This is a genomic window from Rhodococcus sp. 06-1460-1B (assembly GCF_002258475.1).
Taxonomy (GTDB): domain Bacteria; phylum Actinomycetota; class Actinomycetes; order Mycobacteriales; family Mycobacteriaceae; genus Rhodococcoides; species Rhodococcoides fascians.
This window is the reverse complement of sequence record NZ_NOYS01000004.1, coordinates 170,500-256,591: the sequence shown is the minus strand read 5'-3', so window position 1 is coordinate 256,591 and position 86,092 is coordinate 170,500. Positions and strand designations below refer to the sequence as shown.

Genomic DNA, 86,092 nt, shown 5'->3' with positions numbered 1-86,092 from the left:
ATGAGCACCCCAGGGCCGAAAAAGAGGTGACCCGGGCATCGAACCCGAGCCACCCCTTTACAACGTCGAACTACCGCTCACACAAAATGCAACAGCCCCCAGAGGGCACCTAACCGCACCACTGCCGCTAGGCACTGAACGCCGGGTAATCCGTGTAGCCCTTGGCACCGTCGGTGTAGAACGTGCTCTGGTCCGGCTCGTTCAGCGGAAGGTCCTCACGCCAGCGGTACGCGAGATCGGGGTTCGCGATTGCCGGGCGTCCGACCACGACGGCGTCGCCGACGTTGTCGTCGAGCAGCGACAGCGCTTCGTCGCGAGTGGTGATCTCACCGAAGCCGCTGTTGACGAGCACGGCGCCGCCGAACGCCTGCCGCAGATCCTGAACCAGCTCGCCCGACGGATCCTTGTGCAGCACACTGAGGTACGCCAGACCGAGCGGTGCGAGCCGCTCGACCAAGGCGCGGTAGGTGGCACGCACGTCGTCGGAGTCCGTCTCGAGCGCATCCTGAATGTTGTGCTCGGGCGAAATGCGGATGCCGACCTTGCCGGCTCCGAGCGCCGCGGCCACGGCCTCGACCACCTCGGCCACGAACCGTGCCCGGTTCTCCGGTGAACCGCCGTACTTGTCGTCACGCTGGTTCGAGGCGGGCGAGAGGAACTCGTGCAACAGGTAACCGTTGGCACCGTGAACCTCGACGCCGTCCATACCGGCAGCGACCGCATTCTTCGAGGCCTGTACGAAATCGGCGATCACCGAGGGCAGTTCGTCCTCCCGCAGTGCACGCGGGGTGGGGTATGCCTTCTTTCCCTCGTACGTGTGAGTCTCGCCGTCGATGGCGATGGCACTGGGCCCGACGACCTCACGGCCACCCGTCGTCGCCTCGTGGGTCACGCGCCCGGCATGCATCACCTGAGCGAAGATCAGCCCGCCGTCGGCGTGCACTGCGTCGGCGACATTGCGCCACCCCTCGATCTGCTCGTCGGTCACCAGACCGGGCTGACCGGGGAAGCCCTGGCCCGCATGGCTCGGGTAGGTGCCTTCACTGACGATGAGACCGAGGGATGCCCGCTGCTTGTAGTGCTCGACCACCAGCGGACCCGGCACTCCGTCACGTCCTGAGCGCACCCGCGTCAGCGGAGCCATCACCAACCGGTTGTCGAGCTTCAGGTCACCGAGCGTCAACGGGGAAAACAACTTCATGGATCTCTATCTCCTTACGAGTGCGTGCACAGTCCTTGCCACTGATCACTCGAACCACCGAGATCCATGAAGCTATTCCGATCCGAGACATTGCTCACTCACAGGATGTACAGCATCTCCTGGTACGTCGGCAGCGGCCAGAGATCGTCGGCCACCATTGCCTCGAGGGTGTCGGCCGCAGAACGGACAGCCGCCATCGCAGGCAAGAGTTCGTCCTTGGCGTGGGTGGCCTCGGCCAGAGCGTCGCCGCCCGGATCCGCTTCGAGGGCCGCCTTCAATGTCGCCAACGCTGCGCGCAGCTCCGACAGTGGAGCCGAGACTGCGTGCAGCGCAGTCATGTCGACGTCGTCGACGCCCGCGCCCTTGAGCGCACTGACGTTCTGCGCCAATTCCGTCTGATAGCGCACGGCAGCGGGCAGGATGGATGTCTGACCCATTTCCAGCGTCAACCGCGCTTCGACGAACACCGTCAACGCGTACTGCTCGAGCCCGATTTCGTAGCGCGAGTGCATCTCTCGGTGGTTGAACACCTTGTACTTCTCGAACAATTCCATCGCCGACTCGGAAATCAACTCCGGCAACGCGTCGAGCGTCGTACGCAGGTTCGGTAGGCCGCGTGCCTCGGCCTCGATCTGCCAGTTGTCGGAGTAGCCGTCGCCGTTGAACACCACCGCGCCGTGTTCGGTGATGATCTCGGTCAGCAGATTCTGCACGGCGGTGTCGAAATCGGTGCCGTCGGCGACGGCCGCTTCGAGGTTGGTCGCCATGTAGTCGAGCGCCTCGGCCATGATCGTGTTGATCGTGACCATCGGGCCGTTGACGGTCTGCATCGAACCGGGGGCGCGGAACTCGAACCTGTTGCCGGTGAAGGCGAACGGGCTGGTTCGGTTGCGGTCGCCGGGATCGGTCGGCAGTACGGGCAGGGTGTCGGCACCGATCATCATGGTGCCCTTGCCTTTCGAGGATGTGGCTGCACCCTTGGCGATCTGGTCGAACACGTCGGCGAGCTGGTCGCCGAGGAAGATCGAGATGATTGCCGGCGGTGCCTCGTTGGCACCGAGGCGGTGATCGTTGGTCGCCGACGCCACCGAGGCGCGCAGCAGACCGCCGTACTTGTGCACTGCGCGGATGACGGCGGCACAGAACACGAGGAACTGCGCGTTGTCGTGCGGATTGTCGCCGGGCACCAACAGCGATCCCAGGTCGGAGTTGCCGAGTGAGAAGTTGACGTGCTTGCCCGAGCCGTTGACACCCTCGAAGGGCTTCTCGTGGAACAGGCACTCCATGCCGTGCTTCTTGGCAATGGTCTTGAACGTCGTCATCAACAGTTGCTGGTGATCGGCCGCGATGTTGCCGCGCTCGAACATCGGCGCGATCTCGAACTGTCCGGGTGCTACCTCGTTGTGCCTGGTCTTGGCAGGAATGCCGAGCTTGAACAGCTCACGCTCCGTGTCCATCATGAAGCCGAGCACGCGCTCGGGGATGGCACCGAAGTAGTGGTCGTCGAATTCCTGGCCCTTGGGCGGCTTCGAGCCGAACAGGGTGCGACCTGCATTGAGCAGGTCGGGACGGGCCAGGAAGAAGTGCCGGTCGACGAGGAAGTACTCCTGCTCCGGGCCACAGAACGAGACGATGTTCTCGATGTTCTCGTGCCCGAACAGCTTCAGGATGCGCTCGGCATGTCCGCCCATCGCCTGCTGCGAACGCAACAGCGGAGTCTTGTGGTCGAGGGCTTCACCGGTCATCGAGACGAACACCGTCGGGATGCACAGGGTGTTGCCGTTCGGGTTCTCGAGGACGTACGCCGGGCTGGTGACGTCCCAGCCGGTGTATCCGCGTGCCTCGAACGTGTTGCGCAGGCCGCCGTTGGGGAAGCTCGACGCGTCGGGCTCGCCCTGAATCAGCGTCTTGCCTGCGAATTCGGCGAGCGCACTGCCGTCACCGACGGGATCGAAGAAGCTGTCGTGCTTCTCGGCCGTCAACCCCGTGAGCGGGTAGAAGACGTGCGCGTAGTGCGTTGCGCCCTTCTCCAGAGCCCAGTCCTTCATCGCCGACGCCACCGCGTCGGCCACCATGGGGTCGAGCTTCTTGCCCTTGTCGATCGTGGCCATCACCGACTTGAACACCGACTTGGGCAGTCGCTTCTGCATGACGACCTTGCTGAAGACGTTCTCACCGAATATCTCGCCCGGCTTCTCGTCTCCGACGAAGCTGACCGCAGGCGGCACGTACGCCTCGACGTCTTTGATCGCCTGCAGGCGGACGGTATTTCCACTCATGGCTACCCCTTGGCAAGGTGCGCTCCGCACCTGGTGTGTGCGGAGTCCGACTCGGCGACTGTACGAATGCCTCGTGGCGGTGGTGTTTCGTCGCTGTGTCCACTGCAATGCAAAACCGTCGGAAGGCAGGAGTTTCCTTCCCCGCAGACGGGGGTAACTGCGTAGCCAGCGTAATCAACCGGAAAGCGTGGCCCCATGACCGACGAACTGACCGTCCGCCGCGTGATCGACGCACCCCCCGCATCGGTGTTCACCGCGCTGGCCAATCCCGAGGTCCAGGCCGCGGTCGATGGCTCGGACATGCTGCGCGGCGCGATCGATCCGACGCCGCTGAACGCGGTGGGCGACACCTTCGCGATGGATATGTATCAACCGGAACTGGGCGAGTACGTCATGGAGAACACCGTGTTCGTGTTCGAGCAGGACCGACGCATCGGTTGGATTCCCAATCGCCAGGGCATGGAACCCCGTGGCACGCGGTGGTCCTGGGAACTCGAGGAGGTCGCCCACGACAGGACAGCACTGACGCAGGTCTACGACTGGTCCCGCGTCACCGATCCGGAGTTCCGAAAGATGGCCGGCTTTCCGAGGGTGACCGAAGAACAGATCGTCGGCACGATGCGCCGTCTCGCAGAACACCTCGGCGTCACCGTCGAGAACTGATCCATCGAAAGAGAGAACCTCATGGTCGACGTCACCCGAACCTTCACCGCCGCTGTCGCGCTCGACAAGGCCGCGGCATTCCTGCGCGACTTCTCCAATGCGTCGGCGTGGGATCCGGGAACCGAGAGCTGCACCCAGGTCTCCGGCGGCCCGGTGGCCGTCGGAACGCAATGGCACAACGTCTCGAAGTTGTTCGGAGTCACTACCGAACTGACGTATACGTTGGTCACCGACGAGCCCGATCACGTCGTGCTCGAGGGGAAGAACAAGACGGCAACCAGCGTCGACGACATCACGCTGACAGCCGAGGGCCCCGGATCGACCCGGATCGACTACCACGCCCACGTCGAATTCAACGGTGCGGCAAAGGTTGCGGGCCCGTTCCTGAAGGCGGGCTTCGAGGCAAAGGTCGCTCCGGAGACCGTGGAGAAGATGACCGCCGCGCTGGAAAGACTGTGACCTCGGCGCTTCCGAGCTCAGTACCTCGAAGTCACTTTCGTTCCAGCGCAGGCTTTTTCGCGAGGACGGTGAAGTTGTCGGCCGCGGACTCGTGTCGGTCCGGCGCGATGCGTTCGCCGTCGTCGCCGTAGACGGCGATCAGTTCGAGGCCCGCGCCGGCCACCAGAGTGCGGACGTCGTCGAGGGTCGAGAAGTGCATGACGAGTGCGAATTCGTGGGCTTGCAACGGGGCCAGAGCCCACGATCGGTGATCCTCGGCTTTCGACCGATTGACGACCCAGTTCCGCACGCCGCGCACCTGCGCAGACGGATCGAGCAGACGACGTCCGACGGCGACGAGAAGTGCTCGCAGCGAGAACTGTGGCCGAGTCGTCGGTCGCCGTAACTGAAACGGGCTCTCCAGATACGACCGGCCACCGCGATTGAGCGTCGAGAAGACCACGACGCCTGTCTCGTCGGTCACCCGCGCGAATTCGGCCAGTACGCGGCGTCGTTGCTCGTGGGTCACGGTATCGAGTCCGTTGTTGCTGAAGACGACCAAGCCGAACTCACCGTCCTCGAACGCCGCCAGGTCACGAGCGTCGGCGACGTGCGCCGGAAGATCGGGAAAATTCTTACGGAAAGCGTCGATCATGTTGGGGGCGTAGTCGATTGCCACGTAGCGGTCGGACAGCAATCGCAGCAGCGGCGTGGTGCGGCCGCTGCCCACACCCACGTCCAGCACGGGAACCCCGCGGGCCGGGTCTGCTGCGGCGACCAAGGCTGCGGCCTCACCGCGATCGAGAAATCCGTCGGTGGGTCCCATGAATTCCACGTACGTGGCGGCGACCCGAGCATCGTCGAAAACACCCCGGTTGGAGTCGGTGGACAACTCGGACACCTCCACGTTGACGAGCTGCGGACGTACCGCAACTGCCGACGACCGTACCGACGAATCCTGAGGCGCGCCTGAGGTGCTGCCCCGGCGTCTCGGCACAGGTATGGTCTGGTTCCCCTCGTCCGTGCATCATCGACATATGACGAATTCGTACGACGCGTGGCCCGAACTTCGAGTCGACAGCTGGGCGGACACGCGCGACACGGTGCAACTGTGGACCCAGATAGTCGGCAAGACCCGAATGGCGTTGTCGCCCCCGCTCAACCACTGGTGGGGAGTTGCGCTGTACGTCGACGCCTCGGGCCTGACGACGTCGCTGATGCCACTCGGCGATCGAGGCCTCGAGATTCGCTTCGACTTTCTCGCACACCAGTTGATCCTGGCCACTACCGATGGCGAGCGCCGAACCATGAAGCTCGAGCCTCGAACCGTTGCGGACTTCTACGCCGAGTACACCGATCTGCTCTCCGGGCTCGGCGTGGAGGCTCCGATCGTGGCAGTGCCGGTCGAACTGCCACACGCGACACCGTTCGCCGAGGACGTCGAGCACGCGTCGTACGACGCCGATGCCGTCCAGAAGTTCTGGCGAGCGCTCGTCAGCGCTGATCGGGTGTTCTCGCAGTTTCGAGCCGGCTTCCGCGGCAAATCCAGCCCGGTCCACTTCTTCTGGGGCGCTTTCGATCTCGCGGTCACACGATTCTCCGGAAGGCCTGCACCACAGCATCCCGGCGGTGTTCCCAACTGTCCCGACTGGGTGATGCACGAGGCATACAGCGACGAGGTGTCGAGCGCCGGGTTCTGGCCGGGCGGGGCCGCGGAGGGCGCGTTCTACGCGTACGCCTACCCGAACCCGGACGGCTACGACAGCCATCCGGCCGTCACCGCCCCCGCGTACTTCGATCGTGATCTCGGCGAGTACGTACTTCCGTACGAGTCCGTCCGCACCGCTGAGGACCCCGACGCACTTCTGCTCGCCTTTCTCGAGAACACCTATCGCGCTGCTGTCGAGACCGCCCACTGGGACTAGCTCGGGTGGGGACGGTCATCGTTCCCCCCATTCGGGGGTATCCCACGGGTGACCCGGATCACTACCGTTCGTCGCATTCGGTATCGCACATATACCCGATACCCGACAAAAACGGAGGAACCATGACCGCTGTCTCGCCCGAGGATCCGGGCGTCGCCACTCCGACCCCACCGGCGGTGCAGACGAAGACGAGCGTCCGCCGAGTAGCGGTTGCCAGTGGCATCGGCACCACGATCGAGTTCTACGACTTCTTCATCTACGGCACTGCCGCCGCACTCGTCTTCCCCACGATTTTCTTCCCGGCGCTCGGTTCGACCGCGGGCACCGTGGCGTCGTTCGCGACGTTCGCCGTCGCGTTCATCGCCAGGCCCGTCGGTGCGGTGCTGTTCGGCCACTTCGGCGACCGCATCGGTCGTAAGAAGACCCTGATCTCGACCCTGCTGTTGATGGGCGTGTCCACCTTCGCGATCGGTCTCCTGCCCGGCGCAGCCACCATCGGAGTCGCAGCCCCGATCATTCTGGTACTGCTCAGATTCGGGCAGGGATTTGCCGTCGGCGGAGAGTGGGCGGGTGCCACGCTGCTCACTGCCGAGTACGCACCGGCCGGCAAGCGTGGGTTCTATGCGATGTTCCCGCAGCTGGGACCCTCGGCCGCGTTCATCTTCTCCAGTGCGACCTTCCTCGCCACCGGCCTGCTGTTCGGCGATACCAACGAGACCTTCCTCAACTACGGGTGGCGAATTCCGTTCCTGCTCAGCGCTGTTCTGGTCCTCATCGGCCTCTACATGCGGTTGGCCATCGAAGAGACCCCGGTCTTTCGAGCCAACAAGCTCGCCGAGGAGCACGCTCCGGCGAACTCGGCACCGACCAAACTGCCGATCTTCGACGCATGGCGCATCCAGAAGCGCGAAATCATCACTGCGGCAGGCGCATTGGCATCCCTCTTCGCCTTCTTCTACATGGGGACCGCATACCTGACGAGCTACGGCACCAAGACCCTCGGGTTCGACCGCCCGTTCGTGTTGGTCACCGGGATAGGCGCTGCGGTGATCTTCGGTATTGCCATCGCCACCTCGGCAACCTACTCCGATCGCGTCGGCCGACGCCGAGTCATCATGGCGGCGTGCATCGTCGCGGTGCCGTGGTCGATAGCACTGTTCCCCTTGCTGGACTCGGGCTCACCGGTCGCGTTCGTGATCGGCATGTGCGTGACGCTCGCAATCTTCGGTGTTGCGTACGGGCCGACCGGAGCTCTGCTTCCGGAGCTCTTCCAAACCCGATTCCGTTACACCGGAGCCGGTTTGGGCTACAACCTCGCCGGCGTTCTCGGTGGCGCGATTCCGCCGATGCTTGCCGCACCGCTCACGGCCGCGTTCGGCAGTATCTCGATCGGCGTGATGCTGGCTCTGCTGTCGGTGCTGAGTCTGGTCTGCACCAAGAGACTGATCGAGACCAAGGATGTCGACATGGCGTAAAGGCCCACAACCGACACACACAAAGAACCGCGGCCACCCGGAAATCGGGTGGCCGCGGTTCTTGTCAGCTGTCCTGGAACGAGACTCAGTCGTCGCCACGGGGCGGCGGCTGAACGTCGACGCCACCGGAGTTGTGCTCCGGTCCCGCCGCGGGATGCTCGGCCGGTACGCGACCGCGAGTCTTGGCGGCCTCACTGTCCTTGGTGGCACCCTCGGCGAACTTGCGACGCCAGCTCTCCTCGGGACGGTAGGGGCCCGGCTTCGGCCGAACCTTGCCACCCGGGAAGGCCAATCGCGCGATGGTCCGCTGGACCATGCCCCACTGCTGAAAGAACGGCCCGGTGTTGTAGGGCAATTCGTAGCGCTCGCAGATGTCCTTGATCTTCGGCGCGACGTCCGAGTACCGAGTGCTGGGCATGTCCGGGTACAGGTGGTGTTCCACCTGGTAGCTCAGGTTGCCGCTCATCAGGTGGAACAGCGGTCCGCCGTCGATGTTGGCGGCACCGACGAGCTGGCGAACGTACCATCCGCCGCGGGTCTCGTTCTCCACCTCTTCCTGGCTGAAGGTGTATGCCTGATCCGGGAAGTGACCGCAGAAGATGATCGCGTTCGACCAGACATTGCGAATGATGTTGGCGGTGAAGTTGGCGGCCACCGTCGAGAGGAACGTGCTCTCGACACCACTGACCCGACTGTCCAACAGGGCGGCCGTCCGGCGGTTCTTGCCGAAACGCGCGGATCCCCGCAGCTTGGACGCGAGGCGAGACCTCTTGCTCTCGGGTAGACGACCACCCGAGGCGAGCTGCGCCAGCGCGAATGCCCCGGCACTGATCAGCGGCCAGCCCACGTAGTCCTTGACGAACTGCTTCCGTGCCTTGACGCCGATGCCCTTGAGGTCCTCGACGAGCTCCTTGACGGGCTTCTCTCCGCGACGGATAGCCTCGATGTCGAGATCGTGCAGGGCGACGCCCCACTCGAAGAACGCCATCAGCAGCACGTTGTAGAACGGCTGGGCCAGGTAGACGGGGCTCCACTTCTGACGTGGATCGATACGCATGATCTCGTAGCCGAGATCCTTGTCCTTGCCGCGAATGTTCGTGTACGTGTGGTGCACGTAGTTGTGGGAGTGCTTCCACGAGTTGGCGGTGGACGCGGTGTCCCAGTCCCACACGGAGGAGTGGATTTCCGGATCGTTCATCCAGTCCCACTGGCCGTGCATGACGTTGTGGCCGATCTCCATGTTCTCGAGGATCTTCGCGATGCCGAGGCATGCGGTGCCGGCCAGCCACGCCGGCTTGCTGGTGGAGCCGAGCAACAGCACCCGGCCGGCAACCAGCAGCTGACGCTGGGCTGCGATCACCGAGGTGATGTACTTGCGGTCCTTGTCACCGAGGCTGGAGTACACCTCGTCGTGAATGGCGTCGAACTCCTTGGCGAGTTCGGCGATCGTCTCGTCACTCAAGTGCGCCAGCGGGTTCACCGGCTCATCGGTGTCGGTGACGCGCCTGGTGGTTTCGTCGATAGACATACATTCCCCTGTTCGAATGGAAGATCAGAGTTCGATTTCGATGTCGCCCTCAGCAGTGTTGACACAGATCCGAACCGCTTGCCCCGTAGGTTCGGAGATATCCCCGTTACGTAGGTCACGTAAACGCCCCTTCCTCAGGGTACCTACGCACGTATGGCAGATGCCGATTCGGCAGCCGTACGTCAGATCCAGGCCGGCTTCCTCGCCCGCGGCGAGAATCGTTGTGCCGCCGTCGCACTCGACGTCCTTCTCGCTGTTGACGAAGCGCACGGTTCCGCCCTCACCAGCATCGTCTCCACCGCCGATGACGGGCTGGAAACTCTCGTAATGGAAGCGTTCCGACTCGCCCTGGTCTTTCCAGTACGAGCGCAGATCGTCGAGATGCTCGCCCGGACCGGAGCAGAATGCTTCTCGCTCACGCCAATCCGGGACCAGTTCGTCCAGTTCCGACGCCTTCATTCGACCTTCGTCACTGGTGATGCGTAGCTTCACCGTCAGCCCGTCGTGCTTGGCTTCCAGTTGCTCGAGCGTGTCCGCGAACATCAACTGTTCACGGTTGTGTACCGAGTGCACCACGACCACGTCGCGGACCTGGTCGTGATGATCCAGGGATCGCAACATGCTGATGATCGGAGTGATGCCACTACCGGCGCTGATGAACACCATCTTGTCCGGAACCGGACTCGGAATCGTGAACTCACCCTCGACCTCGCTGAGCCGGACGATATCGCCGGTTCTGATGGTACCCACCAGATACGGCGACACTGTGCCGGACGGCACGAGCTTGGGACTGACGCTGACCAACCCGTCCTCCGGGTCCGGATCGGACGTCAACGAGTACGCCCGCCAGTGATAGCGGCCGTCGATCAACACCCCGAGCCGTACGTACTGGCCCGGCGTGTGACCCTGCCACTCGAAACCGGGACGGATGTACACCGACACGGCCTCGGATCCCTCGGGGACCACACGTTCGACCTTGCCGCGGAGCTCACGAGTGGTCCACAGCGGGTTGATCATCGACAGATAGTCGTCGGGCCGGAGCGGATTGAACAACGACCGGACTGCGCGCAGCATCGTCCGTCTCACAAAAGAAACCTGGGGCTTGGCCCCCCGTTCAGCCATACTCAACGGTAACCCCGGGCGGCCTGCCGCGCGCCGGAATTGCTCAGACTCGAATGAGACTGCTACACAACATGAACAGAACGGGGAAATACCGACCGGTCAGCGTGCTCGCGACACTCGGTCTCCCAAGGCGGCACTGACCTTGCCGTACCAGCCCAGCGGCCGGGTACCTCGAGTGGGTACATCCGCCAACAACGCCTCGGCTGTTTCCTCGGCATCGATCTTGTTGTCGCCGATGCCACCGGTCGCCCCGCGCTTGGCCCACCCCACCACGTAACACCCGGGCACCGGAGTGCCGTCGGCCGCGGTGACGCGGCCGCCCTCGTTACGGATGGTGCCGGTGATGTCGTCGAACGGGACGCCCGGCGACGGTGTTCCGCGATAACCGATCGCGAGCAGCACCAGCTCCGTCGAGAGAGTGACCGCGTGTTCACCCACTCCCACCTCGATGGACTCCACCGAGCCCTGCCCGTGCACAGCAGCAGGTGCCCGCCCGAATGCGAACACGATGCGACGCCCGTGCGCGCCGGATCCGAGATCGACTCGGGCCGCGCCGGCCAGCGCCGACGCAGGAGCGGACAACGGCAGCCGGTCGATCGCGTCGAAGATTCCGTCCGGTCCCGCCACGACGACGTCGACTCCGGCGCGATCGACGAGCGCCTTGCACTCCGATCGTGTGAATGCCGCGAACTCCGGTCCTCGTCGCGCCAGGACGACCACCTCTCGCACGCGATTGCGACGGAGCTCTGCCAACGCGTGTGGGGCGATCTCGGTTCCGTTCAGAGAATCGGGATCGGCCGTGAGAATGCGCGCGGCGTCGAGGGCGACGTTGCCGTTGCCGATGATGGTGACGCGGTCGACGCCCGTGAGATCGATGGCGTCGGCGGGGACGTCGGGATGCCCGGTGTACCAGCCGACCAGGGTGCGCGCGCTGACCGAATTGTCGAGATCGACACCGGGAATCTCGAGCGCTCGATCCTTGTCGGCACCGACGGCATAGACGACGGAGTCGAACTTTCGAGCCAGCTCGACGTGATCGACGTCCTTGCCCACCTCGATGCCGAGCTTCATCGTCACGCGTGGGTGCGCGAAGATTCCGCGAAAGTGCTCGCTGATGCGTCGAGTGCCGAGGTGGTCCGGTGCCACGCCGTAGCGCGCCAGACCGCCTGCGGTCGGCAGCCGGTCGTAGAACGTGATCGTGGTTCCCGGCACGCGCAGCAGGGCTTGCGCGGTGTAGCAGGCCGCCGGACCGGTGCCCACGATGGCGATGCTGACCGGAGGCAGCTCGTTGACCGTCGCCACCGGAAAGCGCGGCTCACCCCACTCCGCAACCGCCGGCTTGTCGCGGTAGTAATCCGCGTTGATCTCGGCGTAGATCTGCTGGTCCGGAGTCAACCGGGACACCCGGGTGATCGCGTCGACCGGGCACGCATCCGCACACGCACCGCAGTCGATGCACGATCGTGGATCGATGTAGAGCAGCTCGGTCTTACCGAAATCCGGCTCGTCGGGGGTCGGATGAATGCAGTTGACCGGGCACACCGACAGGCAGGATGCGTCGTTGCAACAGTTCTGCGTGATCGCGAACGGCATGGGTTATCGGATGTCCTTCACGGCCTCGAACAGTGTTTTCTCGAACAGTGTGGTCAGAGCATGTGCAGACGACGGTAGATCATCTCCGCCGGCTTGGTGATCAAACCGCAGTCGAGGAGAAATGCCATCAGATGCTCGCTCGAGGTGCGCATCATCGTGTGGTGGTGGGCGTTGTTCTTCGCTTCCTTCACCGCACGGTCGACGTCGAGGCCAGCTGCTGCGTAGACCTCCTTGTTGACCATGTTGGACACGATCAGTCGAGCGGCGATCGCGACGACGAGCGCACTGGCCTTGCGGCGAGCCGGACTCTTGCCTTCGATGTCTTCACGCATCTGCGCGCGCGCGAAGGTCATGTGTCGCGATTCCTCGACGACGTGGATCTTGCTGGTGGTGCGCACGAGGGGCAGTACGTTCTCGCCGCGCATCCAGTCGCGCTGCATGACGTCGAGAACTTCTTCGGCGACGAGGATGCCGCCGTAGGCGACCTCGGCGGAGGCCAGGGCCTTGAATCCGCGGCCGAGTTCGATGCTCGACCGGCGCGGCAGGTACGCCTTGATGCCCATCTTCTGGCAGGCCCGAGCGAACATGATCGAGTGACGGCACTCGTCGGCGATCTCGGTGAGCGCGAACTGGAAATCCGAGTTGGACGAGTCCTTGCAGTACTGATCGCGCAACACCATCTGCTGCAGGATCATCTCGAACCAGATGCCGGTGCTCATGATCGAGCAGACCTCGTGGCGAGTGAGCGTGATGCGCTGTTCTTCGCTCATCTCGTCCCACAACTTCGTGCCGTAGAGCGTGCTCCACTCCGGATTGAGACCGTAGAGGGACGGATCGAGATCGGCCTCCCAGTCGACCTCTTCGGCCGGGTCGTACGACAGCTGGGCGGCGGAATCGAGCAAACGTGCGGAAACATCCTCGGGCTCGAGGACATCGTTCCTGGAGAGTGTGCTGGTCATCGCCGTCGTTCCTTTCATCGTCGAACAGGAGTGGTTAGCTGTTACGAAGATTACCAGGTACTTCTCGACACAGATAGTCACTCGGGCAGAATCGCCCGAATTCTTTTCGTCGGGGCACCTAGAGTTCGAGCGTGCAGAGAACGAAGAAGCGCCAGTGATCGCAGCACTGAGGTCCGCCCTCGCCCGCACCCCGATGCGCCTCTACGCGGCGGGAATGGTGTCGGCCAACGCCATCGGGGCGGTCATCGTCTTCGTGTTGGCACGGTTCATCCTGCCGCTGCCGGTCGGATCCGAAGAGATCTTGTTCTGCTCTGGAGGTCACTCCGCAGGCTGCGCTCCTGACCGCAATTACCTGGCGTTCTTCGTCTACCTGCCGGTGGCTATTTGCATCGGCATCGCGCTCGGACTTCGCGTCGCGAGACCGCTCGTCGAGTGGCTGCACACCGGCGGCACGCCGTCGGACGAGACCACGATCGCCGTGATCCGGCTACCCCTCCGGCAACTCGGCGTGCACGTTCTGTTGTGGGCGCTCGGTGTGGCGGTGTTCGTCGGCGTCAACGCCTCGGCCGGGGCTGCACTGTCGATCATCGTGGCCATCGCCGTCAGTTTCGGCGGACTGGCGACGTGCTCGCTGGGCTACCTGGTAGCCGAACGCACCCTGCGGCCGATCACCGCGGCTGTGATGGAGGTCAGCGAGGTCACCGACGCCGCGGCACTCGGCGTGAAACTGCGGGTCGTCCTGATCTGGGTACTGAGCACGGCCATTCCTATCCTGGGGCTCGGGCTGATCGGACTCGGCCGACTGATCGACACCGTCATACCCCCGGACGTCGACCTGTCCCCCGCGATGGTCTCGCTCTCTGCCATCGCCCTCGTCGTCGGCTTCGGCGGCATGTTCCTCGTCGGTCGCTCGGTGTCCGATCCGCTGCAGCAGGTGAGCTCTGCCATGCAGCGAGTGGAGGCCGGTGCCACCGATACCCGCGTCGACGTCTACGACGCCTCCGAGATCGGCAGACTGCAGAACGGGTTCAACAAGATGGTCGTCGGTCTCGACGAGCGGGAGCGACTCCGCTCGCTGTTCGGCCGGCACGTGGGCCACGACGTCGCCCAGCGCGCGTTGGCCAGCGCGCCCCGTCTCGGCGGCGAAAACCGAACCGTCGCCGTCCTGTTCATCGACCTGGTCGGCTCCACCGCACTGGCCGAGCGCGAATCCGCCGCGACGGTCGTGGACCTGCTCAATCGATTCTTCGCAGTGGTCGTCGAACACGGCGAGCGCAACGGCGGCTTCGTCAACAAGTTCGAGGGCGATGCCGCCCTGCTGATCTTCGGCGCTCCGGTCGATCATCCCGACCCGGCCACCGCGGCACTACGCACTGCACGCACGCTCGCCGCCGCGCTTCGAGCCGACGGCGGATTCGAGATCGGTATCGGCGTCACGTACGGGCCGGTGATCGCCGGCAACATCGGGGCCGAGTCCCGTTTCGAGTACACCGTCATCGGCGACACGGTGAATCAGGCTGCGCGGCTCACCGATCTCGCAAAAGACGACCCCGACACCGACGTGCTCACATCGTCGACGGTGCTCGAACACGCAACCTCGGACGAGCGGCAATTGTGGGAATCGGGTCGGTCCGTGACCCTTCGCGGGCGATCCGCACCGACGGTTCTGGCGGCTCCGATACTGCGCGGCGAACAGGCGAGCACGCGGTAGAAAATTCGAAGGTTTCCCTTTCGGTGCCGATGGGGCATACCCCCCGAACCAACCCACCCATCGCGCTGGCGCGAGACATTTGCTGGTACAACGTCTCTCGCTCCGAAAGGCACCCATGCCCGCAATTCTGTTCGGCTCCATCAGCACTCTCGTCGACACCTCCGAGCTACAGCGACGCTCGTTCAACGAGGCCTTCGCCGCCCACGATCTGAACTGGAACTGGTCGCAGGACGACTACCGGTCCATGCTCGGATCGAACGGCGGTGCCGACCGCATCAGCGAATACGCGTCGAGCACCGGAACCGAGGTGGACGCGGCCGCAGTGCACGCCACCAAGTCCGAGATCTTCCAGCGATTGATCGGCGAATCCGACGTCAAGACGCGACCGGGCGTGGCCGACACGATCGACTCCGCGAAAGCGAACGGGTTGAAGGTCGGCTTCGTGACCACGACCTCGCGAGAGAACATCGACGCACTGCTCGCTGCCCTGTCTCCCGAGCTCACCGCCGATTCGTTCGACATCATCGTCGACGCCTCCTCGGTCGACGCAGGCAAGCCCGACCCCGCGTCGTACGAATTCGCCTTGAAGACGTTGGGCGAGAACGCGTCCGACAGTGTGGCCATCGAGGACAACGCCGGCGGAGTCAAGGCGGCAGCGGCAGCGGGCGTCACCTGTGTCGCGTTCCCGAACGAGAACACTGCCGGTACCGATTTCGGCTCGGCCACCGACACCGTCGATGCACTCGATCCCGAGCGCGTCCGCGCCCTGATTTCAGCCTGAGCGGAGCCTGCGGAGTGAGCACTTTGCCCGATCCTTCATCCATCTCAGGAGCAACAAGTGAGTAATCTTCAGGCCCAGGTCGTCGCCGGCGACAGATCGTTTCGTGTCGAGGGATACGAGCGGATCGAATACGACTTGATCTACGTCGACGGAGTGTTCGCGATCGAGAACACCGAATTGGCCGACAGCTACCGTCCGTACGGGCGCGCCCTGATGGTTGTCGACGAATCGGTGCACGCCATCTACGGCGACCGGATCAGTGCATACTTCGATCACCACGGCATCGCCTTGACAGTGGTGCCGGTGCACATTGCGGAGACCGCGAAATCACTCGAGACGTTCGAGCGCATCGTCGGCGAATTCGACGCGTTCGGTCTCGTGCGAACCGAGCCGGTCCTCGTGGTGGGTGGTGGACTGACCACGGACGTAGCCGGTTTCGCGTGCGCGAGTTACCGCCGAAACACTCCCTACATCCGCATTCCCACCACGTTGATCGGCCTGATCGATGCGAGCGTCTCGATCAAGGTGGCCGTCAACTACGGCAAGCACAAGAATCGTTTGGGTGCCTACCACGCCTCGCAGAAGGTGCTGTTGGACTTCTCCTTCCTCGGCACACTGCCCGAGGATCAGGTCCGCAACGGGATGGCGGAGCTCATCAAGATCTCCGTGGTCGGCAACCTCGAGATCTTCGAGTTGCTCGAGCAGTACGGCCCGGAACTGCTACGCACCCGGTTCGGCCACCTCGACGGAACTCCTGAGTTGCGTTCGGTCGCAGACCGTTTGACGTACTCGGCAATCGCGACGATGCTCGAGCTCGAGGCCCCCAACCTGCACGAGATCGACCTCGACCGAGTCATTGCATTCGGGCACACGTGGAGCCCCACTCTCGAGCTCACGCCGCCCGCGCCGTTCTTCCACGGCCACGCGATCAACATCGACATGGCCCTGTCGACGACGGTCGCCGAACAACGCGGCCACCTGTCGACGGCCGATAGAGACCGCGTGCTCGGAGTCATGAGCAGCATCGGACTGGCATTGGACAGCCCGTACCTGACACCCGAGTTGCTCACCGAGGCAACAGCATCCATCCTCAAGACTCGGGACGGGATTCTGCGTGCCGCGGTGCCCGACCCGATCGGCACCTGCCGCTTCCTCAACGACCTGGAACCTCGCGAACTGGCCGATGTCCTGTCGTTGCACAAGAAGATCTGTCTGGACTTCCCACGGGCGGGCGAGGGTCTCGACATGTTCACCGCACCCACGCCGTGACCGATGCTGCCATGACGCCGCGTCCGGTCACCCCGACGACGATCCTGGCGCGCGAGCTCAGCGAGATAGCCGCGCTACTCGACGCCGACGCCGGGGTGACCGACGAGCTGACCACCCGTGTTCATCGGGCCCGCGATCTCGCCGCGGGACTCGACCCGTATCTCGACACCTGCACCACCTCCGAATCTGCGGCACTGGCCACGTTGGCGTCGCGGACCCGCTCTGCGGATTGGGGATCACGCGACGTGGTCTCCGGTTCCGGGCCCCTGGAGATGGAAATGCTCTCCGGCCATGTGGAAGGACGCTTCCTGGCGTTTCTCGTGCACATGACGCGGGCGACTCGGGTGCTCGAGATCGGTATGTTCACCGGTTACTCGGCGTTGGCGATGGCCGAGGCGCTGCCCGCGGGCGGCGAGGTCGTCGCCTGCGAGGTGGATCCGTACGTGGCCGAGTTCGCGCAGTCCTGCTTCGCGGAATCGACTGCAGGATCTGCCATCTCGGTGCAGGTAGGGCCTGCGCTCGACACTCTTCACGGGCTCGACGGGACGTTCGACCTGGTGTTCGTCGACGCCGACAAGAGCGGATACCGCGGGTACGTGGAGTACCTGCTCGATAGCGATCTGCTCTCCGACGGTGCCGTGATCGCCGTCGACAACACCCTGTTGCAGGGTCAGCCCTACGCTCCGCAGCCGAACGAGAACGGCCGGGCCATCGCCGAGTTCAACGACTATGTCGCGAACGACCCTCGCGTGGAGCAAGTTCTGATTCCGTTGCGCGACGGTGTGACACTGATCCGGCGCACATGATCCGCACCGTTGCGGCGCTGATCGGCCTCACGGTCACCCTCCCCGTCGACCTCGCGGCGGTGGGGGTGGCCGCGCTGCGCGGTACCCGGCCCGTCGCCCATCGAACCGATTCGCCCAGAACGATTCTGATCAGTGGCGGCAAGATGACCAAAGCCTTGCAACTCGCACGGTCCTTCCATCTCGCCGGCCATCGGGTGATCCTCGTGGAATCGGCGAAGTACCGCTGGACCGGACATCGTTTCTCCCGCGCTGTCGACCGTTTCCATTGCATTCCCGACCCGGGTGATTCGGGATATGCGCAGGCTCTGCTGGACATCGTGCGCCGCGAGGGCGTCGACGTCTTCGTGCCCGTGGCAAGCCCGGCCGCGAGTATTCACGACGCCGACGCGCGTGCACTCCTCGATGCGCACTGCGAGGTGATCCACGGCGACGCGGATACCGTACGGATGGTCGACGACAAGTCCCGATTCTCCGAGCACGCAGCGTCATTGGGACTCCGTGTTCCCGACTTCAAGCGCATCACCGACCCCGCCCAGATCGACGAATTCGACTTCGCGCCGGGCCGTGAGTACATCCTCAAACGGATCTCGTACAACCCGGTCGGCCGAATGGATCTGACGCGGTTGACGGCGCACACGCCGGAACGCAACTCCTCGTTCGCCCGGAGCCTGCACATCACCGAGGACGACCCGTGGATCCTGCAGGAATTCATCGCCGGACAGGAGTACTGCACGCACGGCACGGTGCGCGAGGGTCGCCTGCAGGTGTACGGCTGCTGCGTGTCGTCCGCCTTCCAGGTCAACTACGAGATGGTGGACAAGCCCGAAATCCTGCGCTGGGTAGAGACATTCGTCTCCTCGCTCGACACCACCGGGCAGCTGTCGTTCGACTTCATCGAGTCCACCGCCGACGGCCGGATCTACGCCATCGAATGCAACCCGCGCACCCACTCGGCCATCACGATGTTCTACGACCACCCCGACCTGGCTGCCGCGTACCTCGACGACGGGCATGCCGAGATCGTGCCGCGTGCGACGGCCCGGCCGACGTACTGGATCTACCACGAGCTGTGGCGTCTGATCACCGAGGGTGATCGACTATCTCGGCTCCGCACCATCTTTCGAGGCAAGGACGCCATCCTCACCGGTTGGGATCCCCTGCCGTATCTGTTGGTACATCATCTTCAGATTCCGTCGTTGCTGATCCGGAACCTCCGCGAGCGGCGTGGCTGGTCCCGAATCGATTTCAACATCGGCAAACTCGTGGAAAACGGAGGCGACTGATGACGTTGTCGGTCGTGGTGCTCGTCGGGTCCTCGGTGGACCGCTTTCACAGTGATCTCTCTCGGGTCTACGCCGGCGGCTTCCTGGACGCCCTCGGCACGAACCCCGCGTACGGTTTCCAGATCGCGTTCGTCTCTCCCGGCGGCCTCTGGAGTTTCCCCACCGATCTCGACGATTCGAGTATCGCTGCGGCGCAGCAGATGCCGTTGGCACAGGCGGTGGAGCACATTGCGGTGCGAGACTTCGACGTCATGGTTCCGCAGATGTTCTGCATGCCGGGTATGACGACGTACCGCAGCCTGTTCGATCTACTGGGCGTGCCCTACCCCGGCAACGGTCCGGACCTCATGGCGTTGACGGCGAACAAGGCCCGCGCCCGCGCCGTCGTCGCGGCGGCCGGCGTGCGTGTTCCCGACGGCGTGGTCGTCCGATCCGCCGACGACGTGATGGACCTCGCCCTGCCGGTCGTGGTCAAGCCCGTGGATTCGGACAACTCGATGGGTGTCTCGCTGGTCAACGAGTCCGACGGGCTGGCACCCGCGATTCGAGAGGCTCTGACGTATTCGTCTGCTGCACTGGTGGAGACGTACGTTCCACTGGGTCGTGAAGTTCGGTGCGGGATCATCGTCCGAGATGGCGAACTCGTGTGCTTGCCCCTCGAGGAGTACGCCGTCGACTCCGTCCGCAGTAGTGCGGACAAGTTGAATCGCACATCCGACGGCGATCTCTACCTGGTCGCGAAAGAGCAGACCAGAGCGTGGACGGTCGACGTCTCGGATCCGATCACCGAAAAAGTCTGGGCAGCAGCACGATCGAGTCACATCGCACTGGGATGTCGGCACTACGGCCTGTTCGACTTCCGCATCGACCCGGACGGCGAGCCGTGGTTTCTCGAAGCCAGCCTCTACTGCTCCTATTCGCCGTCCAGCGTGTTGGCGGTGATGGCCGCGGCCGCGGGCATCACCGTCGAAGAATTGTTCGCATTCGCGCTCGAAGAACTGCCGGTGAAGGAGTCGTCGTCATGACGTTGGGAATCGAGATGGCCGATCTGAACTTGGAATCGGTTTCGGTAGAGCAACTTCGAGAGCTCCTCGCCGAACACGGGGTGTTGATCCTGCCGAACCAGCCCGTCGACGATCAGCGCTTCCTGGCGTTCCTGCGCCGGTTCGGAGAGTTGATGTTCACCGAAGGCGAGACGCCTGTTCCCGACTGTCCGGATCTGAACGTCATCAGCAACGTCGGCCGCTCCACGCCGCCGAAGTCCACGTTCCACGTCGACACCACCTACATTCCGAATCCACCCGCCTACACTGCGTTACGCGCGGTCGAAGTTCCCGCGGCCGGAGGCAGTACGTTGTTCAGCGACCAGTACGCCGCATACGAGACGCTTCCAGCGGAAGTGAAGGAGCATTTGACCGGGCGCACGGTGACGCACAGAGTGACCGGCGTGGCGTCGGATTCCGATTCTTCCGCCGACCATCCCCTCTTCGCCGTTCACCCGATATCCGGACGCACCGCACTGTCGCTGTCCGCGCCCGCTCGCTGTGTCGCGATCAGCGGACTGACCGAAGACGAAGCACGAGACACCGTTCGCTACCTCGTGGAGCATTCCACGAGGGAGGACAACCTGCTGCGGCACAACTGGTCCCCCGACGACATAGTGATGTGGGACAACAGGTGTGTGATGCACCGCGCCGATCACAGCGGGGTGGTCGGTAACCGGGTGATGCACCGCGGGATGGTGGCGAGCACCCACCCGACTGCCTCCGTGTGACCGATGACTCAAAGATTTGCCGCCGCGGCGAACGCCCGGAGAATCGAGTCATGACTTCCCCCTTGGCGATCAGCCGCGAAACAGCCGTCGGCGCCGAAGCTCGTCTGTCCTGGATCCTGTCCGGACTGGCAGGCATGGTGGGTGCGGTCGCGTTCCTGCATTCCGCCGGCTACTTCGTGACATTCATGACCGGCAACACCGAACGAGCCGTCGTCGGACACTTCGGCCATCCGGAGGGCAAGGAGGTGGCACCTGGGGCGTCACCCTGGGCCGCGTTGGCCCTCATGGCCGCGTTTCTCGGCGGCGTGATCGTCTCGTCGATCTGTCGGCGCCGCTACTGGTCCAACCACCCCCATGGAGCGACGGTGTTGACCACCGTTGCGCTGGGAGCGGCGGGTCTGATCGACATCGCTGTCTCCGGGTGGTCGTCGGCAAACGTGAACTTCTACCCGATCCTCCTCGTCGCCTTCGCGCTGGGCGCGTTGAACACCGCATTCACGAAGAAGGAGGAGACGTACATCCCGCTCACTTACGTCACCGGAACGGTGGTCAAGCTCGGCCAGGGAATCGAGCGTCACCTCTTCGGCGGCGGAACACACTACGACTGGCTCTGCTACGCAACGCTTCTGGGCTCCTTCGCGGCGGGAGGTGCTGTCGGTGCGTTCATCGGCGTCGTGATCACCGGGCCGCAGGTGCTACTGCTCACTGCGCTCATCAGCTTCGGTGCAACGATCTTCACGTTCACCCACACCGAACGGAACTCGTTGCTCGGCTGATCGGTGGCTGATCGGCTAATCGGTGACCATCGGGGATGCGCCGACGATCGTGCGCAGCATTCGGTCGACGACGGGACGTGGCAGCCGCGATCCGATCAGCACCTGCCTCCCCACGAGACCCTCGATCATGACGACGAGCATCTCCGCATCCCCCTGGGAGTCTTCGGATTCCAACGACGCGACTATCCACTGGGTGTACGCGACGAACGCGGCCCGCTGAGAGTCGAACAGATCGCGGATTTCCCGATCATGTTGCGCTTCACCGAGCAAGATGCTGCGCGCGATCACTCTTTTCGTTGCTTCTCCGGTGGTCATCGCCTCGATGAAGTCGATGATGCGGTTCACGACGATGTCCACGGTGAGTGGTTTGACGTCGACCAGACCACCGAAGGTCGCGCCGGCAGTGTCGTAGTCGCGGGCGAACAACAGCTCGAGCGCCAGGTGCAACAGTCGTCCGCGAGTGGGCGCGTGGTAGTTGACCGACCCGGGGCTCAATCCTGCTGCAGCGTCGACCGCCCGGTGCGTCAAGCCGCGAAAACCTTGCGTTGCCAACACTTCGATTGCTGCCGCGGCGATTTCGTCGCGCCGACGCACTCTCGACTCGTCGTCCTTGGGACGGGCAGGACTCATACCACGGAGTCTAGTGCCCCACCATTGACAGTTGCCGAAGTCACGTCATAGTCTCAACCGATGTTGAGGAACCCCGCCCGATGAGCCGCGGCCCGTCGCGACGACAAATGATGGTGGGTGCCGCCGCGGCTGCAGCCACGGCTGTGTTCGGCCCCGCGGCACGAGCGGCCGCAACTCCCGGCACCGGTTCGAGTGAAGACTGCGGCGAGCGGTACCAGGGCTACCGCGACATCGACCGAGGACGGCCCTATGCCCATTTCTTCGCCGCACGGACGACACCGGCACCGGCCGTCGTGACCGACGCAGTCGGGGGGCCGCCGATAGCGCCCGAGTGGGTCCCGCACTTCGATTCCATCACAACCGATCTCGCGCCGACGGGATATTCGGCGATCGAAACCGGCTACGGACGACGCGCCGACGGCATGACGTTCGTGGCGGTGCGCACCGCGATGCCCCGGGTCACGGCAGCGATGTGGGATTGGTGGTTCGGTTGGCATTCCGCCGAGGCGGCCCGCTACAAACTGTGGCACCCCGATGCCCACCTCCACGCCGCGCTCGCCGAGGACCGCACGGTCCACGCGATTCAGGACAGGGCGAAGTACATCGGCAACACATCGTTCGTGGACGAGTACGTCGGCCCGAAGCTTCAGCAGCTGGGTATCGGCTTCCGTGACCCTGTTGCACACGGTTTCGACGTTCCCGCAGACCAGACGGTCGTCTTCGGCCGAGTGGGAAGTTCCATCGCACCGGTGGATCTGGGCTGGCTCGCCCATCAGGTTCGGCCGGTACAGGGCGGTGCCGAGATGCGCAGCCGCTTCTATCTGAACCTACGAGGATTGCACGTTCCCGATCCGAAGCAGGCCGTGTGCGCAGTTCGCCGGGGTACGTCCGTGGATCCGAGCGACCTCGTTCTCGGACTCGACCTCGCCCGAGATCTGCTGCTGCACTGCGGACAGGAGATGAACCACCTCGCAGGGTTTCTGCCGGAGCTGCACGCAGAGTTCGGCGGTTGATCCGTCCACGAGGGGCAGCTAGTGACCCAAGAAGACTTTCGCCAGCACGATGAGCGCCGCGACGACGGCAGTGGCAAGCCCGATCACCAGGGCCCGAAACGTCGGACGGTTCCCGCGAACTCGTTCCGTGACAATCGGTATGGTGGCGATTCGTACGACGATCACCGCACCGGCCAGCAGTTCGGCCCATTGTGCCGGAAGCACCGACAGCCACCCGAGCGCCAGCATCGCCGCCGGAAACGTCCCGGAGCTCAGAATGGGGACGGCATCCCGGAATTCCTCGATGGCCTCGAACGTGCGCTGTTCGTCCGTCGCATCACCGTGCGCCTCCGGTATCTGGCTCCCGGCGACGAAATCGGCGAATACATGCGCGAGAAAAGTCGTTGCCGCAGTGGCCGCTACGAGAACAGCCGCCGTCCCGTGCCCGATGGAACTCGGCGTGGAGGCGGCAACCGCGGCGAGGACCAGGATGTTGCCGTAGATGTACGCCGAGAGCCTCCTGGCCGCCCGAACGGGCGTCAAGGGGCCGTCGGACCGGGTGACCAACCGACGGTAGAGATGGGTGCCACCGGGGCGGTGTCCGGGATCGGTCATGGTGCAGATCGTCGCACGTCGCCGGCGATCGGTCGACGAATCATCCCTGCTGGTCGGCCAACCACTGCCGAATATCGTCCGTGACGGGCTCGACCATGTCGTCGTACTCGTGATGTTCGCCGACGAACGCGGCCACCAACGGACAGATCGGGACGGCGTGCTTGTTCTCGGAACGCGTCGCGTCGAGCGCGTGTCGAACGACGATCGTGGCCAGACCACGTCCGCCGTAGGCCGCATCCACTTCGGTGTGGAAGAAGACGCGCCTGCCCTGCTCGTCGTCGGCGAACTCGGTGAAGCCGACCTGCGTGCCCTCGACCGAAATCGTGAACCTGTCCGCCTGCTGGGCGATCTCGACCTCGGCACCGGTTTTGTCGACCGTCATCGACGCTCCCCTTCTCTCGATGGCACGCCCCAGTCGGTTGGGTACGCGGTCGGGTCAGCCTACCCAGCTGTATACCGAAACCCAGTCCAGCAACAGATGCCCGTTGCTGTTTCCGGTGCCGTTGGTCTCGGTCTGCAGTTCCCAGCGCATCGGACCCGAGGGAACCCACTTGGTGCTGTCCAGAACCACGGTGTCGTCGAGGATGTAGCGAACGCGACCCGGGGACCATTCGATGGTGTACGTGTGCCAATCGGTGAAGTTCGCGCCGATGTTCCGAGCGACGTCCTGGCAGCCGCCGACGCACGAACCGGCACCCGAGTAGTGATGGAATCCGCCGACCTGCCCCGCGAGACTTCCTTCGGGAAAGTCCATTTCGCCGTCCGCAGGCCATCTTTCGGACTGCGGCCACAGCAGCCATGCAACGTAGTACTCGGCCAGAGTTGCCGAGTCGACCTTGAATCGCGCTGTGTATCGTCCGTATGTCTGGTTCTGCCCTGCCGCGTTGATCACCGGCGAGACGCTGGCACCGGCCGGGACACCGTCGACATTGTGCAATCCGTAATCGAGCAGGCCGTCGTGCGTGGACAGCACGGCGTCCGCTCGGTACGGGCGCTTCTGATAGGTGTCCTTGTAGCACTTGGGGTACGTACGCCACTGCTGATTCTGAGCACCGACGTAGACGATCTTGGTGGGATCGCAGTCGTTGGCCCAACTGCCGACGGCGGAAGGCTTCGCGAAGTCGTCGACGAAGATCTGCTTCCAACCGGGTAGGTCGCCCACCGGCGCTGCCACCCCGCTGGGAGTGGTGGACGGAGTGGTCGGTGGCGTCGTGGGGGGTGGCGTCGTGGGCGGTGTCGTCGGAAACGGCGTGGTCGCGGTGATCCACTTCTGAGCAGCAGAGCCGTTGCATTTCGCCAACACCGGTCGGTTTCCGTTGACCTCACGCGAATTCTGAATGCACAGGCCGGTCTTCTGCAGCAACGAGATCGAGCCGTCCCCCCGGATCGACCATTGCTGCGCGGGCTTGCCGTTGCACGCCCACGTCGTCAACGCGACGCCGGCCGCCGCATAGCCCGATGCCGGCGACAAGCATCGGCCCTGCACTCGAATCGTGGCGTCCTCGGTACCGGTCCACGTCTGCGCGCCGGTACCGTTGCAATCCCAGATCTGGACGGGATTGTTCTGTCCGGTGAGACCGCCCTTGTTGTCCAAGCAGAACCCTGCGGGCGTCTTGATCTGTCCCGAGGTGGCGGCGGCGGCCTGCGGCGCGTGAACTACGAAAGCCGAAAGTAATACGGTGGTTCCGAGCGTCACCAGGGAACGCTTCAGAACAGCACGGCCCGAAACAGTCATGGTTTCATCCTTCGAGAGACCGAACATCGCATTGGATACACGGCGGATAAATACAATTGATTACCGGCATCTCGAATCATAGGGATGATTCAGACATTGCGCAGTGAATTCGCATTCACCCTGAAACGCCTGCTCAGAGGCGTAATTCAAAGAAATACGACCGGTACGAATTAGCGATTAAATATTAAACTAGTTGCTCCGGATCGAAAATCTCTGCACGCGAATCGAAATGTCGAGCAAATCATGCATTTGGACTTTTTGGGACGTCATATCGATCATTTCGCTGGCAAACGAGCACATCGCCAGCCCCGTGCAGGATCCGGCGCGGCAATTCGAGGGACGGTGCGCACAGCATCGCGGCTTCCCGAGCACCGGGTCCGGAAAGCGGCACCGAACACCCTCTGTACGGTGGAGCGAAGGACCTCGACCGCGCATCACAAGGGAAAGGAACTTCATGGATCGGCCACAGAGGCTGGAGAAAGACCCGAACAAAGGCTTCGTAGCGCTGCTGGGCTGGAGTTTGGCCGCAGTGGAAGCCCTGGACGCGTTCGATCGACGCTACGTCGTCGTCGCGCCCGAGTGGGCCGAGGCGTACTGCACCGAGCATGACATTCCGTACCTACCGTGGAACTTCGAGCGACTCAACGACAGGTCGCTCGAGATCGCGGAGACTCTCCGAGACAAAGGCGTCGATGTCGCGATACCGCTGTACGAGGAGACAGTCGAGTGGGCCGGTGCCATCAATTCCGTGCTGCTGGGCAATCCGAGGTTGTTCGGCCAGGCGATGCTGCTCCGAGACAAGGCACTGATGAAGCGCCGCGCACAGCTCGGTGGCATTCGTGTCGGCATCTTCGAGGAAGCACACGATCGTGAGGACGTCATCCGCTTTCTGCGTCGGGTGAACCAGACGCTGCTCAAACTCGACGGTGACCCGAACGACCCCATCCACCTCAAGGCCTTCGACAAGGCAGGATGCCTGGGCCACCGCGTAATTCGGACTCCCGACGAAGTCGACTCCATCCCGGACGAGGAGTTCCCGGTACTGATGGAGTCGCATCTCGACGGCTGGGAGTTCGCCGTCGAGGCGTGGATCCACAACGGAAAGATCAAGTTCCTCAACATCTCCGAGTACGTCACTCTCGGGTATTCGGTGTTCGTCCCCGCCACGCCGGAGCTCGAGAAGTACCGCGAGCAGATTACGGTCCAGATCGAGAAGCTCATCAAGGCGTTCGACATCGAGTTCGGGTTCATCCATCCGGAGTACTTCGTCACCAGCGACGGAGAGATGTACTTCGGCGAGGTTGCCTACCGCCCACCAGGTTTCAAGGTGTTCGAGCTCCTCGAGCGGGCGTACGGCTTCAACGCTTACCAGGGCCTGGCTCTCGCCTTCGACCCGAAGACCACCGAAGAAGAGATCGACGCCTTCTTCCCGCGCGAGGTGGTCGATGCCACCGGTCACGCGGGATGCTTCGGTGTGTACCCACGGCGACGCGTCGTCAGCGATCTCGTCATCCCCGACGTGACCGCCGACGACGACTACTACGAGACCAACGACCTGTCGGCACCGGTCGAGGAAACCGTCACCAAGAGAACGGCTTTCGGTACCCACTGGGGCTTGCTGTACTTCTTCGGCGATGATCCGTACCGGATGCGCGACCTGCTCAAGCAACAGGAAGAACTGGACTTCTACGTGTGAAGCAGCAACTCGGCAACGACCACGAACCCACGACGCAGACGATGAACGACGCTGCACCGATCGACAAGGCTCTGGTGTCGCGGCTGGCGCAACTCGATCACGCCGTCGACGCGCTGGCCGCCGCACCGGAGTTCAGCAAGAGCACCAAGGTGCGACGGGTTCTGGATTCTGTGCACCGAGTGTTGTTGCAGCCCGGCGGTTGTGGCGCGGTACGCGAACGCGCCGCGGTGCTGGAGAACGCCGGGCTGTTCGCCGGTACGGACTGGGCGCAGCCGGACATTCTCGTTCCCGCGTTCGTGGGTCCGAGCCTGCGCAGTGGCAACGACGACACCGTGGTTCTCGAAGCAGCCAGCGAGTTGCGGATGGTCGCGATCGTCGCCGGTGAGTACGAGCATCCCGCAGTGACAGCTGACGATGCGCGACGCTTCCTCTCCCAGGTACTCGCCCTGAACCTCGAGGTGTTGTTCACCCCGCCCTCGGAATCGGAACGAGTCCGTTCGGGTCGGACAGCACATCTGATCCGCGATCTCTTCGGCTACGTTGCCGGGGAAATCTGCTACGACAGTGTGCTGGACGAATTGCTCGAAGAGATCTGGCGGATTCTGCGTCAGCGTCCGATCCAGGTCGACACCATCAAGTCCATGGTCACGCGCATTGCGATCTATCGCGACGACCCGACCGTCGATCTCGGCACGTCCGGTCAGGGACTCGATCGGTTGACCACGGCGTTGTTCGGCACCACGGACGCGTGCCGCGAGGACCCGGGCGTGGAGGTCTACCGGAACCGGCTCGAGGCCATGGACGTCGAGGCACTGCAGTTCGAGGCCCGCGGTTTCGCCCGGGCGATGCACGACACCGGTCTCGTTTCGCCGTACCACGCCACACTCACGCAATATCTCGTCGACCACTACTCGTATGTCCTGCCCGAGGCCTTGGGGCTGTCCGACACCGGGCGTACGTGCCTCACTCGCTACCCGGAATTGGTCCACCGTCTGATCGAAGAAACCGTGTATCCCGAGACGGCGCAAAGTCTCTACGGATTGGCACTGCTCCTCGACCGCGGAATCCTGCATCAGCCGCCGATCGTGCCGTCCCTGTGGCGTCAACTATCGCTCACTCTCGCGCCCGCAGTGCGAGAACGCTTGATCACCACTTTCGGTCCGGTTCCGGCACCGGAGTCGCGATTGCTCGGTGGGTTGCTCTCCATGCTCGGTCAACCGCTCGGTGTCGGCCAGGGCGACAATCCCACGTGCCAGTCGGCGCGCGCGCTGTCGATGTGGGCGTACAACGATCCCGACTACCTGCTGCAGATGGTGGTGTGGGCGGCACGAGACGAAGAGATCGTCATGCACTTCGAGGGCCAGTCGATCTCGTCCGTCGACAGCGAAAGTGGTGTCGCGACCTCGGATCCGGTCGATCTGGACCCGGCATCGCTCATTCTGGTTCCGCACCTGGACCGGATCTACGCCGAGATGGTCCGACGCTGCGCCGACAGACCGGGCGATCCGCATCGCTGGGTCAATCCCGAATTCCACGGGTGGTGGTCGGCCCGCGAGTTCCATATCGACGTGGACGTCGCGACCGGAAATCTGGTCGATCTCGATGGTTTCCTGCGGCAGTTCCATGCCGCTTATCACCCCGAGTACAACGGCCATCAGCCGCTGATCCACCCGCAACCCGCCGGGGTGGCCGTAACCGACAGCGCTGCACGGTATGTGGGGTGGCACGCCATCGCCATTCTGCGGGTTGCCCCCGATCCCGACGGCGTCATGCGGGTCTACTTCTTCAATCCCAACAACGACAGTGGGCAGGATTGGGGTGACGGAGTCGTCGTCGGAACGGCAGGGAACGGCGAACGCGCGGGCGAAGGCTCGCTACCGTTCGAGCAATTCGCGTCTCGCCTGTACATCTTCCACACGGACCCGTTGGAAAAGGGTGAGCCGGAGAAGATTCCGAACGCGGACATCGACACGATCGTCGGTTACATCGAACGCAGTTGGGGTGCCGAGCGCTCGGCGCGGGCCGCGTATCAGCCGTTCCAGGAGTAGACCGAGACCCAGTCCAGGATCAGATTGCCCTCGCTGTTTCCGTCTCCCTTGGTTTCGGTCTGCAGCTCCCATCGCATCGGCGTGGACGGCACGAAGTCGGTCGAGTCCAACACGACCGTGTCGTCGAGGAGGTACCGGATCCTTCCCGGTGACCATTCCATGGTGTAGGTGTGCCAGTCGGTGAACTGCGCGCCGATGTCGAGGGCAGGCGTTTTGCACCCGTCGGCGCACGAGCCTTCGCCCGAGAAATGATGGAACCCACCGACGTTGCCCGACAGCGCACCTTCCGGGAAATCGAACTCGCCGTCGTACGGCCAATTCTCGGATTGCGGCCAGAGCAACCATGCCGCGTAGTACTCGGACAGATCCGGTGAATCGACTTTCAGACGCGCCGAATATCGTCCGTACGTCTGATACTGGTCGGCACCGATCAGTGGGGAGATACTCGCTCCGGCCGGAACGCCGTCGACCTGACCGAGGTGGTACTGCAGAGCGCCGTCGGCAGTGGACAGCACTGCATCGGGCCGATACGGCCGCTTGTCGTAGGTGTCGGGATAGCACGACGGATACGTGCGCCACTGCTGGCCCTCGGCTCCGGTGTAGACGACCTTCGAGGGGTCGCATTGATTGGACCAACTGCCGGTGGCGGACGGGGCGGTGAACTCGTCGACGAATATCTGCTTCCAGCCGGGAATATCCCCGGTGGGTGCAGCAATTCCGCCGGGGTTGTCGGCGGTGGGTTCCGCGGCCGCTACCGGTGTCCATGTCTGCACCGACGAGCCGTCGCATTCGGCCAGCACGGCCACACGCCCAGAGGTCTGCCGTGCGTCGTCCGCGAGACAGAGGCCGGTGCCCGTCAGAGCGATCGCACCGGATTCGCCCGCCGTCCAACCGGCGACCCCACTGTCGTCGCAACTACCGAGGACAACAGGTACACCGGCTGCGGTCTCGCTGTTCTTCGGCACCAGGCACTGCGATTGCGACCGAACCGTGCCGTCGGCCTCGGCGACTACTTGCTGCGCCGGCGTTCCGTTGCACGTCGCGAGACGGATGGTGTCGGTGTCACTTCCATCGAGGCAGAGCTTGTCGGGAGACTCGATCTGCCCGGTGAAGGTCACTGCAGACGGTGTCGCCGTGTCCGTGGTCCCGGAGAACGCGCCGCAGCCCACGACGAGTACGGACACGATCGCCAGCGTCCCCGAGGCGGCAAGAGTCCTCCCCGTGCGGCAACCGCTACCCCACCGACCGAGACGCGAACGTGCACGAACAATCCGCATCGGGGTCGTCCCCATCGTTGCCTCCAAAGTGACGATCCGTCCCAGCCGAGGGTACAGATCGTCAGCAGGAGCAACTTTCGAGAAGCTTACGGAGCGAGATCAGTCCTTCTTGTCGAGCGATTCGGGCTTGTGCACTGCGTCCTTTCCGGACTTGTCACTTTCGACGCGGTACTGCGGGTCGTCTTTCGAGGCTTTGACCTTGCGGCCGGCGGCTTCGGTCTCGGAGGTGATCTTCTCCTGCACCGTTCCCTCGGTGGTAGTTCCGTGGGTCTGCCATTCGACCTTGTCGCCCTTGTGCAAATCGTCCTTCGACATGTTCCGGTGATCCCTTCGTCGGTGGTCTGTCCATCGACACTTACCCACGAGCGCGTCGGCGCAATCAGCTGGATCCCAGAGCCGGAGCCAGTGTGGTGAACCAGGCCTCTCGCAACTGGTCCTCGAACAGCGGCCAGGTATGCGCACCTTCGTCGCGCATGGATACCGTCGCCGGAACGTCGGCCCGACGCAGGGCGTCGACGAAGATGGATGTGCAGTAGTTGACCATCGCTTCGACCGCCATGCCGCCGAACGGCGGAACGGCACCGTCGGGAATGCGATCCACGGCGCCGGGCGCACCGCGTGACGAGCTCACGTACACCGCCGTTCCACGAAGTCGTTCGACATTGAGCGACGGGTCGTGGTCTCGCCATCCCTGACTTCCCGGCAACCCCCACATGTTGAACGGGTTGTTGAGTCCGCCGGCGATCATGGCCGAGATGCCTGCGGTGGCAAGCGGATTGGACGGTGCCGGGCATCCGCTGAACGACGCGGCCGCGTCGAACACGTCGGGAGCCTGGATCGCCAGATCCAACGCCGGGCCACCGCTCATCGACAGCCCCGCGACGCCGCGCTTGCCCGTCGAGCCGTAGGCGGCGTCCACGGCCGCGGGTAGTTCACGGCTCAGATAGGTCTGCCAGAGGTTTGTCCCCAGCACCGGATCGGTTGTCTGCCAATCGGTGTAGAAGCTGAACCGACCGCCGATCGGTGCGACGACGGTGACGTTCTTGTCGAGAAAGAACTGTTCGACGCCGGAGTTGTTGAGCCAGCCGACCCCGTCCTCGTTGCCGAGGGCACCGTTGAGCAGAACCAGCGTGGGAGCGGGCCCACCTCCGGGCGAGTGCAGCACCTCGTTGGAGATGACCCGATTCATGGACGGAGAGAACACGTTCAGCACCGCGCGCGTTGCCGACACCTGGTGGATTCCGACGGCCCCGACTGCCGCATCGGCCGATCCGGTCGTGCCCGGCAGCGCCTGCGCCGGGTTTCCGGCCAACACTATCGACGCCAGTACGGCCGCCGTCACCACCGCGGTGGATCGAGTCAGCTTCTTTCTCATCTGTCCCACAGGCAACATCAGCACCATACGAGGGTTGCACGAATTCCGCTTTCGACCGCTAACGATCCGATTACAAAACCGCCCGGTCCGTTCGCTGTTTCCCGATAACTCTACGAACCTGCGGTACGAATTCGAGTGGCGCGCAGCGTCAGATGATGCCGCTCGGCCACCGAGGACGCCGACTCGGCCGCCCGCACGAACAGCTCGGCCGCCAACCGGAGATCGCCGGCCTTCTCGTGCAGATGCGCAGCCACCGCGTGGTACCGCGGTACTGCGGAATCGACGGCGGCGAGCGCCGCGAGTCCGGCGGCCGGGCCGTCCGCTTCCCCCACCGCGACAGCTCTGTTGAGCCGTACTACCGGACTGTCGGTGATCGCGAGCAACTCGTCGTACCACTCGACGATCTGTACCCAGTCCGTGTCCTCGACCCGTTGTGCATCGGCATGCAGGGCGGCAATGGCGGCTTGTATCTGGAACTCGCCCAGCCGATCCCGAGCGAGCGCCGCCTGCAGAATCCGAACTCCCTCGGCTATCGAGACGGTGTCCCAGCTCGACCGATCCTGCTCGGCCAAGGGAATCAGCCGGCCGTCGGATCCGGTTCTCGCAGCGCGCCGGGCGTGGTGCAACACCATCAACGCCAACAGTCCAGCGGTCTCCGCGTCGTCGGACAGGGTCGCGAGCTGCCTCGTCAACCTGATCGCCTCGGCCGCGAGATCGACGTCGCCGGTATACCCCTCGTTGAACACCAGGTACAGCACCCGCCGAACCGTCGAGAGGTCACCCGGAGCGTCGAAACGGACGTCACGCACCGCCCGTTTGGCTCGGCTGATGCGCTGGGCCATGGTTTTCTCCGGCAGCAGATACGCCTGCGCAATCTGCCGCGTCGTCAGACCCCCGACTGCACGCAACGTCAGCGCTACCGCTGCTGCGGGTGTCAGCACCGGGTGCGCGCAGAGGAAGAACAACTGCAGTGTGTCGTCGACGCCATGGACACTGCCCGGTTCCGGCTCGGCCGCAACCCGGTTCTCTCGATCCCGTCGAGCCTTCTCCGACCGCTGGGAGTCGAGAAATTTGCGCCACGCCACGGTGACGAGCCACCCCTTCGGGTCGGACGGCGCGTCACCCGCCCCTGCCGACGCTCCCCACACCGAGGCCGCCTGCACCAACGCCTCCTGGACGGCGTCCTCGGCCGCCGCGAAATCTGCTCCACGGTGGACGAGGACGCCGATCACGGACGGAGTCAGCATCCGCAGCGCGTGAGGATCCACGAGTGCCGTCACTCGTCGATCGTGGCGGGGGCCTCCATGAACGGACGTAGCTCGAGCCATTCGCCGATCGGCTCACCACCGGCACCGGGTGCTGCCGAGAGCTGCCCCGCGAGTTCGAGTGCGCGGTCGTAGGACTCGACGTCGATGACCATCCAACCTGCGATCAAGTCCTTGGTCTCCGCGAACGGACCGTCGGTGACCGGGGGCTTTCCGGCCCCGTCCGACCGCACCCACGTTCCCTCGGGGGCCAGGGCCTGCGCGTCGACGAACTCGCCCGTCTTCTCGAGCTCGGCGGCGAAGTCTTGCATGAACTGGATATGGTCGTGCACTTCGGCCGGGGTCCACCGGTCCATCGGAATCCAGCCGGCAGGCTCGGGGGCCCCGCGGTAATGCTTGAGCATGAGGTACTTGGCCATGATGTCTCCTAGCGTCGGATGCAGTCATTCTTTCTGCATTCGCCCCTGGGACGGAGCCGGTCGGCCGATATCTACATACTCGACCGAGAAACTTCACCGCATCGTGCGTCCGACCGAACCGAGCATCTGGGTTGCCTCGACCACGCGTGCTGCCATGGCCGACTCGGCCGGCTTGCCCCACGATCGGGGGTCGTAGGCCTTCTTGTTGCCGTACTCGCCGTCGATCTTGAGAACCTGGTCGTACTTGCCGATCATGTGGCCCGCGATGGACCTGGTGAACGCATACTGGGTGTCGGTGTCGATGTTCATCTTGATCACCCCGCTCGCCACTGCCGACGCGATATCGGCGGCACTCGAGCCCGATCCACCGTGGAAGACCAGATCGAACGGCTTGTCCTTTCCGGTTTCGGCACCGACGACCGACTGGATCTCGTCGAGAATCTCGGGACGTAGATGTACCGAGTCCGGGTTGTAGACACCGTGGACATTGCCGAAAGTCAGCGCCGTCATGTAGCGACCACGCTCGCCTGCACCGAGCGCGGCGATCGTGGCGCGGGCGTCGTCGACGGTGGAGTACAGCTGCTCGTTGATCTCGTGAGACACCCCGTCTTCTTCCCCGCCGATCACTCCCACCTCGATCTCGAGAATGGTGTCGGCCTGGACCGACAGATCGAGCAGTTCCCGTGCGATACGCAGGTTCTCGTCGAGCGGCACAGCGGAGCCGTCCCACATGTGTGATTGGTACAGCGGTGCCAGGCCGCGCGAGCGCCGTTCGATCGCGTCGGACAGCAGTGGGCGCACCCAATCGTCGAGGTTCTCGGCGGGGCAGTGATCGGTGTGCAGGGCCACCGAGATCGAATAGTGCTGCGCCACTTCGTGGGCGTACTGCGCGAGCGCCTTGGAGCCGGCGAAGCGGTTCTGCACGGCATTGCCGGACAGGTACAGCGCGGTGCCGACCGACACCTGGATGATGCCGTCGCTCTCGGCTTCGGCGAATCCCTGCAGCGCCGCGTTGAGGGTCTGTGAGCTGGTGACGTTGATCGACGGGTACGCGAACCCGCCCTCCTTCGCGCGGTCCAACATGGCGACGTACTGTTCCGGACTGGCAATCGGCATGGGCTGTTCTCTCTTTCGGGTGCGGCTGGTCTTCAGCGTGCTGCTGCAGCGCAGCCGCACGAATTGCGGTGGGTGAACGTAGTCGGTACCGAAATGGACCTCGGCGCGTCGTCACGGCCTTCGATTCGACCGATCAACAGGTCGGCGGCGGTTCTGCCGATGGTCTGCACGTCCTGCGCGGCGGCCGTCAGGCGCGGCTCGAACAGATCGGACCACTCGAAATCGTCGTAGCACACGAACGCCAGGTCGTCGGGGATCGACAAACCAAGCGCGCGAACCGCTTTGAGGGAACCGATGGTCATCGAGTTGTTCATCGACACCAATGCCGAAGGCCGGTCCGCGCCCGTCAGCAGTCGACGTACCTCCGTCTCGGCCACCTCGACGTTGGACCTTCCCTCGAGGATCAACCGAGGGTCGAGTTCGATTCCCCGGTCGGCGAGCGCCCTGGCATAACCTGCGAAACGCTCTGTGGTGGACGAGATTCCCTCGATGCCGCGGACGATCGCAATTCGCTCGTGACCGGCGTCGAGCAGATGGGCCGTCAGCTCGTACGCGGATTGCTCGTTCTCCGGGCCCACCTGATCGCACGGAATATCCAGCATACGGTCGATCAGCACGAGAGGTGTTCCGCTGCGCATGATCTCGGGAATCGTCGACTCCTCCGAGCCGGCCGCAGGCGCAAGGATCATGCCGTCGACCTGACGGTCCAGCAGAGAATCGGTGACGCGCCGCTCCGACGTCGGCTCGTCGTGCGAGTCACCGAGAATCAACACGTAGCCGGCCTCCGACAACCGCTGCTCGACGGCATAGACGAGGCTGCCGAAGTACGGATTGGTCAGCGCCGCGATCGACAGTCCCACCGTGTGGGTTCGACCGGCCGCGAGAGAACGCGCCACGACGTTACGCCGGTATCCGATCTCGACGATGGCAGCGTCGACGCGTTGCCGGGTCGCCGGGTTGACCTTACGAGTTCCGTTGAGCACGTGCGAGACCGTCGACACCGACACTCCGGCGATCCGAGCGACGTCGTCCATGGTGGGCATGTCAGTCGTCTCCGTGGGTATCGGACGCCGGCGGTCTCATGTCAATCGCAGGATTCGATCGGCGCGCTGGGCGGTCGACCCGATGAGCTCGGCGTTGCGTTCATCCGAACCCAATGCCCAGAACTGCGCTTCCTCGGGTGATTTCCCGTACGCCTCGTGCCGCGCGACGAGACGCTCGTGCCGAACGGCCGTGTGCGGAGCCAGGAACCACACCTCGTCGATCATCTCCCGTGCAGCAGGCCATGCGTCGGATTGCATCAGCAGGTAGTTGCCCTCGGTGATCACCAGCGGAACGTCCGACGGGACCGGTACGGCGGACCCGATCGATTCCTCGATCTCTCGCCTGAACTTCGGTGCGTACACCAGCGGATCGCCGGGGCGTTGATCGTGAATCGCGGCGACGAGACGCGCATAGCCGCCGTCGTCGAAGGTATCGTGTGCGCCCTTGCGATCGAGCCGGCCCAGTTCGATCAACACCTCGTTGGCCAGGTGGAATCCGTCCATCGGAACCAGCACCGAAAGCTCGGGGCCCAGTGCATCCACCAACTGCTGTGCCACGGTCGACTTTCCGGCACCCGGTGCACCGGTCAGGCCGAGTATGTGCCGCTCTCCCGGCACGGCGAGCCGCCCGGCCAGCTCCACGAGTTCGTCGAGGGATGCTTCCTGCACCTGTCGGTCATTGCTCACTGTTGTCGCTTTCGAGTACGTGGGTGGGAAGTTCGCGTAGCCACGCTCTGGGGCCGATGACCGAACAGCGCAGCGCCGCAACGCGAGCCGACCGTCGGATACGCTCCTGCACGGAGCCGGACTGCGTCGAGTAGTACGCGTACGCACCGTGGAAGACGTCGCCGGCTCCCAGTGTATCGACCACGGTGACCGCCTCGACGGCCACGGAGCCGGAGTTGCCCTCGGACCAGAATTCGACGGGCTCTCCGCCGTGGGTGGTGACAACCGTGCGTACGCCCGAGCGCACCAACGTCGCCGCGGTGGCAGCTGTGTCCGACGCTCCGGGCGTGCGAAAGTCCGCTGAGCACACCATGTCCGTGACGAACGGAATCAGCTCGCTCATCACGGGTTTCCAGCGTCCGGCGTCGACGACCGACGTGGTATCCCGCGCCGCCGCATGTTCCACGGCGGCGCGGGCGATCAGGGGGTGGTGGCCGTCGACGAGTACGACGTCGGCACCGGCGAGCACGGCATCGAGATCGTTCGGCGGCGCGGCGTCGGAGTGCACGGCGTCGGCCGAGACGACCGACCGGTCTCCCGTCGACTCGATCACTGTCACGGCCGACACTGGTACAGCTCTCACGGTGCCCGCGATCGAGTCGATCACGCGCACATCGCATTCCGCAAGTTCTGCCTTGATCAAGACAGCCACCGGATCGTCCCCGAGCGCAGTGACGAGAACGGCCGTACCACCCAGTGCGGCGAACGTGACGGCGGCGTTGGCGGCAGGACCGCCGGCCGCAACGAACTGCGCGTTCGACGTGATCTTCTGGTTCGACGCCGGCGGCGACGACACTCGATGAATCACATCGAGTGTCGCCAGCCCGACGAAAACGCCGACCGGGCGAGACGCATCAGAGGCCGGCGCGTTCCTCATCGGTCGGCTCCTCCGCGCCGGTCATGAGCGCGACGACCTCGGACATGGTGCGCTTCTTCGGATCCACGACGCCTGCGCGTTTGCCTAGGCGGTGGATGTGGATGCGGTCGGCGACCTCGAACACGTGCGGCATGTCGTGGCTGATGAGCACCACGGGTATCCCACGGTCGCGAATCGTTCGGATCAGGTCGATCACCATGCCCGATTCCCGCACGCCCAGAGCTGCGGTCGGCTCGTCCATGATGATCACACCGCGGCCGAATGCCGCTGCTCGAGCCACTGCGACGCCCTGACGCTGCCCACCGGACAACGTCTCGACGGCCTGGTTGACCGACTTGATCCCGATCTTGAGGTCCTGCAGATGCTTCGACGACTCGTCGCGCATTCTCGGCATGTCCAATCGCCGAAAGATGCTGCCGCTGATGCCTTTGCGCTTGATCTCGCGTCCGAGGTAGACATTCGATGCGATGTCGAGCGCAGGAATGACGGCCAGGTCCTGATAGACCGTCTCGATCCCGGCCGCCCGGGCGTCGCGGGTGTTCTTGAACGACACCGGCGAGCCGTTCATCAGGATCTCACCCGAGTCCGGTATGACTGCACCGGCCAAAGCCTTGATGAGACTGGACTTTCCGGCACCGTTGTCGCCGATCACTGCCAGTACCTCACCGGCCCGCAGCTCGAAATCCGCACCGTTGATGGCCGTCACGCTGCCGTAGGTCTTGACCAGACCACGTGCTTCCAGAGCGAGGGGGGCAGTCACTGTGACCTCCTGCGTGCGAATTGATCGACGGCCACCGCGACGATGACGAGAATGCCGGTCGCGACGTTCTGGTACAGGCTGTCGACGCCGGCCTGGGTGAGCCCGTTGCGCAGCACCCCGACGATCAGGGTTCCGATGAGAGTTCCGATGACGGTGCCGCGGCCACCGAACAGGCTGGTTCCACCGATGACGACCGCGGTGATCGTTTCGAGGTTGGCGTTCTGATAGGCGTTCGGGTCGGCATTGGGGATTCGTCCGAGCGCTGCCCATGCCGCGATCGCGGCGATGACACCGGTGACGATGTAGACCGAGAACAGCACGCGACCGGACTTGATGCCGGAGCGGTCCGAGGCCTGCGGGCTACCGCCCACCGCGTATATGTGCCTGCCCCAGGATGTTTGGGACAATGCGTACCACATCACGGCGTACACGAGCAGCATCACCACCACGCCGTAGGTGGTGGAAAAACTGCCGATTTTGAACGAGGTACCCAGCAGCGTCAGCGGTCCGCTCGGAACCTGGTAGGTCTCGGAGCCGGCCAGCAACCTGGTGGCTGCCTGGATCGCGGTGAACGTGCCGAGTGTGACGATGAACGGTGGCAGTCGCAGCATCGTCACCAAACCGCCGTTGATCGCGCCGAACGCCACGCACACGGCCAGTGTCGAGCCGAGCGCCACCACCGGGCCGTTGGCACCAGCGGTCTGCGCCATGACGATGGTGCCCATCACGGCCACCGCGCCGATCGACAGATCGATACCGGAGGTGAGGATGATGAGCGTCTGGCCGACGGCCAGAATGCCGACCACCACGGACTGCTGCAGAATCAGAGAAACGTTCTGCGGGTTGAGAAACGAGCTCGAAATCGAGCTGAACACGATGATGGCGATGACGAGCGCGGCCATGGGCCCGAGCAGCGGTTCACGCAGGATGGTTCCCACGTTGAACCGGCTCGGAGCCTTGGGAGGCGCGGCGGTATCGGTGCTCACGAATCAGTTCCTGGTCCTCGACGGATTTCTGCGATCAGCCCCAGCAATTCGCTTCGCCCCATGCGGTGTCCTGGGATTCGATTCCGGCAACAGGCTTGTCGGTGACCAGCTGAGAACCGGTGTCGTTGAAGCCACTGGGCTTGGTGCCGTCCTGGGCGAACTTGACCACCGCGTCGACGCCCTGCTCGGCCATCTTCGCCGGGAACTGCAGCACCGTCGCACCGATGATGCCGGACTTGACGTTCGCGATACCGGTGCAGCTACCGTCGATCGAGCCGATGGTGATCTGATCGGCGCGGCCTGCGGACTGAATCGCCTGGTAGGCACCCGCCGCGGCGGGCTCGTTGATCGTGTAGAGCGCATTGACGCCCGGTGCACGCTGCAGCAGGTTCTCCATGGCCGTCTGCGCCTTGGTCTGGTCGCCGTTGGTGTTTTCCTGGCCGACGATCTCGGGAGAGCTGTCGGTCAAGCCCATTCCTTCGAGGAAGCCGTCGTGACGGAACGTGTCGACGGTGCCGCCCGCGGTGCCGTCGAGCATGATGACCTGGGGCGCAGTGGTTCCCAACGTGCCCTTGACCCATTCGCCCTGGCTGACGCCTGCCGCCTTGTTGTCGGTGGCGAACGTCGCGTCCACCGCGTCCTCGGGATCGGTGGCCGTGTCGAGGGCGATGACGACGACGCCTGCGTCGCGTGCCTTCTTGATCGCGTCGAGGACTCCGGTGGAGGAGTTCGGGGTGATCAGAATGCCTTTGACACCCTGGCCGACCAGGTTCTCGATCGCCGCGACCTGACCCTCGTTGTCACCGTCGAATGCACCTGCGAGAGCGACCAATTCGGCTCCACTGGAGTCCGCCTTGGCCTGAGCTGCCTCACGAAGCTTCACGAAGTACGGATTGGAATCCGTCTTGGTGATGAGTCCGACCTTGACGCTGTCCGAATCCGAACCACTGCATGCAGTCAGTCCGAGTACGAGGGAACCGGCCATCAACGCGGTTCCGATCGTCAGCGTGGTCTTCCGACGGTGATTGAACATCTGGACTCCCTTGTCCTCGCTACGCAGGTCGCGTCGCTCGATTGCAGGAGCGTACGACCAATACAAGCGCTTGCGCATGCGCTTTCGCGAAATAAATCCGAAAAATGTTCCGACCGGCCGGCGACGTCTCGATTCAGCCCGATCAGCCCCAGTTCCCGCAAACGCGCGCGCGTTTGCCATCCGCGCGCGGAATAGTGCCCGATCGCCCCGCTATTCCGCGCGCATCCAACGAATGCGCGCGCATTTGCGGAGCCGATCAGTCCCCGCCCCGGTCTCCGCCGCCCCGGTCCTCGCAAACGCGCGCGCGTTTGCCATCCGCGCGCGGAATAGTGCCCAATCGCCCCGCTATTCCGCGCGCATCCAACGAATGCGCGCGCATTTGCGGAGCCGATCAGTCGCCTCGCGTGCTCGACGAGTCCTCGTCCACCACGGAATTCGGCTCGTCGTACGTGACGGTGATGTCTTGGAATCCCTTGTTACGCTGCGCTTCTGCTTGACCGGTGTAGGAGTTCTTGTCACCCTCGGTGAGTTCGACGTTGTCGGTGAACGGCGTCAGCAGAGCCCGGGGATGCAGGTGGTCGACGCGCACGGCGTTGATCTCGATGCACAGCACGATCAGCACCGACGCGACGTACAGGAAACCGAGCAGACCGAGGACGATGGCGAAGATGCCGTTGCTTGCACTCGCGTTGCCCACGACGTAGCGGATGTAGATGCCGCCGAACGATTGCAGCGCCTGCCAGACGACCGCCGCGATCGCTGCGCCGGGGAGTACGTCGCGCACGCTCAGGTCCCGCGCGGTGCCGATTCGGAAGGCCGCGGTGAAGACGGCGGCGTTGACCACCACCGCTCCGACGAGTGCGAGCGCACCACCGGCGAACCCGAACACGCCCGAGGACGCGACGCCGTTCAGCACCGTCAGTCCGATGATCGCGGTGCCGACAGTGCTGAGCAGCAACAATCCGCGCAGCCGACCCTTGATGGGGTCCGGTTGCTCGTTGCGCGGCACCGACCACGCGGTGTTCATCGCGTACTGCACGGCCAGCGACACTCCGAGTCCGCCGTACAGCGACCCGACGACGCCGATGACGATGGCCGTCGTGCCACCACTGAGGCGATCCGGTTGACCGAGCTGGTCACCGATGACCGGGATCTGACTCATCGCCGAGTCGATGATGCGGGTCTGCAGCTCCGGGTCTCCGGCCAGCACGATTCCCAGCAGCGTGGTGAACAGCAGCAGAAGGGGAAACAGCGACAGGAACGAGTAGTAGGCGATCAATGCCGCGAGGTAGCCGCCCCGGTCGTCCATGAATTTGTAGAGCACCGCCAGCGGGAAACCTGCCGAGGGGTGCCTGCGCTGGAAGTTGTCCACCTTCGCGACCATCATCGGTCGAATGTAGCCAGCGACGAGCCTGCGGAAACGTCGACGCTCCGGCTTTCGGTGTGACCCAGCTCTCACGATCTGGACGTGCGCTTCGTCGGTCGAGTTCCGACCAACCCTTCGAGAACAACCCGAACCGAGAAAGGAACTCGCCATGAGCTTCATCGACAAGGCCAAGAACGCAGCAGAGGACGCCATCGGCAAGGCGAAGGAAGTTGTCGGCGACGCTACCGACAACAAGGACCTCGAGGCCGAGGGCAAGAAGGATCAGGGTTCGGCCGGCGTCAAGAAGGTCGGCGAGAACATCAAGGACACCTTCAAGTAACCAGGAGCCCCGGAAGGGTCGTCGATCGAATGATCGGCGGCCCTTCGTGCATCCCGCGATGATGCGCCGCGATACTCACCGGACCACCGCATCGCGAACCGTATAAAATCCATTGATCCGGCCTCGAGGTCGGGACAGGGCGTCCAGAAGCAGGCGCACGATCGAGGATCTCGCCGACGCGACGACGTCGACGGTCCACCGCGCGAGAGGATCGTGTGAATGACTGATTCACCGGCCGAGCAAGACACGTCTCGAACGTCCGAAGCACTGTCGCTCGCGCAGTTCGCTCGATCGCTGCGCGACACTCATCGGTCGATGCCGCAGACGTTGAGTGAGATTCTCCGAATGGCGATTCGGCTCATTCCGGGCGCAACCACCGGATGCATCACCACGGTGAACAAGGGTGAGCGCACAGTCGTCGCATCGACGGACCCGATCGCCGAGAAGCTGTGTCGGTTGCAGTACGAACTCGACGAAGGTCCGATTCCCACCGAGGTCCGTCACCTCGACGTCGTCGTGTCCTACGATCTGGCAACCGAACCGCGATGGCCGCAGTTCGCTGCGATGGCCATCGAGGCCGGTTTCAAGTCGCTCTCGGCCTTTCAGCTCTACAGCAACGCCGATGACCTCGGGGCCCTGGTGTTGTACAGCGACGTCACCGGAGCGTTCGACGCCGATGCGGTAGCGATCGGGGAGGCCTTGTCTGCGCATGCTGCCATCGCAATGCTCAGTGCCCGCGACACCGAGCAATTCCGGACCGGCTTGGCCAGCCGGGACATCATCGGCCAGGCAAAAGGCATGATCATGGAACGCTACGACCTCGACGCGGTACAGGCGTTCGACCTACTGGCGAAACTATCGCAGCAACAGAATCTGCCGCTGCACACCGTTGCCCGCAACCTGGTCGACGCCGACCACCCGACGAACTCGACGTTCTGACCCTTCCGCGGTCACAGCCCTGGCTCCGGCTGGCAGTGCGGACACCACCATGTTCGACGTCGATCGGGGTCGTTCGGCACTTCGGCCTCGACACGAATGACGGTCGCGCACCGCAGACACGGTTTACCGGCCCGACCGGCAACCCAGTGAGTCCGGCCGCGACGAGTGTCGCCGGTGGTGACCTGCATGGCCCCGGGGGTGCTCGCCGAATGCCGCATCGCCCGCTCGAGCAGAGTCACCAATTTCTCCGCGTCGACGCCTGCCGACGGAGCCCAGGGCCACAGTCCACGCAGAAAACACAGCTCGTTCGCCCATAGATTTCCGGGCCCCGCGATGACCCGCTGATCCAGGAGGGTCGAGACGATCGGCCGAGAACCCTGCGCGAGGATGTTCGATGCCGCACGATCGGTGTCGAACTCGGCATGCAATGGGTCCGGTCCCAGATGCGCGACCAGCGCATTCATCGAGGCCGTGTACCCGTAGTCGACGACCGGCAACAGGATTCCGTATGCGGTCGGCCCGTCCACCGCGGCCAGCCGCACGCGGACGTCGGGCTGCACCCGCCGCGGTATCGAGCGGCCGGCTCGCACCACCGTCCACGATCCCGTCATGCGGAGGTGGGTGTGCAGCGTGGTGTCGTCGTCGAAATCGGTGAACAGATGCTTGCCGTGCGTCCGGTGCGCGACGACGGTTCGCCCGGCGAGATTCTCGACGGCGTGTGCGGGCACGTTCAGTCGCCCCGCCCGTAGGGTGACGCCGTCCAGCACTCGCCGCAATCGTGCGGCGAGCGCATGGACGGTGTCACCTTCGGGCATGGTCTCCGAGTATCCCGAGGGCGGCAGAAACAATCGGACCGACCGGCGAGAGCGCGTCGTCCTCCTCGCGTCAGTGCGCGGGCCGCCTGACGTATCCGACCATGAAGTCGACCGCCAGGAAGGCGACCAGGCTGAGCCCCAACAAGGGCAGGAACCAGCCGACGGCCACGGCAGCCGTGGCGAGGAGCACCGCAGAGATCGGCGAGATGCGGCGCAGTCCCCCACGCAGAGGCGGCCGGCCTGCGGTGAGTCCAACGCTCTTCGTGGGTCGACGCTTCCACCACATCATGTAACCGCGCACGATGACCGATGCCAAGGCGAGCGAAAGCACAACCAGGGCAAGCTGATTGGCGACACCGAACAGCGTGCCCATGTGCAACTGAATTCCCCAGGCCGCCAGCTTGGCTGCCACCGGCCAGTCGGCGAAGTACTGGGTGTCGATCACCGCGCCGGTGCTGCCGTCGATCGAGATCGAGTTGTTCGACATCACCCAGGGCTGACGGGTTTCGGCGACGACGAACGCCACGTCGTCCGACGCCGGGATCGACGCCTCCACCGCTCCGTCGATGCCGTTCGCTGCGGCAGTATCGATCACCGAATCGATGCGGCCGATATTGCTGTCTGTCGCCGACGCATCGGCCGACATGTCCATGGAATGCCCACCGTGGCCCGAGTGATCCCCCGAGTGATCCCCCATGGTCGCCGCGTCGGAGGAACCGATGGTCGTGGCGACGGCAGGGGTCGTCCAGCTCAATGCCGCACGGAGGTCGGTGACGTTCGCGCCCGCGTAGGTGGACCACGTGAGTCCGGTGGCGGAGAGGAAGATCAGACCTACAGCGATCCAGACACCGGCTACGCCATGCCAGTTCAAGGATCGGTTGCGGCCCTTCGATTCACGATCGAAGGTGAGCAGTGTCGCCCGGTCTCGGTTGCGTCGGTAGCGATCGATCCACAGGTACAGGCCGCCGAGCGCGATCACCCACAACCAGGATGCGGCCAGTTCGCTGTAGATCCGGCCCGGTTCACCGAGGTGCAGGTGTCGGTGCAATTCCGAGATCCACGTTCTGACCGGCAAGGCGCTCGAGGAGCCGTAGACGGCAAGTTCACCCACCGGTGACGCCGTGGCGGGATCGACGAAAACGGCCAGTCGTCGCGATTCGCCGAGGGTCGGGTCGGTGAACAGCACTCGGGTGGTGTCGCCGACTTCGGCGGCGGGTCGCACGGCCGACACGGTCAGATCCGGCCTCTCGGCCTGAGCGGCTCGGATCTGTTGAGCGACCGGGACAGCCGGTCCGGTGGAGTCGACGTGCAGATAGTCGCGGTAGACGAGTTGCTCGATGGTCGGGGCGACGGCGTAGAGGCCGCCGCTGACGGTGGCGATCAGGATGAACGGTGCGATGAGTATGCCCGCGTAGAAGTGCAGACGAAGAATCAGCGGACGCCAGCTGCGAGGGCCGGCCGGACGGGTGGGCGGGGAAGGATCGGCGACGCGTTCCTTTTCCGGTGTGGACATGAGAGCTCGTTTCGTGAGGGCAGGGGTGGGCGCGCGCCGTGGGCACGGGTCGACTCGATGTCGAGCGAATCGTGCTGTGCGCGTGAAGAAATTGCCGCAGCTCTGCTCGCCCCCGCGGTGCAGGAGCGGTCGCGGTGGGAGGCTGCGGTCAGTACGACGCGGCAGGCGGTCCGCGGTTCCCGGAGCCCGAGAGATCGAGGAGCCGGTGGACGCCGGGTGTCCGGTACAGCGGAAGCGGGGCGGAACTCGGCGAATCGTCGACGACGACAATGGCCAGGATCGGGAGTATTCGACGAACAACGGTGGCTGCGTGCGAGATCCCACGCTCGGCCCCGTGCACGATCACCGCGCCGACGACGATCGCGATCGCGTGGGCCGCAAGCATCTGCTGCGTCAGCACCGAACCGTGGTGATCGCCGTCGACGATCGTCAGCAGCACGTGTCCGATCGTCTGCGCAGCGGCCAGCGTCGCCATCAGCTGCAGGCGAGGCGCGATGACGATCGGCACTGCGCCTGCGGCGTAACCGAGTCCCGCGCACACCAGTGCCAACAGGACGATCGCGGCGTCGGAGGGAAACATACCGCCGCCGAATGCGTGCGCGGTGGCGGTGATCGTTGCCGTCAGAGCGCCGACGGCACACCCGCGCAGGGCTGCGGATCCGTCCGGGGTCGCGGGCACGAACAGCAGACTACTACCCGTTTCGGCAGAGGCAGTGGCGTCTCGCTTCTGTCGCATGGCTTGTGCGCGAAAACCGATCCAGCGGTCTTTTTCAGGTCCGTTATGGTGATCGCGAGTATCACGCCACGTTCAGAGAGGATTGCCGTGCCGGACAGTTCGGATGTGGCTCAGGCCCGTGTGTTCGCCCACATGCTCGCGGCCGAAATTGCGTCGACATCGAGCCGAATCGAGGTCTCCGAGAACTACGCCCACAAGGCCTTCCGGGTGGGCGACCCCCGCAGCGCGAAGTGGCACACCGACGAGGCCCGCGCTCAGAAGCAGGCGCTGTACGAATTGCACCGCCAACTGGACGCACTGCACAGCCGCTTCCAGATCTCGAATGGTGAACCCGAACCCGTGTGCTGACGTCGGCTCGGTGTGTGAGGGCGCCTGGTCCGGGGTACCGCGACAAGATGGTTTTCGACAAGACAGACAACGGCTCGGGGGCCGAAAGCGAAGGACAACGAACGATCACGATCGGGTTGGTGGCCGACGAGGGATTCGCGTCGACGATAGCGGCCGCCATCGAACAGGAACTTCCGCCCACCATCACGATCGACGGAACCGATGCCAGACTGGACACGGCCCGGCCCGCAGTCACGCTGCCTCCCACCGAGGCAGGTTCTGCGCCGTTGGGTCAGTGGCTGGAGGCCATTCAGGCCACCAACACATTCGACCTGGTGCTCTGCATCTCCGAGGTTCCGCGACGCGTCGGGGCCAGCCCCGTCGTCGCCGAATTGCGTGACGGTTCGACCGGTGCTTTGTACGTACCCTCGTTCGGCACCATAGGAGTACGGCGTCGCGCTGTGGCGGTGGCCATCGCCATCGTGCACGATCTCCTCCGCAGCGATACTGCCTCGCGGCCACACCTGCGACGGTCGATGTCCAAGTGGGCTCCGGGCCCCGACCCCGACGGTGGCGGAGAGCGAATCCTGCTCACTCCCGGCATGTTCGGCCGAACACGCATGATCATGGGCATGATTCGCTGCAATCGGCCGTGGCGTCTCGTCCCCGCACTGTCGAGCGTGCTCGCGGCCGCGAGCGCCGCGTCGGCGTTCGGTGTGTTCTACGCGAGCATCTGGCAGATGGCGGCCTCGATGACACCTGCCCGGCTCACACTGATCGGCGTCGCCGCCATCGTGGCCATCACGGTGTGGCTGATCTTTCCGCACGGCCTCTGGGAGCACCGACGGTTCCGCTCCTCGACCACCGATCGCTGGATATACAACTCTGCCACTCTCGGCACCGTCGTGGCCGGCGTGCTGTGTATGTATGCCGTTCTGTTCGCGGTCGTGTTGCTCTCTGCTGCCGTGGTGATCTCGCCCGAGTTTCTCACCGCTCAGATCGGGCGAGAAGCAAACACGGCGGACTACCTGTCACTGGCCTGGTTGGCGGCGTCGTTGGGCACGGTCGCCGGAGCAGTGGGCTCGTCGGTGTCCGATCGCAGCGACATCCTCAACGCGACGTACGGCCACCGAGAGATGCTCCGGCGCCAGCACAGCGCAGAACGGTCTCGCACCGACGACGCCGGTGCGGCTCAGCCCGTGGCTCCGTCCCAGGCACGATGACCGAGCGTCGCGACCGCTGCGGTCAGAGCCGCACCGAGCAGCACTGGTATCGCAATGTCCACGCGAAGTAGCAGCGCTCCGATGACGGCCCCCACGAACAGCACCAGGATCGCCCAGAGCCGCCGGTTGAACAGCCGACCGGGGCCCTGGCCGACGAACGACTCGCCGGCGAGCGAGGTGATGGTCGACGTGACGACGACGGTCGTCATGTCCTTGACCGCGAGGAAGCGCGCCGCGAGCGCCTGAGCCCCCATGTCGACTGCGATGACACTGGCGATCGCGATACCGAGCGGCGAGTTGCCCTGCACGTCGACCACCAGCAGCGTGACGCCTGCTGCGAGAAGTGCCAGCGTTCCCACTGCGAAGATCGCGGTGACCCGGATGTTCCATCCCGGCGCAGCCGAGCGAAGCGTCACCCCGGCCAGCGCGGCACCGAGCACGAAGGCGAACAGCGCTACCAACGGGCCGACGATCGGCAGTCCGTCCTCACCTGCCACCCCCATACCGAGGATGACGATGTTGCCGGTCATGTTTCCGGTGAAGATGCGGTCCAGTCCGAGGTAGCCGACGGCATCGAGCATGCCGGTCACCATCGTCAGCACCATCATCGACCACAATCGGAGGTGACCGTTCACGGCCTTGTCGATGCGTTGCCCCACGCTGGGGCTTTCGGAATGTTCTGCGGCCGATACCGACTCGTCGACACTCATGCGGTCACCCACACGCCGCCGTCACTGCGCGGGTCCGCGCCGGCACCGAGCGTTCCGTCGGCTGAAACCCTGGCCACCATGGAATGACCTGCGTTACTGTCCAATTCGGTGCCATGCTTGACGGTGAACACCGTCTGCGAGATCTGTTCGACGGCGGAGTCCTCCAACGTCGGCTCGACCAGTACCGAACCGTTGGGTGTGCCGGCTTCCAATCCGCCGACGATGAATCGGGGCGCGGAGACGGTCTGCTGCGGATCGAAGCCACGCAGCGCCCGCAGGATCAACTGGGTGTGAATCTGCGACTGCGCTTTGCCTCCCATGGTCGAGTGGGCGGACACCGCTCCGTCCGCCCAGTCCACGATCACCGGAACGAGCGTGTGCGCGGGCCGCTTTCCGGACTCGACGCGATTGGGCGACGCGGCATCGAGCGTGAAGAACGCAGCTCGGTTGTGCAGCACAAGTCCGGTGTCGGGCTCGAGAATCTGCGCTCCGAACGAGTGAAAGACGGACTGAATCAACGACACTGCTGTGCCGTCCTTCGCTACGACGGCGATTCCGACGGTGTCACCGCCCGGACGCGGAGACGCGGTCGATGTCTGACGTTCGGCTCCTGCCACCCGGGCTGCCGCCGCCTCGTGAATTGCCGCGAAGCCGGCCGGGGTCAGCTGATCGTGGATATCCACAGTGGCACAGCGTGGGTCGGCGAGGTAGGTATCACGATGCTCGTCGGAGTCGTAGAAGATCTCGGCCAATACCCCGGCGTCGACATCGCCCGCAGACGCGCTCCCGGACAAGGCGGCACCGAGAGATCGAATCAGTGTGTAGCCCTGCGAATTCGGTGGTGCCGTGGCCACCGAGAATCCGTCGAATTCGCGCACCAGAGGTTCTTCGACGATCGGACGATGACGTTCGAGATCCTCTCTCGATACCGGCACGTCGAGTTTCTTCAGTCCGGCGGCGAATCGGTCGGCGGTGTGCCCGCGATAGAACGAATCGAGGCCATCGGTCGCCAGGTCCGTCAGGGTTCGGGCCAACTCGGGCTGCACGACGAGGTGCCCGACGGGGATCGGCTGACCATCGACGAAGAACTTCGCGCGCAAGCCTGGATCGGTGATCAGTGCGTCACGGTCGAGCTCGATCATCTCGACGAGTCCGGGGCTGGCCGGAAACCCCTCTGTGGCAAGCGAAATTGCTGGTGCCAGTACGTTGCGTAACGGCAGCGAGCCACCGGCGTCGAGCAGAGCCGCCCACCCGGACACTGCACCCGGAACGGACACCGTCAGCGGACCGTTGATCGGCATCGTCTCGATCGTCTCGAACAGCTGATCCACGGATGCGGCCGAACCGTATGCTCCCGATGCGTTGATACAGGCGGTGCTGCCGTCGCTCCTGCGCAGCAACGCGATGACGTCACCGCCCACACTGCACATGTGCGGGTAGACCACGGTGAGGGCCGCAGCTGCAGCGACCGCTGCATCGACGGCGTTACCACCGGCTTCGACGATCGTGCGGGCAGCGTCGACGGCCGCGGTGTGCGGCGCGGCGATTGCCACGCCGGGTGCCGGTTGCGACTGTTCGGGCATGAATATCTCCTCGAGTGCGGCCGATCCGAGAGCAGGATCGGTCGGGGCATGTTCTGGGTTCGTCCGAAAGTGTTGCGTTGGAGCAGTGTCACGTCATGGAAGTGTCACGTCAGAGCGCTCGTGCGATGAGCGTGCGATAGGCACCGTACAGCACCGCCGCGGCGACGATCGACGCCGCGGCCGTCGCACCGAAGAAGGTCAGTTCGGTTGTTGCAGAGTACTTCTGAGCGAGCAAGCCGGCCAGTGTCGAGCCTCCTGCCATCGTGAGGAAGTACAGCGACGTCATCCCGGCTTTGTGCGATGCGGGTGCCAGCTGTGCAGTGGCCGACAGGACGGACGGCACGACGGCTATCTCTCCGGCACCGAACAGCAACATCGCAACGAGAACCAGGACAACCGAATTCGTCGCCCCTGATGTGCCCGCCATTGCCGCGAACATGGCCATCGCCACCGCCAGCAGGCCGATTCCCACGACGATTTTCGTTCCGGGATTGGGCTGCCGGCTGCCCATCCGCGTCCAGACGACGGCATAGATCGGAGCGATGACAGTGGCGAAGAGACCTTCCAACGTGATCACGGTTGCCGCAGGGATCGTCAACGAGCCGACCGTCAGATCGACGCGGGTGTCCATGTACACCGCCAGGGTGGTGAACAACTGGAACAGCAACGTCCAGAACAGCAAGCTACTGAGGAACACCGGAATGTAGGCGAGCACTCGTCGATGCTCGGTGGCGTCGACTTTCCTCGAGGACAACAGCATTGCGAAGTAGGCGATGCTGGCGATCACGATGATCGCGGTCAGCACGGTTCCCAGATTGTCGAGATTCAGAAGGCCGCTGACGGCCGCGGCAACGATGACCAGGGTGACCGATCCGGCGAGAGCTGCGGCCGCGGCCCGACGCGAGCGTGGAAGCGGATTGGGTACCGTTCGCGTGGCCTCGGGCAGATGCTTGTACCCGACCACGTACTGGGCCAGGCCGATCAGCATGCCCACTGCCGCTGCGCCGAAGGCGATGTGGAAACCGGCCGAGCTCTGCAGGGCACCGGTGAGCAACGGGCCGAGGAATGCACCGAGCGAGATACCCATGTAGTACAGCGAGTATCCCGAGTCGCGCTTGGGATCATCGTTCGCGTAGAGCATCCCGACCATCGCAGTTACATTGACCTTGAGTCCGCCGGTGCCGATGACGATCAACAACAGTCCTGCGCCCATACCGGCTGTCGTCGTGATCAGCGCCAGTACGACGTGGCCGGCGATGATGGCGACAGCCGAGTAGAGCACCACCGTGCGCGGGGCGACGAGCCGGTCCGCGACCCACGCTCCGACCATCTGCGCGATATAGACTGCGCCGCCGTAGGATCCGGCGATACCGACTGCCACTCCGACGTCGAGTCCGAGCCCGCCGTCGACGAGCGAGTAGTACAGGTAGTACGCGAGGATCACCTGTAGGCCGTAGAAGCTGAATCGCTCCCACAACTCCGTGCCGGCCAGCGTCACGAGCCCACGCGGCTGATCACGGAACGTCGAGCCGATCGCTCCCCGCTCTCCTGCGTTCGGCTTGTGGAGTGTTCCATCCGTTGTCATGCTGGTCCACCTCTGGGGTCCATGGGAATCAGTGGTTCAGGAGAATGAGTGACCGTTGTCACGATGCCTTGATCTAAAACTGGTAGGACCAGGCCGTCAAGGTGAAGAGTGGGATATTTACACGTCAACGGACCTTTACTGGGGAAACAGAGTGAATCTGGTATTTTGGTAGGACCAGTTCGTAACCTGCGGGGACGGGGCTTTCCATGACAGCGTGGTCCGAAATAGACGTCGAAGCGGCGTCGGTCCCCGAGCTGCTCAGCGCCCGGATCGCGCAGCTGATCGACAGCGGTCGCGTCGAAGCGGGATCGAAGCTGCCCAGCGAACGCGCCCTGGTGACGATGCTCGGAGCGTCGCGAATCTCGATCCGCCATGCACTTCAGGATCTCGAATTGCGGGGTTATCTGACGCGCAGGCCCCGCGCCGGCCGCATCGTCGCACCACTGGAGATGCGCGCTCTGGCCGAAGGCAGCATCTTCGGAAGCATGAGCAGCGACCAACGCACCGTTCGCGAGGTGATGGATCTACGCACGGTCGTCGAACCACCCATTGCCGAGCGTGCCGCCGTCCGCCACCGCACGTCCGAGTTGCATGCCTTACGCACTCCACTCGAAACGTCCGAGCGAGAGCTCGGAAATCGGCCGCCGTCTCTGCAGGTGATGCAACTCTGCGACGTGCAGTTCCATCTCGCGATCGCCGGCCTTGCCCACAACTCCATGCTCACCAGGCTCGTGACCGAGACCAACGAGTGGATGGCACCGTCGAGGCAGGCGAGTTTTCAGACCGAGCAGCGGATGCAACGCTCCGTCGATGCCCACCGCAGCATCTATCACGCTATTGCAGAACGTGATCCGGTTCGCGCCCGGAAGGCGATGCACGATCACCTTGCCGACGTGCTCGAGGCGATCACACCGCTCGCGCACTGACTTCCAGCGCCGAGCGCACCAGCCTGTTGTCCGAAACGGTGCGCGAGAATGCGCTCGACTGGCCACTTCGTCGTGTGCGGATCGGGTGGATTCCGGACAGAATCGAGGTGCTATCGGCCCGGGGCCGATCGACCGCGAACAAAGGAGCTCGACAGTGCCCACCCTCGACCGTGACGTCGCTATCGTCGGGGCCGGCCCTTCCGGCCTGGCCGCAGCAACCGAGCTCCGCAAAGCAGGATTGTCCGTCGCCGTGCTGGAAGCGCGCGACCGCGTCGGAGGACGTACCTGGACGAACACCATCGACGGCGCAAGCCTCGAAATCGGCGGTCAGTGGGTGTCACCCGATCAGGAATCTCTGATCGCGCTGATCGGTGAGCTCGGCCTCGAGACGTTCGACCGATTCCGCGAGGGCCAGTCCGTCTACATCTCCGCCGCGGGCGAGCGGACCCGTTACTCGGGTGACGCGTTCCCCGTCGACGAGACCACCGAGAAAGAGATGGACCGACTCGTCGCACTGCTCGACGACTTGGCCGCCCAGGTCGGCCCCGAGGAGCCGTGGGCGCACCCGATGGCGCGTGAACTGGACACGATCTCGTTCGAGCAGTGGCTGATTCGTGAGTCCGACGATGCCGAGGCACGAGGAAACATCGGCATGTTCATCGCCGGTGGCATGCTCACCAAACCTGCGCACGCGTTCTCGGCTCTGCAAGCAGTCTTGATGGCGGCATCGGCGGGATCGTTCTCGCACTTGGTGGACGAGAACTTCATCCTCGACAAGCGCGTCGTCGGTGGCATGCAGCAGGTGTCGATCCGTATGGCGGCCGCCCTCGGCGACGACGTCATCCTCGACGCGCCGGTGCGAACGGTGCGGTGGAACGCCGACGGCGCAACGGTATTCGCCGACGGCGGCATCGAGGTACACGCCAAGCGGGTCGTTCTCGCCGTTCCGCCGAACCTGTACTCGCGCATCTCCTACGACCCGCCGCTCCCGCGCCGCCAGCATCAGATGCACCAGCATCAGTCCCTCGGACTGGTGATCAAGGTCCATGCCGTCTACGACACCCCGTTCTGGCGCGAGGACGGGCTGTCGGGAACCGGCTTCGGTGCCTCCGAGATCGTGCAGGAGGTGTACGACAACACCAACCATCAGGACAGCCGCGGAACACTGGTCGGCTTCGTGTCCGACGCCAAGGCCGACGCGATGTTCGAACTCGACGAGCAGGATCGCCGCGCGAGAATACTCGAGTCCATCGCGCACTACTTGGGACCCAAAGCACTCGAACCGGTCGTCTACTACGAGTCGGACTGGGGTTCGGAAGAATGGACCCGTGGTGCGTACGCGGCCAGCTTCGATCTGGGGGGTCTGCACCGCTACGGCAAGGACAGCCGCACCCCCGTCGGCCCGATTCACTTCTCCTGCTCCGACATCGCCGCGGAGGGCTACCAACACGTCGACGGCGCAATCCGCATGGGTCACCGCACCGCCGCGGACATCGTCTCGAGAATCGTTTCCTGACACCCGATCTTCGATCGCACACCGCAGACCCACACCTAGCACCGAGGACACACATGCGCACTGTCACAGAACACAACTCGCCCGCTGCTGCGGCCTCGACGCTCGGGAGGCAGTGATGACGTGGACGATGCCGGCCGAAGGTGTTCGGCACGAACGGACCTGGATGGCCTATCCGTGCGAGGGGTATTCGCTCGGTGACACGCCCGAGGAGCACCACGAGGCTCGCACCATGTGGGCCGAGGTCGCGCAGGCGGTCGCTCGATTCGAGCCGGTCACCGTCGTCGTCGACCCCGCCGAAAGTGCCGTCGCACGCACCTACCTCTCGTCCGAGAGCGCATTCCCCATCGACATCCTCGAGGCGCCGTTGAACGACGCCTGGATGCGCGACATCGGGCCCACGTTCGTGCTGTCCGAGGACGGCCGTGTCGGCGGCGTCGACTGGGTGTTCAACGGCTGGGGCGCGCAGGACTGGGCGCGCTGGGACAAGGACTCGAAGATCGGCGCGCTCGTCGTCGAGAGGTCCGGTGCCGAGATGATCGATTCACCGATCGTCAACGAGGGCGGCGGTATTCAGGTGGACGGACTGGGAACAGTTCTCGTCACCGAGACGGTACAACTCGATCCCGGTCGCAATCCCACGCTGTCGAAGGCCGATGTCGAGGCCGAACTTGCCCGCACGATCGGCGCCACCACGGTGATCTGGCTTCCTCGTGGACTCACCCGTGACGCGGACGAGTTCGGAACCCGAGGCCACGTCGACATCGTCGCTGCCATCCCCTCGCCCGGCGTCGTTCTGGTGCACGACCAACGCAATCCCGAACACCCCGATCACGACATCAGCAAGGCCGTGTTCGAGATCTTCGAGAACAGCACAGACGCACGCGGTGAGAAGTGGACCATCGTGAAAGTTCCGGCACCGGAGATTCTCCGCGACGAGGAGGGCTTCGTCGATTACAGCTACATCAACCACTACGTCGTCAACGACGGTGTGATCGCCTGCAGCTACGGCGATCCCGCGGACGAAGAGGCTGCTGCCATTCTGTCGGCGGCATACCCGGGCCGCACCGTTGTCACCGTCGACGCACGGCCACTCTTCGCCCGCGGGGGCGGAATTCACTGCATCACACAGAACCAGCCACAGGCTCAGACGGACTGAGTGGACGCGGGAGCAGGTATCGCATACTGCTCCCGCAACTCGTTCTTGCGAATCTTGCCCGTCGGATTGCGCGGGATCTCGTCGACGAGGATGTAACGCTTGGGGATCTTGTACCGCGCGAGTCGGCCGTCGAGCGCGTCCGCGATGGCATCGAGGTCGACGTCTGCTCCCTCGACGACAGTGATTGCGGCAACGGCAGATTCGCCCCATTTTTCGTCCGGTACACCGAACACTGCGCAACTGTCGATGCCGGGCAGTTCGAGAAGTGCCGCTTCGACCTCGGCCGGATAGATGTTCTCTCCGCCCGAGATGATCATGTCCTTGAGCCGATCGACGATCGTGACGAATCCCTCCGCGTCGGCAATTCCGACGTCGCCGGTACGAAGCCAGCCGTCGTCGAACACGTCGGCGGTCGCGTCGGGACGACCCCAGTATTCCTTCATCACGTGGGGACCCTGGATCTGAATTTCACCGCGCTCCCCCGGTTCCACCGGCTGCGACATCGCGTCGACGATCCTGACGTCGGAGAAGGTATGCGGAACACCCGCGGTGCCCATTTTTCGTTCGGCGTCGACAGCAGCGAGCATCGTTGCGCCAGGACCACTTTCGGTGAGCCCGTAGCCCTGACACATCTTGATCCCGCGTTCGGAATACGTACGGAGCGTGCGCGGCGGCACCGGCGCCGCGGCCACCACCACCCGGCGTAGCGACGTCAGATCCGTGTCGTCCCACGCGGGATGCGACACGAGCGAGTCCAATATCGTCGGCACTCCGAACGTGTACGTGACCGAGCGCGATTCGACCAGATGGAGCACGCGTCCGGCATCGAACCCTTCCTCGATGACGACCGAGCCGCCCTTGAACAGGACGGGTAACGCAACCATGTCGAGCGCGGCGGTGTGAAACAGCGGAGCGCAGACCAGGGCTACCTCGTCGCTGCACAGGTCCAGATCGAGGATTGCGTTGAGAACGGCGAACAGCACGTTGTCGTGAGTCATCACGACGCCTTTGGGTTTACCGGTCGTACCGGAGGTGTACATGACGAAGCACAGATCCGCACCCTCCACCGATTCGTCGATGCGCGTCGAGGGGGCCGCCGCGATCAGCGATTCGTACTCCTCGCCGAGCGTGAGGCGACGCGTGGGGCCGTCACCGACCGCTGAGGTCGCGACGTCGTGCAAGGCCTCGGAATGCACCAACAACGACAGCCCCGAGTCCTGCACTGCGAAAGCAACTTCCGGTGCGGTCAACCGTGCGTTGAGTGGCACGAAGATCGCTCCGAGCACGCCACAGGCGAACAGTACTTCGAGGTAGGCGGGATGATTGGTGGACAACAGCCCGACCCGGTCCCCGGGGCCCACCCCCAGCTCACGTAGACCGTGCGCGAGCCGGGTGGTGCGCTCGTCCAATTGTTGGTAGGTCGAGACCTGGCCGCGGAACTCGAGTGCCGTTGCTCGCGGGCACTGCCTGGTACGTCGATGGATCCACGAACCGACGCCTTGATTACGCATCTGAAATCTGTTCCTCTCGGGTCCGTGATCTCAGTCGAACATGCGGTAGACGGCCTCGACGACGACCGCGGGGCGCTCGCTGCCTTCGAGTTCGATCGTCGCGGCGACGGTCAGCTGAGCTCCGCCCTTGGGCAGCTCCTCGTACCCCTTCAGCGTGGCGGCCAGGCGCACTCGGCCGCCGGCGGGGACCGGGTTGGTGAAGCGAACCTTGTTCAATCCGTAGTTGATCTTCGTGGTGACGCTGTCGACGACCAGTAGCTCGTCCCACATCGGAATGATGAGCGACAGAGTCAGATAGCCGTGCGCGATCGGACCACCGAAGGGGCTTTCGGCCTTCGCCCGTTCGGGATCGACGTGAATCCACTGATGGTCGTCGGTGGCGTCGGCGAAGGTGTCGATGCGCTGTTGCGGCACCTCGATCCACGAGCTGGTGCCCAGTTCGGTGCCTTCGAGGTTCTTCAACTCGGCGAGAGTGGCGACGCGGGTGGTCATGATGTCTCCTTGACGGACAGGCCGAGTGCGGCCAGTGCATTGGTTTTGAACACGAGTGGACGAATCTCGTCCTTGATGTCGAGCTCGGCGAAGTCCTTCATCCAACGATCCGGCGTCAGAACCGGAAAGTCGGAGCCGAACAACACCTTTCGTTTCAGCATCGAATTCGCGGCCCGTACCAGTTGAGGCGGGAAGTACTTCGGTGCCCAACCCGACAGGTCGATGTACACGTTCGATTTGTGCGTTGCGATCGAGATCTGCGCGTCCGCCCACGGCACCGCGGGGTGCGCCATGATCATCGTCAGTTGCGGGAAGTCCGCGGCGACGTCGTCGAGCAGCATCGGATCGGAATAGCGCAACTTGATGCCGTGCCCGCCGGGAAGTCCGGCACCGATACCGGTTTGGCCGGTGTGGAAGAGCGCGGGTACTCCGGCTTCGGTGATGGCCTCGTAGATCGGATAGAAGCGGCGGTCGTTCGGCTCGAAGCCCTGCATGCTCGGATGGAACTTGAAACCGCGCACCCCGAACTCCTCGACGAGCCGGTGCACCCGCCGCACGGCGGCCTTTCCCTGCCACGGGTCGACCGAGCCGAAGGGGATCAACACGTCGTTGTGGCGTGCCGCCCCCTCGGCGATCTCCTCCACCGAGTTCGGTGAATGTCCCGACGCCGCACCGGCATCGACGGTGAACACCACTGCGGCCATGTTGCGGGCCCGGTAGTACTCGGCGATGGTGTCGATCCCGGGAGTACGGTCCTCGCCCGACTTGAAGTACTTCTCCGACGCGGTCATCAATTCGTCGTCCAGTGCGCGGTGTCCGCACCCGTCGATCTCCACATGAGTGTGCACATCGAGTGCCAGTATCGAGTCGAAGTCGATGGCGCACTGGTATTTCGAGCTCATCGCGCCGGCTCGACGGGGAGGTTCTCTCCGACCGATTCGAGGCTGTCCGCGAATGTCGACGGCCACACAGCGGCGATGTCCTCGGCCGACCAGCCGCCGTCGTGATAACTCGTGGCGATCATGTCCGGGTGCGTCCACAGTGCCAGGCGGTCACCGCCGACGGCGAATGCCTGACCGGTCACGGCTGCACTCGCTTCGCTTGCCAGGAAAGAGACGATTCCTGCGGCGTCCGCGGGGGTCCCGAACCCGAGTTCACGACGGGCGAACGGCGGCAACGGATCCCCGTTGTGCATGGCCTCGATGTACGGCTGCAGGAACGGGATGGTCTCGGTCATCGCCGTGGCCGCCACCGGGCACACCGCGTTCACGGTGACACCTGCACGCTGGAGTTCCATGGCCCAGGTCCGCACCATGCCGACGATCCCGGCCTTGGAACCGGAGTAGTTGGTCTGTCCGAAATTTCCGCGCTGACCGGCGGGAGAGCCGATGCACACGATCCGGCCGCCCTCACCCTGAGCGCGGAAGTGAACGGCTGCTTCGCGTGCGCAGGTGAACGTGCCGCGGAGATGAACGTTCACGACGGCATCGAAGTCGTCGTCGGTCATCTTCCACAACACCTTGTCGCGCAGGATCCCCGCGTTGGTGACCATGACGTCGAGGCGACCGAACGCCTCGACCGCGCCTGCCACCAACTTCTGTGCGGTCTCGGTGCTGCCCACCGGAGCCACGACAGCCACTGCCCGTCCACCCGCGTCGACGATCGAGGAGACAGCCGCGTCTGCTGTCGCCTGGTTCACGTCGTTGATCACGACTGCTGCACCGTGGCGCGCGAGGTCCTGGGCATACGCAAGTCCGAGCCCCTGGCCGCTACCGGTGACGACAGCGACCTTGTTGTCGAGATTCATAGCTCTCTCCTCTTCGTGGTTACCAGACTGAGAAAACCATCAATAATTGAGAAAGTCAATGATTTACGTTTGCTAGAATTACCGCCGATACGAGGAGCCTCATGACCGACATCGCACCCCTGTCCGACGACATCGGATTCCTGCTGACGCGCGCAGGAACGTCGCTGACGGCCGCCGCCAAGACGGCACTGGCACCCTTCGAGCTGCGCGTACGTTCGTACTCCGTGCTGGCCCTGGCCTGCGAGCATGCGGACGGACTCGGCCAGCGGCAGCTCGCGGAGGAACTGGGCTTGGACCCCAGTCAGATCGTGGCGTTGGTGGACGATCTGGAGGTCCGTGAACTGATCACCCGACGGGTCGACCCCGGCGATCGACGAAACAAGCGCATCTACGCGACCGACGCCGGCCGCGCGCTGTGCGTGGCCGCACAGCGCGCGCTCGCGGCGACCCAATCCGCCACGCTCTCAGCCCTCGGCGACCGCGGTGTCCGAGAGCTGCGGCAGTCGCTGCAGTCCATCGTCCGCGCACAGTAGATCGTGCACAGTAGATCGTGCACACGTAGACCGATCACCGTTCGTAGACAACCCTGCCACCGACGACCGTCGCGATGATCGGTAGTTCGGGAATTCGATCCGCCGGGCCCATCAGGTCGCCGCCGACTGCGGTGAAATCTGCGGGACCACCGACGACGATGGTTCCGGTTCCGTCGGTCAGACCGGCCGCCGCCGCGGCATGGGTGGTGTACCCGTCGAGGGCTTGTCGAGCCGAAATCGCCTGCCGGGGTTGACGAGGAGGGTCGGCCGGCAGGCCTGCGGGGCGGCGTAGCCGGGCATCGGCCATCACGACTCGGGGATCGAAATGTGCTACCGGCCAATCGGATCCGAGCGCAACGGTCACACCGAGATCGAGAAGCTCCGCCACCGGCCAACCACGGTCGATACGATCGCGACCCATGCGCCGAGACCAGTCGTCGGCCTCGTCCGCTCGGGTGTACCTGGTGCAATGGGTCGGCTGCATCGATGCGGCGATACCGGCGTCCGCGATCGTTGTCAGATCCTCGGGACAGACGGTCTCGAGGTGCTCGAGGCGATGTCGAACCCCCTTCCCGAGGGCCGCCAGCGTCCGTACGCAGTGGTGCACAGCGGCATCACCGATCGCATGAGTAGTGGTCGACACTGCTCGGCGGTCGAGCTCGCGCACCACGGCCGCATACCGTTCCGGGTCGGTCCACGACGGCCGGGTACCGTCGCCGTACAGGTCCGGGTGACACAACCACGCCGTTCCACCTTCGACGGTTCCGTCCATGAACAGTTTTGCGCCCGCGTATCGCCACCGCTCCCCGGCGGTACCGTGCACCAGCGCAGCGAGTTCTGCGACCCGATCGGCAGGATGATCCGGCTGGACCCAGCCGTACACCCAGAACCGGAGTCCGGCGTCGTCCTCGTCGAGCGCCCGGATCATCTCGACGGTCCCGGGGAGGTCGTCCATGACGTGCACCCCGGTCAGCCCGACCGACGCCATCTCCTCGGTCACGTTGCGTAACAAAGACTTCGCCGCGACGACGTTCTGGGCAGGCATGACCGCCTCCACCAGATGGATGGCCGGCTCCTCGATCAGGTGACCGGTGGTCTTCCCGCCACTGTCCACCGCCACTCGGGCACCGCCGTGGTCGAAGGTCTCTCGGCCGGTCACGCCGGCAATATCGAGTGCAGCCCGATTGGCCAGAGACGAATGCGCGTCGTAGAACCGAATGAGAACAGGGGTCGTGACCGAGTCGGAGATGGCATCGAAGCTCGGGGCTCGGCCGCCGAATACGTTGTGGTTCAAGCCCCAGCCGCGAATCCAACCGTCCGTCGGTTGCGCGTCGTGCAGTACCCGACGCACGTCGTCCAGGTTCTCGCACCGACTGAAATCCACGCCGAGTGACATCAACGCGCCTTGCACCACGTGCGTGTGGGCGTCGACCCATCCGGGCGTCAGCGTGCTCCCGGCCAGGTCGATGATCTTCGTTCCGGGACCACTGCACCCCAGGACGCTGTCGGTGCTCCCGAGTGCGATCACTCGGCCGTCTCGGACGGCGACGGCCTGCTGCGGCTCGGCACCATCGACCTGGGTGAGCACCGTGGCGTTCATCAGAATCAGTGTGGCGTCAGTCATGTCGCACTCCTCGTGCATCATCGGTAGGTAGCGCGGTCGACGGTCCGGCCTGGGTATCGGGCAGTATCTCGGAATCGATGTCGGTCGTCCCCAGCCGTGCGTACACCTGGGGGCGGCGTGCCCGGATCCACAGGGCCACTGCCGAACCCAGCGCGAACACCACGACGGATCCGATGGAGGCGACGGTGTTCACCACCGGGTCGGTCGTCAGGGTGGCGATTTCGATCTTGTCGACGACGAGGTACAGAGCGATTCCGATCAGGACGAACGCGGCGATTCCAGCGAGTGCCGCGCCCCGATCCCGTGCCACTTCTCTACCGCGCAGGAAGAATACGGCAACCGAGAGAGAGGTGAGCCATTGCAGCGCAAGGATTCCCACGGTGCCCGTACTCGCCGTCCACGCAGCCAACTGCAGGACCGGATCGACGTCGGCCGCGGCGAAACACGCGATGGCCACTACGGCCGTCGCCGTCTGCCCGATGCTGGCGATGTGCGGAGACAAGTGCTTGCTGTGCACGTGGCTGAGCCGCACCGGGAAGATTCCTTCACGACCGAGCGCATAGCCGTACCGGGTGATCGCGTTGTGGAAGGCCAGCAGAGCCGCGAGTCCGCTCGAGACGATCAGCACGCGCATCACATCCGTTGCCGCACTACCGACGTAGGTCTGCATGGCGGTGAAGAAGAAACCGGCAGGATCCGATGCAGCCGCGGCGACCGCGTTCTCGGCACCGAACGCCATGACCGCAACCCAGACGATGAAGCAGTAGAAGACCGCGAGGAAAATGACCGCGGCATAGGTTGCGCGGGGGACCGTCCGGTCCGGTCGTACCGCCTCGTTGCGGAACAGGGCGGTTGCCTCGAAGCCCACGAACGCGGCGAACGACACGGCCAGGACCGCCCCCATCGATCCGGTGAAGACGTTCTCGGGATAGAACGGCTGCAGGTTCAGACCACTCGCACCGCCCTTGGCGATCACTGCGATCGCCAATACGAGCAGCACCAGCACTTCGAGAACGAGCAGCACGCCGAGCACTTTGGCCCCCACCCGAATCGATCGATATCCCAGCACGGACACGATCGCCGCAGCGACCAACGCCCACAGCCACCAGGGTAGGTCGACTCCGACGAAGTCGTTCATCGTCGCCTTGGTGACCGCTCCGAACAACCCGTAGGTGCTGATCTGCAGGAGGGTGTACCCCGCCACGGCCACCAGAGCGCTACCGAGACCGGCAACTTTGCCCAGACCCATCCGGATGTAGGAGTAGAACGCGCCGTTGTTGTGCACGTGCCGCGCCATCTTGGTGAAGCCGATGGCGAACACCGTGCTGATCAGGCCGGCGCACAGGTATCCGGCGGGAGCGCCGATCCCACCGATCAGCAACGCGATCGGAGCAACGGCCACCATGACGGTGAGCGGTGCCGCTGCCGCGACGACGAAGAAGACGATGTCGCGTGAGTTGAGGCTGGAACTATCGAGGGCATTCGGCTGCCCGGAATGTTGGGGGATGGTCATGGCCGGCTCCGTGTGATTAATCCAACGATGTTTGGTTTTGACGTAACGTAGACCACAGAAGGCAGTTTGGAAAGACCCCGGCGAAATGGAGTACACGTGGCAAGGCCGAAGACAGCACTACTCGATGTCGATCGCATCGTCGATGCCGCACTTCAGATCACCGACGCCACAGGCGATTTCACAGTTGCACAGCTCGCCTCCAAACTCGCCGTGCATCCATCCTCGCTGTACCACCACGTGTCCGGAAAAGACGAAGTGATCGATCGAATGCGGGCTCGAATCGGTCGCAAGATCGACAACACGGGCTTCGGAACGGGCCCGTGGGACGAGGCATTGAAGAGGTTGGCGTGGTCGTATCGAGCGGCGTTCGCCCGTCACCCCGGGTCCATTCGCTTGTTCGCGACCTCACGCATCCGCGACCGCGAATCGCTGTCCGAGTACGAGCGAATCGCCGACGGTCTGCACGATGCGGGCTTCGCTTGGCCCGAGGTACTTCCGATCATCATCGCGTTCGACAACTTCATTCTCGGCTCGGCCCTCGACATGGGCAGCGGCGGCAACCTCTACACACCCGACCCGCAGATGCACCCGGCCCTCACTGCTGCGGTGGGCGATCCCGAGGAACAGCCGAACCCCACCGACGTCGCCTTCGAGCTGGGGCTGTCGGCACTGCTGACGGGCCTGCAACACCGCCTGGGCAATCGCTGACGCACCCTCCGCTCCTCGGGGCTCAGTGCGCCCCTGTGTGTCCGAGAGCCAGGCGACAACTACGGAGGAAGCCGCGGAATTCGTCTCGTTGACGCGGCGACAGATCGGCGACCATGCGGTCCTCCAGGTCACCGATCTGCGCGTCGTACTCTGCGAGCAAGCGTCGTGCTTCCTCGGTCAAGCTCGTGAGCATCCGCCGTTTGTTGGCCGGATCCGTTCGGCGAGTGACCAATCCACGCTTCTCGAGTGCGGCGATCATCTCGCCCATCGTCTGAGCCGTCACGAAGGAATTGCGTGCCAACTCCGCGGACGACAGCCCGTCGCGTCGACGCAGCACCGTCAGCGCGGTGTACTGCACGGCAGTGATGTTCATCGGCCGCAACAGCGCATCCATCTGGGCCCGCACCGCCAGCTCGACCTGCTTGATGGCGTAGAGCAGCGTCGGCTGCTCGCCTGCCGACGACGGCCTCGATGCCACGTTCACCACCTCGCTTTCCGAACTCGCGTGTGCCTGCAGCCTAATTACCGAATGCCGCCGACCGGCACCTGGATCGCCTATTGCTTTCCGCGCATGCGCGCGGTTGTATATAAGGAACCCTGTTAATCAGGTCACAGCCGGCCATCGAAGCGAGGCGTTCATGACGATCACCGACGACAGCGTCACTCTCACCCGACCCGACGTCACTCCCGGACGGCTCTTCGTCGACGGTCACTGGCGTGACGCTGCCGCAGGTGGCCGATCCGACGTGCTCGATCCGTCGACGGGAGCGGTGCTCACCTCCGTGTCCGAGGCGTCCGCTGTAGACGTCGACGCAGCAGTGTCCGCAGCTCGCACCGCCTTCGACGACGGCCGCTGGTCGTCACTGCCCGGACGCGAACGGGCACGCATTCTGCACCGAGCCGGTCAGCTCATCCGCGAACGCGCCGACGAGATCGTTGCCGTCGAAAGCGCCGATGTGGGTAAGCCGGTGTCGTTGTGCCGCCCGGTGGACGTACTGACCTCCGCGGAGCAGTACGAGTACTGCTCCGCACTGGCTCAGACGCTCGGTGGATCGCATCGCGACACTCCGCTGTCTGCGCACGCGTACACGCGCAGAGAACCGCTCGGTGTGGTCGCCGCGATCACCCCCTTCAACTTTCCGCTGATTTTGTCGAGTTCGAAGATCGCGCCTGCACTCGCCGCGGGTAACACCGTGGTCCACAAACCCAGCGAGGACACCCCGCTCAGCGCATTGCTGATGGCTGAAATATTGACCGAGGCGGGCGTACCGCCAGGCGTGATCAACGTGGTCACCGGAACAGGTTCCGTTGCGGGAGAGGCACTTCTGCAGCATCCGGGAGTCGACAAGATCGCATTCACAGGGTCAACGGCTGTGGGCAGGCACGCTGCCGGGGTCGCAGGCCGCAATCTGGTACCGGTGACGATGGAACTGGGTGGCAACGCCGCGCACATCGTGTTCGAGGACGCCGACATCGACAAGGCGATCGGAGCGATCATCAAAGGGTTCGTCTTCAACTCCGGGCAGTTCTGCATGGGCGGCCCGCGCCTGCTCGTCCAGCGCTCCCGATACGAAACGGTGTTGGACATTCTGGCCCAGGCGGTTCCCGGTGTTCCCGTCGGCGACCCGTTCGATCCGGCCACGGTGGTCGGACCCATGGCCGGAGAGCGGCACGTGCACAAGGTCGAGGAGTACGTGGACATCGCCCGCCGCGACGGCGGCCGTATCGTCATCGGCGGGCACCGTCCAGACCTGTCCGGTACGCCCCTCGCCGGTGGCTCGTTCTACTCCCCCACCGTCATCGCCGACTTGCCCGCCACGTCGCGGGTCGTTCGAGAAGAGATCTTCGGACCCGTTCTGACGGTACAACCGTTCGACACCGAGGACGACGCGGTCCGCCTGGCCAACGGCACCGAGTACGGCCTCGCTGCCGGCCTGCAGACGACGAATGTGGCTCGCGCACATCGTGTTGCAGCACGACTGCACGCCGGCATCGTGTGGGTCAACGACTGGGCAATGCTCGACCCGGCCGTTCCCTTCGGCGGAGTCAAGAACTCCGGCTTCGGCCGTGAGTACGGCCCCGAGGGCCTCGACTCGTACACCAAGGTCAAATCCGTCGTCATCTCGCTCGACTGAATCGAAGGCTCGACCGAATCGAAAGGGCAGTGCCATGACCACAACCACAGCGGCAGTAGTCGAATCGGGCGGAGCCGCGTTCACATTGTCCCCGGTCCAACTGGGCGAACCCCGCAGCGGAGAAGTGCGCGTGCGCATCGTCGCAGCCGGCTTGTGCCACACCGATCTGGGCGTCGCCGCGGGCGGGCTGCCGTTTCCGCTTCCCGGCGTCCTCGGCCACGAGGGTGCGGGGGTCGTCGAAGCCATCGGTCCCGGAGTCACCGGCGTGCAGGAAGGTGACCACGTTCTGCTGTCGTTCACCTCGTGCGGTACCTGCGGAAACTGCCGAGCCGGTCATCCCGCCTATTGCGCAACGTGGTTGCCGCTCAACCTCATCGGCGGGGCTCGCGCCGACGGCTCCAGCACGATCACGCGCAACGGCACTGCGCTCGGAGGCCATTTCTTCGGCCAGTCGTCGTTCGCGAATCACGCGATCGTGGACGAGCGGAGCCTGGTTCGGGTCGATTCCTCCGCACCGCTGGAGATCCTGGCACCGCTGGGCTGCGGGGTGCAGACCGGAGTCGGTGCCGTGTGGAATGTGCTGCGACCACGCCCGGGAGATACCGTCGTGGTGACCGGCGCAGGCGCAGTGGGTCTTTCGGCCATCATGGCTGCCGCTCTCACTCCCGCGGCCAAGATCATCGCGGTCGATCGGGTTGCCGAACGCCTGGAACTGGCCACCGAGTTGGGAGCGACCCACGTCGTCGACGCCACTCGCGAGGACACCGCGGCAGCGTTGGCAGAACTGACCGAGGGCTCCGGCGTCGACGGAGCCATCGAAACCACCGGGAACGTAGGGGTGCTGCGCACCGCGATCGATGCCCTGGCCCCTCGTGGAACCGCCGTCGTCGTCGGCGCTCCGCCCTTCGGCACCGAGGTCCCGGTCGACGTCAACGCCATGCTGCCGGGCCGACGCATCGTGGGACTGACCCTCGGCGACAGCGAAACGCAGACCCTGATTCCGGTGCTGGTGGATCTTGTCGTGTCGGGTCGATTGCCCCTGCAGCGCTTGATCACTCACTACCGATTCGACGACATCAACTCCGCGGTGGCGGACATGATCAGCGGTGCGTCGATCAAACCGGTCCTCCTCTTCTGACCGGGCTTCCGGCATCCGGAAGTCCGCTCGCACCGGCGGGGTGGCGTGCCACACACTCGATGTCACGATCGCTGACGAGACGTCAAGCGACCGAACGACTTCTACGTGTTCAGGAGAATCGATGACGACAATCGTCCGTAACCAGTGGTATGTCGCTGCGTACAGCAGAGAAGTGGGCCGAGAGCTGTTCTCGCGCACCATTTGCAGCGAGCCCATTCTGTTGTGGCGCACCGAGTCCGGGGCTGTGACCGCAATGAGCGATCGTTGTGTGCACCGGCGGTACCCACTCTCCGCGGCCCCCAGCCACCTCGATGGCGACACCGTGGTCTGCGGGTACCACGGATTCACGTACGGCAGTGACGGCGGCTGCGTCTCTGTTCCCGGACAGAAGCGGGTGCCGAGGACGGCCAGGCTCACCACCTATCAGGTGCACGAGCAGGATTCGTTCGTCTGGGTGTGGATTGCCGACCCGGACGATCCGATCGACGGCGACATCACTCGTATTCCCCGGGCCCCGTGGATGGACTCCCCGGACTACACCGTGGTGAGCGGAATGGAGCCGATCTCGTGCAACTATCAGTTGCTCGTCGACAACCTCATGGACCTTTCGCACGAGACCTACCTGCACGGCGGTTACATCGGCACTCCCGAAGTCGCCGACACACCGATCACCACCGAGATCGACGACGATCGCAACGTCATCTACGTTTCGCGGCACATGGACGACGCCGAATGCCCACCGTTCTACTCGAAGTCCACCGGCATCGACACGCGCATCTCGCGTTGGCAGGACATCGAATACATGCCCCCGTGCCTGTATCTACTGCACAGCCGCATCGCTCCGCTCGGATCACCGCTACCCGCGGACGACGGCTCCGACGCCCACGCGTTCCACAGCGAGATCGTGTACGCGATCACTCCGGAAACCGAGACCTCGACACACGACTTCTGGGCTGTTGCTCGCGATTTCGCAATCGACGACAACGAAGTGTCCCAGTTTCTGGCCGAGAACAATCGCACCGTGGTCATGCAGGACGTGGTGGCGCTGAACATTCTTCAGCAAGCACTGGACACCGAAAAGGCCGGCTACCAGGAACTGTCGATCAACATCGATGCGGGCGGCCTCGGTGCGCGTCGGCTTCTGAGCAAACTCCTCGAGGGCTCGCGAGCAGGTGCCGAGGTGGTGTCGTGACACCGGAACCGAATCGAATGCTGCAGGGCCCCAACGTGCTGCGTGTGGTGTGGGTTCCGGGTACCGACCGGCTGCGCGGCGTCTGCCATTGTGGCTCGTCCCGGCTCGAGGAGGATCCGGCACTGCTGTGGGAGTGGTTGCTCGCGCACCCCATCGGGCACTTCTCGACCGTCGACCCCGGCCATCCCGAGTTGCCCTCGGTGCGAGGCGAACTCGTGAGTCACGTGGGGAGAGCCGAGTGACGCGAAACCTCCCCGAGTGCGACCTGGATCTGATCGTCTCGGACAAGTGCAGCGGCGCGGATGGCGTTGCCCTGCTGCAGTTGCGCAAGCCGGACGGCACAGACCTGCCGAGCTGGACGCCGGGAGCTCATATCGATCTGGAGTTGACTTCAGACATCACCCGCCAGTACTCGCTGTGCGGAAGCCCGGCCGACCGCGACACCTGGCGCATCGGAGTCCTACGAGAACCGGCATCCCGCGGTGGTTCGCTCCATGTCCACGACACCCTTGCCGTCGGCGACACCGTCCGTGTCCGTGGACCGCGCAATCACTTCGAGTTGACCGAATCCGAGAACTATCTGTTCATCGCCGGCGGTATCGGAATCACACCCATCATCACGATGGTGGCCGAGGCCGAGCGGCGTGGGGCCGGGTGGTCGCTGGCGTACGGCGGCCGGTCCCGCGACAGTATGGCGTTCGTCGACGAGCTCGTTTCCCGCTACCCCGGCAACACGACCGTGGTCCCGCAGGACGAAAAGGGACTGCTCGATCTCGACGATCTGCTCGGGACTGCGCGCGTCGGCACGGCCGTCTACTGCTGCGGACCGGGGCCCCTGCTGGACGCCGTGACCGAACGCGCGGGGCACTGGCCCGAAGGAAGCGTGCACCTCGAACGGTTCCGTGCCGACACACTCGATCGGCCGACATCGGGTGCGTCATTCGAAGTCGAACTTTCTCTGAGCCGACGAACCGTCACCGTGCATCCGGACGAATCGGTGCTCGACGCCGTGACGAACTCGGGAGTGCAGGTGCTCTCGTCGTGTAGAGAGGGAACGTGCGGAACCTGCGAAACAGCCGTTCTCGCCGGCACCGTCGACCATCGCGACACACTGTTGACCGAGGAGGAACGCGGTGCCAACGACACCATGATGATCTGTGTGTCCCGGTCGACGGGCCCCCGGCTCGTTCTCGAACTGTAGAGCTCGTTGTACGACATTCCTTACGAATCGAAGCCCGACGAATCGAAGAAAGCACTCCATGACGGCCGAGGGCCCCGCTCGCACCGGTCCGGTGGCCGTACGCGCGCTGACACTGCTGGAGGCGTTCACGCCAGAGCATCCGACCTTGACGTTGAGCGAGCTCGCTCGACGATCGGGGTTCCCGCTCTCCACCACGCACCGGCTCGCGCTCGATCTCGTCGGGTGGGGAGCGATCGAGCGCGATGACCGGACGGGCAGATTCCACATCGGTCTGCGACTGTGGGAGATCGCGTCACTCGCACCGCGGGGCCTGGTCCTCAGGGAAAGCGCGTTACCGGTCATGGAAGATCTCGCCCACGTCACTCAGGAGAACGTGCAGCTGGGAGTACGCGACGGTCACGAGGTCGTGTTCGTCGAGAGAATTCGCAGCCGTGACTCGGTGGCCCTGCGCACGCGCGTCGGCGGCCGTTTCGCATTGCCGCCCACCGGAGTCGGTCTGGCGCTGCTGGCCCACGCGCCCGCCCACGTTCAGGAGGAGGTGTGCTCGGCACCGTTGACCAGATTCACCGAGCACACCATCTGCGATCCGGACATCCTGCGGCGCACGCTGGCCGATATTCGGAGAACCGGTGTCGCCGTCAGCGACAGACAGATCACCTCGGACGCCGTATCGGTTGCCGCACCGATCTTCGACCGCAGTCGTACGATCCGCGCGGCCGTCTCGGTCGTCGTCGATGCCGATACCGCAGCCCCGCACATGCTCGCCCCGTTGCTGCGGGCCGCCGCCCTGAGTATCGAACGCGCACTGTCCCCGCCCGACATATCGGCGCGCTCGTAATGCGCGGAGCACGGTCGGTGTGATTACCCGATCTCGTGGTACCCCTGGAGTATGAGTGAATTCGCGACGGGACCGGTAGCTGCGTCCGACAATCCGCCTTCATCGGTCCCGCCGTCATGGGGACTGGAGTCGACGTTGGTGGACGACGTTCCCGGCTTCACGGTGCCGTGGCAGGGCGCACCTGCACCGAATCCGCGGGTGCTGATCCTCAACGAGGACCTCGCCAGGTCACTGGGGCTCGACCCGTCGATGCTGCGCTCCGAGCAGGGCGCAGGCGTGTTGTCCGGGGCTGTCTCACCGGCCGATTCGACCCCCTCGGCGATGGCGTACGCCGGTCATCAGTTCGGCGGATTCGTGCCGTTGCTGGGCGACGGTCGAGCACTACTGCTGGGCGAGCTGCACGACGAACACGGCCGACGAGTCGATCTGCATCTCAAGGGCTCCGGTGCCACGCCGTTCTCCCGCGGCGGAGACGGGCGCGCGGTGGTGAGTGCGATGCTGCGCGAGTACCTGATCAGTGAGGCCATGCACGCTCTGCACATCCCGACCACCCGCTCGTTGGCCGTCGTCACGACGGGTGAGCAGGTAGTTCGAGAGGCAGGTCCGCAGCCCGGCGCAGTGCTGGCTCGGGTTGCCTCGAGCCACCTGCGCGTAGGGACCTTCGAGTTCGCGGCCCGCCGCGAGGGTCTCGCGCAGAACCTCGCCGACTATGCCATCGCACGTCATTATCCCGAGCTCGCCGACCTCCCTGCAGAGGGCGCGGAGAGTCGATACCTCGCATTCTTCGAGGCCGTCGTCGACAGGCAAGCACAGTTGGTGGCGCAGTGGATGTCCGTCGGCTTCGTGCACGGCGTCATGAACACCGACAACACGACGATCTCCGGTGAGACGATCGACTACGGGCCGTGCGCGTTCATCGACGCCTACGATCCTGCAACGGTCTTCAGCTCGATCGATCACGGCGGCCGCTACGCGTACGGCAACCAACCCGCCGTCCTGGGTTGGAACCTGGCACGATTCGGCGAAACACTACTGCCGCTGGTCGATTCGGTTCCGGACCGCGCCATCAGCGCGCTGACGACGGTGTTGGACTCCTACGGTGATCGCTACCGACAGCACTACGAGAACCTGATGGCCGCCAAGCTCGGCCTCGATGGGATCGCCCCGGACAACAGTCTCCTCGACGACCTGCACGTGCTTCTGCGGGATCACCGTGCCGACTGGACCCTGACCTTCCGCGCGTTGGCGGAGAATCTGCGGGGCAACGACGCAGATTTTGCGTCACTCGTACCGCACGAGGCAGCTGCACCGTGGCTCGAACGATGGCGCGCAGCGGTGCTCGAGCGGGGCCACGACCTCCGGTTTGTCGCGGACGCCATGGACCGAGTGAACCCCGCGTACATTCCTCGCAACCACGTGGTCGACGCGGCGCTGGCAGCAGCGACCGAGGGTGACCTCGCACCCTTCGACCGCTTGTTGTCGGTCGTGACGAATCCGTTCGACGGTCGGGACGAGCTGTCGCAGTACGCCGGACCCGCGCCCGTCGACTTCAGCGCGGGGTTCCGAACGTTCTGCGGGACGTAGTCAGCTGACCGCAGCAGTTGCGACGCGATATTCGCGTCGCAACTGCTGTGCGGCACAGGGAGTTCGGGCCTACTTCTCGTCGGGATCCAGGGCGTCCTTGATCTTCCCCATGACGCCCTTCTCGGTACCCAGTGCGGCCGACGCGGGATCTCCCTTGGCCCCGTCGTACGTCGCGTACAACTTCGGATCGGGTGCAGGCGCGGATGCCTTCCCGCCCAGAGGCTGCGGATCGGCGAGGAACCCCATCTGCCGTTTGCCGTCGGGCGCAAGCCGATTCGCCCAGCCACCGGTCGAGGAGAACTCACCGTCCGAGAGGTGCCACAGATCGGTTGCGTGCTCGGATGCCTCCTCGTCGAGAAGTGCACTCGGTGCTACGACGTCCTCGAGTCCGTCGGCTTGCAACTCTTCGATGGCAGCGAGCCACAGGTTCTGATGGTGCGTATCGCGAGCGAGATTGAACTGCAGCATGGCCTTGACGCCCGGGTCGTCGGTCATGTTGTACAGACGCGCGGTCTGCAGCCGCCCTTGCGCCTCGGCGGCAACGTTCGCACGAAAATCTGCGAGCAGGTTGCCACTGGCGATGATGTACCGACCGTTCCACGGGTAGCCGTTGGAATCCGCCGGGAGCGCACCGCCGCCGGACACGATCGCCTGCTGCGGGTCCATGCCGCCCATCACTGCTGCTACCACGGGATCGGTAGCAGCGGCTTTGGTCGACTCGGTGGCCGGTGCACCTTCGAGCAGACGAGCGACCATGGTGGCCAGCATCTCCACGTGACCCATTTCTTCGGTCGCGATGTCCATGATCAGGTCCTTGTACTTGCCCTCCATGCGACAGTTCCAGCCTTGGAACAGATACTGCATGGTCACGGTCATCTCGCCGAATGCACCACCGATGAGCTCCTGAAGCTTGTGTGCGTACACAGGATCCGGCTTCTCGGGCTTGGCATCGAATTGTAGGTAGTCGGTGTGTCGGAACATAGGGACTCCAGTTCGGGTCGAAGTTCGAGCAGGTGACTCGATCCGGCTACCCGCCGAAATTCCCAGCAAACACTTTGCACTGCAAGGGTTTAGAACTCGATACACAGGTCGGGACCGCGACTTCTCCACGCCTCGACGACGGACACCGGCGGAACATCCCGGTACACAGGGCTTTCCGCAGCACCGTCCGCACGAGGGCCGCGGTGCTATCGACCTACAGGTAAGTCCCCTGCAGTGCGTCCACTGCAGCGACTCGAGGTCGCGAAGGCGTCGTCGCCGCGCCGACGACCCGACCGAGCGAGCCGGCACGCTCGACGTGCACACGTTCGCTGAGCCGTCGCACATTACGGTCGGCAGCGGAGGTGGCCAGGACGACGGTGAGGCGATACCCACGGCACAACAGCCGATGGGCTGCGTCGACGATGTACTTGGTTGCGGCATCACCGATCTCGGTGACACCGACCAGGTCGACCACCACCGGTCGGTCGGCGAGCACGGACCCCGCCAGGCAGTCTGCCAACAGGCGGGTATTGCCGGGGATCTCGAGTGCGCCCTGCACCGAGACGACGATGGGGCCGTCGTCTCCGCGGTCGACGGACATCGAAAACGACGAGGATTCGGGAATCATGGGCATTGACCTCCACAGATCGAAGACTGTGGCAGGGGAAGATCGTGGTTCGTACCGCAGTCGATTCTGCGGGCGTGGTCTCCACCCAATCACTGTGTAGGATACCTCGACTCGGGCCTGGATGCGACCACCCCTGCGTTCGGCGGGGCCGTTGGCGTGCGCTCGGGACAGGTGCGAATGCACCCGCGAGGCTCTGTATATTATGACCCCGTTCGGTCGAGTCGGGGCCGGGAGTTGACGAGTGGCTGCCTGCTGTCCATGCGGGGGCCCGACCGAAACGAGCCCACCAGATGAGTGACTTTTCCATCGAAGACGACCGTCTTCACGAAGCACCGGACGCCTCGGGTTCGGCGTTCGCCCGGATCGGGCAATACATCCAAGCGTTGCGCCGAATCAAGGGGAAGATACTGACCGGTGCCGACGTCGATGCCGTTCTTCAAGCCGTGTGCTCCGAGGTCGCAGCCGTGGTTCCCGACGCGGGTCTCGTCGGCATCACCATGCTCGACGACACCGGCCGACCGCGAACCGTGGCGTCCACCGACCCCGCTGTGCACGACATCGATTCCGACCAGTATCGCGCAGGTCAAGGCCCCTGCCTGCACGCAATCCGCAGCGGACGTATGGTTCGCGCACAGGCGCACGAGGCAGTAGCTCGCTGGCCTCGCTTCGCTGCCGCAGTGGCCGATCTGGGCGTCCACAGCTATTTGTCGGCCCCGCTGACGCCCGACGAGCACCGCCACGGGTCGCTGAACATCTACGGGACGAGTGCCGACGGCTTCGACCCACTCGACGAGGTCTCGGTGGCCCTGCTCGCCACCTCGATCGAGACCGTCATCGCGATCACCGAGCGCGCCCGGTCGGCCGAACGAGAAATCACCGGCCTGCGGACAGCGATGAAAACGAGAGCTGACATCGACCAGGCGAAAGGAATCATCATGGCGATGCGCGGAATCTCCGCCGACGACGCGTTCGCCCTGCTGTCCGAGCAGTCGCAGAACAGAAACATCAAGGTCAGCGAGATTGCGTCGGCGATGATCGAGTCGGTTGCCGAACATTCGAACTCTCGAACCGGCCTGCACGAAGAAACGAACAGTGGGTATGATTCGGACAGCGTGGTGTAGCCCCTGCCCGCAGTCGACAGCGCCGCTCGCACCGGGTTCGCCTCGGTTCTGCAATCCTTGCCGGTCTCGGTTACGCCGCAGTGCGCTGTTCGACGAACATGCCACTCACAGGGTAAGGACGGTGACCCCCTATGAAACACAACGAATTGCTCGGGCTCGGCATTACCAGCGAACACTATGACAACGCAATTGTTCTGCGGGTCAACGGAGAAGTGGATCTCGCGACCGCGTCCGATCTCGCTCATCACATCGAACAAGCTGTCACGGCAGCGCCGGCAGCCGTGATCGTCGATCTGTCGGGGGTGTCCTTCCTGGCCTCCGTCGGCATGAGCGTGCTCGTCGCAGCTCGCCGAAAGGCATGCTGCTCAACCTCGTTGGTGGTGGTCGCATCCGGGCCGACCACGGGTCGACCGATGCATCTGGTTGGACTCGATGCTGCGATTCCGATTTTCACCGATATCGATTCAGCCCTCGAGTCCGTCGGTTCGTCGCTGAGGAAGTCCGTAACCGGGGCATCGGGCTCGTCCGAGTCCGGTGCCGGGTGTCCAGAGTGTGCGACCGGCACGTCGACCGCGGATGTACACACTGCGTGAACCGGTCCGATTTCCACCGCCTACCCGTCGAGATCGCACTAGTCTTGGTCGATGACGACGGGTGACGAGGACGAGGACGAGGACCACCGTGCGTGGAACGACAAAGCGCGCAACGAAACTCCCACCCAGCAGTTGGATCGCAATTGGTCGTCGTTGCTACAGGAACTCCGTGTCGTACAGACCGGTGTACAACTTCTGACCGGGTTCTTGTTGACCCTGCCGTTCCAGGCCCGCTTCGACGGGCTGTCCACGGCCGGCCACGTGGTCTATCTGATGACGGTGTCGGCGTCGATGCTTGCGACGATCCTGTTGGTGGCTCCCGTCAGCATGCACCGACTCCTGTTCCGGCAGCGTGCAATAGGGGTCATAGTGCGCGTCGGCAACATACTCGCCATCAGCGGTCTCGCCATGTTGGGAGTGACACTGGTGGGTGCTGCCGCCCTGACGTTCGAGATAGTGCTCGGTGTGCGCGCCGCAGCCCCCGCGGCCGCTGTCGTGGCGTCGACCGCGGTCGCGTTCTGGTTCCTACTGCCCCGGATCCACCGCCGTCGATAACGTCTCGTCGACGGTGCCTCAGGGCCGGCAGTCGACGGCCGTGCGCCACCACCGATCGTCCGGCCCCACCGGCATGGCGCGCTTGTGCCGGGTCTTGTCGAACCAGCGCTCGATGGTGTCCACCGCATCGTCGTCGACGGGTCCGCCCTGCAGGTATGCGTCGATCTGTGCGTAGGTGACGCCGAGTGCTTGTTCGTCCGGGAGCGCGGGACGGTCGTCCTCCAGGTCTGCTGTCGGCACTTTGCGCCACGTCGATTCCGGTGCGTTCAGGTGCCGCAAGAGCTGCGCACCTTGGCTTTTGGTGAGACCGCTCAGCGGAGTGACGTCCGCGCCTCCGTCACCGTATTTGGTGAAGAAGCCCGTCACCGCCTCGGCCGCGTGATCGGTACCCACCACCAGAAGATTCTCCTGGCCGGCGATCGTGTACTGCGCGATCATGCGTTCGCGCGCCTTGATGTTGCCCCGTACGAAGTCGGCGATACGCGGAGTATCCAGCGCCGAGGCGGCCGAGCGCGCCGAGGCGTCGACGGCGTCGCGGATATCGACAGTGACCGTCCGGTCCGGCTCGATGAAGTCGAGTGCGACGACGGCGTCGGCTTCGTCCGCCTGAGTGCCGTACGGCAGACGCACCGCGACGAATGTGGCCTGGTTACCGAGTTCCGCGGCCTCGCGAACGGCCAGCTGAGCGAGCTTTCCTGCCAAGGTGCTGTCCTGTCCCCCACTGATGCCGAGCACGAAACCCGCTGTCCCACTCGCCCTCAGGTAGTCGGTCAGAAAGGCGACTCGGCGGCGGATTTCCTGCTCGGGATCGATCGACGGCCGAACGCCGAGCTCCTTCTGAATACGGCTACGGACAGTGCAATCGGTACTCATGTTGCGCTCCGATCTGGGTGGCGAACGGTTGTCGGTGACTCGCAGGAAGCTTGACTAGCTGTGAGCCCGTTTTCGGGCATGACGCAAGAGTGTGTCCAGCGAGAAGGCCATCGTCCGAGCCAGCACTTCTTCGGGTTCACCCTCGAAGTGCTTGCATTCGGTGCTCACGTCGCCGCGGTCGTACACCGCTGCCCACACCGTCCCCGGTGGTTGGTCTTCCTGGCTCTGCGGCCCGGCTTCGCCGGTGACGGCGATCGTCAGATGTGCGCCGACCAGCGACGCCGTCGATCGAGCCATCGCCGTCGCGGCCTGTTCGCTCACGACCGGGCCGTCGGGGACCTCGAGCAGCGTGTGCTTCACGCTCTCGTGGTACGCGACGATTCCGCCGCGATACCACTGCCCCGAGGACGGTGCCTTGCCGAGCATGGCCGCGAGATTTCCGGCGGTCAGCGATTCGGCGGTGCCGATCGCGATGTCGTACGTCTGCGCCAGGTCGGCAATCTTCCTACATACCGAGGAGGCGTCGGCCTCGGTCGGTAGACGCTGTTCTGCATCGGTGTCCATCACACACTCTCCGTACCTGATTCGTCGAAGGTGTTCGCCGGATTGTTTCAGCGACTGGTTCTGTGGGCGCGGGGCCGGAGGCTGCAGGGGTTGAACCTCCGGCCCCTGGCTCGACCGCACGGCCCGGGCGCGTACGCCGAGCTGTGTATCGACTTCCACGCACGACGGCAGTCCAAACACGGGGCTTAGGACCGATATTCGGGTCCTTATCGCAGATACCGGACCCTTGGCACGTGTTCGCGAGCAGTGCTAATTTCGGATCGACAGTCAGTTCCAGGAGGTGTGTTATGCCGAATCGACGTACTTCTGCGGGGGCAGAGCGACCGGTAGCGTTCTACTCCGACACAGACCGCGCCATGATCGACTTCGCCCTGAGATGGGTCAATCACGGAGGCGGACCGGACGACGAAATCCGGTCCGCCTTCGCGATGTCGACTCAGGACTACTACCGCACCGTGCTGGAGATCCTCGACCGCGATCCCGGCAGCGTATTCGGCGAGTTCGGCCTCAGCCCTGTCATGGTGACGCGAATCAAAGCCATTGCCAGAAGGCGCATCTGGCTCACCCGGTGATCGGCTCCGCGCTACCGGATGTCGAATCGATCGTTGTCTGCCAGCTTCGCCCACGCGGCCACGAAGTCGTCGACGAACTTGCCACCGTTGTCGGCCTGGGCGTACACCTCCGACAGCGCTCGCAGTTGTGAATGGGACCCGAACACCAGGTCGATCGATGTCGCTGTCCACTTCTGGCTGCCGGACCCACGATCCGTGCCGACGTAGGTGCCGTCCTCACTCGTCGTCCACTCGGTGTCGGAGTCGAGCAGATTGACGAAGAAATCGTTGCTCAGAACTCCGGGGCGATCGGTGAACACTCCATGGCTCGAACCACCGTGGTTGGCCCCCAAGGCTCGAAGACCGCCGAGAAGAACCGTCATCTCGGGCGCAGTCAGATTCAGCATGTAGGCGCGATCGAGGAACAACACCTGCTCGGGAGTGCTCTCCCCTGCAGCCATGTAGTTGCGGAACCCGTCGGCTCGTGGCTCGAGTACCGAGAACGATTCGATGTCGGTCTGCTCCTGCGTCGCGTCGGTGCGACCCGGCCGGAACGGGACGGTCACCTCGTAACCGGCGTCGCGTGCGGCCTTCTCGACGGCCGCATTGCCGGCCAGCACGATGACGTCGGCGAGCGAGACCTTCTTGTCACCGGCCGCCGAGCCCTCGAACTTTTCGCGTATACCGTCCAAGATTGCGAGCACCTCGCGGAGGACCTCGGGTTCGTTTGCCTCCCAACTCTTCTGTGGCTCGAGCCGAACCCGAGCGCCGTTGGCACCGCCGCGGTAATCGGTGACTCGGAAGCTGCTGACCGACGACCACGCGACACCGATGAGCTGAGCGATCGTCGAGCCCGAGTCGAGGATCGCCGACTTCAACGCAGATGCGTCCGCCTCGTCGATCAGGTCACCGTGCGCAGCGGGCACTGGGTCCTGCCACAGCTGGGGTTCGGGAACCCACGGCCCGAGGTACCGGGACACCGGTCCCATATCGCGGTGCAGCAACTTGTACCACGCCTTGGCGAACGCGAGCGAGAGCTCCTCGGGGTGATCCAACCACCTCCGAGTAATCCTCTCGTACGCCGGATCTGCCCGCATGGAGATGTCGGTGACGAGCATCGTGGGGGCACGGCCCGGACCGCCGAACGGATCGGGAATCGTGCCCGCACCGGCACCGTCCTTGGCAGTGAACTGCCACGCGCCGGCGGGGCTCTTCGTGAGCTCCCACTCGTATCCGTAGAGATTCTTCAGGTAGCCGTTACCCCACTGCGTCGGAGTCTCCGTCCAGACCACCTCGAGCCCGCTGGTGATCTGGTCCTCGGCCTTGCCCTTGCCGTAGCCGTTCTTCCAGCCGAGGCCCTGCTGTTCGATGGGGGCACCCTCGGGTTCCGGCCCGATCTTGTCGGCCGGTCCGGCTCCGTGTGTCTTACCGAAGCTGTGTCCACCGACGATGAGTGCCGCCGTCTCCTCGTCGTTCATCGCCATCCGCGCGAAGGTTTCCCGGATGTCGTGGGCCGCGGCCACCGGATCCGGCTCTCCCTCGGGGCCTTCGGGATTGACGTAGATCAAGCCCATGGTGGTGGCACCGAGGGGCTTGGAGAGCTCCCGTTCGCCGGAGTATCGCTTGTCGGTGCCCAGCCACTGATCCTCGGGACCCCAGAAGACCTCTTCCGGTTCCCAGATGTCCTCCCGACCGAAGCCGAATCCGAACGTCTCGAACCCCATGGACTCGAGCGCCGCGTTACCGGCGAACACCAGCAGATCGGCCCACGAAATCTTGTTGCCGTACTTCTGCTTGACCGGCCACAGCAACCGACGCGCCTTGTCCAGGTTGGCGTTGTCCGGCCAACTGTTCAGTGGCGCAAAGCGTTGCGCGCCCTGACCCCCACCGCCTCGTCCGTCGAACGTGCGGTAGGTGCCGGCGGCGTGCCAGCTCATACGAATGAAGAGTCCGCCGTAGTGGCCGTAGTCGGCCGGCCACCAATCTTTCGAAGTGGTCATCACCGAGATGACGTCGGCTTTGAGCTCGTCCACGTCGAGCTTCTCGAATTCCGCTTTGTAGTCGAGCTTTTCGCCGAACGGGTTCGATTTGGAGGTATGCGCATGCAGGATGGACAGGTCCATCTGCTCCGGCCACCAGTCCTTGTTCGTCAGCGGTGCGTGCGCCTTGGGCTTCGGCGACTCGATGACCGGATTCTCGCTCTCGCTGGTGCTGGCGGTCTCGGTGGCGGAGTGGGGTGGGCGTGCGTCGGAGGTCACGAATTGTCCTTTCCGATGGGCATTGTGGATGGACGATCGCGGGCTGCGATCGATCGGTCGGATGCACAACTGGGGCACGTTCCCCAGTAGGTCACCTCGGCCTCGTCGAGGACGAAACCGTGATCTCGGGCGGGTCGTGCACACGGTGGCTCACCGGTGGCGCAGTCGGCGTCGACGATGAAACCACAGGAACGGCAGACGATGTGGTGATGATTGTCTGCCACCCTGGTTTCGTAACGTGCGGAGTGACCCGCGAGGCGGATACGACGAACCAAACCCGATGCAGTCAACGCATCGAGCACGTCGTACACGGCCTGCTTCGAGACAGTGGGCAGGGTGGCGCGCGCCAGTCGCAAGATTGTGTCGGTATCGGAATGCGGTTGTGCATCAACGATATCGAGAACCAACTCTCGGGGACGCGTCACCCTCAGTCCGGCGTCACGAAGCATGCTGGCGGAAGTGCTTGCCATGGCTTTCACGATAACCACCTTCGGTCGCATCGTCGATCGTTTCCTGGAATCGGTCGATTGTCGCGGCGCGGGAACGGCCGCCTGCAGACGAGGCCGACCACCGCGATCAACCCGCGTCCTGTGCCACCGGCGAGTTCCACTCGGCAGTAGTGAAACGGGCTGCGTGAGCAGCGACGGCGGCAGCGTCTGCATTGCGCGAGAAGATCCGGCGTTGGCGTTGCGCGCCGTTCCCGAGGTGCGTCAAACGTTCGAGAGAAGTCTGCACGCACCGGAGGTCGCCTGTGCTGGTCAGCGCCGGTTCCACGTAGCGGACGAGCGATCGGAGCAGACTCGATGCCGACACCGGTCTCCCGGTGCTCGGATCCACTGCGACGCCGGTCAATCCATCCATGCGGGCACGGTGGTATGCCGCTGCGAGGTGATTGCCGGCCACGACGAGTGCCGGCTCGCCGCGGTCGATGGACCGAAGGGCCGTGACGACGAGACCGCGGACCAGTGCAGCGGACAGCACCACCTCCTCGGCGACGGCAGGTACGTCGCCGACCCGCACCTCGACCGTCGGCTGGTGGGAGCTGGGCCGTACATCCCAGTAGAGCGATGCTTCGTCGAGAATCATCCCGGTCTCGATCATCGAGCCGACCAGGTCGTCGTACTCCGCCGTCGAACTCAGGTGAGGGGGCGGACCAGCCGTCGGCCACCTGCCCCACACCGTCGAACGCCAACTCGAGTGCCGAGTGTCGACGCCGTCGTGTATAGCGCTGTTGCACGTCAACGCCAGGAGTGTCGGGAGCCAGGGTCGCACGACATTGCATACCCCGATCGCCGTCTCCTTGTCCGGCACCTCGACATGAATGTGACCCCCACACGTGGCAACGCTCTCTGCCAGTGCCCCGTAGGTCTCGGCAAGACGCCGATAGCGGGAGCCGTCCGAGATGGGCAGGCGGCCACGATCAGCAGGCGCAACCGGCGAGACACCTGCCGCCAGTAAGTGGGCACCCTGCGCCAGGGCCACCGCCGACAGCGTGGCGCGGGTGGAGATCACGTTCTCCCGCAATTCGCGAAGACACTGCAGCGGAGGCGAATTGGCCTCCACCTGCACCTCGGTCAGCTCCGAGACGGCATCGATTCCCGCAGCTCGGGCATGCGCAACGACACCGGGGCCGACCGCCACCGGACGCAGCATGTCGATGTCGGCGAGAAAGAACTCCTCCTCCACTCCAACCGTGGGGACTGCCTCTGCACTCATCGGGCGCTGTCGCCCGGGTGATCGCCGACCCCCACCGCGAGATACACCGCGGCGACGATCGTGCACGGTGCGGAACTGCCGGTCACGCCGACCGCGCAGGCGTCTCGCCTGTGCAGGAATTCGAAACCTGTTCGGATCTCGCCGGTTTCACCGCACTTCGAACGGCGTCCGCGACGCTGCGGACGCACTCCGTACCGAGGTGAGCGCCACTCGGATCGAGTTGTCGCTGCAGCTCGGGTGTACAGGCGACGATCGCGCGACACCGGTGCGCAGCGAGCCGCGAGGCAGCTGCCGAGAGGACGGGAACCACTGCGGGGTCGACGAATTCGACATCGAGCAGATCCACGACCAGCGACCGCCCGCACACGATGGCCTCCGACACGCATTCGCCTATGACCGGAATTGCCGATCTATCGATCGACCCGACGATGCGGATGACGACCGGTCCGCCGACGAGTTCGTCCACGGACAGCGCGAATGCGCCGTCCTCGGGATTGTCCGGCCCACAGAACGACAATCGAATCGATTCCGGATCACTGTGCACCGACCGTAGAAACACCATTGCCCACCTCCACCGGCTCGCGACCGGAGACTGTCGGCTGCCTCTGACACCAGTTCTCGAGAAAACGAATCTCGGACCATCAGGTGTCGAAGAGCGCGGTCGGGCACATCTCGCAGTCGCTACTTCCTGACTACGGGGCTTCTCCTCAACCGCGTGGAAACAGTGTATACACAAATGCGCCTGGCGAAACACGCTACGCTGCTGCGATTGTCGGCGGTTGACGGTTGAACCGACCGCAATCCAGTGCCCGGTAGCCGTACCGAACACGCTCCCCGCTTCGGCCGCAAGGCACGACGGTTCGGCCCGTTGTGAGCGTTCCAGCGATGGCAACTCCCTCGTGTGAGGTTTCGCAACGCGGCTGCACGTAATAGGGTGTTGTTCGACGCCCAGTTGCGATGACCGTTCTGGCCGCGTCTCGAGCACGCTGACTCCAAAATCGGGTCGGCATATCCCACACCCTTCACCGGTGCCGGGCTATGCGCCCGAAAGGGGCCGTGCGAACCCATCAGGGATCGAATCGATATGCACGTTGCGCTTGTCTCCGAACACGTGAGTCCGATAAATGATGCGGCCGGCATCGAGGCAGAACAATCGGCTGCCCAGCTCGATCGGCTGGCCTCGTCGCTTGCCCGCGCCGGCACCCGAGTCGATGTGTACACCAGGAAGCAGAACCCGGATCACGAGGACGAGCTGCTCACCCCCGACGGTTACCGGGTGGTCAACCTGTCTGCGGGGCCTGCTGTCCCGATGACCGAAGAGGAATCGATACCTCACACGAGTGCGTTCGCCTCCTCGCTCCGCGATCACTTGCTCCGAACGAAACCCGATGTAGCACATGCACATTCATGGGTATCGGGGCTGGCAACCGTACTGGCCGCCGGCGCGACGGGCGTCCCCACGGTGATGTCGTTCCACGGTCTCGCCGCGACCGACCGATCCGGGCCCCCGACGGCAGGCACCGATTCGGTGGTTCCCCGGGCGGCCATGGAGAAGAAGATCGCTCGATCGGCGAGCCGCATCATCGCGTCGTGCCCCGACGAGGCCGACATGTTGACGCGGATGGGCGTCGCCAGAGCCAAGGTGTCCATCGTCCCGACCGGGGTGGATCTGAGTGACTTCGATCCATCCGGACCGACCGCACCACGCAGCGGTGCCGCGTGCCGGGTGGCGACCGTCGGGTCGGACGCCGACGTATCGACGATCATCGAACTGCTCGGAAAACTCGACGACACCGAATTGGTCGTTGTCGGCGGCGAGCCACGCGACTCCAGCGGCGTGGCGCAGCTACGCACGGTCGCCGCAGCACACGGCATGGCCGGGCGCACGGTGTTCACCGGCCCGGTCCGCCATCGCCACATGTCGTCGCTGTTGAGGTCGGCCGACGTGTTCGTCTGCCTGTCCCCGACCGAATCGGCAGGGATCGCCACCCTCGAAGCCATGGCGTGCGGACTTCCCGTCGTCGCATACGGAGTGGGCTACGCCGGAGAGTTGGTGATCGACGGGGTCACCGGCCGCTCGATCAGGCCGGGCGACCGTCGTCGCTTGGCACGAGAGCTGGCCCTGCTGCTACGCAACGAGTCCAGGCGTTTCGAGCTGGGAGTGTCCGGATCCGACCGTGCGCAATCTCGCTTCTCGTGGGACCGCATCGCCGAGGACACTTCACGCGTCTACGAGGCAACCGCACAGACCGGGTCGACAGTGAACGCCGGGTCGACCCAGCAAGCCGGCTCGACTCACGACCATCCGGTGCCGCCGACTGCACCCTCTCGTCGGCACACGGTGTGAACAGCCGTCGAGCCTATCTGGACGAGCGTTCCTTGTTCGATTCGGAACCGAGGTCGACGAGTTCTGCGGCCAAGGTGGCCACCGGGACGTTCTGGGTTTGCGACAGCCGTGAAATCAAGTCGAACGCCTGTACCGCATCGATTCCGTACCGCTCCATCAACATGCCCTTGGCTTGGCCGATGATGTCCCGTGAAGCCAAGCCGGACTTGAATTGCTCGGTCTTGTTCGCTGCATACAACGCCACCGCAGCGTGGGTTGCGAGCACGCGACCGAGTTCCTCGTCCTCGTCGCTGAACGCATCACTGGTCAGTGCGAACAGATTGAGCGCCCCGATGGTGTCCTCGTTGGTGTAAAGGCGGAAGGACAGGCTGCTGAGAACCCCTGCGCCCACCGCCTCCGGACCGAAACGTGGCCAGCGGGAATCGGAGCGGAAGTCGTTGCACCGCACGAACAGCTCGCTTCGTGCGGCATCGATGCACGGCCCCTCGTCGAGGCGTTCCTGCATTGCGTCCAGGCGCACCGGCAGCTCACTGGTCGCGGCGTGCGACTGGTACTTCTTCGGCCCCGCCACCACGAGAATGTCGGCGCAATCGACCGCGGGTATCAGAGATCGGGCGCTCTCCGTCACGCCGCGCAGAGTCTCGTCGAGACTGGACGGTGCGAAAAATGACCTCGTCGCTTCGGCAATCGCCTGTGTGAGGTCGCGAGCTGTCATCGATCGATCGGGTCCCATACCTGACGATGCTAGTCAACAGGAATCGACCGCTCGACGGTTGAGTCCACCGGAAGCGGGGCATGCAGAGCGCAGCAACCAACCGACCGACGATCAGGAGTGCTCATGACCATGCCGACCGATGCAGGTGCAGAGATCCCATCCGAGGGCAGCAACGACGGTCCGCGCGAAGAATTTTCCGACGAGGCTGCAGTCGGTGCTCACGTCGACGAAGAGAACGTCCCACACCCGCCCGAGGACGACACGCAGAACTGATTCATCGGGCGGTCGGGGTCAGGCGGAAGATCGGAAACCGCCTGCCCTCGGCCGTCTCCGTGTATTTCGCGAATCCGTCCGATGCGTCGAGGAATTTCTGCCACTGCCGGTCCCACTCGGATTCCGGAATCTCGTCGGCGTCGACGGCAACGGTGCGAATGCCTCCGTCCCCGGGTGTCTCGATGTCGATGGCCGGATGGGCTCGCAGATTGTGCACCCACGCTGGATCTTTCGGTGACCCGGCAGCCGAGCCGACCACCAACCAGCTCTCTCCCTCCGGAATCGCCATGAGCGGGTTGAGCCGCACCGCGCCGCTCTTGGCACCGATCGTGTGTAGAACAACGAGCGAATCACCGAAGCCGGCCGTGGACACGTGGCCATTGTTGCTTCGGAACTCGTCGATGATGATCTCGTTGAAGTCGGCCATGGGCCGATTATGCCGCCGATGCGGCGCGGCCACTCCGCTTTTCGCCGGCGTTCGACGGTGTCAGTTTCCCGGTATTCCGTCCTCGTGATCGACGAGCAAAGACAACGACTCCCAATTCTCCTGCACGGCAGCGGCCGCGCCGTCCGCGTCACCCTCACTGCACAGCGTGATGATTCGTTCGTGTTGGGCTATCGAATCGCGGCCCACCAGCGAGGCGAACCGTAGTCGTTCGAGCCGGCGCAGGGTCGGCGTCACCTGCTCGAGAACCGTGACCACGACCAGATTCTGACTCGCTTCGACGGCGACTGCGTGGAACGCGTCGTCGCCGGCCAGCGCGAGGTCCACATCGCCTCGGGTGAATGCGGCGGCGAAATCCTTGTTGGCGCGACGCATCGCGGCGATGTCGCGCTTGTTCATCAGCGGTACAGCCGTCCGGACCGCGAGTGCATGCATCGATGCCGCGACCGCCTGCGCGTCCAGCACCGCCTTGCGTTCGATGGTCGACACGATGGTCGAACGCCCGGGCTGGGTGTGTACGAGGCCCGCCAGTTCCAGCCTGGCCATGGCGTCGCGAATAGGTGTACGCGACACTCCGAGCCACTGTTCGAGTTCGGCATCCCGCAGCCGCTCGCCGGGCGCGAAGGTGCCGTCGACGATGGCGTCGCGAATCGAGACGTAGGCGTTGTCGCGCAGCAGGGAGCGCTTGTGTTTTCCGAGCTCGACGGGGACCGGCATGCAAAATATCGTAGCCCACCGCTTTCGCTGGCGAGGCGTCCCACGTACAGTATGCGATATATTGCATCCTGCATGACACACCGATCAAAGGAGAACCACGTGGCGATCGCGGACTTCGAGCGTTATCCCCTCACCTTCGGCCCGAGCCCGATTCACCCGATGGAACGATTGAGCGCACACCTCGGCGGGGCCAAGATCTGGGCCAAGCGAGAAGACGTCAACGCAGGATTGGCTTACGGCGGCAACAAGACTCGCAAGCTCGAGTACATCGTCCCGGACGCTCTCGCGCAGGGTGCCGACACATTGGTCTCGATCGGTGGCGTGCAGTCCAACCACACGCGGCAGGTGGCTGCGGTCGCGGCAAAGCTCGGACTCAAAGCAGTTTTGGTGCAGGAGAAGTGGGTCGATTGGCCGGATTCGGTCAACGACAAGGTGGGCAATATCCTGCTCTCCCGCATCATGGGTGCAGATGTCCGCCTCGATCCGTCGGGCTTCGGAATCGAATTCAAGGACAGCTGGCAGAAGGCCATCGAGGACGTCGAGCGAGCGGGCGGCAAGCCCTACGCCA

86 protein-coding genes (1 of these 86 cut by a window edge) are annotated in these 86,092 nt (G+C 64.3%); 38 read left to right on the top strand and 48 right to left on the bottom strand.

The annotated features are described in order from the left end of the window. Positions 1-127: 127 nt before the first annotated feature. A complete protein-coding gene (locus CH268_RS01795) occupies positions 128-1,201 on the bottom strand; it encodes an alkene reductase (RefSeq protein ID WP_032386405.1) in 1,074 nt (357 codons plus the stop codon). 98 nt (positions 1,202-1,299) lie between these two features. After that, positions 1,300-3,480 carry a glutamine synthetase III family protein gene (locus CH268_RS01790; RefSeq protein WP_094621566.1) on the bottom strand — a complete coding sequence of 727 codons (2,181 nt, stop codon included), beginning with the start codon at positions 3,478-3,480 and terminating at the stop codon, positions 1,300-1,302. Between the two features lie 195 nt (positions 3,481-3,675). Here CH268_RS01790 and CH268_RS01785 point away from each other — a divergent pair, with 195 nt between their 5' ends. Both CH268_RS01785 and CH268_RS01780 read left to right on the top strand, forming a co-directional pair. Beyond that, on the top strand, positions 3,676-4,143 hold the full coding sequence (locus CH268_RS01785; protein WP_032369124.1) for an SRPBCC domain-containing protein: 468 nt from the start codon (positions 3,676-3,678) through the stop codon (positions 4,141-4,143). Between the two features lie 21 nt (positions 4,144-4,164). Beyond that, a complete protein-coding gene (locus tag CH268_RS01780) occupies positions 4,165-4,602 on the top strand; it encodes an SRPBCC family protein (RefSeq protein WP_032407211.1) in 438 nt (145 codons plus the stop codon). A gap of 31 nt (positions 4,603-4,633) precedes the next feature. Here CH268_RS01780 and CH268_RS01775 read toward each other — a convergent pair whose 3' ends face one another. Further along, positions 4,634-5,473, bottom strand: coding sequence for a class I SAM-dependent methyltransferase (locus tag CH268_RS01775; RefSeq protein WP_094662213.1), 840 nt, complete (start codon positions 5,471-5,473; stop codon positions 4,634-4,636). A 145-nt stretch (positions 5,474-5,618) separates the two neighbouring features. Between CH268_RS01775 and CH268_RS01770 the strand changes: the two genes are divergently transcribed. Beyond that, positions 5,619-6,506, top strand: a complete 888-nt coding sequence (locus CH268_RS01770) for a DUF5996 family protein (RefSeq protein ID WP_094662168.1) — start codon at positions 5,619-5,621, stop codon at positions 6,504-6,506. A gap of 122 nt (positions 6,507-6,628) precedes the next feature. After that, a complete protein-coding gene (locus CH268_RS01765) occupies positions 6,629-7,981 on the top strand; it encodes an MFS transporter (RefSeq protein ID WP_027495755.1) in 1,353 nt (450 codons plus the stop codon). 85 nt (positions 7,982-8,066) lie between these two features. Here the strand turns inward: CH268_RS01765 and CH268_RS01760 are convergent, their stop codons facing one another. The 4 genes from CH268_RS01760 to CH268_RS01745 all read right to left on the bottom strand — a co-directional run bounded on the left by CH268_RS01760 (position 8,067) and on the right by CH268_RS01745 (position 13,183). Then, positions 8,067-9,509, bottom strand: coding sequence for a fatty acid desaturase family protein (locus CH268_RS01760; protein WP_027495754.1), 1,443 nt, complete (start codon positions 9,507-9,509; stop codon positions 8,067-8,069). Positions 9,510-9,533: 24 nt separating this feature from the next. Then, entirely contained in the window at positions 9,534-10,631 is a 1,098-nt protein-coding gene (locus CH268_RS01755; RefSeq protein WP_052066505.1) for a ferredoxin reductase, read from the bottom strand. A gap of 99 nt (positions 10,632-10,730) precedes the next feature. Continuing rightward, positions 10,731-12,224, bottom strand: coding sequence for an FAD-dependent oxidoreductase (locus CH268_RS01750; protein ID WP_094662166.1), 1,494 nt, complete (start codon positions 12,222-12,224; stop codon positions 10,731-10,733). A 53-nt stretch (positions 12,225-12,277) separates the two neighbouring features. Beyond that, positions 12,278-13,183 carry an AurF N-oxygenase family protein gene (locus tag CH268_RS01745; RefSeq protein WP_027495752.1) on the bottom strand — a complete coding sequence of 302 codons (906 nt, stop codon included), beginning with the start codon at positions 13,181-13,183 and terminating at the stop codon, positions 12,278-12,280. A gap of 154 nt (positions 13,184-13,337) precedes the next feature. Between CH268_RS01745 and CH268_RS01740 the strand changes: the two genes are divergently transcribed. The 8 genes from CH268_RS01740 to CH268_RS01705 all read left to right on the top strand — a co-directional run bounded on the left by CH268_RS01740 (position 13,338) and on the right by CH268_RS01705 (position 21,583). Then, positions 13,338-14,894, top strand: a complete 1,557-nt coding sequence (locus CH268_RS01740) for an adenylate/guanylate cyclase domain-containing protein (protein WP_141215073.1) — start codon at positions 13,338-13,340, stop codon at positions 14,892-14,894. Between the two features lie 115 nt (positions 14,895-15,009). Further along, entirely contained in the window at positions 15,010-15,675 is a 666-nt protein-coding gene (locus CH268_RS01735) for an HAD-IA family hydrolase (RefSeq protein WP_094662161.1), read from the top strand. Positions 15,676-15,732: 57 nt separating this feature from the next. Beyond that, positions 15,733-16,944, top strand: coding sequence for a sedoheptulose 7-phosphate cyclase (locus tag CH268_RS01730; protein WP_027495749.1), 1,212 nt, complete (start codon positions 15,733-15,735; stop codon positions 16,942-16,944). An 11-nt stretch (positions 16,945-16,955) separates the two neighbouring features. Continuing rightward, positions 16,956-17,750, top strand: coding sequence for an O-methyltransferase (locus tag CH268_RS01725; protein ID WP_094662211.1), 795 nt, complete (start codon positions 16,956-16,958; stop codon positions 17,748-17,750). Continuing rightward, positions 17,747-19,033 (top strand): ATP-grasp enzyme, encoded by a 1,287-nt coding sequence (locus CH268_RS01720; protein ID WP_094662159.1) that lies wholly within the window; start codon positions 17,747-17,749, stop codon positions 19,031-19,033. Before CH268_RS01725 ends, CH268_RS01720 begins: the two co-directional genes overlap by 4 nt. Then, positions 19,033-20,058 carry a D-alanine--D-alanine ligase family protein gene (locus CH268_RS01715; protein ID WP_094662157.1) on the top strand — a complete coding sequence of 342 codons (1,026 nt, stop codon included), beginning with the start codon at positions 19,033-19,035 and terminating at the stop codon, positions 20,056-20,058. Before CH268_RS01720 ends, CH268_RS01715 begins: the two co-directional genes overlap by 1 nt. Continuing rightward, entirely contained in the window at positions 20,055-20,807 is a 753-nt protein-coding gene (locus CH268_RS01710; RefSeq protein WP_094662155.1) for a TauD/TfdA dioxygenase family protein, read from the top strand. The genes CH268_RS01715 and CH268_RS01710 overlap by 4 nt, the downstream gene beginning before the upstream one ends. Before the next feature lie 50 nt (positions 20,808-20,857). Next, the gene (locus tag CH268_RS01705) at positions 20,858-21,583 is read left to right on the top strand and encodes a YoaK family protein (protein WP_094662153.1); all 726 of its coding nucleotides are present in this window, start codon (positions 20,858-20,860) and stop codon (positions 21,581-21,583) included. A 15-nt stretch (positions 21,584-21,598) separates the two neighbouring features. Here CH268_RS01705 and CH268_RS01700 read toward each other — a convergent pair whose 3' ends face one another. Continuing rightward, a complete protein-coding gene (locus tag CH268_RS01700; RefSeq protein ID WP_217900891.1) occupies positions 21,599-22,213 on the bottom strand; it encodes a TetR/AcrR family transcriptional regulator in 615 nt (204 codons plus the stop codon). Between the two features lie 80 nt (positions 22,214-22,293). On the opposite strand from CH268_RS01700, the gene CH268_RS01695 reads away from it, so the two are divergent. Further along, positions 22,294-23,226, top strand: a complete 933-nt coding sequence (locus CH268_RS01695; protein ID WP_230595363.1) for a DAPG hydrolase family protein — start codon at positions 22,294-22,296, stop codon at positions 23,224-23,226. Positions 23,227-23,244: 18 nt separating this feature from the next. Here CH268_RS01695 and CH268_RS01690 read toward each other — a convergent pair whose 3' ends face one another. Genes CH268_RS01690 through CH268_RS01680 form a run of 3 tightly spaced genes read right to left on the bottom strand, consistent with a single transcriptional unit; the run spans position 23,245 to position 25,555 of the window. Next, positions 23,245-23,820, bottom strand: a complete 576-nt coding sequence (locus CH268_RS01690; protein ID WP_045842080.1) for a hypothetical protein — start codon at positions 23,818-23,820, stop codon at positions 23,245-23,247. Between the two features lie 40 nt (positions 23,821-23,860). Next, entirely contained in the window at positions 23,861-24,202 is a 342-nt protein-coding gene (locus CH268_RS01685; RefSeq protein ID WP_032366803.1) for a GNAT family N-acetyltransferase, read from the bottom strand. A 54-nt stretch (positions 24,203-24,256) separates the two neighbouring features. Beyond that, a complete protein-coding gene (locus CH268_RS01680; protein ID WP_032399288.1) occupies positions 24,257-25,555 on the bottom strand; it encodes a glycoside hydrolase family 16 protein in 1,299 nt (432 codons plus the stop codon). A gap of 454 nt (positions 25,556-26,009) precedes the next feature. On the opposite strand from CH268_RS01680, the gene CH268_RS01675 reads away from it, so the two are divergent. Then, positions 26,010-27,251, top strand: a complete 1,242-nt coding sequence (locus CH268_RS01675) for an ATP-grasp domain-containing protein (protein ID WP_027495739.1) — start codon at positions 26,010-26,012, stop codon at positions 27,249-27,251. 41 nt (positions 27,252-27,292) lie between these two features. Then, entirely contained in the window at positions 27,293-29,299 is a 2,007-nt protein-coding gene (locus CH268_RS01670) for a hypothetical protein (RefSeq protein WP_094662207.1), read from the top strand. Here the strand turns inward: CH268_RS01670 and CH268_RS01665 are convergent. The 13 genes from CH268_RS01665 to CH268_RS01605 all read right to left on the bottom strand — a co-directional run bounded on the left by CH268_RS01665 (position 29,281) and on the right by CH268_RS01605 (position 41,560). After that, the gene (locus CH268_RS01665) at positions 29,281-30,483 is read right to left on the bottom strand and encodes a ricin-type beta-trefoil lectin domain protein (RefSeq protein ID WP_255182265.1); all 1,203 of its coding nucleotides are present in this window, start codon (positions 30,481-30,483) and stop codon (positions 29,281-29,283) included. The two genes, CH268_RS01670 and CH268_RS01665, sit on opposite strands and share 19 nt — an antisense overlap. A 192-nt stretch (positions 30,484-30,675) precedes the next feature. After that, the gene (locus CH268_RS01660) at positions 30,676-30,891 is read right to left on the bottom strand and encodes a DUF2945 domain-containing protein (protein ID WP_027495736.1); all 216 of its coding nucleotides are present in this window, start codon (positions 30,889-30,891) and stop codon (positions 30,676-30,678) included. Between the two features lie 64 nt (positions 30,892-30,955). Further along, positions 30,956-31,951 carry an alpha/beta hydrolase gene (locus CH268_RS01655; protein WP_176457817.1) on the bottom strand — a complete coding sequence of 332 codons (996 nt, stop codon included), beginning with the start codon at positions 31,949-31,951 and terminating at the stop codon, positions 30,956-30,958. A 110-nt stretch (positions 31,952-32,061) separates the two neighbouring features. Further along, positions 32,062-33,219, bottom strand: a complete 1,158-nt coding sequence (locus CH268_RS01650; protein WP_094662203.1) for an RNA polymerase sigma factor — start codon at positions 33,217-33,219, stop codon at positions 32,062-32,064. A gap of 8 nt (positions 33,220-33,227) precedes the next feature. Further along, positions 33,228-33,635 carry a YciI family protein gene (locus CH268_RS01645; RefSeq protein WP_032366806.1) on the bottom strand — a complete coding sequence of 136 codons (408 nt, stop codon included), beginning with the start codon at positions 33,633-33,635 and terminating at the stop codon, positions 33,228-33,230. 93 nt (positions 33,636-33,728) lie between these two features. Further along, positions 33,729-34,751, bottom strand: coding sequence for a class II fructose-bisphosphate aldolase (fbaA, locus tag CH268_RS01640; RefSeq protein WP_032367298.1), 1,023 nt, complete (start codon positions 34,749-34,751; stop codon positions 33,729-33,731). A 32-nt stretch (positions 34,752-34,783) separates the two neighbouring features. Continuing rightward, complete coding sequence (locus CH268_RS01635) at positions 34,784-35,794, bottom strand: LacI family DNA-binding transcriptional regulator (RefSeq protein ID WP_094662149.1); 1,011 nt, start codon at positions 35,792-35,794, stop codon at positions 34,784-34,786. Positions 35,795-35,830: 36 nt separating this feature from the next. Further along, on the bottom strand, positions 35,831-36,481 hold the full coding sequence (locus CH268_RS01630) for a nucleoside/nucleotide kinase family protein (RefSeq protein WP_032366808.1): 651 nt from the start codon (positions 36,479-36,481) through the stop codon (positions 35,831-35,833). Next, positions 36,471-37,397 carry a PfkB family carbohydrate kinase gene (locus CH268_RS01625; protein WP_094662147.1) on the bottom strand — a complete coding sequence of 309 codons (927 nt, stop codon included), beginning with the start codon at positions 37,395-37,397 and terminating at the stop codon, positions 36,471-36,473. Before CH268_RS01625 ends, CH268_RS01630 begins: the two co-directional genes overlap by 11 nt. Continuing rightward, entirely contained in the window at positions 37,375-38,103 is a 729-nt protein-coding gene (locus CH268_RS01620) for an ATP-binding cassette domain-containing protein (protein ID WP_441344384.1), read from the bottom strand. Before CH268_RS01620 ends, CH268_RS01625 begins: the two co-directional genes overlap by 23 nt. Positions 38,104-38,153: 50 nt before the next feature. Continuing rightward, positions 38,154-39,143: an ABC transporter permease gene (locus tag CH268_RS01615; RefSeq protein ID WP_027495728.1), complete on the bottom strand. Its 990-nt coding sequence runs from the start codon at positions 39,141-39,143 to the stop codon at positions 38,154-38,156. Positions 39,144-39,177: 34 nt separating this feature from the next. After that, a complete protein-coding gene (locus CH268_RS01610) occupies positions 39,178-40,176 on the bottom strand; it encodes a substrate-binding domain-containing protein (protein WP_027495727.1) in 999 nt (332 codons plus the stop codon). A gap of 391 nt (positions 40,177-40,567) precedes the next feature. Further along, entirely contained in the window at positions 40,568-41,560 is a 993-nt protein-coding gene (locus tag CH268_RS01605) for a YihY/virulence factor BrkB family protein (RefSeq protein ID WP_027495725.1), read from the bottom strand. A 151-nt stretch (positions 41,561-41,711) separates the two neighbouring features. On the opposite strand from CH268_RS01605, the gene CH268_RS01600 reads away from it, so the two are divergent. Continuing rightward, positions 41,712-41,882: a CsbD family protein gene (locus CH268_RS01600; protein WP_008718579.1), complete on the top strand. Its 171-nt coding sequence runs from the start codon at positions 41,712-41,714 to the stop codon at positions 41,880-41,882. Between the two features lie 219 nt (positions 41,883-42,101). Next, a complete protein-coding gene (locus CH268_RS01595) occupies positions 42,102-42,821 on the top strand; it encodes a GAF and ANTAR domain-containing protein (protein ID WP_032366809.1) in 720 nt (239 codons plus the stop codon). A gap of 11 nt (positions 42,822-42,832) precedes the next feature. On the opposite strand, the gene CH268_RS01590 is transcribed toward CH268_RS01595, so the two are convergent. The 3 genes from CH268_RS01590 to CH268_RS01580 form a co-directional block, all read right to left on the bottom strand. After that, positions 42,833-43,636, bottom strand: a complete 804-nt coding sequence (locus tag CH268_RS01590; protein WP_094662145.1) for a DNA-formamidopyrimidine glycosylase family protein — start codon at positions 43,634-43,636, stop codon at positions 42,833-42,835. 70 nt (positions 43,637-43,706) lie between these two features. Further along, on the bottom strand, positions 43,707-45,149 hold the full coding sequence (locus tag CH268_RS01585; RefSeq protein ID WP_094662143.1) for a PepSY-associated TM helix domain-containing protein: 1,443 nt from the start codon (positions 45,147-45,149) through the stop codon (positions 43,707-43,709). Between the two features lie 148 nt (positions 45,150-45,297). Next, on the bottom strand, positions 45,298-45,828 hold the full coding sequence (locus tag CH268_RS01580; RefSeq protein WP_141215072.1) for a hypothetical protein: 531 nt from the start codon (positions 45,826-45,828) through the stop codon (positions 45,298-45,300). Positions 45,829-45,990: 162 nt separating this feature from the next. Here CH268_RS01580 and CH268_RS01575 point away from each other — a divergent pair, with 162 nt between their 5' ends. Both CH268_RS01575 and CH268_RS01570 read left to right on the top strand, forming a co-directional pair. Next, positions 45,991-46,233: a hypothetical protein gene (locus CH268_RS01575; RefSeq protein WP_141215071.1), complete on the top strand. Its 243-nt coding sequence runs from the start codon at positions 45,991-45,993 to the stop codon at positions 46,231-46,233. 47 nt (positions 46,234-46,280) lie between these two features. Then, positions 46,281-47,435 (top strand): hypothetical protein, encoded by a 1,155-nt coding sequence (locus CH268_RS01570; protein ID WP_176457816.1) that lies wholly within the window; start codon positions 46,281-46,283, stop codon positions 47,433-47,435. On the opposite strand, the gene CH268_RS01565 is transcribed toward CH268_RS01570, so the two are convergent. From CH268_RS01565 to CH268_RS01555, 3 genes are all read right to left on the bottom strand, one after another. Further along, positions 47,405-48,145, bottom strand: coding sequence for a YoaK family protein (locus tag CH268_RS01565; protein ID WP_255182264.1), 741 nt, complete (start codon positions 48,143-48,145; stop codon positions 47,405-47,407). The two genes, CH268_RS01570 and CH268_RS01565, sit on opposite strands and share 31 nt — an antisense overlap. Next, positions 48,142-49,728, bottom strand: a complete 1,587-nt coding sequence (locus CH268_RS01560) for a gamma-glutamyltransferase family protein (RefSeq protein ID WP_094662137.1) — start codon at positions 49,726-49,728, stop codon at positions 48,142-48,144. Before CH268_RS01560 ends, CH268_RS01565 begins: the two co-directional genes overlap by 4 nt. A 109-nt stretch (positions 49,729-49,837) precedes the next feature. After that, a complete protein-coding gene (locus CH268_RS01555) occupies positions 49,838-51,313 on the bottom strand; it encodes a peptide MFS transporter (protein ID WP_094662135.1) in 1,476 nt (491 codons plus the stop codon). Between the two features lie 206 nt (positions 51,314-51,519). Here CH268_RS01555 and CH268_RS01550 point away from each other — a divergent pair, with 206 nt between their 5' ends. The 3 genes from CH268_RS01550 (at position 51,520) to CH268_RS01540 (ending at position 54,911) form a co-directional block, all read left to right on the top strand. Beyond that, complete coding sequence (locus CH268_RS01550; RefSeq protein WP_094650764.1) at positions 51,520-52,239, top strand: FadR/GntR family transcriptional regulator; 720 nt, start codon at positions 51,520-51,522, stop codon at positions 52,237-52,239. Between the two features lie 154 nt (positions 52,240-52,393). After that, entirely contained in the window at positions 52,394-53,755 is a 1,362-nt protein-coding gene (locus tag CH268_RS01545; RefSeq protein WP_094662132.1) for a flavin monoamine oxidase family protein, read from the top strand. Between the two features lie 115 nt (positions 53,756-53,870). Then, positions 53,871-54,911: an agmatine deiminase family protein gene (locus tag CH268_RS01540; protein WP_094662130.1), complete on the top strand. Its 1,041-nt coding sequence runs from the start codon at positions 53,871-53,873 to the stop codon at positions 54,909-54,911. Here the strand turns inward: CH268_RS01540 and CH268_RS01535 are convergent. From CH268_RS01535 to couN, 4 genes are read right to left on the bottom strand one after another with little or no spacing between them, the layout of a single operon-like run. Beyond that, positions 54,899-56,422 carry an acyl-CoA synthetase gene (locus tag CH268_RS01535; protein ID WP_094662128.1) on the bottom strand — a complete coding sequence of 508 codons (1,524 nt, stop codon included), beginning with the start codon at positions 56,420-56,422 and terminating at the stop codon, positions 54,899-54,901. The two genes, CH268_RS01540 and CH268_RS01535, sit on opposite strands and share 13 nt — an antisense overlap. Before the next feature lie 30 nt (positions 56,423-56,452). Further along, a complete protein-coding gene (couM, locus tag CH268_RS01530) occupies positions 56,453-56,914 on the bottom strand; it encodes a p-hydroxycinnamoyl-CoA hydratase (protein ID WP_032366817.1) in 462 nt (153 codons plus the stop codon). Then, positions 56,911-57,816 (bottom strand): 4-hydroxyphenyl-beta-ketoacyl-CoA hydrolase, encoded by a 906-nt coding sequence (gene couO / locus CH268_RS01525; RefSeq protein ID WP_094662125.1) that lies wholly within the window; start codon positions 57,814-57,816, stop codon positions 56,911-56,913. Before couO ends, couM begins: the two co-directional genes overlap by 4 nt. Further along, positions 57,813-58,721 carry a 4-hydroxyphenyl-beta-hydroxyacyl-CoA dehydrogenase gene (couN, locus tag CH268_RS01520; RefSeq protein ID WP_094662123.1) on the bottom strand — a complete coding sequence of 303 codons (909 nt, stop codon included), beginning with the start codon at positions 58,719-58,721 and terminating at the stop codon, positions 57,813-57,815. The genes couO and couN overlap by 4 nt, the downstream gene beginning before the upstream one ends. Positions 58,722-58,822: 101 nt before the next feature. On the opposite strand from couN, the gene CH268_RS01515 reads away from it, so the two are divergent. Next, positions 58,823-59,254 (top strand): MarR family winged helix-turn-helix transcriptional regulator, encoded by a 432-nt coding sequence (locus tag CH268_RS01515; protein WP_094662121.1) that lies wholly within the window; start codon positions 58,823-58,825, stop codon positions 59,252-59,254. 34 nt (positions 59,255-59,288) lie between these two features. Here CH268_RS01515 and CH268_RS01510 read toward each other — a convergent pair whose 3' ends face one another. Next, the gene (locus CH268_RS01510) at positions 59,289-60,878 is read right to left on the bottom strand and encodes an amidohydrolase (RefSeq protein WP_094662197.1); all 1,590 of its coding nucleotides are present in this window, start codon (positions 60,876-60,878) and stop codon (positions 59,289-59,291) included. Beyond that, positions 60,871-62,391, bottom strand: coding sequence for an APC family permease (locus tag CH268_RS01505; RefSeq protein ID WP_094662119.1), 1,521 nt, complete (start codon positions 62,389-62,391; stop codon positions 60,871-60,873). The genes CH268_RS01510 and CH268_RS01505 overlap by 8 nt, the downstream gene beginning before the upstream one ends. Positions 62,392-62,487: 96 nt before the next feature. On the opposite strand from CH268_RS01505, the gene CH268_RS01500 reads away from it, so the two are divergent. Beyond that, on the top strand, positions 62,488-63,099 hold the full coding sequence (locus CH268_RS01500; protein ID WP_032366821.1) for a TetR/AcrR family transcriptional regulator: 612 nt from the start codon (positions 62,488-62,490) through the stop codon (positions 63,097-63,099). A gap of 22 nt (positions 63,100-63,121) precedes the next feature. Here the strand turns inward: CH268_RS01500 and CH268_RS01495 are convergent, their stop codons facing one another. Continuing rightward, positions 63,122-63,577 (bottom strand): MarR family winged helix-turn-helix transcriptional regulator, encoded by a 456-nt coding sequence (locus tag CH268_RS01495; protein WP_032369239.1) that lies wholly within the window; start codon positions 63,575-63,577, stop codon positions 63,122-63,124. A 160-nt stretch (positions 63,578-63,737) separates the two neighbouring features. Between CH268_RS01495 and CH268_RS01490 the strand changes: the two genes are divergently transcribed. The 7 genes from CH268_RS01490 (at position 63,738) to CH268_RS01460 (ending at position 71,187) form a co-directional block, all read left to right on the top strand. Next, the gene (locus CH268_RS01490; RefSeq protein ID WP_094662117.1) at positions 63,738-65,234 is read left to right on the top strand and encodes an aldehyde dehydrogenase family protein; all 1,497 of its coding nucleotides are present in this window, start codon (positions 63,738-63,740) and stop codon (positions 65,232-65,234) included. Between the two features lie 34 nt (positions 65,235-65,268). Continuing rightward, complete coding sequence (locus CH268_RS01485; protein WP_094662115.1) at positions 65,269-66,372, top strand: NAD(P)-dependent alcohol dehydrogenase; 1,104 nt, start codon at positions 65,269-65,271, stop codon at positions 66,370-66,372. Positions 66,373-66,493: 121 nt separating this feature from the next. Then, positions 66,494-67,564, top strand: coding sequence for an aromatic ring-hydroxylating dioxygenase subunit alpha (locus CH268_RS01480; RefSeq protein ID WP_094662113.1), 1,071 nt, complete (start codon positions 66,494-66,496; stop codon positions 67,562-67,564). After that, positions 67,561-67,806 carry a hypothetical protein gene (locus CH268_RS01475; RefSeq protein ID WP_201245408.1) on the top strand — a complete coding sequence of 82 codons (246 nt, stop codon included), beginning with the start codon at positions 67,561-67,563 and terminating at the stop codon, positions 67,804-67,806. Before CH268_RS01480 ends, CH268_RS01475 begins: the two co-directional genes overlap by 4 nt. Further along, entirely contained in the window at positions 67,803-68,765 is a 963-nt protein-coding gene (locus CH268_RS01470; protein ID WP_094621543.1) for a PDR/VanB family oxidoreductase, read from the top strand. The genes CH268_RS01475 and CH268_RS01470 overlap by 4 nt, the downstream gene beginning before the upstream one ends. Positions 68,766-68,823: 58 nt before the next feature. After that, positions 68,824-69,603: an IclR family transcriptional regulator gene (locus tag CH268_RS01465; RefSeq protein ID WP_052054635.1), complete on the top strand. Its 780-nt coding sequence runs from the start codon at positions 68,824-68,826 to the stop codon at positions 69,601-69,603. A gap of 51 nt (positions 69,604-69,654) precedes the next feature. Then, a complete protein-coding gene (locus tag CH268_RS01460) occupies positions 69,655-71,187 on the top strand; it encodes a protein adenylyltransferase SelO (RefSeq protein ID WP_094662111.1) in 1,533 nt (510 codons plus the stop codon). 69 nt (positions 71,188-71,256) lie between these two features. Here the strand turns inward: CH268_RS01460 and CH268_RS01455 are convergent, their stop codons facing one another. Together CH268_RS01455 and CH268_RS01450 are read right to left on the bottom strand one after the other, a co-directional pair. Next, positions 71,257-72,168 (bottom strand): manganese catalase family protein, encoded by a 912-nt coding sequence (locus CH268_RS01455; protein WP_032369153.1) that lies wholly within the window; start codon positions 72,166-72,168, stop codon positions 71,257-71,259. A 214-nt stretch (positions 72,169-72,382) separates the two neighbouring features. Beyond that, positions 72,383-72,796 (bottom strand): hypothetical protein, encoded by a 414-nt coding sequence (locus tag CH268_RS01450; RefSeq protein ID WP_072692057.1) that lies wholly within the window; start codon positions 72,794-72,796, stop codon positions 72,383-72,385. Positions 72,797-73,086: 290 nt separating this feature from the next. On the opposite strand from CH268_RS01450, the gene CH268_RS01445 reads away from it, so the two are divergent. The 3 genes from CH268_RS01445 to CH268_RS01435 all read left to right on the top strand — a co-directional run bounded on the left by CH268_RS01445 (position 73,087) and on the right by CH268_RS01435 (position 75,065). Continuing rightward, positions 73,087-73,917: a GAF and ANTAR domain-containing protein gene (locus tag CH268_RS01445; RefSeq protein WP_094662109.1), complete on the top strand. Its 831-nt coding sequence runs from the start codon at positions 73,087-73,089 to the stop codon at positions 73,915-73,917. Positions 73,918-74,048: 131 nt separating this feature from the next. After that, positions 74,049-74,510 carry an STAS domain-containing protein gene (locus CH268_RS01440; RefSeq protein WP_094662106.1) on the top strand — a complete coding sequence of 154 codons (462 nt, stop codon included), beginning with the start codon at positions 74,049-74,051 and terminating at the stop codon, positions 74,508-74,510. A 51-nt stretch (positions 74,511-74,561) separates the two neighbouring features. Further along, positions 74,562-75,065 carry a DUF6328 family protein gene (locus CH268_RS01435; RefSeq protein ID WP_032366828.1) on the top strand — a complete coding sequence of 168 codons (504 nt, stop codon included), beginning with the start codon at positions 74,562-74,564 and terminating at the stop codon, positions 75,063-75,065. Between the two features lie 18 nt (positions 75,066-75,083). Here CH268_RS01435 and nadE read toward each other — a convergent pair whose 3' ends face one another. Next, positions 75,084-75,938 (bottom strand): ammonia-dependent NAD(+) synthetase, encoded by an 855-nt coding sequence (gene nadE, locus CH268_RS01430; RefSeq protein ID WP_094662104.1) that lies wholly within the window; start codon positions 75,936-75,938, stop codon positions 75,084-75,086. Positions 75,939-75,992: 54 nt separating this feature from the next. Then, positions 75,993-76,502: a CinA family protein gene (locus CH268_RS01425; protein WP_094662102.1), complete on the bottom strand. Its 510-nt coding sequence runs from the start codon at positions 76,500-76,502 to the stop codon at positions 75,993-75,995. Positions 76,503-76,789: 287 nt separating this feature from the next. On the opposite strand from CH268_RS01425, the gene CH268_RS01420 reads away from it, so the two are divergent. Continuing rightward, positions 76,790-77,074: a DUF3263 domain-containing protein gene (locus CH268_RS01420; RefSeq protein ID WP_048317425.1), complete on the top strand. Its 285-nt coding sequence runs from the start codon at positions 76,790-76,792 to the stop codon at positions 77,072-77,074. A gap of 11 nt (positions 77,075-77,085) precedes the next feature. Here the strand turns inward: CH268_RS01420 and katG are convergent, their stop codons facing one another. From katG to CH268_RS01400, 4 genes are all read right to left on the bottom strand, one after another. Further along, a complete protein-coding gene (gene katG / locus CH268_RS01415; protein WP_094662100.1) occupies positions 77,086-79,311 on the bottom strand; it encodes a catalase/peroxidase HPI in 2,226 nt (741 codons plus the stop codon). Then, a complete protein-coding gene (locus CH268_RS01410) occupies positions 79,308-79,781 on the bottom strand; it encodes a Fur family transcriptional regulator (RefSeq protein ID WP_045842162.1) in 474 nt (157 codons plus the stop codon). Before CH268_RS01410 ends, katG begins: the two co-directional genes overlap by 4 nt. 106 nt (positions 79,782-79,887) lie before the next feature. After that, the gene (locus CH268_RS01405; RefSeq protein ID WP_072692056.1) at positions 79,888-81,027 is read right to left on the bottom strand and encodes a carboxylate-amine ligase; all 1,140 of its coding nucleotides are present in this window, start codon (positions 81,025-81,027) and stop codon (positions 79,888-79,890) included. An 82-nt stretch (positions 81,028-81,109) separates the two neighbouring features. Continuing rightward, positions 81,110-81,589, bottom strand: coding sequence for an STAS domain-containing protein (locus tag CH268_RS01400; protein ID WP_052063090.1), 480 nt, complete (start codon positions 81,587-81,589; stop codon positions 81,110-81,112). A gap of 549 nt (positions 81,590-82,138) precedes the next feature. On the opposite strand from CH268_RS01400, the gene CH268_RS01395 reads away from it, so the two are divergent. Continuing rightward, positions 82,139-83,374, top strand: a complete 1,236-nt coding sequence (locus CH268_RS01395; RefSeq protein WP_176457815.1) for a glycosyltransferase — start codon at positions 82,139-82,141, stop codon at positions 83,372-83,374. 13 nt (positions 83,375-83,387) lie between these two features. Here the strand turns inward: CH268_RS01395 and CH268_RS01390 are convergent, their stop codons facing one another. Next, positions 83,388-84,089 carry a GAF and ANTAR domain-containing protein gene (locus CH268_RS01390; protein WP_228139349.1) on the bottom strand — a complete coding sequence of 234 codons (702 nt, stop codon included), beginning with the start codon at positions 84,087-84,089 and terminating at the stop codon, positions 83,388-83,390. 123 nt (positions 84,090-84,212) lie between these two features. Here CH268_RS01390 and CH268_RS27685 point away from each other — a divergent pair, with 123 nt between their 5' ends. Then, entirely contained in the window at positions 84,213-84,362 is a 150-nt protein-coding gene (locus tag CH268_RS27685; RefSeq protein ID WP_176457814.1) for a hypothetical protein, read from the top strand. 1 nt (position 84,363) lies between these two features. Here the strand turns inward: CH268_RS27685 and CH268_RS01385 are convergent, their stop codons facing one another. Next, positions 84,364-84,789: a nitroreductase/quinone reductase family protein gene (locus CH268_RS01385; RefSeq protein WP_032369160.1), complete on the bottom strand. Its 426-nt coding sequence runs from the start codon at positions 84,787-84,789 to the stop codon at positions 84,364-84,366. 60 nt (positions 84,790-84,849) lie between these two features. Then, on the bottom strand, positions 84,850-85,524 hold the full coding sequence (locus CH268_RS01380) for a GntR family transcriptional regulator (protein WP_027495702.1): 675 nt from the start codon (positions 85,522-85,524) through the stop codon (positions 84,850-84,852). A 99-nt stretch (positions 85,525-85,623) separates the two neighbouring features. Between CH268_RS01380 and CH268_RS01375 the strand changes: the two genes are divergently transcribed. Next, positions 85,624-86,092, top strand: partial view of a 1-aminocyclopropane-1-carboxylate deaminase gene (locus CH268_RS01375; protein WP_032381509.1) — the beginning only. 536 nt of this gene lie beyond the right edge of the window; only the first 469 of its 1,005 coding nucleotides appear in the window; the start codon lies at positions 85,624-85,626; its stop codon lies off the right edge, out of view.

Excerpts from the sequence above, each read along its gene's own strand:
- CH268_RS01795 (WP_032386405.1), bottom strand. The coding sequence starts at position 1,201 with ATGAAGTTGTTTTCCCCGTTGACGCTCGGTGACCTGAAGCTCGACAAC.
- CH268_RS01790 (WP_094621566.1), bottom strand. The coding sequence starts at position 3,480 with ATGAGTGGAAATACCGTCCGCCTGCAGGCGATCAAAGACGTCGAGGCG.
- CH268_RS01785 (WP_032369124.1), top strand. The coding sequence starts at position 3,676 with ATGACCGACGAACTGACCGTCCGCCGCGTGATCGACGCACCCCCCGCA.
- CH268_RS01780 (WP_032407211.1), top strand. The coding sequence starts at position 4,165 with ATGGTCGACGTCACCCGAACCTTCACCGCCGCTGTCGCGCTCGACAAG.
- CH268_RS01770 (WP_094662168.1), top strand. The coding sequence starts at position 5,619 with ATGACGAATTCGTACGACGCGTGGCCCGAACTTCGAGTCGACAGCTGG.
- CH268_RS01765 (WP_027495755.1), top strand. The coding sequence starts at position 6,629 with ATGACCGCTGTCTCGCCCGAGGATCCGGGCGTCGCCACTCCGACCCCA.
- CH268_RS01760 (WP_027495754.1), bottom strand. The coding sequence starts at position 9,509 with ATGTCTATCGACGAAACCACCAGGCGCGTCACCGACACCGATGAGCCG.
- CH268_RS01755 (WP_052066505.1), bottom strand. The coding sequence starts at position 10,631 with ATGGCTGAACGGGGGGCCAAGCCCCAGGTTTCTTTTGTGAGACGGACG.
- CH268_RS01750 (WP_094662166.1), bottom strand. The coding sequence starts at position 12,224 with ATGCCGTTCGCGATCACGCAGAACTGTTGCAACGACGCATCCTGCCTG.
- CH268_RS01745 (WP_027495752.1), bottom strand. The coding sequence starts at position 13,183 with ATGACCAGCACACTCTCCAGGAACGATGTCCTCGAGCCCGAGGATGTT.
- CH268_RS01735 (WP_094662161.1), top strand. The coding sequence starts at position 15,010 with ATGCCCGCAATTCTGTTCGGCTCCATCAGCACTCTCGTCGACACCTCC.
- CH268_RS01725 (WP_094662211.1), top strand. The coding sequence starts at position 16,956 with ATGACGCCGCGTCCGGTCACCCCGACGACGATCCTGGCGCGCGAGCTC.
- CH268_RS01720 (WP_094662159.1), top strand. The coding sequence starts at position 17,747 with ATGATCCGCACCGTTGCGGCGCTGATCGGCCTCACGGTCACCCTCCCC.
- CH268_RS01715 (WP_094662157.1), top strand. The coding sequence starts at position 19,033 with ATGACGTTGTCGGTCGTGGTGCTCGTCGGGTCCTCGGTGGACCGCTTT.
- CH268_RS01710 (WP_094662155.1), top strand. The coding sequence starts at position 20,055 with ATGACGTTGGGAATCGAGATGGCCGATCTGAACTTGGAATCGGTTTCG.
- CH268_RS01705 (WP_094662153.1), top strand. The coding sequence starts at position 20,858 with ATGACTTCCCCCTTGGCGATCAGCCGCGAAACAGCCGTCGGCGCCGAA.
- CH268_RS01700 (WP_217900891.1), bottom strand. The coding sequence starts at position 22,213 with ATGAGTCCTGCCCGTCCCAAGGACGACGAGTCGAGAGTGCGTCGGCGC.
- CH268_RS01695 (WP_230595363.1), top strand. The coding sequence starts at position 22,294 with ATGAGCCGCGGCCCGTCGCGACGACAAATGATGGTGGGTGCCGCCGCG.
- CH268_RS01690 (WP_045842080.1), bottom strand. The coding sequence starts at position 23,820 with ATGACCGATCCCGGACACCGCCCCGGTGGCACCCATCTCTACCGTCGG.
- CH268_RS01685 (WP_032366803.1), bottom strand. The coding sequence starts at position 24,202 with ATGACGGTCGACAAAACCGGTGCCGAGGTCGAGATCGCCCAGCAGGCG.
- CH268_RS01680 (WP_032399288.1), bottom strand. The coding sequence starts at position 25,555 with ATGACTGTTTCGGGCCGTGCTGTTCTGAAGCGTTCCCTGGTGACGCTC.
- CH268_RS01675 (WP_027495739.1), top strand. The coding sequence starts at position 26,010 with ATGGATCGGCCACAGAGGCTGGAGAAAGACCCGAACAAAGGCTTCGTA.
- CH268_RS01670 (WP_094662207.1), top strand. The coding sequence starts at position 27,293 with ATGAACGACGCTGCACCGATCGACAAGGCTCTGGTGTCGCGGCTGGCG.
- CH268_RS01660 (WP_027495736.1), bottom strand. The coding sequence starts at position 30,891 with ATGTCGAAGGACGATTTGCACAAGGGCGACAAGGTCGAATGGCAGACC.
- CH268_RS01655 (WP_176457817.1), bottom strand. The coding sequence starts at position 31,951 with ATGAGAAAGAAGCTGACTCGATCCACCGCGGTGGTGACGGCGGCCGTA.
- CH268_RS01645 (WP_032366806.1), bottom strand. The coding sequence starts at position 33,635 with ATGGCCAAGTACCTCATGCTCAAGCATTACCGCGGGGCCCCCGAGCCT.
- fbaA (WP_032367298.1), bottom strand. The coding sequence starts at position 34,751 with ATGCCGATTGCCAGTCCGGAACAGTACGTCGCCATGTTGGACCGCGCG.
- CH268_RS01635 (WP_094662149.1), bottom strand. The coding sequence starts at position 35,794 with ATGCCCACCATGGACGACGTCGCTCGGATCGCCGGAGTGTCGGTGTCG.
- CH268_RS01625 (WP_094662147.1), bottom strand. The coding sequence starts at position 37,397 with ATGAGGAACGCGCCGGCCTCTGATGCGTCTCGCCCGGTCGGCGTTTTC.
- CH268_RS01610 (WP_027495727.1), bottom strand. The coding sequence starts at position 40,176 with ATGTTCAATCACCGTCGGAAGACCACGCTGACGATCGGAACCGCGTTG.
- CH268_RS01605 (WP_027495725.1), bottom strand. The coding sequence starts at position 41,560 with ATGGTCGCGAAGGTGGACAACTTCCAGCGCAGGCACCCCTCGGCAGGT.
- CH268_RS01600 (WP_008718579.1), top strand. The coding sequence starts at position 41,712 with ATGAGCTTCATCGACAAGGCCAAGAACGCAGCAGAGGACGCCATCGGC.
- CH268_RS01595 (WP_032366809.1), top strand. The coding sequence starts at position 42,102 with ATGACTGATTCACCGGCCGAGCAAGACACGTCTCGAACGTCCGAAGCA.
- CH268_RS01590 (WP_094662145.1), bottom strand. The coding sequence starts at position 43,636 with ATGCCCGAAGGTGACACCGTCCATGCGCTCGCCGCACGATTGCGGCGA.
- CH268_RS01585 (WP_094662143.1), bottom strand. The coding sequence starts at position 45,149 with ATGTCCACACCGGAAAAGGAACGCGTCGCCGATCCTTCCCCGCCCACC.
- CH268_RS01570 (WP_176457816.1), top strand. The coding sequence starts at position 46,281 with ATGGTTTTCGACAAGACAGACAACGGCTCGGGGGCCGAAAGCGAAGGA.
- CH268_RS01565 (WP_255182264.1), bottom strand. The coding sequence starts at position 48,145 with ATGAGTGTCGACGAGTCGGTATCGGCCGCAGAACATTCCGAAAGCCCC.
- CH268_RS01560 (WP_094662137.1), bottom strand. The coding sequence starts at position 49,728 with ATGCCCGAACAGTCGCAACCGGCACCCGGCGTGGCAATCGCCGCGCCG.
- CH268_RS01555 (WP_094662135.1), bottom strand. The coding sequence starts at position 51,313 with ATGACAACGGATGGAACACTCCACAAGCCGAACGCAGGAGAGCGGGGA.
- CH268_RS01550 (WP_094650764.1), top strand. The coding sequence starts at position 51,520 with ATGACAGCGTGGTCCGAAATAGACGTCGAAGCGGCGTCGGTCCCCGAG.
- CH268_RS01540 (WP_094662130.1), top strand. The coding sequence starts at position 53,871 with ATGACGTGGACGATGCCGGCCGAAGGTGTTCGGCACGAACGGACCTGG.
- CH268_RS01535 (WP_094662128.1), bottom strand. The coding sequence starts at position 56,422 with ATGCGTAATCAAGGCGTCGGTTCGTGGATCCATCGACGTACCAGGCAG.
- couM (WP_032366817.1), bottom strand. The coding sequence starts at position 56,914 with ATGACCACCCGCGTCGCCACTCTCGCCGAGTTGAAGAACCTCGAAGGC.
- couO (WP_094662125.1), bottom strand. The coding sequence starts at position 57,816 with ATGAGCTCGAAATACCAGTGCGCCATCGACTTCGACTCGATACTGGCA.
- couN (WP_094662123.1), bottom strand. The coding sequence starts at position 58,721 with ATGAATCTCGACAACAAGGTCGCTGTCGTCACCGGTAGCGGCCAGGGG.
- CH268_RS01515 (WP_094662121.1), top strand. The coding sequence starts at position 58,823 with ATGACCGACATCGCACCCCTGTCCGACGACATCGGATTCCTGCTGACG.
- CH268_RS01510 (WP_094662197.1), bottom strand. The coding sequence starts at position 60,878 with ATGACTGACGCCACACTGATTCTGATGAACGCCACGGTGCTCACCCAG.
- CH268_RS01505 (WP_094662119.1), bottom strand. The coding sequence starts at position 62,391 with ATGACCATCCCCCAACATTCCGGGCAGCCGAATGCCCTCGATAGTTCC.
- CH268_RS01490 (WP_094662117.1), top strand. The coding sequence starts at position 63,738 with ATGACGATCACCGACGACAGCGTCACTCTCACCCGACCCGACGTCACT.
- CH268_RS01485 (WP_094662115.1), top strand. The coding sequence starts at position 65,269 with ATGACCACAACCACAGCGGCAGTAGTCGAATCGGGCGGAGCCGCGTTC.
- CH268_RS01480 (WP_094662113.1), top strand. The coding sequence starts at position 66,494 with ATGACGACAATCGTCCGTAACCAGTGGTATGTCGCTGCGTACAGCAGA.
- CH268_RS01465 (WP_052054635.1), top strand. The coding sequence starts at position 68,824 with ATGACGGCCGAGGGCCCCGCTCGCACCGGTCCGGTGGCCGTACGCGCG.
- CH268_RS01460 (WP_094662111.1), top strand. The coding sequence starts at position 69,655 with ATGAGTGAATTCGCGACGGGACCGGTAGCTGCGTCCGACAATCCGCCT.
- CH268_RS01455 (WP_032369153.1), bottom strand. The coding sequence starts at position 72,168 with ATGTTCCGACACACCGACTACCTACAATTCGATGCCAAGCCCGAGAAG.
- CH268_RS01450 (WP_072692057.1), bottom strand. The coding sequence starts at position 72,796 with ATGATTCCCGAATCCTCGTCGTTTTCGATGTCCGTCGACCGCGGAGAC.
- CH268_RS01445 (WP_094662109.1), top strand. The coding sequence starts at position 73,087 with ATGAGTGACTTTTCCATCGAAGACGACCGTCTTCACGAAGCACCGGAC.
- CH268_RS01440 (WP_094662106.1), top strand. The coding sequence starts at position 74,049 with ATGAAACACAACGAATTGCTCGGGCTCGGCATTACCAGCGAACACTAT.
- CH268_RS01435 (WP_032366828.1), top strand. The coding sequence starts at position 74,562 with ATGACGACGGGTGACGAGGACGAGGACGAGGACCACCGTGCGTGGAAC.
- nadE (WP_094662104.1), bottom strand. The coding sequence starts at position 75,938 with ATGAGTACCGATTGCACTGTCCGTAGCCGTATTCAGAAGGAGCTCGGC.
- CH268_RS01425 (WP_094662102.1), bottom strand. The coding sequence starts at position 76,502 with ATGGACACCGATGCAGAACAGCGTCTACCGACCGAGGCCGACGCCTCC.
- CH268_RS01420 (WP_048317425.1), top strand. The coding sequence starts at position 76,790 with ATGCCGAATCGACGTACTTCTGCGGGGGCAGAGCGACCGGTAGCGTTC.
- CH268_RS01410 (WP_045842162.1), bottom strand. The coding sequence starts at position 79,781 with ATGGCAAGCACTTCCGCCAGCATGCTTCGTGACGCCGGACTGAGGGTG.
- CH268_RS01405 (WP_072692056.1), bottom strand. The coding sequence starts at position 81,027 with ATGAGTGCAGAGGCAGTCCCCACGGTTGGAGTGGAGGAGGAGTTCTTT.
- CH268_RS01400 (WP_052063090.1), bottom strand. The coding sequence starts at position 81,589 with ATGGTGTTTCTACGGTCGGTGCACAGTGATCCGGAATCGATTCGATTG.
- CH268_RS01390 (WP_228139349.1), bottom strand. The coding sequence starts at position 84,089 with ATGACAGCTCGCGACCTCACACAGGCGATTGCCGAAGCGACGAGGTCA.
- CH268_RS27685 (WP_176457814.1), top strand. The coding sequence starts at position 84,213 with ATGACCATGCCGACCGATGCAGGTGCAGAGATCCCATCCGAGGGCAGC.
- CH268_RS01385 (WP_032369160.1), bottom strand. The coding sequence starts at position 84,789 with ATGGCCGACTTCAACGAGATCATCATCGACGAGTTCCGAAGCAACAAT.
- CH268_RS01380 (WP_027495702.1), bottom strand. The coding sequence starts at position 85,524 with ATGCCGGTCCCCGTCGAGCTCGGAAAACACAAGCGCTCCCTGCTGCGC.